The organism is Bacillus sp. CZDM1, from assembly GCF_055502545.1.
Window position 1 is genome coordinate 57672 of sequence record NZ_JBUESO010000009.1, and the last position, 115343, is coordinate 173014.

The window sequence follows — 115343 nt, forward strand, 5'->3', positions numbered from 1 at the left end:
GTTTCCTTGAAAGAGCGTTTGTGGACTAAATCTTTTGTTATGTTAATGGCTGGGAATCTATTTGTGTTTATGTCTTTTCAAATGCTTATTCCAACATTACCGCCCTATATTAAATCCATAGGTGCAAGTGGGGTAGAAATTGGTCTTGTTACAGCGTTGTTTTCGATCGGTGCTGTGCTCATAAGACCGTTTATTGGACATATGCTCGAATACAAGCAAAGGAAATCACTTGTATTAATTGGTGCTGTCATTCTTTTAGTTATTACAATTCTTTACCCAATATCAAGAATTGTCATGATATTCCTGTTGATCCGATTTGTGCATGGTCTTGCTTGGGGGTGGTCAACAACTGTGAATGGTACAGCGGCGGTCGACGTTATTCCATTTTCAAGGCTTGGTGAAGGAATGGGCTATTTTGGGCTATCAAACACCATTGGGTATATCATTGCACCTAGTCTAGGAATCTTCATATATAATGTCACTACATTTACTAATCTCATTGTTATTTCAAGCATATTAGGATTGATTTCTGTCGTGCTGCTTGCACTTGTTCGCTACCAAACACCTGAAGCCGTTGTAAAAACAAAAAAGGAGAATCTTACATTTTCCTACCTTGATTCATTAGTAGAGAAATCGAGCTGGTTTCCATCGCTTATTACCATCATAATTTGTCTTGGTTATGGTTCAGTCTCAACATTCATCGTAATCTACGGGGAAGAAAGAGGCATTGTCCAAATCTTTTTATTTTATATTCTAAATGCAATTATTGCCACGGTGGCTAGACCATTTGCAGGAAAGTGGTTTGATGAAAAGGGGCCAATCGCCATGGTCTACTTCTGTATTTGTGCTACCTTTGTTGGGTTGTGGGTCCTTTCCTTTGCACAAACCAATTTCATGCTTGCTGTTGCAGGAGGATTGTTTGGACTCGGATTTGGCTGTGCATTACCAATCTTACAATCCTGGACCTTATCGATGACACCAGAAAATCGAAGAGGTGTGGCAAATGGCATGTTCTTTTCATCGATAGATTTAGGAATTGGCTTAAGCGGGATTATCTTCGGTACAATTGCACAATTCACTGATACGGCTAATCTCTTCCGGATAAGTAGTCTATTTTTAATTATTGCCATCGTTTTAACTATAGTAGAAGTTAGGAAAAAAAGAGTTGCTCCGAAGGAAAGAATTGTTTCATAAACAAAAGGTCAGCCTCTAGAGTAAGAGGGCTGACCTTTTTTAAATATTAGGCTGTGTTATTATTCATTGTTAATTTTCGTGTAGGGTTGATCATTCATAGGTGGAGAATTTCCGGCTAATGTATATAAAGGAACCATAAGAAGCAGATATAAGCGGAAAAATTCCGGTTAACTGCTTTAAATAAGACAAAATCCAATGATTTGGATACCATAAGCGGAAAAACTCCGCTTATTATGAAGGAAATATGGGTATTTCCCAATTTAAACGGAAATTCTCCGCTTATTTTCCAAACACAGTAAAATCAACATTCAGCTTTAACGCAGCCAAAAATTAAATTGCCAAATCCTATTATAATCCTCTAATTTTAGAATATTCAATATAGCCCTATGACACTATTGATAGAAAATTAAAAGTTTAGCAATTTATTTCCGCTTAATATTCTAAAAATTCTATACTTTTGTTACAATAGGTTGGGGAGATTTAATTACAAAAAGGAGGAAGAACAAATGAATATTGGTAGTCTTTTATCTCAAAATGCTAGAAAGTTCCCAGAGTTGCTAGCCATTGAATGTGAAGGCCGTAGTTACACCTACCGCCAATTTAATGAATGTCGTAAAGGTAATTACTATCGGTAAACCACAGACAGTAGGCTATCACTCGTATGTAAGCGCTTTATTTAAGGGTGGAGAGGAACCAGAAATAGAGGTCTCTGAAGAAGATGATTTAGAAATTCTTTATACATCAGGGACAACAGGCCGGCCGAAAGGCGCATTGTTTGATCATAAGAGGATTTTTAATGTTGGGATTTCTGTCACCATTAATATGGGATTACGACCGCATGAGCGTATCCTTAATGTAGCACCAATCTTCCACTCTGCACAGTTAAATCTTTTCCTAATTTCAGGTGTTGCACTTGGGGCAACACATATTATCCATCGTGATTTCCATCCAGTTAAGACACTTCAAACCCTTCAAGAACATAAAATTACTCACTTCTTTGGTGTTCCAGCCATGTTTAATTTCATCCTGAAAGTTCCAAATGGAATGTTTCTGGGAAAATACTAAAATATCAGCTTCGACAAAATTAAATCAAGTCAACGCTTAAAAGCAGGCGGTTACAAATAGAAAGTGAGGTATTCATATTGAAACATCCATATTTAACACATGACCATGAAATTTTTCGGAAGTCATTAAGGAAATTTTTAGAGAAAGAAGCTGTTCCCTTTTATGAGCATTGGGAAGAAGAGAGAATGATTCCCCGCTCATTGTGGAGAAAGATGGGGGACCAGGGTTTTCTTTGTCCGGATTTAGATGAGATTTATGGCGGCAGTGGTGTGGACTGGGGCTTCTCTGTAGTTATTAACGAAGAGCTGGAGAGAGTGGGTTCTGGTCTTGTGGGAATAGGTCTCCATAATGATATCGTTGTACCATATATCAATTCCTTCGGCACACCTGAGCAAAAACAGCGTTGGCTCCCCCGCTGTGTAACAGGGGAACTTATTACGGCCATCGCCATGACCGAACCTGGAACGGGGTCTGACCTTGCCAATATCAAAACTAATGCAAAGCTAGATGGAGACCACTATATATTAAATGGGCAAAAGACCTTTATAACCAATGGAATTCAGTCAGATCTAATTCTGGTAGCTTGTAAAACAGATCCCAATGCGGTACCAAAGCATAAAGGGGTTAGTTTACTCCTAGTTGAACGAGATACTCCTGGCTTTTCAAGAGGAAGAAAGCTGAATAAAGTGGGTCTGCATAGTCAGGATACGGCTGAGTTAATTTTTGAGGACTGCAGAGTTCCTAAGGAAAATCTCCTTGGTGAAGAAGGAAAAGGTTTTCTCTATATGATGGATAAACTACAGCAGGAGCGGCTTTTAGTGGCCATAGCAGCACAAATTGCGGGAGAAGTTATGCTGCAGGGAACGATAGACTATGTGAAGAGTCGTGAAGCCTTTGGAAAGCCTATCAGTCAATTCCAAAATACTCAGTTTAAACTTGCGGAAATGGCTACAGAAGTGGAAATGGGGCGAGCGTTTTTAGATCAATTAATAGCTGAACATATCGATGGTCAGAACGTGGTGACCAAGGTTTCAATGGCGAAATGGCGACTAACGGATACTGCTAAGAAAATTGCGGGAGAATGCCTGCAGCTTCATGGCGGCTATGGATATATGGAAGAATACGAGATTGCGAGAAGATTCCGTGATATACAGGTTTCTAGTATTTATGCTGGGACAAATGAAATCATGAAAACGATTATTGCCAAAAATCTAGGCTTGTAAATGGAGGAGATTGGATGACTACCACTATTGGACAAATTTTTGATTTAACGGTAAAAAGATACCCGAACAAGGATGCAATTTATGATGTTAGGAAAAATGTCCGCTATACGTATAAAGAGTGGAGTGAACAGGTTAACCGTCTAGCGAATGCATTATTGAATGAAGGGGTCAAAAAAGGAGACCGGGTTTCCACATTCATGTTTAATACCGAGGAATTAGGAACGGCATTCTTTGCCTGTGCAAAAATCGGGGCCATCTTTAATCCAATTAATTTTCGGTTAACTCCTGAGGAAGTGGCTTTTATTTTATCGGACGCAAGCCCTAAGGTGGTCCTTTTTGAAAAAGCTTTGGAGCCTGTTATTTCCGCTATCGAAAATCGGTTTGATTCAACGGCCTTTTGGTTTATTGATGAAGAGACACCAGCCTATGCAGCAAGCTATCACGATAAACTGGCTGATTCTTCAATCGAAGAGATACAGGCAGAGGTTAATGAAAATGATATATATGCGTTTATCTATACAAGCGGGACAACAGGAAGACCAAAAGGAGTCATGCATAGTCATCGTAATATGGTCGATCAAAGTGTGATTTGTATTGCTGCCCAAAAGCTTGAGCAGGAAGACGTAGGTCTTGTGACCGCTCCAATGTTCCACTGTGCAGAGCTTCATTGTGCCTTTTTACCAAGGATTCATGTAGGGGCAAGAAATGTTATTCTGCACCAATTTAACCCAAAAGTCATCCTTCAGTTAATAGGACAGGAAAAGATTACGAAATTTTTCGCTGCACCAACTATGTGGAATATGCTGCTGCAAGAAGATTTAAGTCAATACAATACAGAAAGTCTAAAGCTTGGTTTGTATGGTGCAGCACCAATGGCTCCGTCTCTCGTGCATGCCCTGCATGACCGTTTTGGTGTCCGGTTAGTTCAAGCCTATGGAATGACAGAAATGGGACCAGCGATTACCTTCCTATCCGAGAATGACCAGTTAAGAAAAGCCGGATCGGCAGGTCAAGCAGCCATTAACCATGATATTCGAGTGGTTCGTACGAGAGAGGATGGGCCATCAGATCCTGATGATGTTGTTCCAGTTGGTGAAACCGGTGAGATTATTGTCAAAGGGCCATGCATGATGATAGGTTACTTTAACCGTGAAGAAGCAACGGAAAAATCGATGTATAAAGGCTGGTATCATTCAGGTGATATCGGTTACCTAGACGCAGAGGGCTTTCTATTCGTAAATGACCGGGTGGATGACATGATTATAAGCGGCGGGGAGAATATTTATCCACGTGAAGTGGAGGATGTTTTACATGCACATGAAGGTGTTTTGGATGTTGCGGTTGTGGGTCAGCCAGATGAGCGTTGGGGTGAAACCGTTACGGCATTTGTGGTGAAAAAGGCCCCAGCACTGACTGAACAGGATCTAGAAGACTATTGTAAAAACAGCGATAGTCTAGCAAACTACAAGCGTCCACGTAAATATGTCTTCTGTGAAGCATTGCCACGGAATGCAAGTGGGAAAATCCAGAAATTTGTGCTTCGGAAACAGTTAGAAGAGCTGTTCACACAGGGATAATAATAGAAAAGGTCGCTGGATTCGTCTTGGCGGCCTTTTCTTTACGGTTACTTGTGGATGGCAGAAAATACTTGCGGATGGCAGAAAATACTCTCAGATAACAAAATTCACTCTCGCATAGCAGGAAATACTCTCGGATAACAAAATTCACTCTCGCATAAGCAGAAAATACTCTCGGATAACGAAATTCACTCTCGTATAGCAGAAATTACTCGCGGATAACGAAATTAACTCTCACATAGCAAAATTCACTCTCGGATACATCGAAAAAAAGGTATAATGTAAGAAGGTTATTTAGCAGAAGGGGGAGACGTCCTTGTTGTTTGAAAAAGCTCAACGATTATTAGAATCTCATTTTGGTTATTCATCCTTCCGAAATGGGCAGGAGCGTGCCATCCAATCCGTTTTAGCTGGAGAAAATACGATTTGTGTCATGCCAACTGGCGGAGGAAAGTCAATTTGTTTTCAAATTCCTGCACTTGTTTTACCAGGTACCACGATTGTCATATCCCCGTTAATCTCACTTATGAAGGATCAAGTCGATGCCCTCGTTCAGGTAGGAATTCCTGCAACTTTTATCAACAGCTCTCTAAGTTATCATGAAGCAAACGAACGAATCAGAGAAGCGAAGCAAGGAATGTACAAGCTTCTATATATCGCACCCGAACGATTAGAATCTCATGAATTTATCGAGGACCTGAAACAGATGGATATTCCATTAGTTGCGGTGGATGAAGCACATTGTATTTCACAATGGGGGCATGATTTCCGTCCAAGCTACCGCCATATCCAGCAAATGGTTTACAGCCTTCCACAAAAACCAAATGTATTGGCGCTGACTGCAACAGCCACACCAAGAGTACGAGAGGATATCTGTGAAACACTTGATATCGATGAAGAGAATTCAATCATTACCGGTTTTGAACGAGAGAATCTTTCGTTTGCTGTGATTAAAGGTCAAGACAGACTTCATTTTCTAAAAGATTATATTAAAAAGAATGAAAAAGAAGCGGGCATTATTTATGCAGCCACCCGGAAAAACGTTGACCAGCTTTACGAAAGGCTGAAGAAAGAAAATATTAATGTTGCAAGGTATCATGCCGGAATGGGGGACGCCGAACGTATACGCGAGCAGGATCGTTTTTTAAAAGATGAAGCATCCCTTATGGTCGCAACCTCTGCCTTTGGAATGGGTATCGACAAATCCAACATCCGCTATGTCCTCCATTTTCAACTTCCGAAAAATATGGAAAGCTACTATCAAGAGGCAGGCCGTGCAGGACGAGATGGACTCGAGAGTGAATGTATTCTTCTCTATTCTTCGCAGGATGTACAGGTTCAGCGCTTTTTAATTGATCAATCCAGCGATCGATCACGGATTCATGCGGAACTGGAAAAGCTGCAGCAAATGGTCGATTATTGCCATACCGAAAATTGCCTGCAGGAATTTATTTTAAAATATTTTGGGGAAATAGAGACAGAGTCATGTGGGCGCTGTGGTAACTGTCTCGATTCACGTACAAGCATTGATGTAACAAAAGAAGCCCAAATGGTAATGTCGTGCATGATCCGGATGGGACAGCGATTTGGAAAAACACTTACTGCTCAAGTATTAACAGGTTCAAGAAATAAAAAAGTAACTGAGATGGGTTTTGACAAGCTGACAACCTATGGAATTATGAAGGAAAAAGGTTCGAAAGAAGTCAGTGATTTTATCGAGTTCTTGATTTCACAAGAATTAATTGCCATCGAACAGGGACAATTTCCAACATTATATGTAGCGTCAAAAGGGAAGGACATCCTCCTTGGAAAGGAAAAAGTTCATCGCAGAGAAACCGTTAAGGTCAGAGAAATTTCAAAGGATGACCCATTATTCGAAACGTTACGGGAAGTAAGAAGGTCGATTGCAGAAAGAGAAAATGTGCCTCCATTTGTTATCTTTTCTGATGCCGCTCTAAAGGATATGTGTGCAAAGCTTCCAAGAACAAGCGAAGACTTTTTAGGAGTTAGTGGAGTCGGAGAACTTAAATTGAAGAAATATGGACTTGAATTTATTCAAGCCATTCGTCAGTTTTGCGAAGCCCATCCAGAACGCCAGCCGGAGTTGGGACAAGCTGCTGCTCCTAAAAAAACATCTAAAAAAGCTGTGGGTGATTCCCATTTAGAGACCTTACAGCTACATCAGCAAAACTTATCAATCGAACAAATAGCAGAAAAACGCGAGCTGGCACTGAGTACGGTTGAAAACCATTTACTCCAATGCGCTCAGCAAGGAATGGAAGTTGATTTTTCTAAGCTCATTCCTGCGGAGTATATTCCAATGCTTCAAAAAGCGGTGGAAGAGGCTGGGCGTTCACGTTTAAAACCAATCAAGGATTTATTGCCTGAAGAAGTAAGCTATTTCATGGTTAAATCTTATCTTTATTTTTTAAGCAAAAACAAGTAGTGTAGCACTATTTAGAATATTCATACTAATTGTCGTCTGCCGGGTTAATTTGTTAGTATTTCCCGGGAATTTGTCGATGAAAACAGCCGTATAACAATCATACGTCTGTTTTCATTCCTCAGATTCATCCAAAAATGGTTTATTAACAAAGTAATACATCCACGCCATTAATATGCTTCCTCCAAATAAATTACCTATGGTTACCGGAACGAGATTATGAATCACTCCTCCCCATGAAATCGTACCAGGATGATTCAGAACTAAAGCTATTGCGAAGGTACACATATTGGCAATACTGTGCTCATATCCGGAAATAAAAAAGCAGAACACAAAAAGGATCATCGAAAACATTTTGGGTCCGTCTCCTTTTAAACCGAGAGGAATAAAAAAGGCTAAGCAAACCAGCCAATTACAAAGAATGGCTCTAAAAAGCAGCTCCATTGTAGGAACCTGCATTTTCTTTTCTACAACGCTTAATAAAAAACCATTAACCGACGATTCTTCATAAAGTCCCGTGGTAAAAATGATAAAGGCAAAGACAGCTGCACCTAAAATATTTCCAATATAACTACTTATCCACAACTTGGTGACTTCGAGCCAAGCCATTTTTCGCCGAAGTGCAGCATAGGTGTAATAGAATGTATTACCCGTAAACAAATCTCCACCAGCGTATGCAATTAATATGATTGCCGCTCCAAAGGTGAGTGCGGCCATCGGATAAGCCCATGGGGAATGTTCCAAATAAAAGTAGTTTCCTGTTTTAAAAGCAACAATTACACCGAATCCAATAAACATACTGGCAAGCATTGACCTTAAAATATAACGTAATAGGCTTTGCCTGAAAATTTTAACCTTTTTTAACGCTAATTTTTCTACCTCGCCTAAGGGCTGTCTCTCCATAACTGCACCATCCATAATTTTCGAATCATCCCTATAGTTTCATATAACAGATACTAAATTATGTATAATAAATGGATTGATTTCATAAGTTTTGTAAAAAGGAAGAGTAGTTTAAATTAGCCACAAAAACACTATTTCAGATATAATGAAGTGGTTTTTCTAATACTGACTTTAAGGAGTTTGCTATGTCCTACTTAAAAAAAATAACCCCGGAATATGATCCGTGGGAAGCATATAATGATATAAAGCAATACGGTAAGTCCGAGCTTACCAATATTGAATTCACGACAACAACCTTATGTAATATGCGCTGTGAGCATTGTGCAGTAGGGTACACCCTTCAAACAAAAGACCCGGATGCGCTTCCACTTGATCTACTTTTGAATAGGTTGGATGAAATTCAAACACTAAATGCGATAAGTATTACTGGCGGAGAACCAATGCTTTCTCTTTCCTCTATCAAAAATTATGTGGTGCCTTTATTAAAATATGCTCATGAACGCGGAGTTCGGACGCAAATAAATTCCAATTTAACACTTGAGCTAGCACGCTATGAGTTAATTATTCCATATTTGGATGTTTTACATATTTCACATAATTGGGGAACAGTTGATGATTTTGTTGAAGGCGGCTTTGCAAGAATGGAGCGCAAGCCTGATTACAAACAACGTGAAAAGTATTTTCAGAGAATGATAGAAAATAGCCGGGAGCTTGTGAAGGCTGGAGTGATGGTTTCCGCAGAAACCATGCTTAACAAGCGTACACTGCCGTATTTGGAAAAGATCCATCGCCAGATTGTAGATGAAATGGACTGCCAGAGGCATGAGGTTCACCCAATGTATCCAAGTGATTTTGCTAGCAATCTTGAAACGTTAACACTTAATGAAATTAGGGAAGCTATTCACCATTTACTAGATATTCGTGATGAAAAAGTATGGATGCTTTTTGGGACTCTCCCTTTTTACGCATGCAGCCATAAACCAGAGGATTTAGAGCTATTAAATAGACTCTATCAAAGTAAAAATGTAACAGTAAGAAATGATCCTGATGGAAGGTCACGCCTTAATGTTAACATTTTTAATGGAGATATTATCGTTACTGATTTTGGTGATACTCCGCCGCTTGGAAATATCAAAACCACCAACCTGTTAGAAGCTTATCAAATCTGGCAGAGCTCCAGTATAGCGAAGGAATTGAGTTGCCATTGTCCAGCAGCTTCATGTCTTGGTCCTAACATTTTGGTGAAAAATAGCTATTATCAGGATATCGATTTTTCAAACCAACAGGCGAATATTGGAAAATAGTTTAGAAAGCGGGAATCCACACATTCCTGCTTTTTTCTTTTTCCAATCTTTAACTTGTAAAAAGTTTCCCGTATACTTAAATTATTATGCTGCTAGGGGGACGGGGAATGAGGATATTAGTTGTTGGCGCAGGAGCAATTGGTGGCTATTTTGGCGGGCGTTTACTCGAAAAGGGAGAAAATGTCACTTTTTTAGTGAGAGAAAGAAGAAAAAAACAGTTAGATACGGCTGGACTCGTGGTCGAAAGTGTTCATGGAAATGTAACTCAGACAGTTAAAGCGATTACAGCTAGTGAATCTGCAGGTCCTTTTGATTTAATTCTATTATCCACCAAAGCATATCATTTGGAGGGGGCAATAGAGAGTATCCATCCGTATGTAGGCGAGGATACAATGATTTTGCCTTTGTTGAACGGAATTTCGCATTTTACTAGATTGGAAGAAGAGTTTGGTAAAGATAAAATTATTGGCGGTCTATGCTTCCTTGAATCTACGCTTGATGTAACAGGAAAGGTAATTCAATCGAGCCCAAGACACGATTTAGTGTTTGGAGAACGGAGTGGTAAAAAATCAGACCGGATTTTGAAAATTGAAGAAGCCTTTAGAGGAACAAACACTGGCTTCCGTTTGAGCGACAATATAAATCATGAGATATGGAAAAAATATTTATTCATATCTGCTCTTTCAGGGATAACGACTTTAATGAGAGCGCCAATAGGTCCAATTCGTGAAACGGAAATTGGTGAATCCATTATTATTCAGTTATTAAGAGAACTAATTGCGATAATGAAAAGAATAGATGCACCGCTTGCCGATGATATCGAAACAATTCAAATGAATCAAATAAATGCTTTAGCCTATCCTATGAAGTCGTCCATGCAACGGGATATGGAAAAGTTACTTCCTGTTGAAGCAGATCATTTGCAGGGGTATTTACTAGATATTGCGCGCCGGGAAGAAATCTCTGTTCCGCTCCTAGCGGCCATTTATACAAATTTAAAGGTTTATGAAAAGTCTTTAAAATAGTAAAAGACCCAGATTGGGTCTTTTGCTATTTTTATGGTTATGCATGTTTAAACGGTATGCTTAACAAGCTTCGGGTGGCGGTGCATAGAGATAAACAAGATGATTCCGCTAAGTATCAATAATGCGCTAGTACTAATAAACACAGCAGAAAATCCTAAATACCCAGAAATGCATCCACCTAACATCGGACCAATGATATTTCCAAGGAACCGTAAGCTAGTATTATAGCCTAGAACTTCACCCTGCATGGCTATCGGTGCCTCTTGCCGAATATAGGCTATACGAACCGGGATGATTCCTCCTATTGCTATTCCTAGCGCAAATCGGACAATAACCAATTGCCAGAACTCAGTGACTGCAGCGCCAGGAAGGTAAATGATTCCTGAGACAAAAAGCAGGATGACTAGAATTTTTATATAACCGTGCTTATCCGCAATCTTCCCCCAATTTCTTGACATCAGCAGATTTCCTAATCCAGCTGCCGAGAAGGCGATTCCAGAATAAAAAGCGATATTTGCGTGACCATGCAGTTCACTGACAAATAATGATAGAATCGGCTGTATGCTAAAGTGGGCAATTTGTACGAGTGCTGAGATAAGTAAAACCGTTAACAATACGGGATTCCTAACAATATGTGCTAAAACTTCTTTACTGGAATAATGTGATTTTGTTCCTTTTTTCGTTTCAATCACATACTCCTTAGTGGCAAAAACTAGTAAGCCGGAAACAATAATCGCAATGGAAGTCCATTTAAAGGTCAAGGAGTAACCTAGTGAATCCGCTAAAACCCCGCCAAGCATCGGACCAAGGAGCGAACCTGTGATACTGCCTGTTTGTAATGTTCCAAGTACACGACCAGCTATTTCCTTCGGTGTTTGTGTAGAAATAAATGCTTGTGACATTGGAATAAATCCTGTGAAAAATCCCGTCAAAAACCTTAGGAGGAAAAGCTGCCAAACGGATTGGACATAGCCCATAAGGAAAATCGAGCATCCCATTCCAATTCCACAAATAATAAGGATTTTTTTCCTTCCAAAACGATCCCCAATTTTCCCCCAAATCGGTGAGAAGATAAAAGCAGATACAAATGTTACGGCAAAGGTTATTCCTGACCAATGCTGAACATATTTCGCTGAAAAGTTTCCAAATGTCTCTATGTATAACGAAATAAACGGTAGAACCATCGTCATACTTCCAGCAACAAAGAAGTTGGCAAACCACATGATTAAGATATTTCGTTTTGCCATCTCCAGCTTAGTCATGCTAGTTCACCTCTCTCGGCAAGATATTTCGTTTTCCTAAATACAATAATACCGAACTTTCAAAAAAATGAAAGTTATATACCTAGCAATTAGCTTCTGGCATTAGATTCGATATTATGTGCATGTAGTGAAAGTAGAGGATAAATTTAAAATATTTAGAAAACACTATTGACAAATTGTTAATAGGAGATTAAATTTAGTTTAATACTTTAATCAAGTAAAATAATACGTTCTCTTATCAAGAGTGGCAGAGGGACTGGCCCGATGACGCCCAGCAACCGTTCCGTTTGGAATTGGTGCTAAATCCTGCAAAACAAGTAATTGTTTTGAAAGATAAGAGAGGAGTAATCCTTCTTTTTGTGATGAAACCTCTCTTTTCTTGGAGAGGTTTTTTGTTATTACTCTCCTAGGAGCAACGTTGGCAGGGACGGAAGTACATAATTAAAAAGGGGAGATTTCAACATGAGGAAGAATTTTTTAAAGAGCACATTTGTATCAGCGATTGCAGCAACACTTTTACTGACAGGCTGTGGTGCTGGAGGAGAATCAAAGCAAACGAGTGGAAATACACCAATTGAAGGAGTTCCAGAACGTTTTGCAAAAGGGGAACAGCCAAAAATTAAGGTAATCCGAAAAATTGGCGGGGACGATCATACTGCCCAATTCTTAGCTGGTGCGAAACAAGAGGGCGAAGCGATAGGATTCACAGTGGATGTTTTTACCGCAAATGGAGATACAGCTAAATTTCATGACGCAATTAACCAAGCGTTAAGCCAAGATTATGATGGATATATCATATCCCATGGTGATGATGATGCGACTTTAAATGATGTGAAAAAAATTGTTGATGCTGGAAAGAGCATTGTTGCCTTTGACTCGAATCCAAACCTAACAACTGTTGATGGTGTTACTCTTACATCACAGGATGATGAGGCATTGGCGACATTAGCACTTGAACAATTAGTCAAAAAAACAGGTGGAGAAGCGAATATTGCCTATCTTTGGGTAGATGGATTTCCGCCAATGGTTCGAAGAAATAAGGTTTATCAGGATGTCTTGGAAAAGAACCCAGGAATCAATGAAGTTGAGCGTTTTGGTGTTGCTTCTGCCGATACAAGTGTACAAACACAGAATGCAGTTGCTGCTATGTTGAATAAATACCCTAAAGGGGAATTGGATGCAATTTTTGCTACTTGGGATGCGTTTGCGATTGGGGCAGCACGTGCATTAAAGGAAGCGGGAAGAGAAGAAGTTAAACTTTATGGGATTGATGTTTCTAATGCTGACTTGCAGGAAATTCAAAGAGAAGGCAGTGCTTGGAAGTATACAGCTGCCGTTGATCCAAAACTCATCGGAGCAGTTAATATGCGAATATTAGCGAAGAAACTAGCAGGTGAAGAGACGCCTCAAACCTTTAATCTCGAAGCATCATTGATCTCACAAGAAGACCTTCAAAAATCAAAAGAACCTGTCAACATGGTGAATCTTGCTGATATTATTCCAGGATGGGGCCAATCTACCGCATTTGAAGAAGACTGGATGAACACGTTGAAAGAACATTATAAGAAATAATAAATGATATCTTACGTCTTTTCGATTGAAAAGGCGTTTTTTTATTGATAAAGATTATTCTTTTGATTAAACTTAGGAAATCATAGGAAGAAAGAATAGTTGTGGTGAAATTTTTTATGGAAAACGAGAAAACACATACATACGAAATAATCGAGATTTGTTTGCTTGCTGGAAAGATCATGCTCCAATCCGGTGGTGAAACCTATCGGGTAGAAGATACGATGATGCGGATTGCAGCAGCGTTTGGGATTGAAAATTCTCATAGCTATGTAACGCCTACTGGAATCATCTTTTCAGCTGAAGGTGCGGAGCCAACGAAAACTAAGTTAATCCGTATTTCAACACGTTCTACTGATTTAAAAAAGGTTGCAATGGTGAATAGCATTTCTCGAAGGATAACGAGTGGCGAAATCAAATTAGATGATGCACTTATTCATTTAAAAGAGTTGGATGCATTAGATGTAACCTTCCCCTTTATGTTTCAGGTAGCTGCTGCCTCGATAGCCAGCGGCTGTTTTATGATTATGTTTATGGGGGAATGGGTAGACTTTATCCCGGCGATGTTAACTGGCGGGGCAGGTTATTGCGGTTTTTTATATTTTCATCGTTTTATACCAGTAAAGTTTTTCTCTGAGTTTTTAGCCTCGTTTATTATTGGGTTACTGGCGGTAATCTTTGTGAAAACAGGATTGGGTCAGCAGTTAGATAAAATAATTATTGGCTCGGTAATGACACTAGTACCAGGACTCCTAGTGACCAATGCAGTGAGGGATTTAATGGCTGGTCATTTAGTATCAGGCTTGTCAAAAGGTGCGGAAGCACTTCTAACTGCCTTTGCTATCGGCTCAGGTATTGCCGTCGTTTTATCATTCTTGTAAATGGAGGCACGTTGTGGATATATTAGGACAACTAATTACAAGCTTTATAGCCACTGCAGCATTTGGAGTTATTTTTAATGCACCTAAGGAAACTTTAGTAAAATGCGGATTTGTTGGAATGGGCGGCTGGATTATCTATTATTTAGCGGAAAAGTATACAGGAGATTCTGTTTTAGCCACACTTGGAGCGACTCTATTTGTGGGAATCGTTAGTCAGGAATTAGCCAAGTTTTATAAAACACCTGTTATAATTTTTAGTGTTGCTGGAATTATTCCCTTAGTTCCCGGTGGTTTGGCATACGATACTATGAGGAATTTTGTGGAGGACGATTACTTTCAAGCAATAGCGTTAGGTGCAAAAGTAACGTTACTTTCAGGCTCCATCGCATTTGGTCTTGTTTTTTCAGAGGTTATTAATCAAGTAATTCGAAAGATTAGATTAAAAAAGGTATTTAAAAATCTAAAGGTACGTTAAAATTGGACGAAGGCAGAGGAATGAGTTCCTCTGCCTTCTATTGCTTTGATCCTAATGGGATCACTATTGTAACTTGTGAATGGTTGTATCCAATTAGCAGCCATCGCAAGGTAAAAATTTATATATAATAAATGGTATTAAAAGACCAATTTGCCGCGGTTACTCTTCCACCTGATGGTTTTATACCTAAACGATGTAAGCCCTACCTCTCTTACATCCTTACGGCTCCGAAGCCGATCCAGCGTGAATAAGTTTTACTTTTAAAACATAAGCAGAATGCCAGAAAAAATTCTTACATTGCGTAATTTCGTTTATTACAAGTTACATTTTTGTTAAGCACAATTACTAATATTATATTAAATTTAGGAAGAAGTCAAATATAAAATAGTTTTTGTGTGAATATTGATCTTTGTAAAAAAAGGAAAAGGGGAAAATTAGTAGAAATATTAATTAATGGTTTGGAAAAAGAAAGGAGGGTGAAAGATGATTTTTTTTCGAAAGTTGTTCCTTACGGCATCTCGTTATCGGTATCGCACGGTAATCCTTACTGCCATACTCTTTATTATCGTTAATGCAGAAATTATTCGATTCCTAGAACCTAAGACGTTTGAAAATAATTTACATGCGGTGTGGTGGATCCTTACTACAATTACGACTGTAGGTTATGGGGATGTATATCCAACTACGGAGGCGGGAAGAACCTGGGCGATGATTGTCGTTTATACATTAGGTATTGGACTTTTTGGAACGGTAATAGGGGTGATTGTAGACGGTATCTCCCAATATAAAAAGCGAAAGGAGGAGGGGAAGTTGTCATATAAAGGTGAAAATCATTTTGTCATTATCGGCTGGAGTGCTAAAAGTAAAAGCACGATTAAGGAACTATTATTATGTGATGAGAAAACAGATATCGTATTGATAGATGAATTTGAAAAATCTCCTTATGAACATGAACGGTTTCACTATATTCAGGGGAGTCCAACAGATGTAGAGACTTTGAAGAAGGCGAAAATTGAAAATTCACAAGCTGTATTGCTGTTTGCGGCGGAAGGGATAGCAAATCCTGATTTAGTAGACGGCAAGACTCTTTTAACTGCTTCTTCGATAGAACGCTACGATGATGGAACGGAAAAGAATATTTATACCATTGCAGAAATCGTAAATGAAAAGCACGTGGACAATTTCAAGCATGTTAAGATTGATGAATTTATCTTATCAAATGGATCTGTCTCGAACCTGATGGCGAAATCTGCCCAAATGAAAGGAGCCAGCCACCTCTTTACACAATTGCTAAGCAGACAGGATGGTGATGGGGGGAGTGATCTCTGGGAGGTCAGTGTAAGTACTGAGTGGAAAACATATGGTACGGCATATGAACAACTTAAAGAAAAAGGGGCTCAGCTAATAGCTGACAGGGATGATTTGAACATACTCAAAAAATGGAATGACCCCATCCCAAAGGAAGCTAGATTATTTGTCATCTGTGACAAACATACATACCAAAAGCTATGAAAAAAACGCATCTAAGCAGATGCGTTTTTTTCAGTAGGTCAAACAACCCGCTATAACAATTCCAATTGATACGGACAATAATAGGAGAAAAAGTCCGACTGCACGGTTATCTTCTTCAATGCTCTGCGATACGTTAAAACTTCGAGGTGTGAGCCACTCGGTAAGATAAAAGACAATAATCTGTGCCGCGATTCCAACTGCTCCCCAAATGACCATATCCACGAGCGAGATGGAGTGAGCAAGTGCGGAATACAAAACAATGGCAAGTCCAAGAAGTCTTCCCCCAAGCACATAGCTTGCTGCTTTATTCCCTTTTGCCATCAAGGAAAATTCCTTGACCTTTGTGGTAATCTCCATTAAAAAGAGCCCAATGAGTAATAAAGCTAAAGAAACAGCTAAATATAACAAGAAATCTAACATTTACAGTCCTCCTTCATTAATACCTACCGGTAAAAAATAGGACTCGTTACCGGTAATTTTTTCGCCTGCTCTTATTCCAATACTGCTCGGTTTCCCCGCAATAAGGAAAGAACCAAATACATACGATAACTCTTCTATACCTTTTTCCGTTTCCAATGAAATCACTGGCAGAGGCACATACGATTGATAGATCGGCAGCTCGTTTTTGTAGGTTTGGAAGGAATTTTGGACATCTATATGGGTTTGTGAATCCCAAATGGTAATCGTGTCTCCTTCCCTTCCGAATGACGGTTTTTGGACATAGGCAGCATTGCCTGCGAATGTATCGGCTTCAAGGTAGGTAGGCAGCATATATGTTTTTATCCATTCCTGTTCTTCCTTTGTATAATATCCTTCTTTTTCTGCTAAGCCCCATATTAGACATTGAATCGATTTGGGCTGAAGAAGAAATGCTGATACAGGATTTATAATTGAAATTTTCCCTTTCTTCGCAAGCTGTAATAATTCAATTCCTACAAGGTCTCTTGTATTTGGATCTCTGTCCTCGAGCAGGTGTTCAAGGGGATACGTCTGCCGATATAAAACATCGATTGGAACCCCATTAGCGTCCAAAAGTGCTTCATCCGTAATCCGAAGCTTTGACATTGGAAGTGTTTGATTTTTAACCTTACATAACTGACTTAAATAAACAGTGGTATTCCAATCCTCGATATGATCACTGTGTGCTGTGAATACAACATTAGGAGTTTCATGTCCCTTTGAGGATTCAAGGACAGCCTTTGTAATGCCGGACGAAAGAAGCCGTTCTTGATTTTGGTTTGGATCACGATAGCCCAATTCTGTACAAACTTCGCCGTTGATTTTAAAACATTCGACGATAAAAGTAGGTGTATCAGAATTAAACTCAAGCATCTTTACACCCTTTCTCGTCACAGCAAAATCAAATCGAGAAATGACCGATTCCGGAAAAAGATTTTTCATTCTAAGAAATGGAAGACTTGCGGCAGGAAAACCAAGTTCAAGAAGCTGATTGTCTTGAAGGCTTCGAAGCAGCACGGCAGTTTTAAAAAATACCCGGCCCATCCGTTCAGTAGCTTCCTTTAAAAGGGTTTGGGTTTGTTCTGTTATGGTAAATACATGATATAAACTGTATTCACCTCCATATAAGTTTGACCAAAAGACTGGAAACTTTGAGTAAAATTGACTTCGGTCCTTTGCGTATGTGGACATATGATTAACCTCCAAATCCACCTTTTGAGCCGCTGCCGAATCCGCCCTTAAAGCTAGAGGAGGATTTATAAGACTTGTAAGCAGATGAATTTCTCAAAGCTGATTTGTTACTGAAAAACAACCCGCCATAAAAGAAATGCCCATAGTAGCTTGATCGAGTATCATCACATTGCCAGACTCCCTCTTCATCATCCCATTCCCAATCTGAACAGTTAGTGTCGTCTGGTTCAGGAGGTAGATCCTGTGCTTGAGAACAACCGGCCAGGGTGGTTCCGGCCATAAGAGAAGTAAGAACACCAGTGATTAACCATTGGGTTTTCTTCACCTTTTTACCCTCCTTTTTTTGTTATATTTCCATTATAAAAGTAAATTTCAGGAAAACAATGGTAATATAAAAAGAAAAAGAAAGAGGGATGGAAAATGAGGTTAGAATATCGATTAGATGATGAATATAAAAACTATCCAGCCATCTATAATTACCAAGATATTTCTCGTATTGAAGCGACAGCAAGAATGACTTGTGAATACTACGTTAAAGACAAAGAGACTTTTGAAGTTAGTGCGACTTCTATGGACCCAGATGGAACAGCCGTGATTTATGTGAAAAGAGAAAATTATAACGACGATTCCTCGGACACGATCTATTCTCACATAGGTTTTGAAGTCAGAGAATTAAAGGGAACATCATCTATAGTAGTGGAGAAAAAAGATGTTTGGGAACATGAAGAGATAATAACAACACTTCATTCAGATTTTATCTACGTTCAAAGGGATGGAAAGTTTTTGGAATTCTCATTAGATTCAAGAGAAATTGATGAAGACCGTAAATGCTACGTTTTTTACGGGAATTTTACTGGCAAAAGTCGATAAGGAAGCAGAAGAAAATTTTCGTATTTTGAAGGATACTGGCGGATAATGTCGTATTCTTTATCATATATATATATATGGATATTTTCTTGGGGGAAATTAAATGTTGGCAGAAAAACTTCTTTTGAATTTACTTATTACGATCTCACCAGTCCTGCTTTATAGTGTCCTTACAGATCAAAAAAGAAAACTAGATTCACCTATTGTTTGTGGACTATTACAAAGTACTGCAGCACTTTTATGTATGATTTTTTCATATGCTAACTATGGTTTTAGCTGGGACCTGCGCTATGTTCCTTTGGTAATCGCCTTTTTATATGCTGGTCCAATTGCTGGAGGAATGGTTTTCACGACCATTATTGCAGCGCGGTTATTAATGGGAGGGGACACTGTATTATTTGGTCTTGTTAATTCTTCGTTAATTGCTATCATTCCCATTCTTATTATGAAAAGTTTCTGGGGCTACACTCCAAATAAAAGAGTCCTGATTACGGCATTAATCGGTGCATGGTCCTTGCTAGTTTGCTTTTTATCATTAACTGTACACCAAAGCTTGGAAGGGGAGGCAGTGAATATTAATACTAATATTCCGGACCTTTTAATTGTTGGAATAATTGATACCATAGCTATTGCCATTGCTGCTAAGCTGAATGAGGGGTTAGTGGAACGGTCTAGAATGAGAGTAGAAATTCAAAAATCAGAAAAACTAAATACATTGGGTGAACTTGCTGCTTCTATCGCACACGAGGTCCGTAATCCGTTAACAGTTGTTAAAGGGTTTTTACAGCTCATGCAGCAGGAGGAGAAAGGGAAAAATTACGATTATTTTTCACTTGTATTAAGTGAATTGGGGCGTGCAGAGTCGATAATTAATGATTATTTGAACTTTGCTAAACCTCAATTTGATAAAATAGAGGAATTCCCCTTGGTTGATGTCCTTACAGAAGTTAAAATGCTCCTTGACCCACTCGCTTTAAAACAAGGAGTTCAATTACATAGTTATTTAGATTCAGGTGATTTTCACCTTTTTACAGATAGAAATCAGTTGAAACAGGCGCTGGTGAATCTAATTAAAAATGCAATTGAAGCCACCTCTGAAGGTGGAAAAGTGACCATAACCCTAAAGCAAATAGACCATTATGCATATATATATATTGCAGATACAGGGAAGGGAATGAATCATGAACAACTCTCTCGGATAGGGACTTTGTTTTATACAACAAAGGATAAAGGTACTGGCCTTGGTACATCTGTATCCTTAAGAATTATCGAAACAATGAAAGGAAAAGTATCCTATAAGAGCAAACTAGGTATTGGGACAGAAGTTACCATGATTCTTCCAGAAGGTAAAAAGGAATTGGTTAATATTTGATTATTAAGAAGCTAACCAACTCAAGCTTGGTTAGTTTCTTTGTATTATCGTTGAAAATAAGCAGATTCAGAAGAAATCTTGTCGAATTTTATCGAATTCCCAAAAAAAACATCAGGAATTTTTTTTGAAAGATGGTAGAATAGTAGGAGATACTTTATACATGATCAAATGAATTCCTAAGGGAGCACAGTACTGTAATGAAAGAAAACACCAAGAGTCCAAAGTTGATTTTTGAAGAGAAAAAAGCAATTAAACTATTTTTGTGTCTATTTTATATCTTTTACCTTTCTTTTGAATTGGTTTATTATTATATTTTTCCTAACATATCCGGTGCTAGTGGTAAACCGACCGAAGGCTTGGGCTTATGGGTGTATGCAATTATCCTTGGTTTAATCCCTATTTCCATTTATTTTTTTAAAAAAGGGAACCCGTATATAATTAAATACTTTTACATTTATAGCTTTTTACTTATTGATTTGGTTCATAATATACTTATGTATTATGGAACAAACAAACCATTTGCGTCAGGGCATGTCGTAGAAGTTTTATTTATTCTTTTTTCGCCAATTTTTGTAAATAGAAGGTACTTTTTCACCGTGTCTCTTGGAATGATATTAAAATATACCATATTTTTTATAGTGTTACAGGATATTCGAATAATTTTCCCTTTGATTCTTTACATTATTCTTTGTGTAATAGCTTTTATTATCTTGATTCGTTTTAATTCCTACATTTCGTCGTTAACTTCCGTTCATATAGAACTTCGCCAAAAAGAGAAGTTAGCAGTAATAGGACAAATGGCTGCTGGTATTGGTCACGAAATACGAAATCCCCTATCATCACTTAAAGGGTTTACTCAGCTGCAACAGGAGAGATACCCAAATACAAATGATTTTTATCCAATTATGATCCAAGAAATCGACCGTATCAATTCTATTGTTAATGATTTGATGTATCTAGGCAAACCAAAAGAAGTCAAATTTGTAACGGCGAATATCGAAGAAATTATTGCTTATACTCTATCGATAACCCAACAACAAGCAGAGAGAAATAAGGTAATGGTTGAAACAACTATTGCAGGACCATTGCCTCCAATAGATTGTGATTCTCACCAGTTGAAGCAAGTTTTTATTAATTTAATAAAAAATGGAATTGAATCAATGCCTGATGGTGGTAGAGTAAAGATAAATGTAGGAGTGTTAGGTGGTAACAAGATGGAAATTTCTATTCGAGATGAGGGATGTGGAATAGATGATGGACTAATTCCTAATTTAGGTGAACCATTCTATACCACTAAAACGGAAGGAACTGGCCTAGGATTAATGGTATCTAACCAAATAATACAAGACCACCAAGGGGAAATTACTTTTAAAAGCATAGTTGGAAATGGCACAATGGTTATTGTAACAATACCGATAGTTCAGGTTTTTGGGGAAAAATAATTCTATATTTATACAAAAATCGTCAATATAATATATATCAAGCCAATAACCAATGAGATATAATGTTAGTTGAATAGTAAAATTGAATGTAATTTGTAAAAACATAGGATTTATTAAGTTGTTTTTGCTAATTTATTTGACCTATATAACAAAAGATAGGTGAATTAAAGGATGCTTGGAGGATAACATGATTCAGCATGAAGAAAAACGAACAGTAAAATGGTTTCTTTTAATATCATATATTATTTTAATAGGTTATGATGTTTTTTACTATTTCATTGCTCCTGGAAATATAGTGGATAGTAAACCTGGTTTCCCTAGCAACTTTTGGTACCTTATTTATATAGTATTATTGATTTTCATTCCAGTTGCACTTTATTTAAGCAAGCTTAAAAAGGCTTTTTTAATAAAATATGTGTTTATAGTCAGCTATTTAAGTATCTCATTACCTGTTGGGATAGTCTCTTATATTGGAAATGGGGAAGCATACACGAGCGGAAATATCGTAGAGGTATTTTTTATATTATCTTTACCAATATTTTTAAATACCAGTTTTTTCTGGTTAGTTAGTATTGGGGTTACTGTGAAATATATTCTTACTGCTATCATATTACATACCAGCTTTCTAATTATGCCAATTATTCTCATGATTATATTATCTGGTATGTCTTTCTTCTTATTAGTTCGTTTTCAAGGCTATGTTAGGGCTGTTAGTACATCATATGATAAGCAATTAGAGGGAATTGTAAAAGGAGTAATTGCGACACTAGAATTGAAAGATCCATATACAAGGGGACATAGTGAGCGTGTTGCAAAATATGCATTAGTTTTAGCAAATGAAGTTGGAAAGTTTACAAAGGAAGAACAAAAATCTTTTTATTATGCATGTTTACTTCATGATATTGGAAAAGTGAATATTCCTGATAACATTTTAATGAAACCTGGAAAACTTACTAATGAGGAATTTGAAATAATAAAGTCCCACCCAGTTGTTGGTGCTGAAGCTGTTAAGAATGTAGAGGGAATAAGTGATAGTATTCATGTTATTCGCTATCATCATGAACGCTGGGATGGAAAAGGGTATCCTGAACAATTAAAAGGAGAAGAAATTCCTTTACTTGCAAGAGTTTCTACAATTGCCGATGCTTTTGATGCCATGACTTCTTCAAGATCCTATCGTGAAGCTATGCCGGTTGAAGAAGCGTATAAACGTATTATTGAGGGGAAGGGTACACAATTTGATCCATCTCTTGTGGAAAATTTTAAAAATATATATCCAGAATGGATCAAATTTCATAAGAATTATCCTTGGACAGAAAAATGGGAATTAAAGAAGGAGATGAAGTCATGAAAATCCGTAAGCTTAAAAAGGTAAAAACAACTTGTTGGTGGTGCCCGTTCATCGGAATAAAAGGTTAAGAATGTGGGATGCTAGCGTAAGCTATGCATCCTTCTTTTATTTTAAAAATTCTAGTTAGAGATGGTGTTTGAATGAGTGTATCACTTAATTCTACTTTGTCTTTGGTGTCTATTGAAATTCGAAAAGATAAGAAACGTTTTATTATAGAAGATCAAGTTTCAGGTGAGTTTTATGAAATGCCTGAGATTTGTATTGATGCAATCCAATTGATTAATCAAGGTGAGCAACTAGGAGAGATTGAGCGGAGGCTAAAGGCTAAATATCCTTATGAAGAGGTAGACCTTATTAATTTTGCTGAACAACTAATTGAATTACATTTGATCGATAGTATTAATGGTGCAAAAATTGATAAGCAAGAAAAGCAAAAAGAAAAATTAGGATTTTTATGGATTTCACCAAAAATCGGGAAATTCTTTTTTAATAAGGTCACCTACCCTATATATTGGGCATTATTTATCTTGAATATCGTCATTTTCATTCTATATCCTTCTTTAATTCCGCATCATGAGGACATATTTGTATTTGAAATAATGGTCGTTAATGTACTATTTTGGATGGTATTTACGTTCTTATTTGTACTAATCCATGAGTTTGGTCATGTTTTGGCAATGAGAGCATTTAATCTTCCAACTAAACTAGAGATTGGCCACCGTATGTTTTTTGTAGTCCTATTAACAGATATGTCATCTGTTTGGAGAATAACAGCTAAAGACCGAAATGTTCCTTTTTTAGCAGGTCTTTGTTTTGATACAGTTCTCCTCTTTATTTCTCTTATGTTACAACTAATAGTACCAAACGACCAATGGTTGCTTAATGGATTAATGAACCTAGCTGTTTTTGATATTGTATTGAGGATGTTGTTCCAATGCTGTATTTATATGAAAACTGATTTATATTTTGTTTTCGAAAATGTATCTGGTTGTTACAACCTAATGGAAAATGCTCAGCAAAACATTAGACAGAGGTTTTCATTCCTAAAATCAAAAGCATCCGAAGAGGTAGTCTTTTCGGGTGAAAAAAAGACTGTTTTCATTTATTCCCTTTTCTTTTTACTAGGGATTATATTAACTGTTGTCCTATATTTTATGTATTATATTCCAGAGGTAATTTATGCAGCTAAAAAGCTGCTACCTGGATTTGTTCAACCGCCAACAAGCTTGCTTTTCTGGGATGCCCTAGTTTTTTCATTTCAAGTTAGTATTTTTATTATCTTGCTTCTATATTCCTGGCGGAAAAAATACCTTCTTAATAAAATGTGACAGAGATTTGTCTAAAATTGAATATCTAAGGGTTTTTTCCTCGTGAGATGGGGGAGTTCCCCTATATTTGTAACACTAACGAATTACTTACAATAAGAGTAAGAAATTCGTTAGTGTTATTTTTTTTGAGGAGGAGCTCCAATGCAGGCAAATACTTCAACAAATAAAAAAGCGGAACGCTCAATCAATGATGCGTTTGCATCTAAGTTTGCAAAATCAATGTTTTTAACCATTTCCGCTATTGTTATTCTTTCTTTTATTGCAACGAGAATGTTCACCCATGTTGATTTAAATCTTTATGGATATATGGTAGGAACGATTGTTTTTATCGGGGGATTTTTCTACCGCTTTATCGCATGGGGCGAAAGACCGCCAACCAAAATCTTTATCAAAAAAGGCTTAAAGCTTTTAAAAAGAAAAAGCACACCTAAAACTGCGGTTAATCATTTAGCTATTTATGACTTCATTAAAAATCGAGGAATTCACCGTTGGATCCAGCATATTCTAATCGGCTGGGGCTGTGTTCTTGCATGTTTAGTTACCTTCCCACTCGTGTTTGGCTGGATGTATTTCACAATGGATGACAACGGCTACTATACAATCGTGTTAATGGGTATGAATTTAATGGAAGTAAAAGCTGATGGTATTATTGCTTGGTTCTCATACAATGCATTAAATATCGCAGCAATCATGGTTACTGCAGGTGTATGCATGGCGTTGCAGCGCCGATTAAAAAACATGCAGGCAAGAGCAGAGCAAAAATTCATCTATGACTTCCTGCCACTTTATTTATTGTTATTTATTTCAATTACGGGACTTTTATTAACCGTTCAAAACGTATTTTTACATGGCTGGATGCAGCCGCAAATGTCATTGATTCACCAATTTTCCGTGATTGTCACACTAATTTATTTACCATTTGGAAAACTTGCTCATATTCCTTTCCGTCCGGTAAGTGTCTTTGCGAGGAATTACCGTGAGCACTATGCTGAACAGGAAGAGAAAAAGTGTAAAGTTTGCGGAGATCATTTCGTTTCAGTTGAACAGTCGAATGATGTCATTCAAGTATTGGGAGTAAATGCGATTGAATTCAATATGGAAGATGGCTTTAATCTTGCTGAATTATGCCTTCCATGCCGTAGAAAATACAGAATATCAAGATTCTCAGGATTCGCAACGCACCAAGTGAAGGTCAAGGAGGCAAATCAGAATGCAAAGGGATAAGTTTTTTAAAGAAATAGAAAATGTCCGTCATCCAAATGAAACTCTTGTAAAAACGCACTGCAGCTATTGCGGTATGCAATGCGGGATGAATTTACGTGTAAATACAAAGACCAATAAAATAATCGGGGTTGAGCCTCGCTATGATTGGCCAGTAACCGTCGGTAAAATGTGTCCAAAAGGAGTTACTGCCTATCAGCAAACGAATCATGATGATCGTATCTTGAAACCTTTGATTCGTGATGATGCTTCCCTAAAAGGAACAAAAGAAGGATTCCGTGAAGCAACATGGGAAGAAGCATATAGCTTAATTGCTAAAAGGTTTGGAGAGCTTCAAAACAAATACGGAAAAGATACTCTATCTGTATTCAGCGGTGTTTCAATGACCAATGAAAAATGTTATTTAACAGGAAAGTTTGCAAGGGTTGCTATGCAAACAAGGTACATTGACTATAATGGTCGTTTCTGTATGTCCAGTGCGGCAGGCGGATTCCTCCGTTCTTTCGGTGTAGACCGTGGATCCACTTTACCATGGACAGATCTTCATGAAACGGATTGTTTGTTTATTGCGGGAAGTAATACTGCTGAATGTCATCCCACTTCAATGTTTAGAGTATGGGCGGTACAGGAAAGAGGAGGCTATTTAATTGTAGCTGACCCTCGTGAAACACCAATTGCAAGAAGAGCGGACGTTCATTTGGATTTAAGACCAGGTACAGACCTTGCCCTTGCAAATGGAATCTTGAATCTATTAATTCAAAATGGCTATGCAAATGAGGAATTTGTTAATAACCATACAAATGGTTTTGAAGAAACAAAAGAATTAGTAAAAGAATTTACACCAGAATATACAAGTGAGCTAACAGGCGTTGCTCCTGAAAAGATTATCCGAGCAGCGGAAATTTACGGGAAAGCACCAAATGCAGTCGTAATGTTTGCCCGTGGTATCGAGCAGCAGCATAAAGGGGTAGATAATGTTTCTGCCTATACGAATATGGCCTTAGTAACAGGGAAAATTGGACGGCCAAAATCTGGTGTTGCAACTTTTACAGGTCAAGGAAATGGTCAGGGCGGCCGTGAGCATGGACAGAAGTCAGATTTACTTCCAGGCTATCGCAAAATTACAAATCCAAAGCATGTTGAAGAGGTTTGCCAGGTTTGGGGAATTACTCCTGAAGAAATGCCGCAGCCAGGTGTTTCGGCTTATGAAATGTTTGAATTAATGGAGCAAAAAACCATTCGGGCTATGTATCTGCTTTGTTCGAATCCTGCTGTATCAGCACCGAATTTGAACTTCGTCCGTAAAGCAATGAAAGGTTTAGATTTCATGGTATGTGCGGACTTCTATCTTTCAGAATCTGCAGAGTTTGCAGATGTCATTCTTCCGACAGTTACATGGTCTGAAGATGAAGGGACAGTAACAAATCTTGAAGGACGTATTATTAAAATTAACAAAGCACAAGAACCACTAGGTGAATCAAAGCCAGATTGGCAGATCCAAGCAGAGCTTGCAGAATATCTAGGAAGAGGAAAGTATTTTTCTCACCTAAAAACAGCAAGGGATGTAGCTGATGAGTTCCGATTAGCATCGAAAGGCGGTTATGCTGATTACTACGGTGCTACATGGGATAAAATTGATAAACAAGACGGGGTTTTCTGGCCATGTAAAGATGAGAATGACAAAGGAACACCACATATGTTCTTAGATAAAAAATTCTATCATCCAGATGGAAAGGCAAAAATTTGCGCACTTCCATATCGTCCTCCAGCAGAAGAGCCATGTGAGGAATATCCACTGCGCTTAACAACAGGACGTGTCGTTTACCACTATTTATCAGGAAACCAGACACGAAGGATTCAATTTTTACGTGATATGTGTCCAGAACCATATGTAGAGGTGCACCCGGAGACTGCAGCAAAATATAACATTGAACATGAAGAATATGTACGTCTTTTTACACGAAGAGGCGAAGCAGAGTATAAAGTAAAAATCACTGAAGCTATTCGAAAAGATACGGTTTTTGTACCTTATCATTTTGGTCACGATAAATCTATTAATCTATTAACAATTGCTGCTCTTGATCCAATATCAAGAATGCCGGAATTTAAAGCTTGTGCAGCGCAGATTGAAAAACTTGAACTAAAGAAGGTGCAGTAAATGAAAAAGAGGTTATATCTTGAACTTGAAAACTGTATAGGCTGTCGCTCGTGTTTGGCTGCCTGCACACAGTGCGGAGGGCATGAGGAGCGTAACCGTAACTACGTATACGATGTTAACCCGCTTGTTAACCGTCAAACTATGCCTCTAATGTGCCTTCACTGTGTGAATCCAGCATGTGCGAGAAGCTGTCCGGCGCAAGCAATCCAAATTCATGAAACAGGAGCCGTTCTTTCGGCACTTGTGGAAAAGTGTATTGGCTGTCAAAACTGTACGATTGCCTGCCCATACGGTATACCAAAGTTTGATACCGAGCAAAATCTAATGTATAAGTGCGATCTTTGTATCGACCGTACAAAAGACGGAATCCCTCCAATGTGTGCAAGTGTATGTCCATCAAATACATTGCAATGGTTAACTGATGAAGAAATAGAAGCAAAGCAAAAGCAATTTAATTTAGATAATGGTAAATGGGTTACAAGTATGCCTTATTTAGAAGGCGAAACAAATGTTAGAGTGAATCTCCCTGGTATCCTTCAGGGTGTCACGAAATTGTTTTAGGAGGGATTAACATGACAGATAAAAATAATAAAATCCCGTTCAATGAAGATAACTATACACATAATATAACCCGCAATAATGAACGAAAACTCGACCGCCGCGGGTTTATGAAAACATTAGTTGGGGCAGCAGGGGTATTCGCTGTTTCTTCCCTTCCATGGGGAGCAGTGGCCGCAAAAGAACTCATTGGATTAGGGGATAAAAAATATCCAAAACAGAAAATCACTGATGTAAAGTCTCTGCCAATAGGTGATGCAGTAGATTTCCATTTCCCTGGTGAGCATGACAGTGCAATCCTTATTAGGCTTTCAGAAGAGAAATATGTGGCCTATCAAAATGCCTGTACCCATCTTCGCTGTCCAGTATTTTGGCAAAAGGACGAAGGTGAAATGCTTTGCCCATGTCATCACGGAAAGTTTGATGTGGAAACAGGCGCACCTACTGCTGGACCGCCAAGACGCCCGCTTCCTGAGATCTTCGTGAAAGTAGAAAACGGCGCTGTTTATGCTGTAGGGGTGAAACGTTATGAAGCGTAGCTACATTCCAGTCGGACTCCTGCTTGCCGTTTTAATGTTGAATATTATTTTCACACAATACATGGTCCATCAATATTTTTATGAAAACTATACCAAAACAATTATGGCAGCAGTCATTAACGTAATTTTATTCCCTGTCGCATTCCTCATTTATAAAAAGGGTGTGAAAGTCAATGATTAGTGAAACTTATATTGATTTTTGTTTTATGAGAGAGCAATCAGGTGAATTTGCAGCAGAAATTGATGAGTTATTAAAAAATACGTTTGGGAAAAAGCGATTAAATTGGTTTCTTGAGGAAAAGACAATAGATGGTGCAGAAATGGTAATTGCTGAAGTGAAAGGAATGAGCGATTGGGGTTCAGAGGAAGAAACTATCCTATTCATAGAGGACCATGCGGATTCAAAGTTTTGGGAGTATCTGCAAGGTTACAAAATGTTCATCTATCCAGTCAAGAAGGGATGTAACAGCTGTGGAACCCATTAATGTTGATGAATTACAGAGATTCGTAGGGGCGACTGTTGAAATCGCTATTTCTGATCAGGAGGGTGGGGATCAAGCCCCTACTGTAAAAAGGGCAATAAAAAAAGTCCAAAACTGTCCTGATCGTACACATGTCCGTTTCTATTTTGATGATATATATTTTTTAGCAGTACCGCATATTAGCAATGTAAATCAATCAGAAGATATGTTTTCAGCTTCTGACCTAGAAAGTGGTTTAACCTATACGTTTAAAAAAGTATAGGTTTTTTTTTATAAAAAAGAGATAAGGGGGGAAGGTAATGGAGCATTTTGAATCAAAGCATCTGATTAACTCTTATATTATTCAATCGCAGGAAGAGGAAATTAAACGAATATCAATGGAACTCCATGAAGGTGTTGGACAAAACCTGTTTAGTATTCTAACTGGACTACAATTCGTTGCATCTGGAATTAGTCAGCCGCATTTAAAAAATCACTTGAATGAAATGACACAGTTGATTGAAAAAACGATGCAAGAAATTAGACTGCTTTCAGTTGAGCTGCACCCGCCTGTCCTTACTACTCTTGGATTACTTCCAGCGGTGAAGAGTTATATTAAGTTATATACGTCTACCTTTGGTATTCTTGTTGATTTAACATCTACTGGGGAAGAACAGCAAATAACAGAGCGAAATAGTATTGCTGTTTTTCGAGTGTGCCAGGAAGCACTTGCAAATATCGCAAAATATGCGGATACATCTAATGTAAAGATGGAGTTTTGCTGGAGTGAAGATGAGTTAAGGATTTCCATTCTAGATTTCGGCAAGGGATTTCAAACAGAAACCATTACAAAGAATCCTTATGCATTTGGAATTGCCTCCATGAAGGAAAGAATGCTTCTAACTGGGAAGGAAAGAATGCTTCTAACTGGCGGACAGTGTGTGATTTCCTCTAAAATAGGAGAAGGAACATCTATTGAATTATCTCTTCCCTTATAGGGAGCAAAGGAGAGTTAAAATTGATCAAAATCCTATTGGTTGATGACCATGCTGTTGTAAGAAGCGGCTTGAAGATGCTATTAAATACGAATCCTGAAATTGAAGTGATTGGAGAAGCATCTGAGGGGAATGAAGGAATTAAAAAAGCGTTGAAGCTTAAACCTAATGTGGTAGTGATGGACTTAAGTATGCCGCATGGGAAGGATGGTTTAACTGCAACTGCTGAATTAAAAAAGCAGCTGCCAGAAACCAATATCTTGATTTTAACGATGCATGATGATGAGGAATATCTATTTAGGGCGGTACAGGCAGGGGCATCAGGTTGTATTTTAAAAAGTGCACCTCATGATGAGCTGATGGCAGCAATCGAATCAGTTGCAAACGGAGATGCATATCTTCATCCAGCAGCAACTAAAAGATTAATGGAAGAATATTTAGGAAGCATTAAGCATGACAGCCATGATACCTATCATCTTTTATCCGAGCGTGAAAAGGAAGTTCTAACGCTTGTAGCTAAAGGTTATGCAAACAAAGAAATAGCGGAACAGTTAATCATAAGTGTAAAAACGGTAGAAACTCATAAGGGGAACTTAATGGAAAAACTGCAAATGAAGACTAGACCTGAACTGGTGGAATATGCGGTTAAAAAGGGGCTATTAGGTTATGGAATATAAGGAGAAGACTAACGAATGACAGAAATAACAGAAAATAATGGGGTAATGGAGGTCTGTAATCAGTTACTGAAGGAGGTGGGCTGTGATTTTGTTGCCCTTGCCCTTCAAAATGAAGTTGGCCCCGATGTTCGATGGCACTATGCTTCAGGAAACGTAAACGATAAATATAAAAGAATTACCGTCCGTTTCGGAAAAGGAATCGCTGGAAAGATCATTTCAAGCGGTAGTCCAATGATGTTGAGTGACTTTCCGAATGATATCTATGGAAAAGTAACCGACCATCCCATTATGCTTGCTGAGAAGCTTATTTCCTGTTATGCGGTACCTTTATTTTTTAATGGCTCTCCCAAAGGTGTATTACTTGTTGGAAAGAGGGTGTCATACACTTTTTCTGAAGATGAGCAGGAACAGGTGAAAGAGTCAGCTGAATCTGTTGAGCAGCTCTTAGGAAGCCAAATCTTAGGAGGAGGGGCTTAAGTCATGGAGACAAATCGTCATCAATCACTAAATGAGCTCACCAGCCTAGAGTTGGAATTAAAAAAGTCAATTCAAGAATTAATGGATATTAAATTCGCTCTTGATGAATCTTCCATTGTAGCAATAACGGATTCTAGAGGAACAATTACATATATAAATGAACAATTTATTCAAATTTCAAAGTATACAAAAGATGAGCTGATGGGGCAGGACCATCGGATATTAAATTCCGGCTACCACTCTGCAGAGTTTTTTAAGGAAATGTGGAGAACGATTGGTGCTGGGGATGTTTGGAAAGGTGAAATCTGTAACCGTGCCAAAGATGGAAGCTATTATTGGGTAGATACTACAATCGTTCCTTTCTTAAATGATAAGGGGAAGCCCTATCAATATTTGGCGATTCGATATGAAATAACAGAACGAAAAAGAGTGGAACAGGAACTTCAAAAAATGATGACAACCATCATTGATGTTCAAGAGGAAGAACGAAAGCGATTATCACGAAATTTACATGATGGCATTGGACAAAATCTATATAGTCATCTAATTACAATAAATCGTTTATTGTCAGAATTAGATCATCCGCTTCTCCATCAAATGCAAAAGGAAGCAACCCAATTAATTGAAGAAATTCGCGATATATCATGGGAATTGCGTCCATCAGTATTGGATGACCTTGGACTTGTTCCTGCGATTCGTTCCTTCCTTTCCCGATTTTCTGAGAACTATCATATTGACGTTTTCTTTGAATGTATGTTAAAACGCCGACTCGATATAAGTATTGAATTAACCATTTACCGGATTATCCAGGAAGCATTAACAAATATTCGAAAATACGCCAATGTGTCCGAGGCGACTGTTACCGTAAGAGATTTTGATAATAGTGTCAGGGTAATGATAGAAGATAAGGGGAAAGGTTTTGAGATAGGGAACCAAAGCCGTGGTGTTGGGCTTTTCAGTATGGATGAAAGAGCGCGGGCAGTTGGCGGAGAACTGACGATTAACTCCTCTCCAGGTAAGGGAACAAAAGTAATTCTAGAAATCCCAAAATAAGCTGAAGATATAAAAAGTAGAACCTGGCATTATGCCAGGTTCTATTTTTTATATCTTAAATGAACTTTTTAATGAAACAATTCGGTTAAAGACGAGTTTATCAACTGTCGTATGCTTTGGATCTACATTGAAATATCCATGTCTAAAGAATTGGAATTTGTCATAAGGTCTGCTTTCACGCATGTTCGGCTCAACAAATCCTTGTAATACCACTAGAGATTCAGGATTTACGTTATCAAGGAAGGTTTTATCTTCCTCTTCTTCTTCAGTTTTATCGAGAATAAGTGGTTCGTATAAACGAAACTCCGCTGGCACGGAATTGGTTGCTTCCACCCAATGAATGGTTCCTTTTACCTTACGGCCAGTAAAGCCAGTCCCACTTTTGGTTAGCGGGTCATAGGTGCAGCGAAGTTCAACAACTTCTCCGTTTACATCCTTGATGACTTCTTCGCATTTAATAAAATAAGCATGTTTAAGGCGTACCTCATTACCAGGGAAGAGGCGGAAATATTTAGCCGGAGGATTTTCCATGAAATCGTCTTTTTCGATGTAAATTTCACGAGAAAATGGAATTTTCCGTAAACCCATTTCTGGAACCTCAGGATTAATCTCGGCATCAAGTAATTCAATTTGCCCTTCTGGATAGTTTGTGATGACAACTTTTAATGGATTTAGAATTCCCATTGTCCGAGGAGCTTTTAATTTTAAGTCTTCTCTAACAAAGTGTTCAAGCATTTGGGAATCTACGGCGCCAGAACCTTTCCCTACACCTGTCTCACGAACAAAATTACGAATCGATTCAGGGGTAAAACCTTTTCGTCTCATTCCAGAGATTGTAGGCATCCTTGGATCATCCCAGCCATCAACAAACCCTTCGTCCACAAGCTGCTTAAGCTTACGCTTGCTCATTACCGTGTTCGTCACGTTTAAGCGGCCAAATTCAATTTGCTGCGGCGTGCTTTCCATTTCGCATTGTTCCACTATCCAGTTATAAAGTGGACGTTGGTCTTCAAACTCAACGGTACAAATGGAATGGGTTACGTCTTCAATTGCATCCTCTAAAGGATGAGCAAAAGCATACATCGGATAGATACACCATTTATCTCCAGTGTTATGGTGAGTTGCATGAGCAATTCGATAAATGACAGGGTCACGTAAATTGATATTTGGAGATTTCATATCAATTTTTGCACGCAGAACCTTTTGACCATTTGTAAATTCTCCGTTTCTCATCCGTTCAAATAAATCAAGATTCTCCTCGACCGAACGATCACGATAAGGGCTCTCTTTACCAGGAGAGGTCAAGGTGCCCCGGTACTCACGAATTTCGTCAGCGGACAGGTCATCCACGTAGGCAAGGCCTTTTTTAATTAACAGCACAGCCCGTTTGTACATTTCTTCAAAATAATCTGAAGCAAAATATAAGTTATCCCATTCAAATCCAAGCCATTTCACGTCTTCTTTAATGGAATTAACATATTCGACATCTTCCTTTAACGGATTGGTGTCATCAAATCGTAAATTGGTTTTTCCGTTAAATTCATCCGCTAATCCAAAATTAATGATGATGGATTTAGCATGACCAATATGTAAATATCCATTGGGCTCTGGAGGGAAACGAGTGATAATTTTATCGTGTTTGCCAGATTCCAAATCCTTAATCATAACATCTTTTATAAAATTAGAACTTAGATTGTCCACTCTATTCAACCTCTTTCTTTCATCTCTATTACTTATAAATAACATAAAATATGATATTTTTCCATTGTACCCAACTATTCATTAGAAAAATAGTGATATTGGTAAAAAGAAAGCAAAAAGGCTACAATATATGCTTATAGAAGGAATGGAAGGGGATTTAATATGATTAATTTAGGTACAGTCGGAACAGGGTGGATTACAGAATCCTTTATAGAGGCAGCAAAATTGAGCGGGAAACTAAATTTAACGGCAGTCTATTCCCGAACAGATGATAAAGCAAAACATCTTGCCCATACATATAACGCAGCATACTATTTTACTGATTTAGAGGAAATGGCAAAAAGTCCTGAAATCCAAGCGGTCTATATTGCTTCACCTAATTCAGTCCACTTTGAACAGGCACTTACTTTTTTAAAAAATAAGAAGCATGTTATTTGTGAAAAGCCGATGTTTTCAAATACAGCTGAATTAGAAAAAGCTTATCAAATTGCTGAGGAAAATGGTGTTTATTTATTTGAAGCTATACGCAATATTCATACACCAAACTTTCGTATTTTAAAAGAAAAGCTTCATATGGCAGGTAATCTAAGAAGTGCTATTCTTCCATATATGAAGTATTCTTCACGCTACGATTTGTTTTTACAAGGGGAGGAACCGAATATCTTCTCAAGTACCTATTCAGGCGGAGCTTTAGTAGATTTAGGTGTGTATCCGCTCTTCTTAGCTATCGGGCTATTTGGAGAGCCGCAAAAGGTCACCTATTATCCAGTTAAACTGCGGAGCGGTATCGATGGCAGCGGTACACTTATTTTAGAATATCAAGACTTTGTCTGTACCATACTTTGTTCAAAGATTTCAGATTCCGTTCTTCACTGTGAGATTCAAGGAGAAAAGGGTACCTTTGTCCTAGAAGATGCCGCTCCAATATCTGAAATAAAATTCCTTGACTGTCATACAAAAGAGAGTGAAATCTTCAGTGTGGCCCAGGAAGAAAAAGATATGGTCTATGAATGCATCAATATCGCTGAAATCATTGAAACCAACAATGACCAAGAATATGAGAAGCTAAAGCATTGGAGTAATAATGTACTGCGTGTAACGGAAGAAGCGCGGAAACAGAATCATATTGTTTTTGGAGTAGAAGGCTAGGTGAATGTAACCCTATACTTCTTACAAACTAATTATGTCTGTTTTAAGTATAGGGTTGTGAACTCTTTATGAAAACGGCATTCTTGATGACTTTTATCACATCCTCGATTTTCCTTCGTTCCTTATATTTAAGGTGAAGAAGATTGGGGGAATCGTAATGAAGTCAATGAACTGGTACAAGAAACAGTTGAAAAGAAAACCGGTTCAAATAACAAGATACGTTGTTCAAGCTGTATTCCTGTTATTTTTACTATATATCGGTGTCCGTTTTTATCAATTTTATATGCATTTTGAAACCCTAGGAGAAACACCTTTTGTTGAAAGACCATCAGCAGTCGAAGGATTCCTGCCAATTAGTGCTTTAATGGCATTGAAGGTATGGCTTGCAACTGGGGACTTTGATGTCATACATCCAGCAGGCCTCGTTTTATTAAGCTTTTTTGTAGGCGGAGCTATTATTTTCAAGAGATCTTTTTGCAGCTGGATTTGTCCGATTGGAACAGCTGGGGAATGGATCAGCAGATTGGGGAAAAAACTTTTCAAAAGAAATTTCGAGGTACCCACTTGGCTCGTTTGGCTGCTAACCCCAATTAAGTATTTATTACTACTTTTCTTCTTAGGTATGGTTATCGTAATGCCGACGTATGGTGCGATTTCCTTCTTAAACGAACCATATAACAAAATATCGGATGTGAAAATGCTGACATTTTTCTTAGATATTAGTGGTTTTGGCCTTGGCTTTCTAACCGTGATGTTTGTCCTGTCTTTATTCTATAAAAATTTCTGGTGCAGATTCCTCTGCCCTTATGGAGCGTTCATCGGACTTGGTTCGATATTTAGAATTTCCAAGATTAGTAGAAATGAAGAAACTTGTACGAACTGTGAAATGTGTACGAAGGTTTGTCCTTCCAGAGTAAAGGTGCATAAGGTCGAAACCGTAAATAACTTAAATTGTACAGCTTGTATGGCCTGTGTAGAGGCATGCCCTGTAAAGGATACCTTGAACATGACAGTAGCAAATAAAAAGGTAAGTAAATGGTTTATTCCGGTTTCATTCTTTGTTGTATTCTTCTTAATAGTTGGCTTTGCAAAAATGACGGGACACTGGGAAACCTTCATCAGTTATGAAGAATGGAAAATATTAATTCCTGAAGCAAAATATATAGACTAAGCAAAAGAGAGTAACCTGATTCGTACAATCAGGTTACTCTTTTTTTAGAGGTAATTTTCTGACTATTTTTAAAAATAGAGTTGAAAAACCCAAAAATGTCCAATATAATAAAAATATGAATTTCCAAATAAACAATCTGATTTCTTATTTGGAAATGTAATGCTTCAAAAATTAATCGATAACAGGAGTGAGTAAAATGGAAACTCGTTATACACATAGTCCAGAAGATATTCGTCATTATTCAACAGAACAATTACGCAAGGAATTTTTAGTAGAAAGTATTTTTGTACCAGGGGAAGTAAGATTGACGTATACCCATAACGACCGAATGATCTTTGGCGGTGTTACACCAACAAATCAGCCTTTAACGATTGAACTCTCTACAGAATTAGGAGTTACCTACTTCTTAGAACGTCGTGAACTTGGTGTAATTAATATCGGTGGACCAGGGTCTATTGTAATCGAAGGCAGAGAAGAACCAATGAAAAAGCAAGATGGATATTACATTGGAAAAGAAACAAAGGATATTCAATTCAAATCAGAAGATCCGTCTAATCCGGCGAAATTCTATACAGTATCTGTACCGGCTCACCATAAATATCCAAATGTAAGAATTAGTATTGATAATATTGAACCAATGGTGACAGGGGATTCATCCACGTTAAATCATCGTTCTATCTATCAATATATTCACCCGAACGTATGTGAAAGCTGCCAGCTTCAAATGGGATATACCATCCTGACTCCAGGTAGTGCTTGGAACACAATGCCAAGTCATACACATGAACGCCGCATGGAAACGTATCTATATTTCGATATGAAAGAAGATACTCGTGTCTTCCATTTTATGGGCAAACCGGATGAAACCAAACATTTAGTTATTGCGAATGAACAGGCTGCCATCTCACCAAGCTGGTCTATTCATACAGGTGTAGGTTCAAGTGACTATACTTTCATTTGGGCAATGTGCGGTGAAAACATTACATATAATGATATGGACATGGTTCCAATGAAGGACTTAAGATAAATCCTTTTGTTCATTGATTGTTTTAATGTACTTCATTAAATAGAATTGGAGGCTTTGAAAATGACGCAGGACTTACAACAATTTTCATTAGATTATTTTAAATTAGATGGAAAAGTCGCGATTGTGACAGGTGGTAATACGGGAATTGGACAAGGCTTTGCGGTTGCGCTGGCAAAAGCAGGTGCGGATCTTTTTATCTCGACTCATGGGAACAATTGGGGAGAAACGAAAGAACTAATTGAAAAAGAAGGACGTCGTGCAGCGTTTTTTCAAGGTGATTTAACAGATAAACAAGTTTCAAAAGATATCGTTGCTAAATGCTTAGAAACATATGGAAGAGTAGATATTTTGGTGAATAACGCAGGGACTATCCGCCGTTCGCCTATACTAGAATATAAGGAAGAAGATTGGGATGCAGTAATGGATATCAACCTTAATGCTGTTTACTCATTGAGCCAAGAAGCTGCAAAGGTAATGGTAGAGCGAGGCAGTGGAAAAATCATTAATGTTGCTTCCATGCTTTCTTTCCAAGGTGGAAAATTTGTACCATCCTACACAGCAAGTAAACACGGTGTCGCTGGATTAACAAAAGCATTTGCAAATGAATTAGCGATAAAAGGCATACAAATTAATGCCATTGCACCTGGTTATGTTGAAACGAAAAATACAGCACCAATTCGTGAGGATGAAGTGCGTCATGCAGAAATTACCTCTCGTATACCTGCTGGACGATGGGCAACTCCAGCTGATTTGCAAAGTGTAGTAGTTTTCCTTGCAAGCAGAGCATCTGATTATATGAATGGGGCCATTATCCCTGTCGATGGCGGCTGGTTAGTTCGCTAGTTTTACATTATAATAAGTTATAAAAATGAAGGGAGGTAGCATAGTGGAGAATGCAAAACAGCCATATGGTACTGTTCTAATAAAGGCTTCCAGTATCCTTGATTTTCTTTCAGCAAAGAAAGAACCACAATCCTTAAATGTGATTGCTAAGGAAACAGGATTAACAAGTTCAACGGCCTTGAAGATATTAGATACCCTTCTTCTAATTGGTTATGTGAAAAAGCATCCAGAAACAAAGAAATTCGAACTTGGAAGTGCCTTAATTAAGTACGCAAACAAGTATCTTGCAGATCTGGACATCTCAAAAATTTCTTATCCATATTTAAAAGAACTGCAAAATTGTTTAGATGAAACGATACACTTGGGTATTTTAGAAGGCGATGAAATCCTAACAGTTAACAAGCTGGAAACAAATAAGCCAATTGTTTGCCTGAATTCTAGAATTGGTCTATCTAAGCCTCTTTACTGCTCCGCAATGGGAAAAGCCGTACTTTCAGAGATGTCGGATAGTGAAAAATTAGGTTACTTGACTCGCGTGGAGCTTAAGCACATAACGGAGAATACCATTACTGATTCGGCAGCATTATTAAAACAGTTAGAGGATGTAAAAAGAAATGGTTTTGCAATAGATGACAGTGAAGGTGAAAAGGATGTTTATTGTCTAGGTGTTTCACTGCGAATGAATAACAAAACATATGGTGCTTTTAGCGTAAGTGTACCATCCTATCGAATTTCACCTGAGGTTAAAGATGAAATTGTTCAAGCCATATTGAAAACAAAGGAAAATATCCAGAGAGAATTAAAGCAAAATTATGTTTTTATATAAATAATAGCGATGAATCTATTTTAATGCGTTTATGCTAAAATAGATTCTTTTTTGTTTGTAATAGCAGAAAGTTGCCATCACGCCCATTTTTACATATATATAATAAAAAAATAAAATGGGGTAGTACGGATGTCTAGAAGAAATACGGAACAGGAAAACTGGATTACTTACCTTCTTTCCTTATCCAGAATGGTTTATCTTTTTCCGGCTTCAGTGAAAGGGATTGGCGGCAGTAAGTGGGGATATATCAATGAGAAGGGTGATTTTATTCTTCCAGCACAATATGAAATGGCTCATGATTTTCAGGAAAATGGTTTAGCGATTGTTCAAGTAAATAATCTAACTGGAATGATCAACAATGACGGTTATTTTATTGTCAAACCAAAATATGATACAATCAGTCCCTTTTCAGAAGGGCGGGCAACTGTCATTGATGACGATGGCTTTAAAGTAATTGATGAAAGCGGGAAGGAAATTACCTCAAAGACATATTCCTTTATTGGTGACTATCAAGATGGCAGGGCATTAGCTGCCAAGACGGATGAACAGGGAGATTATGCATATGGCTATTTGAATAGACGTGGTAATGAGGTTATTCCTTTATCCTATGAATCTGCTAATAACTTTCATGACGGAAAGGCATTAGTAAAGACGAGAGAGGGAAACCATGCTCTCATTGACCTAACAGGTAAGGTAGTTAATTCTTATCCCAATCTCTTTGTCGCCGATTATGGTGAAGGTATGCTGGCATTTCGAGAAAGTAATGATGATAAATGGGGTTACATGGACGAAACAGGAAAGGTCATCATTGAGCAGCAGTTTACAGGAACACAGCCATTTGTCGATGGAAAGGCAATTGTTAATGTAGAAAATAATTATTACGGCCTGATCGATACCCACGGGAAATTTATCATCAAACCACAGTATAATAGTTTGTTAAATCTCGAGGAGCATCGATATGCCCTAGGGAAAGCACCTAATCCAGAGAAGCCATATCTTTTTCAAAAGTATGCTCTTGCTGATTCCAATGGTCAAATCCTTACAGGGTTTATCTATAATGGTATTTCAAATTTTAAGGATGGAATTGCTTCGGCTTTCAACGATGAACTTACATTCTTTATCGATAAGCATGGTAAAAGAATAGAACATCTGCCAAAGGTTGAGGGCAGTGGTACATTAGCATTTGAGAAATCTTTAATTAAGGGGGATATCGATCTCCGAATTCTCTATTTTGATAAAAAAGGCAAGTTAATTTGGAAGCAAAATACTATCATTCCTTTAAACCACGATTATTCTGTTATCGAAAATATATATAAACCAAACAAGGATTATTTAGTTTATTATCCACAGATAAAGGGTGTTGAAAATCAGGAGAGCGTTAATCAGAGATTGAAGGACCTATCTGGAGTGAAACCAACGCCTGCGCATACGCAATTGGAATCAAGCTATGCAGGTGATTTTGATATAGAGTTTTGTAAGAATAACCTAGTAGTCCTTGAGATAAATGGATATGATTATCCTTTTGGTGCGGCACACGGAATGCCTGTTAAAAAATATGCTCATATCGACCTTAAAACGGGCAGGTTCTACCAACTAAAAGACTTATTTAAGCCGGAAGCAGATTATGTAAAGGTCATTAGTCAAATTGTTGGAGAACAAATCAAAAATGATGATCAATATTCCTATGTCTTCCCAGATTCTTATAAAGGAATAAAAGCAGACCAGGCATTCTTTATTAGTGAAGGGGCGTTGAATGTTTATTTTGAGCCTTATGAAATTGCCCCTTATGCTGCAGGCTTTCCAACTTTTACGATTCGGTTTAATGAGATAAGTAGCATCATTAATCATGATGGAGACTTTTGGCTTTCGTTTCATTAATTGACAACATCTTGGCAGCGATATATTTTTAACATAGGCAAAATTAAATGCTGTCAAGGGAGTGGGAAGAATGAAGACGATTGATATTTCCAGAAGGCTTGAAAATGGAATGCCAGTTTGGCCAGGAGATACACCCTTCCAATATGAGGTTTCGTGGTCCAAAGCAGAGAGTGGGTCTGTGAATGTTGGGAGTCTTACTATGAGTACACATACAGGGACGCATGTGGATGCGCCTTTTCATTTTGATGATAATGGAAAAAGAATAATTGAATTGGACCTCGACTTGTATATCGGTCCTGTAAGGGTACTCGATATGACTGGGAAAGAAAGTATAGGAATGAAGGATCTAAAAGATGTAGATTTAGATAGCTTACAAAGAGTGTTGTTTAGAACTTTGGCTTGGGAGAATACTGTTGAGTTTCCAGAAAAGATTCCTTTTTTAGAAGCGGATCTCGGTCCATACTTAGCGGAGAAGGGAATTAGGCTCATCGGGGTGGATGTGCCATCGGTCGATCCGATTGACAGTAAAGATCTGCATGCGCACCATAGCTTAAATGAAAACGGAATTCATATCCTCGAATCCGTTCTTCTGGATCATGTAGAACCAGGTGATTATGAGTTAATTGCCCTGCCCCTGCCATTGGTTGAAGGAGATGGAAGTCCAGTAAGAGCCGTGTTACGGTTACTTTAAAAAAGGCTGTGTTAAAGGTAAATGTTGATTTTAGAACCTGTTGATTTGTGCGGAAGGCGCGAGACTCCTGCAGGAGGACGGGACAGGGGAGACCCCGCAGGCGCTTTAGCGCCGAGGAGGCTTCCCGAACCGCCTGCGGAAAGCGAAGCGCCTCGTGACAGGCAGAGACGGCCTGTCACTGCGGTGATTATTCAAAGAAGCTTTCCTTAGTGGAGCACAAATCAACAGCCTAATTTAACACAGCCTTAAAAAAAGAAGCAGCGGGAATCAATTTCCGCTGCTTCGATCATGAAATGCTTAACATAAATCCCATATAGCCAGTAATGATAAATAATAGACTCATTACTAGGGATAAAGCTTTTGGAGCTTTTTTTATAAATGTTACAATCACTAAAGCTAGAAAAAGTATAGCGATAAGAAAAAGGGTTACAGCAACAATCCCAGGGGAAAAATGGATAGGGAAATTTATATCACCTGGATGGAAAAAGGAAAAAAGCTTGGAAGCACCTTCTGCTCTAACCATCGAACCTAGTTCATGCGGCGGTGAAGCTTGTCCGAGTGCACCAGTAATAGAAAAAACGATTAAAACAATCACGCTCTCAAGCTTTGCCCATGGAAGCGGATTATAAGACGGATCTTTTTGCAGTCTTTTCCGAATCAAAAAGCTATTGATAAAGGCGAAAGCTAGTAATGGCAGAATCGCGATATGTTTAATTAATAATGTCTGCCCATAAGAAATAGCTGTTACGCTGACATAATCGGACAATTCCATGTGAAAAGTCATTAAGGATATACCTGTTATGGTCGTAATAACTAAACATAAAATAGCAACAGGCGAAAACCACTTCAAGAATTGCAGCCAATGATCATGCTTCCGTGAAAACCAACTGACCACCATCAGAATTCCAACCCAAGTTGTAACAGCCAAAAAGTGGGCGGTATGTATGAGGAAACCGGCCATTTTGGATAAAGAAGCTGCGTGGCTGGACCAGCCAAGGGATGCAATTAAGATAAGCATAAATGCTAGACCTGTCAAAGAGAATAAAGGTTTTTGTTCAAGTTTAATGGGAATTAGATAGATGAATAGAATTATCGAAATAAACCCCGTACTAATCCATGTCTTTCCAACCTCGAAATTCGTTAACACTGACTTAAGGGTATAGCCTAAACCTAGATCCTCATATAAATATAGAACAATTTTTAATACCGGTAAAAATGAAAATAGAGCAATTCCTAATGTGGCAGCCAAAAGCACACCTTTTGGAATCCAAATTTCTGGCCGAGCATTTTTGGGTATAAGATTCAAAATAAAGCTTCCGAGTAATAATGAAAAACAACTATAAAGTAATGCCTCACTTACAATGCCTGCAATAATCATCTAGACGTGTTTCCTCCTATAAATCAACCAATAGCTTCCGAAGCCCAAAACGATAATCAATCCAATTATGGCTGGAAGTACATAATTCATCACAGAGGGTTTTTCTGAAATAGTTTTATTTACTTCTGTGGCTTCTTCCTTCATTACCGCTTTAGTATCTGGGGCGGCAGTTTCAATTTCTTTAATCGTTTCACCTTGATCTGGTGGTGTTGTATTTGTTTCCAAGTGGGAATGCGCAAATATTTGTGAACCAAATAAAAAGAACAACAAACATGAGACCAGAGTAATTTTGTTTAACATCGTTTCCAACTCCGATATATTGTTATCTTGCTGTTCTTCATTCTACCACCAATCAGAAGAAGTTATATCAAATTAAAGATAATGTTCACAATACGTTCAAATATTAACATTCCCTAATCCTACTATGGTTATATACTAAAAACATAGTTTAACTTGATATATATCAAGTTTCAAAATACAAAAGGATGTTACACTTGAGATAATCTTACTCAATAGGAGATGAAAAAAAGATGAGCAGCTTCCAAATAGAAAATCAAAGAGCCGTCATAGATATTCGAGAGAGAGTCTTAAAGGGCGAACATCCACGACGGGAAATCATAAATTTTGTAAAATCAGCACCTGTGGGTACATTATTTGAAATTCATCTGCCTCATCGTGGAGAGCCACTGGTTGCGACCTTTCAATCATTAGGGATGAATGCGATTGTAAATGAAATCGAACCAGCACACTTTCGTCTCATGGCAATAAAATTGAATGAAGTTTAACCAAATTCAGAAATCCTTTTTAAATGGTCCAGCTCTAGAATTTGTAACTGCCTTTGACCTTCCATGTGAATAATATTTTTGGACATAAAAGTCAAAAGCTTTCTGCTTACAGATTCTGGGGTTGTTCCAATAAAACTTGCTAAATCCTTCTTCGTAATCGGCAGCGTAAATGCCTCATTTTGGATGTTCATTTTTTCATGGAAGAGTAGAAGAGCCTTTGCCAGCCTTTGTTCCACTTCCATTAAACTAAGATTTCCCATGGATTCATCTGCTTCATAAAGACGGTCGTTCATCGCCACTAAAAAGCGGAACGCCATATCAGAATTACCCTCTATAGTTTTTAAAAAGTCATTTTTTTCTATTGAACAAATCATCGTTTGTTGGACGGTTTCAGCATTTATATAATGTTTTTCATCTCTTAAAAGAGAATATAGGCCAAAAAAATCTCCAGGAAACAGAAGCCGAACAATTTGTTCTTTTCCGTCTGCAGATGTTTTCGTTAATTTAATCAGTCCTTCTTTAACAACAAATAACGTACTAGAGCGTTCGCCTTCTCTAAAAATATATTCTCCTTTATGTGCCATTCGGCTGCGGGTTACCTTCCGTAATTGCTGAATATCCTCCTCATTCAGCCCTTTAAAAACAGGAACAGTAATGAGACAGGTCGATTCATGAGAGCAATGTTCACAACACACGATATAACCACTCCCTTAAAATATTCGTTACTTTATAGTTTATCTTTCTTTATTAGGTTTTGTAGTGATTCATATCAACTCTTGATGTGAATCAATGTTTCTTTTCCATACTTCTTATATGATTAAGAAAAACAAGAGGTGAATAAGAATGAATGCAGCTTGTTTAATCGTATATGCGAGTATGACTGGTAACACTGAGGAAATAGCGTACACAATAGCTGAAGGAATTCAACTGTCAGGTAGCGATGTTGATATTAAGGATATATTAGAGGTAGATGTGAATGAACTGCAAAACTACGGTGGCATCCTGCTGGGTGCCTACACTTGGGGTGACGGTGAACTTCCTGATGAGTTTATAGATTTCTATGAAGAGATGGATGGCTTAAATCTACAAGATAAAATTGCAGCAGCCTTTGGGTCCTGTGATTTTTCATATGAGCATGTAGGACGCGCGGTTGATATTCTATCAGAAAAACTAGAGACTCTAGGTGCAAAGGTCGTTAGCAGTGGATTAAAAATTGAGCAAACCCCTACTAGTGCGGACAAAGAAAATTGTATTAACTTTGGCAAATCTTTTGGAGCCGTCATGATAGAAAGGAGAGATTCAAATGAGTATCATTCAGTTGTCTCTTAATGATATTGCTTGCTCTGGGTGTATTGGGAAAATCAAGAGGAAAATGAAAAGGTATAACGGGATAGAGAAGGTAAAGATTTTAGCAGGCAGTGGTAAAATTGAAATTAACTATAATGAAGCGATTATTGAATCTGAGGAAATAAATTCCACCATTCATAAATTGGCGATAAGAACATTTGATTAATATAATAATCCTCTCTGTTAAATAATAAACAAAAACAGGGGGATTTTTTTTGGAGCAAAATCAGGACAGTAAGTTTGAAGGAGCATTTCTACCGATGACCTCCATAGGCAGCGGGATGGGTATTGCCGTTTTGCCTGATGTGTTTTGTTATACAAATCAAATCGTTAATCTAGCTTTAGTGGGTAATGAGGATGAATTTGTACTTATCGATGCAGGTATGCCTAAGAGTGCCGATGAAATTAGTGAAATGATTGCAGAACACTTCGGAGAACAGGCACGACCGAATGCTATCATTTTGACTCATGGTCATTTTGATCATGTTGGTTCGCTGGTAGAACTTCTAGAAAAGTGGCGAATTCCTGTTTATGCACATGAGTTGGAGATTCCTTATTTAACTGGGAAAAAGGATTACCCGCCAGGGGACCCAAGTGTTGACGCAGGAATGGTGGCTAAATTGTCCCCAATGTTTCCGAATCATGGAATTGATATTGGGGAACAGGTAAAGGCTTTTCCACAAGATGGTTCAATCCCTCATATGCGTGGTTGGAAATGGATTCATACCCCGGGGCATACGCCTGGTCATGTTTCATTCTTTCGGAAAGAGGATCGAGCACTAATCGCCGGAGATGCCTTTGTCACAGTGAAACAAGAATCACTTTATAAGGTATTAACGCAAACGCAGGAAATAAGCGGGCCGCCTCGATATTACACAACGGATTGGGAGGCCGCTTATGCCTCCGTTAAAAAATTAGAGGCTCTCAAGCCAGAAATAGCTGTAACCGGACATGGAATTCCAATGAATGGTGAAGAGTTAAGAGAGAACCTAAGCTATTTAACAGCCAATTTCAGAGAAATTGCTATGCCGAAAAATAGCCGATATACGAACTGAAGAACAACCCATTCCCAGCGTAGGAATGGGTTTTTTATGGACACATTTTAGTAAATAGGTTAGTATCAGAGGCATGTATGGATATAATATGTAGAAATGAGATAAAAAAAGGAGTCAATTATGATAAATAACTTAAGCCCCTTTTTACAAGAAAACTGGGGAAAGTCTGGATTTCAACAACCTACTTCCATTCAGGAAACAGCAATCCCTCTAATTCTTGAAGGAAAAGATTTAATTGCAGAATCACCAACAGGCACGGGCAAAACACTTGCTTATTTACTGCCGTTATTAAATAAAATTGAATCTAATTCACAATCCCTGCAGGCTGTTGTTCTTGCATCTTCACAGGAATTGGTCATGCAGGTTTATTCAGAATTTCAAAAGTGGTCAGAAGGCAGTGGAGTAAGAGGCACCTCCATAATAGGCGGGGCAAACGTAAAACGCCAGCTTGAAAAATTAAAAAAGCGTCCCCATGTTATTTTTGCTACGCCAGGGCGATTATTTGAATTAATCAAACAGAAAAAGGTAAAAATGCACGAGGTGAAGCTAGTTGTTTTGGATGAAGGCGATCAACTGCTGATTTCAGAGCATATTAACACGGTCCAAAATATTGTTAAATCGACAATGGGTGATCGCCAAGTTGTTTTATTCTCAGCAACGATGAAGGCTGGAACGGAGAAATTAGCAAAGGAAATTACGAATGAACCTGAAATCCTACGGATAGAAAAGGATGAGCTGGCTTCTTCAGGAGATGTAGAGCATATCTATTTTCTAGCTGAACCTAGAGATAAGATTAAACTGCTTGAAAAAATCGTCCGGTTAGAAAACATCAAAGCCCTTGCATTTATTAATGATATAGGGGAAATTCAAGTATACAAAGAAAAGTTTAATTTTAAAGAATTATCAACCGGAATTCTACATAGTGATATGAAGAAATTGGAACGACAAGCAGAACTTAAAGCTTTCCGTGATGGCAAAACGAAAATGCTGATCGCTACAGATGTAGCAGCACGTGGATTAGATATACAGGGTGTCACTCATGTGGTCCATGTAGACTTTCCAAGGGACATTGCCCAATATGTCCATAGAGCTGGCAGAACAGGAAGAATGGGCGCGGATGGTACCGTCATTTCATTAGTGACGGATCGAGAAGAGCGAGAATTAAAGCGGTACTGTCAAGAGTTAAATGTTACACCAATGAAAAGAATATTTTACCAAGGGCAAATCGCAGAACCTGAGCAAAAAGCACGCCGTTAATAAAAGACAGTGGGGATATCCTACTGTCTTTTCCCATTGCAGGAATAACATGATTTTTATAGAATTTTATAAAAAGGAGGGGAAAACCATGGAAAATCCTAAGTTAAAGAAATATTTAAATGAGTGGATTGAGGAAGCCACAATTACTCAAATGCAGGAAAAGATGACAAGCGGAGAGCTTACATCTAAAGAACTTGTAATGATGTATCTACATAGAATTTCTGTTTATGATAAAAGGATTAACGCTATCCTTGAGGTGAACCCAGATGCGCTGCATATCGCTGCAGCTCTTGATGCCGAACGCAAGGAAACGGGACCACGCAGTGCGTTGCACGGGATTCCCATTCTAATAAAAGATAATATTGATACAGCTGATAAAATGCATACGAGTGCTGGTTCTATAGCTTTAAAGGATTCAAATGCCTTAAAGGATTCTTATGTGGCAGAACAGTTAAGGAAAGCAGGAGTTGTCATTCTTGGGAAAACAAATATGACGGAGTGGGCAAACTTTATGGCAAATGGTATGAAAAGCGGCTATAGCTCACGAGGCGGTCAGGTTTTAAATCCATATGGACCTGATAAATTTGATGTTGGCGGTTCTAGTTCTGGTTCTGGTGCAGCCGTTGGTGCAAATTTAGCAGCTGCAGCGATTGGAACGGAAACGTCTGGATCGATTTTGAATCCAGCCTGTCAAAACTCATTAGTAGGAATCAAACCGACAGTGGGGCTGATCAGCAGAAAGGGGATAATTCCAATTTCTCACACGCAGGATACTGCGGGACCAATGGCTCGAACTGTTGGGGATGCGGTGATTCTGTTGAATGCTTTAAAAGGCAGAGACAAGGAAGATGCAATAACAAGAACAAATTCACTTGTGGAGAAGGACTTTACAGAGCATTTACTTAAAGCTGGACTCAAAGGTAAAAAAATCGGTATTGCCTTAGAAGGATTTATCGAACAGATGAGTGAAGAAAAGCAAAGAATCTTTCATGATGCTGTAGCAATTTTAGAGGCAGCAGGTGCAGAGATTATTGAACATATAGAAATCCCGTCCGCGAAAGTAAAATGGTCATATGATGTTTTAACTTATGAATTTAAACCGGACCTAAATGCCTATTTAAGCAATCTTCATCCATCTATATCAATTAGAACGTTAAAAGACTTAATTCAGTTTAATAAGGAAAATGAAGAACAAATGCTTAAGTATGGACAGGCAGTATTAATCGATTCAGATGCTACAAGTGGTTCATTAACGGAAGCAGAATATGTAAAGGCATTGGAATTTGATGATTATCATTCAACCAAGCAGGGAATTGATTACGCGTTAGAAACGTATCAATTGGATGCGATTCTTTTCCCTAGCGAGGAAGGTTCACATATTAGTGGCAAAGCTGGTTATCCAACAATTGCTGTTCCTGCTGGGTATACCTCAGAAGGTGAACCTGTTGGAATAACCTTTGCGGGAACCGCTTATAGTGAACCACAGCTGATTGAAGCTGCCTATGCATTCGAACAGCTTACAAAGTTCCGAAAAGCACCAGTAATTGGGGTAGAATAACATCTTATCTTTTCACTCATACTATTTATGAATTTCTCTAAAAGGAGATGATAGTGTGGGAAAACAGAAACTCGGTAATGCCAATGCCCAGAGAAATAACAATCGTAAAAAGGGAATGAAAAACAGCGCTGAACTTGTTGAGTTTTCAACAGGTGAAGAATTAAAACAGAATCGCCCTCACGGTAAATAAAGGGACACGCCTCCTGCTTTAGGAGGCGTGTTTATTTGTAGATATCTGATTCGTATTATTTATCCCCGACATACTTAAGCGGCTTCTTAGCTGGTCCTTCAATTACGTCGCCTGCATACGAGAACCTTGAACCATGACATGGGCAATCCCATGATTTTTCTGCATGATTCCATTCACATTCACAGCCTAAGTGTGTGCAAGTAGTATCCACAATGAAAAGTTTACCGTCTTTATCCTTATAAGCCCCTGCACGTTGTCCATTATGCATGACGACCGATCCTTCTCCATTTTTCAAATCCCCAGGATCCTTTGGCACAAATTCAAGCTTTCCTTTTATTAAATGCTTAGCTACGTCCGCATTTGTGGATACTATTGATTTAATATCTGGGTCAGCATCAAAACGTGATGGTGAATACAGGTCTTTATATGGATTATCACGATTAATAATATAATCGGTCAGTACATGGGCTGCAAGAATTCCCGATGTCATCCCCCATTTTTTATAGCCAGTTGCCACTAAAATATGCTCTTTATTTGCAGTTAGAGGGCCAATATATGGTACCTTGTCTAAGCTAACTAAGTCCTGTGCTGACCACCGGTAATGATATTCTGAAAGATCAAATACCTCTTTTGCAAAGGACTCAAGTGCGAGATAATGTCTAAGCGTATCCATACCCTGTCCAGTTTTATGGTTTTCACCACCAAGGATAAGGAGATTACCATCATCTATCGGTGTATAGCGTATAGACCTAGTCGGACTATCAGCACTGATATACATGCCCCCTGGGTACTTCATGTCCGTTTTAATCCCAATCGCATAGGACCTATCCGCGTACATCCGTGCAAAATAGAGTCCTGGTTTATCGTAAAAAGGGAAGTGAGAAGCAACGATGACATGCCTGCAGGTAACCCGATGTCCATCCTTGGTAACTACCTTTGGCTGTGACGTTTCTTCATCCTCTATTGTATCAGCTACCGTATTTTCATAAAAAGAACAGCCTGCATTTACAGCTTCATTCAGGAGCCCTTTTAAAAACTTTAACGGGTGATATTGAGCTTGATTTCGCATTAGCAAAGCTGATTTTATTTGAATATCAAACGGAATGTTACCGACTAAGTCCCCATCAATACCAAGTCTTTGGTAAGCAGACCATTCTGTTTCCAGCTTCTCAGCGTATTGGTCTGAGGTAGCATAGACATAGGCGTCTTGTTGACTGAAGTCACAATCTATTCCTTTTTCTTTCACAGCCGTTTCAACGAATTTAATAGCATTGGAGGCTGATTCGAAATATTGCTTTGCCTTTTCCTCGCCAAAATGACCGATTAATTCATCGTAAATCAACCCATGCTGAGCAGTGAGTTTAGCTGTGGTATGACCTGTTGTCCCGTTTAAGACTCCTCCTGCCTCAATAACCGCTACCTTTACACCCTCTTTTGCAAGTAAATATGCAGCTGTTATACCCGTAATTCCGGCCCCGACAATGGCAACATCTACGGTTTTATCCTCATTTAACTTTTCAAAAGTTGGCAGTTCTATTTCACGCCAGTAGGTACGCGGAAATTGGTGGGTATTTTCAGTTGAACTCATTTGTTGACCTCCAATAAGATATTCATAGGATTACTTTTTCCAAATTTAGCGAAAATCATGTAATGGTCCATTTATAAAAAATATTATCTGGAAATATATTTAGATTGACGAAAGTTACAGGTATTGATATTTTCAATATAATAACTATTTTGTAAATTAAGAAGAGGGTGCTGATATGGGGAAGAAATTTGAGACAGAGATTTTACATGGCAGGAAGAAAAGTAATAGTAAAATAGCAAGTAAAGTTACACCGATTTATCAGACCTCTGCATTTGCCTTTAAAGATCTTGATGAATTAGAAGGATTTTATCATGGGAATGGTCAGTATCTTTATTCACGTGTAGGCAATCCGAATACAGATGAACTAGGAGAAGGTGTTGCAAGACTTGAGGGTGCGCCTGCAGGTGTTGCAGCGTCATCAGGATTGTCAGCGATTTTAGCGGGTGTATTAGCCGTAGTTAAAAACGGGGACCATATTATTGCAGCAGATGATTTATATGGCGGCAGTTACCATATGTTGAAAGAAGAATTAAATCATTTTGGGATTGAAACAAGCTTTGTTTCCTTTCAAGATTTAGTTGAAGTAGAAAAGGAAATTAAAGAAAATACGAAACTGCTTTACACTGAATCCATTACAAATCCTTTATTAAGGGTGGAGGATATCAAAGGAGTTGTAGAGTTAGCCCAAAAGCACCAGCTAAATACACTAGTTGATAATACATTTGCGACTCCCTACCATTGTCAGCCATACCAAATGGGAATTGATTTGGTGGTACATAGCGCGACCAAGTATATTGGAGGGCATAGCGACGTAACCATTGGGGTTCTTACTGGCAGAGAAGATTTAGTTGCCAGTGCACGCACGAAAATTGCAAACCTTGGTACAAATGTAAGTCCGTTTGAAGCATGGCTGACGTGCCGTGGTTTAAAAACATTAGCATTGAGAATGAAAGCTCAGTCCAGTAACGCAAGGAAATTAGCAGAAGCATTGTCACATAATCGTTTTGTTGAAAAAGTCTATTATCCCTTTGACCAAGATAAAGATGGTTTTGGTGCGATGGTAACCATTGAGCTTTCAAAAACGGTCGATATCAATCAATTCTTTCGCTCATTGGCCTGGATCAAAATTGCGCCAACACTTGCCGGAGTCGAAACGACGGTTTCCCATCCATTAACCACTTCTCACAGGTCACTCCCACAAGAAGCCTGTGAAGCATTGGGGATTACCAAAGAAGTTGTTCGAATTTCAGTAGGAATCGAACATGAAGATGATATTATTGCACAATTTGAACAGGCAATTGAGAAATCACTTTAAAAGTAGGCCGTGTTAAAGCTGAATGTTGATTTAATGTGTTTGGAAAATAAGCGGAGAATTTCCGTTTAAATTGGGAAATAGCCATTTTTACCTTCATAATAAGCGGAGTTTTTCCGCTTATGGTATCCAAATCATTGGATTTTGTCTTATTTAAAGCAGTTAACCGGAATATTTCCGCTTATATCTGCTTCTTATGGTTCATTTATATACATTAGCCGGAAATTCTCCGCCTATGAATGATCAACCCTACACGAAAACCAACAATGAATAATAACACAGCCTAAAAGTAAAAAGAACCTTGGGTTTCCAAGGTTCTTTTCGTTTTAGCTATTTTATTAGTCAGCATCCTTTTTTACGGGATCAATTCGGGTGGAGTCTTCGGAGTTAAGACTTCCTCTTAAAAAATAAACCATTGTTCCCCCTACAATTCCAAGACAAATGATAAACCCAATGGCAGCAATCCACCATCCAGCCATTCAAATCCCCCCTTTTCTAATGTTTATGCGAAAGGGGGAGCTTATTTTCTTTATTTATTTTTTCTTATCCAAATCAGCATAATAATCTACTTTTTTAATATTTACTCCTACAAACGTTTCAAGGATGGATTGACCTCCTGCAATCGAGAAAATCAAAATAAAGACAAACGTAACCCGTGGGAAAAGTAAATATCCGCCTCCAAGAAGTATGGCGCTCCAAACCCCAGCACACCAATAACACTTCAATAAATACCCAAACATGCCTTTCGGTACTTCCTTTGTTTCAATTCCATGATTGGTTTCGACCTTAACTTTTTTCATAAATGGCTTACGAATAAACTCAGTAATTTTATCAAAAACGATTAAATGTGTTAAACGATAACTTGCCAAAATTAACATGACATAGGTAATCCATGAAATGTCTCTCACACTTTCTCCTCCGAACTTTACATAAAAAATTTTATTTTGACACTCTGTATATTTTGAACCTGAAATCTAAAATATATATCGGAGGAGGCGAAATAATGAAAAAATCATTTTGGTTTAGTTTAATGTTTTTACTATCACTAATATGTATTCCAAGCATTTCATTTGCCCAGCAGATTTATACTGTACAACCTGGCGATACACTATGGAAAATCGCGGTTCGTTACCAAGTTGGGATTTCTGAAATCATCTCAGCGAACCCGCAATTTAGGAATCCAAATCTTATTTATCCAGGAGATAAGGTGACAATTCCTAGTTTTGATGCAACGAAAAGCATTGAAAGCCAAGTTGTCCAATTAACGAATCAAGAACGGGCAAAGCATGGATTAAGAGCTTTGACACAAGACTGGGAACTCTCTAGGGTTGCACGGTATAAATCCATGGACATGAGGGATAAAAACTATTTCAGCCACACGAGTCCGACATATGGCAGTCCTTTTACCATGATGAAGAACTTTGGCATTTCTTACAGGGCAGCAGCAGAAAATATTGCAGCTGGACAAACAACCGCCCAAGAAGTGGTTCAGGCTTGGATGAACAGCCCTGGCCATAGAGCAAATATCCTTAGCGGAAATTATACGTATATAGGTGTTGGGTACGCGAAAGGCGGATCACAAAGACATTATTGGACACAAATGTTTATCTCCAAATAACCAAGAAGGGTCAGTTCCTGCATAGGGACTGACCCTTTCTACGTCTTAAGACCGATATGAAAATAAAGCGCAGGTTCGTTATGAGAAATTTGGATAAGAGGTAAGATGATATCAAGATAAAGAAAGGAGGAAAAAACAAAATGAAAAAGTTTGGTTTAATACTTGCTGGTGGTGTTGCAGCCATCATTTTACTTTCATCCATAGGTCCGATGATAGGATTACTAGTTGGTCTTGCGGTTCTCTACTTCATTTTTAAACAGTTCTTAAAGGCTGAATCGACTGGAGGCAAGATTGTTCTCGGGATTATCGGAGTATTTGTCTTAATGGCCTCTATTCATAACGCTCCTGCTATCATTGGTGTTCTTGCTGCTTATGTACTTTATCTGGTTTATAAAAACTGGAATAGCAGTAAAAAGACCGTTGTAAAAGAGGATTCTGATCCGTTTGTAAATTTTGAGAAACAATGGAATGAATTAAATAAAAACTAATCTAAGGAGAGATATAAAATGACAAACCTATTAACTAGAATTAAAGATACGATTATGGCGGATTTACATGCTGCTGTTGACCAGAAGGAAAAGAAAAATCCAATTGCCCTGCTTAACCAATATCTTCGTCAATGCGAGCAAGAGACAGAAAAGGTAAGAAAGCTTTTGGAACGCCAGTATGCGCTGCGAGATGAATTCACTAGAGAACATGCTCAGGCTGTGGAACTGGCAGAAAAAAGAAAGTATCAGGCTGAGGTGGCTTCTAAGGCTGGAGAAACAGAGCTTTATGAGTTCGCTACTGCTGAACATCAGCAGTACTCAAGCCGTGTTGAGCGGCTAGCTTCTTCACTTGAGCAAGTAAAGGGTCAGCTAGGGGAACTTGAAAGAAAATATGAGGAAATGAAGCATAAGCTTAAAGATATGCAAATCCGGCGCTTGGAATTAATGGGCCGTGAGAATGTAACCCGTGCCAATCATCGAATGAATCAAGTATTAGACTCAAATACTACAATGAATAATGCAAACACTCGTTTTCAAGAAATTGATCATTACTTAGATCGTTTAGAACATCAAGTGAAAAGTTCTTATTATCGCGATACCATTGACGCAAGGGTTGCTCAATTAGAAAAAGAAATGAAATTAGAAGAAAGCAAGTCCATTTAATAACCAAAACATGGTATTCTAGAAAGGTGCAGACAGCTGCACCTTTTGGCCTAAATTCAAACAGAAAAAAATTAAGGGAGGGGTGGCCAGATGTTAAAAAATGCAAAGAATGATTATACAGGATGGCTGGTTGTAATTGGGGTTGTCGTTCTGCTGCTAGAAATTCTATTTTTCAACAGTGGTCTTATATTCTCCCTTTTATTTTCTGGTGGACTTATATATCTAAGTAGAAGAAAATCAGGGAAGAAGAGTGGGAAAGTATTTTTCCTTGCTGGAATTATTTTTCTTTTAATTAGTGTGTTTAGTATGATGACCTTCAAGTTTTTATTGCTGGCTATTCTCTTACATTTTATTATTCAATATTCTAACTCTAAAAAGAATCCAAATAAGATTTCACTAGATATAAAAGAATCAGAGCAGGCCGGGCAGGAAGAGACGTTGATTAAGACCAAGCCGCTCTTTGAAAATATATTTTTTGGACAGCAAAAAACGCCTAGTGGTGTTTATGAATGGAATGACATTAACATCCAATCTGGAATTGGAGATACTATCATCGATCTAAGTTATACGGTTTTACCAAAAGGGGAAACCATCATCTTTATTCGGAATATCATTGGAAATATACAAATTCAAGTGCCTTATGAAATTGAAGTAAGTGTTCATCACTCATGTGTTATCGGTTCTACAACGGTTTTGGAAAACCATCAGTCACAGGTTTTTAATCAAGCTTTCCATCTAAAGACAGCGGGTTATGATCAGGCAGAGCAAAAGGTGAAAATCTTTACATCCTTGTTGGTGGGGAATTTAGAGGTGAGCCGGATATGAGCACTATCCAAAGGCAGGTTATTTGGAATATCGGCTTTTCTGTCATCATTGCTCTTGTTGTGGCTGCTGCCTTTATCATTGTTTTTCCAATTGCAGATTGGTCAGAATTGTGGAATAGACATTTCATGGATATCCCATTTGTTATTTTTATTCCGGCATTTAGTATTGCCATTGGAATTTTATTGGGCATAATTTCAGGTATGTTCTGGAGAAGACAGTTTCAGTCTGTTGAACACTCCTTACACCAATTGGAGCAGGGGAAACAGAGTGGATTCGTTGAAAAGCAAGCCATAACGGAAATGCAAGGTATTGCAGAACAAATTGATAAGATAGGCAGGCAAATTTCTGAACAAGCCAAGCTATCACAACGTTTGGCTACAGAAAAAGTAGAAGATCAGGAAGCAAGAATACAAGAAATTATTGAACAGGAACGAAACCGTCTCGCACGTGAGTTACATGATTCAGTCAGTCAGCAGCTATTTGCTGCCTCTATGATGATGTCTGCTATTAATACAACAAAACAAAGTACCACTGAGGAGGATAGGGAAGCAAAACAGTTGAAAATGGTTGAAGAGATGATTCATCAATCACAACTGGAAATGCGCGCCCTGCTTCTTCATTTGCGTCCTGTTGCGTTAAAAAATAAAACGCTGCAGGAAGGAATCGAAGAGTTATTAATCGAATTATCGCAGAAAGTAACAATGGAAATTAAGTGGAAGGTAGAGGCATTTCCACTTGATAAGGGAATTGAAGATCATCTTTTCCGTATCCTTCAAGAGTCTGTATCCAACACGCTTCGGCACTCAAAAGCAAACAAACTTGAAGTTTTATTAATAGAGCGGGATGACCTTGTCATATTAAGAATTGTGGATGACGGGATTGGCTTTGAAGTCGATAACATGAAGGCTGGCTCCTATGGTATGCAGAATATGCACGAGCGGGCGCTTGAAGTCGGGGGCACTTTAAAGGTGATTAGTGTAAAGAGTAAAGGTACACGGCTGGAAGTAAAGGTACCTGTTATGAAAAATGGAGATGGTGTAAATGATTAGGGTAGTATTTGTCGATGATCATGAGATGGTGAGAATTGGAGTTTCCGCTTATTTATCAGCACAGCCGGACATAGAAGTGGTTGGTGAGGCAGCTGATGGTAAAAAGGGAGTGGAACTGGCACTAGAGCTTAGACCTGATATTATTTTAATGGATTTAGTGATGAAGGAAATGGACGGAATTGAAGCAACAAGGCAAATTATTGAAAAATGGCCAGAAGCAAAAGTAATTATCGTCACTAGCTTTTTAGACGATGAGAAAGTTTATCCCGCATTAGAAGCAGGTGCAACCAGCTATATGCTTAAAACATCAAAAGCAGATGAAATCGCTAATGCTGTCCGCGCTACATATCATGGCCAGTCCGTTCTTGAACCAGAAGTAACGGGAAAAATGATGGTGAAAATGCGCCAGAAACATCAACACTTACCACACGAAGAACTTACCAGCCGAGAAATGGAAATACTCATGTTAATGGCACAGGGAAAAACAAATCAAGACATAGCAGATGAACTTTTCATCGCCTTAAAAACAGTGAAAACCCACGTCAGTAACATACTAAGTAAACTAGCCGTCCAAGACCGCACACAAGCAGTAATCTACGCGTTCAAACACTCATTAATAAAATAATCATGAAAAGGACTGAAGAAGTCCTTTTTTGATGGGCTGTGTTACGAATAGCTTATTGAATGTTGATTGGAGCGGAAGGCGCGAGACTCATGCAGGAGTACGGAGCAGGGGAGACCCCGCAGGCGGCTTTAGCGCCGAGGAGGCTTCCCGCAACGCCTGCGGAAAGCGAAGCGCCTCGTGACAGGCAGAGACGGCCTGTCACTGCGGTGATTATTCAAAGAAGCTTTCCTTAGTGGAGCGGAAATCAACATTCCATTTTACCTTGATACACAGCCTTGAAAAAATCCCTACTAATCTTTGAACTTGTCTCATAGCTTATTAAAAGTGAGATTGTTTTAAAGGGGAGTTCGAAATGGGTATCTTTTACAAAGGAATCTTGTTTTTAGCCCTTTCTGCTTTTTTAGGGGAAGGTGTTGAGTTCTTAGTCAATTTAATTCTTGCAAAAGAATTGGGCAAGCATGGATTAGGTTTATATATGTCTATACTTCCCTCTATTTATTTACTAGTTCTGTTATCAAGCTTCGAACTGCCGGTATCCATATCAAAGTTTGTTGCAGAAAAAGAGGAAAAGTTCCATCGAAATATCCTTTATCATGCTATTACGATCACCATTATTTTTACAAGTATCCTGTTAGTATTGGCCATATTGCTGATACCATTTATTTCGGTATTCAATGGATATCACCCTTATACGAGATGGCTCATCATTCTTTTGGTTCCCGTCATTTCCTTTACCTCTGTAGCGCGGGGTTATTTTATGGGCAGGCACCAGATGGGGAAAATCGCCATTGCTAATTTCATACGAAAATCAATACAACTAGTGTTGTTATTTGTTCTTTTTCGTTTCTTCCAGTTTGACTCAGAAGCCGCTGTACTCATTGCCATTGCTTCCTTTATAGGCAGTGAAATCGCTGTTTTTCTTTATTTATGCTATACGTTAATTATTCAGTTTCAGCAACTTAGGCGAATGCCCTTTTCCAATTTAAATCGTAAGGCTGTCCGGAAAAACTTAATGGCTGTCTCTGTGCCAACGACAGGATTGCGACTATTCTCCGCACTGACAGGTGCGATACAGCCCTTTTTAATTAAGTCTGCATTGGTTCAATCTGGACTTTCTGAAACCATTGCTACCGAGCATTTTGGGATGCTAATGGGGGTTGCCGTTTCAATTGGATTTTTCCCTGCTTTTATTGCCCATTCCTTAATGACGGTTCTAATTCCAGCTGTCTCAAAAACGTATTCGATGAGAGATTACCCTACACTGCAAAAAATGCTTTCGCAGGTAATGACGCTCACATTCCTTTACGGCGTACCAGCGGTGGTGATTTTCTATATATTTGCCCGCCCGCTCACGTCGATATTCTTTGAATCCTCTACTGCAGCCATTTATTTACAATTGCTTTGGCCGTTTTTTCTATTCCATTTCTTTGTAATGCCGATGCAGGCAATCTTAATTGGTTTAGGACTTATAAAGGAAACCTTTATACATGCTATTTGGTCTACCATTGTTTCCTTTGCTATCATCATTGTCTTAGCTTCACGTCCCGAATGGCGGATGGAAGGCGTGATTATCGCAATGAATACCGGATCCATTTTACTAGCTTTGATGCATTACTTAAGCATTTGCAAAAAAATTGGTGTTTCTATTTTTATGAAAGGTTTCATTCAGAAAAATAATTAGAAAAGTTTATAATCCTGTGTAGGGGTTAGACATTACTATTCCGTCTATTAGTATGAGAAGTGTTAAATGGAAAGAAGGTACGAAAAAATGAGGGATAGTATGACAGATTTATTTGAAGAAATAGTGATTGAACATGGGAAAGCTATTTTTAACTATATATTTTCTTTAGTTAGACAAAAAGAACTTGCAGAGGACCTCTATCAGGAGGTTTTGGTATCTGCCTATTTGGCTTTTCATACCATTAAGGAACCCGCCAGACTAAAAGGCTGGTTGTTTACGATAGCAAGAAATAAGTGCCGGGATTATTGGCGGAAGGAAAAGAAAACAAAACAATTTTGGAAGGAAGAGGTGTATTCTTACTCGGCAACAGTTGAGGCACCTCCTCTTCCCGAAGAAGAGGTCCTACATAAATATTCAACTGAAAAAATGGTTGAAAGTGTAAAGACATTACCAGAAATATACCAATCTGCACTATTTCTCTATTATTTTAAAGACCTTACCTTAATTGAAATATCAAAGAGAAAAAACATCCCAATTTCTACGGTAAAAACAAGAATGAAGAGGGGAAAGGAGCACTTAAGACCAAAGCTCCAATCCTTTGCATAAAAAAAGCCGGGGAGCTCCCGGCTTTTGCTGTTTAATCTTTACTTGAAAGAATTCCAAAGATACGTAAGATACTCACGAACAGATTGATAAAATCTAAGTATAGGTTTAATGCCATCAATGGAACTTCTTCAGCACTTACCCCATAATGCTTCATACGGTTGAAATCATATAATACATACCCACTAAAAACCAATACGCCAATGAAAGAGAATGCGAGCATACCAGTTGAGCTAAGAGGCATGAAAATATTAAAAATAGAAACAGCAACTAAAGCAAGTAAGGCTGCTAACAGGAATCCGCCTAAAAAGGAGAAATTACGTTTTGATACTGTTGCATAAATGGCTACTCCAGTAAACACAACTGTGGTACTTCCGAAAGCCATCAGTACTACATTTGCCCCAGCAGTCATGGCATAATACGAAACAATCGGATATAAGGTAATACCTGAAATAAATGTAAAGATATACAAGAACGTATAAGAAATGGCTTTTTTACGTCTAAAGAAAAAGACAATCATCAATAAAACAAATTCAAAGATAGCCAAAGGTAAAAATAATGCCGGCGGTACAAAGGTACCTGCCATGGTTCCAACAAAGGCGATGGCCAGAGAAAGAGCAAATGTCCTTATGACAGAAGGTAAAAATTCAGTAGAAGTTTGTGTATACAATTTTTCTTCACCTCAAAGTATATTTATAACTAGAATATACGAAGAAAGAGTCAAGATGTTTCATTTTATTTAGAAAAATCTTTTTCTGCTCTTAACAAATCACGTATTTCAGCAAGCAGCTCTTCTTTCTTATCGATTTGAGCGACAGGTGCGGCTGCCTCCTCTTTCTTTTTAAAACGAGAAAGGAATTTTATAAACAAGAATATTGAAAAAGCGATAATTAAGAAATCGATAATTGACTGAATAAATATGCCGTATTTTATTGAGCCAAAAGCTAGGTCAGAAACACTTACCTTTCCTATTAGCATTGCCACTATTGGCATAATAATATCTGCCACAAGTGATGAAACAATTTTTCCAAATGCTCCGCCGATAATGACACCGACTGCGAGGTCAATCACATTGCCTCTCATGGCGAACTTCTTAAACTCATTTAACATAATAATACCTCCAAATTTTATCCGCATAATCAATAAAAAGCAGCTTCCTTTTTAGAAACTGCTCCATTTATTATACCATTTAAAATGCCCAATTGCCTTTTCTAAATACTGGTTCAGTTGTTCCATCCGCTTTAATGCCATCAATGTCCATTTCATTCGAGCCGATCATGAAATCAACGTGAGTAATACTATCATTGAGTCCATTTTCTTTCAGTTCTTCAGAAGACATTTTCTTACCGCCTTCAATACAGAACGCATAAGCGCTTCCGATGGCTAAGTGGTTTGATGCATTTTCATCAAACAAAGTATTATAAAATAGGACATTAGATTGTGAAATTGGTGAATTGAAAGGAACGAGTGCTACTTCACCAAGATAATGAGAGCCTTCATCTGTTTCAACTAACCGCTTTAGGAACTCCTCACCTTCTTCAGCCTTATAATCGACAATTCTTCCGTTTTCAAACGTAACAGTGAACCGGTCGATAATATTTCCGCCGTAGCTTAATGGCTTTGTGCTTGCAACGGTACCATTTACACCCTCACGATGAGGAACAGTGAAGACTTCTTCCGTTGGCATATTTGCCATGAACTCAAAACCTTTTTCATTTACACTGCCAGCCCCAACCCAAAGATGGTTATGTGGGAGTTCGATGGTTAAGTCTGTTCCTGGTGCAGTATAGTGAAGCTTTTGATAGTGTCTTTCGTTTAAATAGTTAACCTTTTCATGCAAAGTTGCATCATGCTTTTTCCAAGCTTCCACGGGATTATCAGTATTGACACGAACAGCTTTAAAGATAGCATCCCAAAGTAATGAAACTTGTTGATCGCTCGGTGCATCTGGAAAAACTTTAGCAGCCCATGCAGGAGATGGAGCAGCAATAACGGTCCAGCTGACTTTATCAGATTGTGCTGCTTGACGGTATTTAGCCAAAGCAGTTCCAGCGGCTTTTTGGAAGTTAGAGATGCGCTCTGGATTAACTCCTTTCAATAAGTCAGGGCTGGAAGAAACAATGGCCATAAAAGCAGCCCCTTGTTCAACTAAATCTTCCATTTCCTTTGCACGGAAAATAGGGTATGTAGTAAATGCATCATCTGGAGCTAATTCGTATTTTGTTCTGGAAACCACATCATCGTTCCAGTTAACTACAACATTATGGGCGCCTGCTTCATAGGCTTTTTTTACAACCTGACGAACAAATTCTGCAGCATCTAAGGTCGTATTTACTACTAATGTTTGACCCTCCTGTATATTAACCCCAACCTTAACAGCAAGCTCAGCATATTTCTCAAGGTTCTTTTGAAAATCACTCATTTTTTAGTCCCCCTTTTCAGAATCTTCCTTATATATTTTAGCCTTTTTTATGTTAAAAGGAAACTGATAACAGCAGAAAGGCAGTGGAGCACAAAATTAGGCAAAAAAATAAGTAGGGACGTGAATCTCTACTCAAATTTACTGCCGTATACTTTTATATTAAAATAAACACCTGCGGAAAATAATACTAGAAATGTAATAATACCTGACCATGAAGTGGGAGACATAAATTGGGATAATTCCATCAATACCACCATCCTTATAATAGAAAACGATTACAACTTAATTATACAAGTAAATAGGGTAAATGTGAACATTTTAGTACAATTTATTGACGAATTTTTGAACAAAAAAGGATCCTAATTAGGATCCAATGCTGTTGTCTTCTCAAATGAATAAAACATAAGCCAATACAAACCTGCACTTGCAAGAGCCAGCAGGGAAAGTACAAAAAATGTCCATTCATATCCTATCCAAACGGTCATTGGGATAGATAACGGAGCAATTGTGCGGCTGATTGTAAATCGCAAGCTGGCAGCAGCAAAATATTGTCCTCTCATATGCTCAGGTGCAAGCTTGGATACAAAGCTTTGTTGAATTCCTGCTCCCATTAACTCAGCAAAGGTAAAGACAGCCATCGCGATGATAAATCCCCAAATCCAATGAGTCTGACTAAAAAGTACAATGGAAATGGAATAAATGACAGATGAAAGAACAAATACATTCCGTTCTTTATATTTACCCATCCATTTAGTAATCACAACCGTTAGTAATGCAACGAGGAAACCATTTTCTGCAAGCACAATTCCAAAGGCTTGCTCACCCTTAACAGTGAATGACCAGTCTCCGACTGAAAACAGAGTTTGAAGACCGATTACATCTTTCATATAAACAGGAAATAATAAATCCAATTGCATAAAAGTTTGACCAGCTAATACGCCTGCAATAATAAAAAGTAGAAAGGTTTTATCTTTTATGATTAATGTATAGTCTTTCAACTGGTTCTGTAAGAAATAGTACCATTTACCTTCCGCTTCGAAGGGGTCGACTTTTTGTACTGGTGCGGTTTCCCTCGTAAATTTTGCTAATATTAACCCAAGCAGCATACAAACAATACCAGCAAAGAGTAACGTTTCAAAACGATAATTCACATAAAAAATCGCCCCTAAAATAGGACCAATTACAACTGCGATATTAATTGACGTGTAGAAAATGGCAAATACATTGCTTCTATCTTTTTCTTCAACGACATCTGCAACCATTGCTTGACTGGCAGGCCAATAAAAAGAACCAAATACACCGGCAATAGCGAAGGAAATAAATCCTACCCAAGGAGATTCAAGCCAAGGAGAACTTGCTGCCGCAAAAGCGATAAAAGAAAGTCCTTGTCCAAAGGCAGAGAGAACCATCATGCGTTTCCTGCCAAAACGATCGGCACAATATCCACCCATTAAGTTGGCCAATACGGAGAATATCTGTGAAAATACTAATAAAAAACCTGCTTTATTTTTGCCAAACGCCTCAGCGAAATAAATCGTCAAAAACGGAAAGAACATCCAAAACGTAATGTTCATCATCGCTTCGCTAAATAAGCGAACCTTTAAATTCGGATCCCAATCTCCAATCCTCATGTTGTACCTCCGTAAACCAATATGTATGATAGCTAATACATCATACTATCCTCAAATAGGAAAATACAAGAAAAAAGCAGGAGCTTCTGTGCATAAGAGTGTCTATACCTTTCCCACACTGAATCTATGGTATATTAGACGGTACATAGTTAGTAAAGGAGTTCGGAAAATATGGCAAAAAGTATAGTAATTGCTGAGAAACCTTCCGTTGCACGTGATATTGCAAATGTATTGAAGTGTACGAAGAAAGGCAATGGATTTTTAGAAGGAAACAATTATATCGTCACTTGGGCACTGGGACATTTAGTAACTTTAGCAGATCCTGAGGTATATGATAATAAATATAAAACATGGAACCTAGAAGATCTTCCAATGCTTCCAGAACGCATGAAATTAGTTGTCATGAAACAAACTGGAAAGCAGTTTAATACTGTAAAAACACAATTAAGTCGTAGTGATGTGAATGAAATAATTGTGGCTACTGATGCAGGGAGAGAAGGAGAATTAGTTGCACGCTGGATTATTGATAAATCAAACGTTCATAAGCCAATCAAACGTCTGTGGATCTCCTCTGTAACAGATAAAGCGATTAAAGATGGATTCAATAACTTGAAGCCTGGTAAAGCTTATGAAAACTTATATGCTTCAGCAGTAGCACGTTCGGAGGCAGACTGGTACATCGGTTTAAATGCAACTCGTGCATTAACAACTAAATTTAATGCTCAATTAAACTGTGGTCGTGTACAGACACCAACAGTTGCCATGGTTGCAACACGTGAAGATGAAATAAAGAGCTTCAAACCTCAAACGTATTATGGCATTGAGGCTCAAACAGATGGACTTAAATTAACGTGGCAAGATGCGTTTGGTAATAGTCGCAGCTTTAATAAAGAAAAAATCGATGCAATCGTTAAATCACTTGGACGTAAAGATGCAAATATTGTTTCCATTGACCGCAAAGCAAAGAAAACATTCTCACCTGCTCTATATGATTTAACAGAGTTACAACGTGATGCTAATAAAATCTTTGGTTATTCAGCGAAAGAAACACTAAATATCATGCAAAAACTGTACGAGCAACATAAAGTGTTAACATATCCTCGTACAGATTCACGTTATTTATCTTCAGACATTGTTAGTACGCTTCCCGAGCGTTTAAAGGCGTGTGGTGCAGGTGAATATCGTTCTCTTGCAAATAAAGTATTAGCAAAGCCAATTAAAGCAACAAACGCCTTTGTAGATGATAGGAAAGTAAGTGATCACCATGCCATCATTCCAACGGAAGGTTATGTGAAATTCTCAGCGTTTACAGATAAAGAACGTAAAATATATGACCTTGTCGTAAAACGTTTCTTAGCTGTATTATTCCCAGCTTTTGAATACGAGCAGTTAACAGTCCAAGCAAAAATAGGTGAAGAAATATTCATTGCTAAAGGAAAAACGGTAATGAATGCAGGTTGGAAAGAAGTGTATGAAAATCGATTTGATGATGAAGAATCAACGGATGATGTTAAAGAGCAATTATTACCTCGTCTTGAAAAGGGTGATGTATTAATAACAAAGTTAATCGCTCAAACATCTGGCCAAACAAAGCCTCCTGCACGCTTTACAGAGGCTACTATACTGTCAGCCATGGAAAATCCTACGAAGTACATGGAAACAAATGATAAGAAGCTTGTAGATACGTTAAAATCAACTGGCGGACTTGGTACAGTTGCCACTCGCGCTGATATTATTGATAAATTATTCAATTCATTTCTAATTGAAAAACGTGGTGGAAAAGAAATCTATATCACGTCTAAAGGCCGGCAGTTACTAGATTTAGTACCAGGAGAATTAAAATCGCCAGCGACAACAGCTGAGTGGGAACAAAAACTTGAGCTGATTGCTAAAGGGAAACTTAAAAAAGATGTGTTCATAAATGAAATGAAAGAACATACCAAAAAAATCGTTGCAGAAATTAAAGCAAGCGATAAAAAATACAAGCACGACAACATCTCCACAAAATCATGCCCTGACTGTGGAAAACCAATGCTAGAGGTAAACGGCAAGAAAGGCAAAATGCTTGTCTGCCAGGATCGTGACTGTGGTCATAAAAAGAATGTTGCTCGCGTAACCAACGCACGCTGCCCTCAATGTAAAAAGAAAATGGAACTTCGTGGTGAAGGTAATGGTCAAATCTTCGCATGTACATGTGGATATCGCGAGAAACTATCTGCTTTTGAAGCACGACGCAAGAAAGAAACTGGTGGAAAAGTGGATAAACGTACTGTACAAAAGTATTTAAAACAGCAAGAAAAAGAAGCTGAACCGATTAATAATGCCTTTGCAGACTTATTAAAAGGGATAAAATTTGATTAAAGTATTAAAAAAGTTGAAGTGTCCATCTAGAAGTTTAGATAGGCACTTCAACTTTTTTGTATTATTGTGCTAAAGTATTATCGTGCTAAAATTCTGACAATTCTGTTGACAATCAAGCTTTTCATCACATACAATAACTATTAGAATAAAAATATTTGAATGGACTGATAACCTATGAGGCATCCAAAAACAAAATATTATTCGAATATGTTAATAAAAGAGGCTGGACTCCAAATCTAATGTGATGTGGAATCCAGCCTCTTTCTTTATTCTATTAAAGTGGTAGAGGTGAGAAATATGATTATGCTAACAGGTCAAAGTTTAACATTGGATCAAATGAAAGATGTTTTATATCGAAAAGAGAAGGTTTTTGCTTCAGAAAAAAGTATGGATCTTGTAAAAAAGAGCCGTGAAGCGGTAGAAAGAATCGTTTCCGAGCACAAAGTAGTTTACGGTATTAATACGGGATTTGGGAAGTTTAGTGATGTATTAATCAATAAAGAGCATGTCAGGGATTTACAGCTCAATTTAATTCGCTCACATGCTTGCGGGGTGGGGGACCCCTTTCCGGAAATTGTTTCAAAAGCAATGGTTCTTTTACGTGCCAATGCCCTTTTAAAAGGGTACTCAGGAGTTCGGCCAATTCTGATTGAGAAACTTTTAGAACTGGTTAATACAGAAATCATACCGGTTATTCCTCAGCAAGGTTCTTTAGGTGCAAGCGGTGATTTAGCTCCTCTCTCCCATTTAGCATTAGTGCTGATAGGGGAAGGTGAAGTATTTTACAAAGGAAATCGGATGGAGTCAATCCATGCGCTTCAAATGGAAGGAATCCTGCCCCTAACATTAGAGGCAAAAGAGGGTCTTGCGTTAATTAATGGAACACAGGCAATGACAGCTATGGGAGTGGTCGGCTATCTTGAAGCTGAACAGCTGGCATTTGAAAGTGAACTCATTGCAGCGATGACAATGGAAGGGTTAAACGGGATCATTGATGCATTTGCTGAGGAAGTTCATGTAGCAAGGGGATACCAGCAGCAGATTGATACGGCAGCAAGAATCCGCAGGTATCTTAGTGATAGTTTATTAACCACGGTTCAAGGAGAATACCGTGTTCAGGACGCTTATTCTCTAAGGTGTATTCCACAGGTACACGGGGCATCCTGGCAGGCACTTGATTATGTTAAGGAAAAATTAGAAATTGAAATGAATGCGGCTACAGACAATCCACTTATTTTTGATGATGGAGAAAAGGTTATTTCTGGAGGGAATTTTCATGGTCAGCCAATTGCATTCGCAATGGATTTTATGAAGATTGCAGTAGCGGAGCTTGCAAATATATCTGAAAGACGGATTGAGCGATTAGTAAACCCACAGTTGAACGATCTGCCGCCTTTCCTAAGTCCTGAACCTGGATTGCAGTCAGGTGCGATGATTATGCAATATGCTGCCGCGTCGTTGGTATCAGAGAATAAAACACTTGCCCATCCTGCAAGTGTCGATTCCATTCCCTCATCTGCCAATCAGGAAGATCATGTGAGTATGGGTACCATTGCCTCTAGACATGCTTATCAAATCATTCAGAATGCAAGACGAGTGCTGGCAATTGAACTCATTTGTGCCATGCAGGCGGTTGAGATTCGCGGGGTGGAAAAAATGGCCTGCCAGACAAAGACGATATATGAGAAGGGAAGAGAGCTTGTTCCTTCTATAAAGAAGGATCGAATCTTTTCAAAAGACATCGAGAGGGCAGCAGAAGGTCTAAAAGAATGGGATCTTAAGAAACTCATTCAAAAATTTGATAATGTAAAATAAGCAAAAAAGGCGTGAAGTTCACGCCTTTTACTCTATTTCTTCCGTTTCAACTCTATTCTTAAATGCTTCTCGTACTACAAGGAACTCCTCGTCACCGATGGCATCCTTTGAATGCCTTTCAGTTTGGTTATCCTTTGGTAAATTACCAGGATGACCTTTCTTTTTATGATTAAAATGTTCTCCACGTGCCAAATGAAACACTCCTTTCGTCTACGAATGTATCATTCCCAAACGAAGGAAATTTATTAGTGAAGAAGAGGAGGATAAGAGAATTATTCTTCTTTAATTTTTTCATCAGACTTTGCAGGACTGCACATGGTGTCAATAAGGAAACCAAAAAATACTAAAAAGGCAATTGGTATTACGAAATTCAACACATGTATGGCTGTCATAGACTGAAATCACCACCATTATTTGAATATTTATAATATTTAGTATATTGTAATGCTGTTAACAGTTATTGTCAATCGTCACAAAATAAACAAATTTCACAGTAATTTCTAGCTCTTTCAACCTAATTTCAAAGTTTAGTTCTAGGGTAAACATCCTATTTTCGACTGTTAATTCCCTTATTTTCCATTAAACTTCCATTTGAATGATAAACTTTCTACATTTTGTGAATACTCCAAGGTTTTTATGTAGAAAATTGGTAGAATTTGTGTAAAAAAAAGGTTCGAAAGACTAAAGTATTTGACAAAAAACAACACGATACTAATAAAGTACTATATATAATGAACATAGTAATCACGAAATAGGAAAAGTTATCTACGGAATTTACTGAATAATCAATGATTTATGAGCAATATGAAACAGAAAAAGGCAAACTCACTGAAAAATGGGGACGCAAAGCCGAGGATCTAAGGTATATTTTTTACTATGATGGCCGGGCTGCCTGGAATACGAAAATGTATTTTAGGAGTGGATGAAAGTGTCACTAACGGATGGTATGACGAGTGGAATGGATGCAGAATGGTTAGCTCTTATCGTAGAAGCAAAAGCTCTAGGGATTTCGAAGGAAACAATACTTGATTTTCTCCATCAGAACGAAGTTAGAGAGGTTCTAGTAAAGAATCGCCAAGATACATAAAAGAAGAACAAAGCATACTACAAATATGGTAGTATGCTTTGTTCTTTTATTGTCCAACTCTAGGCGCCATCGGCTCGCGGGTCTACAGCCAATCCGTCCAAAAGGTTAAAAACCAACCTTTCAGCCGGCTAGACTTATGCTTGTCGCCGATAGGCGGGCGCCATCCGCTTTTCTTTATTCTTCATTATTTTGACCGATTCGCCATTTATTAAATTCAATAAAATCGCGAAATTGTTCTTTCGATACACCAGAATCCATTGCCTCTTTTACAATGTTCATCCAATCACTATCTAATTCTTCTTTGTTAATCTGTTCATTTATTAGATGTTCAACAGGTACGTGTAATACAGAGGAAATTTTTTCAAGGAACTGAATAGACGGATTCCTTTGCAGGTTTCTTTCCAGAGAGCTTAAATAGGATTTAGCAACTCCAGCTTGTTCAGCAAGTTCTGATAATGACATTTTTTTTTCTAAACGAAGTTTTTTAACACGATCACCGATCATTGGTCTCACACACCTAATTTTTATTATTACTACAATAATTTTATCAGAAAAGATGAAAAAGTTCCATATTAAGAACGGTTGACTTTCACAAAAAATTCCTAAATAGCGAAAACTTTTTGAAATAATGGTTTGATAACGATAATATTAAAGAGTGTTTCCAAATCTGCAAAAATACATAAAAATAATAAAAAAAGGTTGGGAAGAGGATGATTGTTCTTAAATCACAGCGGGAAATCGATGCCATGAAAAAAGCAGGAGAAATTCTCGCATCATGTCATAAAGAAATTGCAAAAATGATAAAACCAGGTGTAACAACTTGGGAGATTGATCAGTTTGTTGATGAATTCCTTGCTAAACACAAGGCAACCCCACAGCAAAAGGGCTATAAGGGCTATAAATATGCTACCTGTGCCAGTATTAATGACGAGGTATGCCATGGCTTTCCTAGAAAGGAACCATTAAAAGAAGGTGATATTGTCACCATCGATATGGTGGTCAATTATAACGGGGGGTTAGCTGATTCCGCATGGAGCTATGCTGTTGGAAGAGTTTCTTTAGAAACAGAACATTTATTAAAGGTAACAAAGGAAGCTCTCTATAAAGGTATTGAACAGTCTGTCCCTGGAAATAGGATTGGAGATATCGGTCATGCCATTCAAACCTATGTCGAAGGGGAAGGATTTTCGGTTGTTCGTGACTTTATCGGTCATGGAATTGGGGCTGTCATTCATGAGAAACCGGATGTACCACATTACGGACTGCCTGGAAAAGGACCACGAATTAAAGAAGGTATGGTTTTTACTATAGAGCCAATGGTTAACGCTGGAATGTACCAAACGAAGATGGATAGTAATGGATGGACAGCTAGGACTATTGATGGTAAGTTTTCTGCTCAATATGAACATACCATTGCCATTACGAAGGATGGACCGATTATATTAACTGATCAGGATAAATAAAAAACAGATCTCCTCGAGATCTGTTTTACTTATTCTTACGAAGGTTCCCTAGTTCTTCCACCAATGCCTGCATTTCATTTGGGCTAAACGAAGGTTTTTTCATGACCATTTCATAGATTTCTTTTAATTCCTCATACATTTCTTCATCAAAGTGTGAAGATTTAATGGCTCCAAGATTTAATACCTTTAATTTTTCTTTAATTTGTTCGATCATGTATTCCACATTTTCTACTGTCTTTTCTGATAAATTCATCCCGTCACCCTTTCAACATACGTAACTTTATCTTTTCATTTTCACTACTAGATGTCAATCTAAACTTGGGCAGCTTCTTTTATTAAGGTTTACAAAATAAATAGATAAATATCTGCCCTTCTCTTGCTTTTGACTGCAAGCTTAAAGCAAAATATAAAGTGATGAAAGTTGGTATTTTTTTCATAGTGATGAAATGGATGATAAAAACCATATGGAAGGAGAGGTTAAAAATGGGTAAAAATTTATTTTTTAAAGGTATGTTCTATGGAGCGATAGCGGGTGGAGCTCTAAGCTTATTAGATAAAAAAACACGACAGGATATGAGGGTGAATGCGAAAAAGGCGTATGAGCAAGTATCTTATGCTGTTCGCCATCCTAAGGAAATCACAGAAAATGTTAAAGAGACTGCTGAAAAATTTAGAAGCACGATTGAGCAGGTTAGCGAGGACATTTCTTATATTACGGGAAAAGTGGACGAACTCCGTGAGTTAACTCCCCAAGTAAAGGAAATTGTGAAAGAGACGAAGAGTACTTTTTCTAATCATGAGGATTCAGACGTAAAAGAACTGTTAAAAGAGGTTGTTGTGGAAGATGGTTCAACTGAAAAGTAACAATTGGATGCGTTAAAAAGGAGAGGTGAGAAATGGAGAAAGCAGTGAATGTTCGTAAATCTTTGTTAAGGCTGTTATGGCACCGGATAGAAGAAGATGATATTCCAGGTTTATCAGCGCAGCTTGCCTATTTCTTTCTTCTTTCGCTATTTCCACTCCTTATTTTCATTTTTACATTACTGCCATATCTGCCCATTCAACACCTAGATATACTTGGGGGGATAGGTGACTTTGCTCCACCTCAGACGATGGATCTAATTGAAAAGAATGTAAATTATGTCATGAATAATCGAAATGGCGGATTACTTTCATTCGGTGTTATTGGTACCATTTGGTCGGCATCTAATGGAATTCATGCCCTAGTAAGAGCTTTTAACAAAGCATACAATGTGAAAGAAAGCCGTTCTTTTATTGTTTCTAGAGCGATGGCCATCGTGCTGACCATCGGGATGATTTTAGTTTTTATTGTGGCCGTTTTACTTCCGATATTCGGAAGGGAAATTGGAATATTTCTTTTCTCCTATTTAGGTTTTCAAATGGAATTCCTGCGTATTTGGGAAATGTTAAGATTAGTCATCAGTGCCCTTATATTATTTTTAATCTTTACTGGATTATATTGGATTGCTCCCAATGTTAAATTACGCTGCAGGAGTGCATTCCCAGGAGCCGGTTTTGCAACTGTTGGCTGGATCCTTTCATCCTATGCTTTATCCTATTACGTGAGTAAATTTAACAACTTTTCACTGACCTATGGAAGTATTGGAGCTATTATTGTTTTACTAATTTGGTTATACATATCGGGGTTTATTATCATTCTCGGCGGTGAGATAAATGCTTTCTATAGTGAGAAGAATAAATCCAACTGTTAAAATTTCTCTTTATGAAAAATACTTTATTGTAAACAATATAGGTGGGGAACAGAAAACAAATAGGGGGCTCACCATGACAAAACAAACAAAAAAAGATGGCGGCACAAAACAAAAGGGTAAAGGCAGTAAAGGAAATAAAACATCTGGATCTGCTAACGGCAGCAACGGATATCATTAAATAGAACCGGGCTGAAAAGCCCGGTTCATTAATTTTTTAAAAGTCTTAAACTGTTGAGAATCACAAGAATAGTACTGCCTTCATGACCAATAACACCAAACGGCAAATCGAGCAATTGAAAAAAGTTTGAAGAAATTAAAATCATGATCACCGTGATGGAGAAGATAACATTTTGTTTTATAATCCGATTCATCCGTTTCGAAAGATGAATGGCTTCTGCTATTCTTGGTAGATCATTTTTCATTAGGACGACATCCGCTGTTTCAAGGGCAACATCCGAGCCTTCACCCATTGCAATACCAACATTTGCAATGGCTAATGCCGGAGCGTCATTAATTCCATCGCCCACCATCGCGATGGTTTTGTATTTTTCCTTCAGCTTTTTGAGCTGCTCCACTTTTTCTTCAGGCAGACATTCAGCAAAGAACTGATTCACATGACTTTCTCCTGCAATGGCACTTGCTGTTTTCTCACTATCGCCAGTTAGCATGACCGTGTAAATACCTTGTTGCTTTAAATGGTCGATGGCAAGCTTTGTTTCTTGTCTCACAACATCTTTTAAAGCAATCATCGCGGCTAAGCAATCGTTAACTTGCACAAATACAAGTGTATTGCCTTGGCTTGCAAGGTCAGCCGCTTTGCCGGCAGCGAATGTTAGGGCAGCCTCTTTTCCAACAAAATCAGCTTTGCCTATTTTCCACTGTTCACCATTTATTACCGCTTTTACGCCCCACCCTGAAACATCCTCAAGGTTTTCAGGATGAACAAGGTCACGTTCAAGATTTTCTTTCACGTACTTGACGATGGACTGTGCAAGAGGATGATTCGATTGATTTTCAATTGATGCGGTCTTCCATAAAATCTCCCTCTTATCAAAGTTTTCATTAACGATTATTTCGGTAACCTCAGGTTTTCCTTTTGTCAGCGTACCTGTTTTGTCGAAGGCAATCGCTTCTACGTGGCTGAGGTTCTCTAAATGCACACCGCCTTTGACTAGAATTCCTCGTTTTGCGCCATTTGAAATAGCAGACAATGTTGCAGGCATAATCGACGCAACCAGAGCACAAGGAGATGCGACCACCAAGAGTATCATTGCCCGATAAAACGACTCATTCCAGCTCCAATCAAGCAGGAAATAGGGGAGGAACATCATCAACAAAACAGCAGCTAATACGGTTTTTACATAGGTCCCTTCAAAGCGTTCAATAAACAGCTGTGATGGAGATTTTTCACTTTGAGCGGATTGCACAAGTTCAATTATTTTATGAAAGAGTGTTTCATTACTTGCTTTTGTTGTTTGGACAGTGATGGCACCTGTTAAATTTACCGTCCCCGCAAATACTTCCTTATCTAGGCCTTTTGAAACAGGCATCGATTCCCCAGTAATTGCAGCTTCATCAATGTTCGTATAACCATTCTTAATGACGCCATCTGAAGGGATTCTTTCTCCAGGCTTAACGAGGATCTGGTCGCCAACGTTTAGCTCGGAAACAGGTACACGCCTTTCAATCCCTTTATTAATAAGAAGAGCCTCTTCCGGCTGAAGCTTCATTAGCGAGGAAATCTCTTTGTGACTCTTGTTCATAGTATAGGTCTCTAATGCACCACTAACGGCAAATATAAAAATCAAAATAGCGCCTTCTGTCCAATAGCCAATTATTGCAGAACCAATCGCTGCAAAAATCATCAGCATTTCAACGTTTAGTTGCCTGTTTTCATAGGTAGCTTCAATTCCTTCCTTGGCTTTGGCGAAGCCGCCAATTACAAAGGCCAATAAATAAAAGACAATTGAAGCAACTTGATCACCCATTTTATCTGTAATCCATCCTGCTGCGATGAAAACACCACTTAGTCCAGCAGCAATAAGTTCTGCATGTGGTTTTATTTTTTCAATAAACCCTACCTTTGGAATCCCTTTAGTTAATCTTTTAGCATCCGTACTCATTATCAGTTCCCTCCCCATTTTAAATCTAATTGAGAAAAATAATCAAAATCATTACCCCTAAAAAACACGAAAGCTGTCATCAATTAAGATGACAGCACTGTTCCAAAAACAATTATTAAATTAAATTAATTTTATCATACAATGTATGTTTATTATATAAATATGCTCCAAAAAGATTTAAGAATTATGCTGCTCTATCATTGAAAAAGTTTTCTTGCCGAAAGCGTAAATAATGATGGATAAGGTAAGTAACATGGTACTAATTATATAAAAGAAACTTACTTTTTGGAAAAACTGAATAAATAACCCGCCAATAATCGGTCCGCTCAAACTTCCTAAACTAAAGAAAATACCGCATAACAAATTTCCTGTTGCTAACAAATTCTTTGGTACTAAATCTGTCATATAGCTGATTCCAAGTGAAAATGTTGAGCCCACTACCATTCCCGATAGGAGGAAGGAAACGAAAAGTCCAATAAAGGAATGTTCAAATATGCTCGCAGATGTAAAAGTTAGAAATCCTAGGGAAAGCACAATCATTAATACATTTCTTCGACCATAAGAATCACTAAGCACACCTAATGGCAGCTGCGTAATGATACTGCCAATGGCAAAGGCAGTTAATACTAAGGAAACACTTGCTACGTCAATATCCCTTCTTAGTGCATATACCGGAAAGCTGCCGTTTAAAGAAGATTCTAAAAAACCGTAGCAGAAGGGAGGAAGAAAAGCGACCCATCCATATTTCATCGTTGTTCTAAATCGTTTGATGGTGTTGAAGAATGAATTAATCTCTACTTCCTGTTCTGGAAACTCGTTCTTTAATGTAAAGACAAATACCCAGCCGATTAAACATAAAATAGAGGAAACGATGAATGGCAAGGCCTCATTAATATTTACAAGTGGTGTCATCAAAGGTCCGCTTGCAAATCCAATCCCAAAAAATAAGCCGTACAAGGAAATATTCCGCCCTCTTTTTTCGGTTGGAGAAGAAGAGGTAATCCAGGTTTGGGTAGCAAAATGTAAGGCATGATCCCCAATCCCTATGATGGCTCGCAAGAAAAACCAAAACCAAAAGGATTTCCACAATGGAAACAACGTAAGGGCAAGCACCACAAGCCCGCCGCCGAGTATAATCGTTGGTTTATACCCATATTTGCGCAGCGGTGCTTCCATAAAGGGTGAAACGAGAAGAATTCCAATATAGAGCGCAGTGGCATTTAATCCATTAAGGGAGGAGGATACCCCGCTTTGTTCAAAAATAACGGCAATAAGTGGAAGAAGCATTCCTTGTGAAAAACCAGAAATGGCGACTATGGTCACTAGAATCCAAAATCGAAAATTATTTTTTTTATTCATATATGATCCTCATTAGTATGATATTGATACCCATTCGATGGTAACGAGAAAATAAGGCATTTGCAAGCAAAATTTTCTTCACTCTTTTAATGAATGGAAAAAAAGAGTATTCTCAATTTGTAGGGATTTTTATACAATTTTTACGTTTTTATCCTTATTGTTTTATATGATGTTAGGAGGGATAATAGTGGGAAAAATATTTATGCTGCTTACTTTTATTGGTGTCCCGCTTTCCGTGATTGGGACACTCATGCAATGGCCAACCATGATTCTTTTTGTTGTTTATTGTATTTCAATTATCGCCCTTGCCAGCTATATGGGGAGGGCAACGGAGAGTTTGGCGATTGTCGCTGGACCACGGGTAGGCGGACTCCTTAATGCTACTTTTGGAAATGCAGTGGAATTAATCATTTCAATCTTTGCTTTAAAGGAAGGATTGGTTGGAGTTGTTCTCGCGTCCTTAACGGGTTCTGTACTCGGTAACCTGCTCCTAGTTGCTGGATTATCATTTTTTATTGGAGGATTAAAATTTAAAAGGCAAAAATTTAATGTACATGATGCACGCCATAATTCCGGTCTGCTCATGTTTGCGGTCATCGTTGCATTTGTAATACCAGAAGTTTTTTCAATGGAAATGAATGAGGCGAAAACATTAACTCTAAGCATCGGGATCTCACTTATTCTAATCTTACTTTATCTAGCAGCTCTTTTCTTTAAACTGGTTACTCATCGAGGGGTCTATCAAAGCGAGAATGCTGAAACACACCATGAGGAAGAGCCTGAGTGGGGTAAAGGTAAGGCTATTGGTGTTCTATTGGCAGCCACTTTAGCTGTTGCCTATATATCTGAAAATCTTGTTCATACATTTGAATATGTAGCGGAATCATTTGGCTGGACGGAGTTATTCATAGGGGTTATTATCGTTGCCATTGTTGGTAACGCAGCTGAACACGCGTCTGCTATCGTCATGGCCTTTAAAAATAAAATGGATATTGCGGTAGAGATTGCTATCGGTTCAACACTCCAAATTGCCATGTTTGTTGCTCCAGTATTAGTCTTAATCTCGCTTTTCTTTACCAAAACTATGCCGCTTGTTTTTACCATGCCAGAGTTAATTGCCATGGTAACCTCGGTACTGCTCATGATTGTAATCTCGAATGACGGAGAATCAAACTGGTTTGAGGGACTGACCTTACTTGCGGCCTACTTGATTATGGGCATAGGTTTTTTCCTGCTATAAAACAGAATCATGTAAAAAGACTCTGAGCCAAGTCGGCACAGAGTCTTTTATTAATTAGTCATTCGATGTAAGGGTAAATCTTGGAAATATGCTATAATGATCGAGCATATGCTATATGGGGTAAAACCAATCGCGTTTACGTGGGCCCATCAATCACCAACCTTCATGTTTAATTTATAATAGAAAAACACGAGTGTTGAATTTTCATATATGAGTGGAATCCCAACCTCCTTAATGGTAAATGGTTCGTCGATTGATTACTGCCCTCCTTCTTTAAAGGTTAAGTATATTATAACTGGTTATTTGAATTTTGTAAATGTTCTGATTAATTTTTTAAGGAGAAAAAAATGGCATTATTGTACCGCTCATTATTTTTTGTTGTAGGATTAATGATTATGACATTCGGTGTTTGTTTAACCATCAAAGCTGAGTTGGGAGCTGGGGCTTGGGATGCACTGAATGTTGCACTTACTGAATGGATAGGTTTGACGATTGGCAGCTGGATCATCATCGAAGGTGCAGTGTTAGTATTTGTAAATTCCTTATTGGTAAAAAGAAGACCGGAGCTACTATCGCTATTAACGATCATCTTAATTGGATCTTTAGTGGATTTATGGATGTTTTTTGTATTTGAGTCATTTGTGGTTTATGGATTAATGATAAAATTCGTTACCTTACTTCTTGGAATTTTCATCATAGGGCTTGGTGCGGCTATCTATTTACAAGCAAAGTTTCCTTCTAGTCCGATTGATGGTTTTATGATGGCCATTAGAGAACGTTTTCGAGTAAGTTTAATGATGGCAAAGACGATTGGAGAAATTATTGCTTTAATCCCAGCACTGATTCTACAAGGACCCATCGGTATAGGTACAATCATTATCACTTTTACTATAGGTCCCTTTGTTCAACTGTGTTTCCCTTATTTTGAAAAATTAATGCAAAGACTGATAGAAGGAAATTATCAGGGGAAATAATGAAATATTTCGCTGTAATGGATAAAAGTTTTCAACTCCGAAAACACTATGAGCAGACTTAGTACTGCTATATTGTGAAAGGAGTTTTTCTTTGTGAAAAAGTTTATCCCTGTCGTTATAACACTGCTATTACTTTTAGCTTTTCTTCCAACTGCTTCTGCTGAAAAGGCAAATGCAAAAAAGGAACCAGCAAACTATCAAGTTCCTGCTTCGGTTCGTAATATTACGAAGGAAAATACGTACCCCAATTCAACACAGGACTTACCTACCTTGCAGCCTAGTGAATTAACGAAAAAGCTGATTGATTCATCAAAGGTGAAGATTGAAAATCCCGATTTAATACGCATGCTCAATGAATCCAGTATTAATAGCACACCATTTGCAATCGGTTATCGTGCAATTGTCTACCTTGGACAATGGCCATTAAATTACGAATCAACCGAAACCGCTCCAAACTGGGAGTATCAAAAAATTAATACAAACTACTATGATAATCGCGGCGGTAAAGTACCTTACCAGATTCATTATGTACAAGAGGCTCAAAAAATTATCCGTGGCGGATTAACCGCGAAAATCGCAAATGCAGAGGATGTTAAAAAGATGATGCTGTTAAAGGCAATGGAAAAAACACATCTTCCGCTGGCATTTGAAACGATTATTGGATCAGGAACGAAGAACGATCATGTCTACAATATCCCAGTTAATCGACTAGGATACTTATATGCCTATGCACCTGCGGTCAATGAAAAAGGCAAAGTCACCTATGGTGAAGTTTATTTAATGCTTAAGGGTAGTAAAAAAATTATCGTCATTAAAAATGTAACCTCCCAAGGAATTGGAGCATGGATTCCGGTACAGGATCATGTTTCATTTGGTTTTGCTGCATCAGAAAGACCAAGATGATTTGGAGAAAGAACTCCTGCCAAGTTAAGTAGGGGTTCTTTTTTGAAAAAGAGCTGCAGAAAGTGTAGGATATTGATATAGAAGGGGGAGAATCAACTTTGGGCAGTCCGACTCATGAGAAAAATTCACAAGTTAGTTTTTTAAAGCAGAGATTGAACATGTTCCTAGACGTATTGGATGCAATCGATCCAGAGGATACGGATCTTGATGATATCGATAATTTAATTAAAATGATTGATGAATTAGAAAACAAGTGTAAGGAATTCAATCATCGTGAAGCTCCAGAGTCTGTTTAATTACAGGCTCTTTTCTATTGGGAAAACCTTTATCTTTCAATCAATTGCTTATAGGAGTATAATAATATCGTCAAATAGTTGTAATTTTTAAATAGATTGCGAATCGGACAAGGGGAAAGGGGTACTTTAGGTGAATATCGAGAAATTTCAGGAGAGTATGTACAAATTAGTAGTTGAAACTTCTACAAAGCTTCCAAAAGATGTACGCCGTGCAGTTAGTGCGGCAAAGGAAAAGGAAAACGCAGGCACAAGTGCAGCGATGAGCCTTGCTACCATTACCAATAACATTAAAATGGCAGATGATCAAGTCTCACCTATTTGCCAGGATACAGGATTACCAACATTTAAAATTAAAACTCCAGTTGGTGTAAACCAATTAGAATTAAAAGAAGCGATCAAAAATGCCATTGTAATCGCAACCAAAGAAGGAAAACTGCGTCCTAATTCTGTTGATTCCCTAACAGGTGAAAACAGTGGTGACAATCTAGGAGCTGGGTTACCGGTTATTAAATTTGATCAATGGGAAAAGGATTATATTGATGTTCGTCTGATTTTAAAAGGCGGCGGATGTGAAAATAAAAACATCCAATATAGTCTTCCATGCGAGTTAGAAGGACTTGGCCGAGCAGGGCGTGACCTTGATGGTATTCGTAAATGTGTTATGCACTCTGTCTATCAGGCTCAAGGACAAGGCTGCAGCGCTGGTTTTATTGGAGTAGGGATCGGCGGCGACCGTTCATCAGGTTATGATTTAGCAAAAGAACAATTATTCCGCTCTTTAGACGATGTTAATCCAAACGAAGAGTTACACGCGTTAGAAGAGTACGTTCTGGAAAATGCAAATAAATTAGGAATCGGCACGATGGGATTTGGCGGAGAAGCAACGTTGTTAGGCTGTAAGGTTGGGGTTATGAATCGAATTCCAGCAAGCTTCTATGTATCTGTCGCTTACAACTGTTGGGCATTCCGCCGTTTAGGCGTAAGTGTAGACCCAGTGTCCGGAGAAATTAATGAATGGATGTACCAGGAAGGCGATTTCATTGATTTCACTGAAACAGAAGCTGAGAAAGAAACAGCTGCCGCTCGTGCCAATGATGTTATCTCTCTCCAAGCACCAATCACGGAGGAACAAATTCGCGAATTGAAGGTTGGCGATGTTGTTCAAATTAACGGTATGATGTATACAGGCCGTGACGCCATTCATAAATACCTGTCAGATCATGATTCACCAGTGGATTTAAATGGACAAGTCATCTACCACTGTGGTCCAGTTATGTTGAAGGATAAAGAAGATGTCTGGCATGTTAAAGCGGCTGGCCCAACCACAAGTATTCGTGAGGAGCCTTACCAAGGTGACATTATGAAGAAATTTGGAATCCGCGCTGTTATCGGAAAAGGCGGAATGGGACCACGTACATTGGCTGCTCTCAAAGAACATGGCGGTGTCTACCTGAATGCTATCGGCGGCGCTGCACAATATTATGCAGATTGTATCAAGGGCGTTGAAGGTGTTGACTTGATGCAATTTGGTATCCCAGAAGCAATGTGGCACCTGCGAGTAGAGGGCTTCACAGCCGTCGTAACCATGGACTCACACGGAAACAGCCTGCATGCAGATGTAGACAAGTCTTCATTAGAAAAATTAGCACAATTTAAGGATCGCGTATTTAACTAAAAAATTGGCGGGCAGGCTCTAATATGGGGTCTGCTCTTTTTTATGGGTTGGGGGAGTGTTTTGTAGAAGCTGTATAGTTTTGTGTAGAAGCAGGTTTGGTTTTGTAGAACTAGTCCAGTTTTGTGTAGAAGCTGTATGGGTTTGTGTAGAAGCTGTACGGTTTTGTGTAGAAGCTGTACGGTTTTGTGTAGAAGCAGGTTTGGATTTGTAGAACCAGTACGGTTTTGTGTAGAAGCTGTATGGGTTTGTGTAGAAGCTGTATGGTTTTATGTAGAAGCTGTACGGTTTTATGTAGAAGCTGTACGGTTTTGTGTAGAAGCAGGTTTGGATTTGTAGAACCAGTCCGGTTTTATGTAGAAGCTGTACGGTTTTGTGTAGAAGCAGGTTTGGATTTGTAGAACCAGTCCGGTTTTATGTAGAAGCTGTACGGTTTTGTGTAGAAGCAGGTTTGGATTTGTAGAACCAGTCCGGTTTTATGTAGAAGCTGTACGGTTTTGTGTAGAAGCAGGTTTGGATTTGTAGAACCAGTCCGGTTTTGTGTAGAACATGTACAGTTTTATGTAGAACCTGTACTTTTTTGTGTAGAACATGTAAAGTTCCCCAAAAATAAAACAACAAACTAATATGGAAAATTATAAATTGTCACTAAAGCTTCATAATAAAACTGAAATATAAGAAGGATATGCCAAATTGATATAGAAAAGTTACATCAAACCATTTAGGAGGGACTTTATTGTTTGATAAAAATTTAACGACACCAATACCATTACAACAGGCCGAGGCTTTAGAAAGAAGGTTAAAGATAAATCATGAAAAAATGCATGAAATAAAAAATAACATAAAAATATTAAAGTCAGGTTATAATGGCGAAAAAGAATTAAATTATCAATTGGGGCAAATTCCTCATCATAAATACCACATTTTACATGACCTCCGACTCCCTGCAGGCGAAACATTTTTTCAAATTGATGTACTGCTCCTTGCGCCCAATATTCTTATTATTCTTGATGGAAAGAATCACTCAGGCAAAATAACCATTGAAAAAAATCAAATGATTCAAGAAACTGCTGACACAAGAGAGATTTATGAGAATCCTATTTCCCAGACGAATCGGCACAAAATATTATTGAAAAATTGGACAGAGAGAAATAAATTACCTCCTATTTTTATGGATAATTTAGTTGTCTTTACGAGATCGTCCAGTGAAATTATTATAACTCCAGGTTACAAAGAAGCGGAAAATAAAATTTGTAAGTCACATGATTTAATAAAAAAGATCGAGGAATTGGAGGGTTACTATAAAAAAATATGGGTGAGCGAACAAGATATTTTAAAAGTAAGTAACCTGCTTTTAAGAGACCACACACCAAAAAGGGTAGATATACTTAAACTTTTCCAAATTCGGGAATCCGATATTATTATTGGAGTTCAATGCCCAGAATGTTTATTTGCCCCAATGGATTATAATAGAAATAGATGGATGTGCCCTGCGTGTCAAATTATTTCAAAGGATGCCCATACTAGAGCTATATACGATTATTTTTTAATCTTCAAACCATGGTTTACGAATTCTGAAATCAGGAAGTTCCTCAATCTTTCTTCCCCAAGGGCCGCTGGATACATATTATCCTTCCTTAACTTTACTCGAACAGGCCGTACTAGTGACAGTATCTACCACCAGCCGATCCTTTTTCCTTAAAATACTAATCATGTTTCCCTATAGGTAAACAAACACTATAAAAAAGAAAATAGGGGGAACACGGATGAAGAAATTATTGTGCATCCTTAGTTTGCTGCTGTTAATGGTGCCTCAGGTAACATATGGTTCCGCTCCCAATAAGCCAATCAATTGGGGATTTAAGAAAGCTGTAGATGAAGAGCCGCCCGATGCTGGTGCAGAGTATGAAAAAATACTTGATAAATACGGTGCCTTTTTTAAAGGAGACCCAGACTCGAAGACGCTTTATCTTACCTTTGATAATGGGTACGAAGCAGGTTATACGGCTCAAGTATTGGATGTTTTAAAGAAGGAAAAAGTGCCGGCAACTTTTTTTGTGACGGGGCATTATTTATTATCTCAACCCGAATTGACAAAGCGGATGGTGGATGAAGGTCATCTCATTGGAAACCATTCCTGGCACCATCCCAATATGACACAAATCAGTGATGAGCGAATTCGTGAAGAACTTAGAAAAGTTAAGGTTAAAACAAAAGAGATAACAGGTCAAAAGAAGATGAAGTATTTACGTCCGCCTCGGGGGGTTTTTAGTGAGAGAACCATGCAAATTGCGAAGGAGGAAGGCTACACGCATGTCTTCTGGTCGCTGGCGTTTGTGGACTGGAATACCAACTCTCAAAGAGGCTGGCAATATTCATATGATAACATTATGAGACAAATCCACCCTGGCTGTATCTTATTGCTGCACACAGTATCGAAGGATAACGCTGATGCTTTAGAAACCGTTATTAAAGATTTGAAAAAGAAAGGCTATAAATTTAAAAGTCTGGATGAATTCAAACCGGAAAAGAAAGGTATTGCAAGGATCATACCGAGTTTCTGGAGAAAATAATGAGTAGGAAAGCTGGATTCGAGTAGAATTCGGCTTTTCTCTGTTAATAATGCTATAATACGGAGAAATCAAACGGAAGCGAAATTTGGAGTGAACAAAATGAAAACAGATCAATCAATTAAAATACAAGAAAAACAGACCTTTCCCTTAACGATCAAACGACTCGGTATTAATGGCGAAGGCGTCGGTTATTTTAAGAAGCAGGTAGTTTTTGTGCCTGGCGCATTACCTGGGGAAGAGGTAGTCGTAGAGGCAACCAAGATTAACCCTAAATTTGCTGAGGCAAAAATAAAAAAAATCCGGATTAAATCACCGCATCGTGTACAGCCTCCATGTCCGGTCTATGAGCAATGCGGAGGCTGTCAGCTGCAGCATTTAGCATATAGTCAGCAATTAAAAGAAAAGCGAGATATTGTTATCCAGTCGCTCGAACGCCATACAAGGCTCCAAGTGGACAAACTCGATATTCGAGAAACCATTGGAATGGAAGATCCTTGGGGATATCGGAATAAGAGCAGTTTCCAACTAGCAGGCAGGGACGGAAAGGTTTTAGCTGGATTGTATGGCTTAAACTCTCACCAATTAATTGATATTGAACATTGTGCTGTTCAGCATTCACAAACAAATGAAGCAGTGAATGCCGTTAAGAAAATTCTCGAAGAACTAAAAATTACAATTTATAATGAGAAATCACGTAAAGGAATTGTTCGGACCATTGTTACCCGTGTCGGAGTCCAAAGTGGGGAGCTCCAAGTGGTGCTTATAACGAATCAAAACGAACTTCCAAAGAAGGAGCAGATCATTCAGGAAATCCAAAAAAGACTTCCGAATGTGAAATCAATCGTGCAGAACATCAATGAGCAAAAAACGTCGCTTATCTTCGGAGAAGAAACGTTACCTCTAGCCGGTGAGGAATTTATCCAAGAAACATTGGGGGACCTGCAGTTTGAGCTATCGGCTAGAACGTTCTTCCAGTTAAATCCGGTTCAAACCATTAAGCTTTATAATGAAGTGAAAAGTGCTGCGGCGCTGACAGGTAATGAAAAAATTGTTGATGCCTATTGTGGAGTAGGAACCATTGGTTTGTGGCTTGCTGACCAAGCAGTCGAAGTCCGAGGAATGGATATAATTCCAGAATCGATAGAGGATGCAAAGAAAAATGCCAAGCGTCACGGGATGACCAATACCAAATTTGTCCCTGGAAAAGCCGAAGAAGTTTTACCGAAGTGGGTAAAAAAGGGCTGGAAGCCAGATGTTATCATCGTCGATCCACCAAGGACTGGGCTTGACGGACAATTAATCCAAACTATTCTACAAACAGAAGCTGAAAAAGTCATTTATATCTCTTGCAATCCGTCTACTTTGGCCAAAGACATTCAAATGTTAAGTGCTAAATACGATTTGAAATATATTCAGCCAGTGGATATGTTTCCGCAGACCGCGCATGTTGAGTGCGTGTCGCAGTTAGTTTTGAGGAAAATTAATTCGGTAATATTGAAAACCGGTAAGTTATTTTAGGAATACCTCTATTATACACCTCATTGCGCTCAACGAAGTGATGGAGCATTTCCTCTGTTACGTCACCAAAAGGTGAAAAACGGTTAATCGAGTTCCGGAGATTTTCAATACGTCCTAAAAATTCATCATGACGGAGTGAGGCTTCAAGCCCACTCCTTTTTATATTCAATTCATTTATCCGTCCCTGATTTTCATCAGCAACTTCCCGGTATTCTTTATGGGTGATTAGTTTTTCTGCAAGCATCTCAAGATAACGTTACTTTTTTGCTTTGGAAGCATTAATCTCATTATCGAAATTAGATTTAACCAATAATAAAATTATTGAAACAGTTGTTACTGGAAAAACAGCCAATCACGTTTCTTATGAACCAAATACAAATAAACTATATGTAACAAATAAAGACTCTAATGATTTAACAATTATTGACGAAAAGACACTTAAAATAATAAAGAAAATCAGCTTAGGAAAAACTCCTCATGAAATTAGCTTTGCAGTAGAAGATAACTAAATTTATTATGACCTTCGTTTATATTTCTGCTTTTGAAGCAATCAAGAGAGAAAATGGTTAGGGAAGAGGTATGAAATAGTAGAAATATGAAGAATAGAGGTTTACAAACATGAACAAAACTCTGACGGAAGGGGGATTCATCAGAGTTTTGTTCATGTTTGGGATGTTCTTAGTTGGAAGAGAAAAATGTTGAAAAGTAAATATATATATTTACCTAACAACTCCCAGTATTTTCTATATCCCTATGTTAATAAACATGTTTGCATAAAATAAGGAGAAAGTATGGCAATTTATTGTCTTATTAATTTATTTTAATCATTTTCCATTATAAGTAGTTTTTCTAATGGAAGGGTATGACAAAAGCCATATAGAGCGCAAAAAAGGCTTGGTAAGCATACCAAGCCTTTTGGCATAATTATTTCGAATATTAAAATCGGTTCATCATATTTTCACCTTTCATTCCTTCTTGATTCGCTCCGTCCATCATCCCTCCATTATTATGGCAAGCATTGTACATTTCTTGCAGATCTTCTTTGGATGTATCTGGATGCATTTCTTGCATAAAAGGTAGCATTTTTTCAAAGCTATTCTCTTCTCCAAAGTTGTTCGTTCCTGCTGCAAATACAGCCGTTCCTGCTCCAAGGATTAAAGCGGAACTTAAAACTCCTATTGCCCATTTTTTCATCTTTTACAACTCCTTTCTTTTATACCTTCATTTTAATGTAAAAATATGCAGAAAAAATGGAAATATCTTGTTGATTTTATGAAGTTTCAACTTATAAATCTCTTTTTATTACAAAAGTATGAACAATATTAAATATAAGCATCGTGACATATTATCTCCATGATCTATTAATAGAAGCATATTCTATTGATCAAATTTTGAGTTGGAATCTCATTGAAGATTAAGAAATAAAAAAATGGAGGTTTTAAATGGTTATACAATCCAATATGTCTCCAAAAGCTATAGTGGAAGTGTGGAAGGAAACAGAACCTGTTTTTATAAAATATAATGTACTGATTATCGAAAAGACTTTGGAATCCACTATTGATACTGATCTTCTTCCTAAATTACTTGTTGAATTAAATTCCATTGTTGGAAGTTCCATTGCAACTTGTATAGAAGGTGGCTGACAAATGTCACTTAAAAAGGAGTAGGTTACTCCTTATACGTCAAAGAAGGTTAAACAATTACATATTTGAGGCATTCCAAGATAATTATTTGGAATGCTTTTTTTATTTTTTCGAAGTAAAAACATAGATATTCCCTTTTAGACATAATGCACCTGTTTCACAAAATTGTCATATTTCGAGTCGAGTTCTTCAAAGTTTCTGCACATTTATTTACTATAGTTAACTTATTAAAGTTAAGGGGTGTATTAAGTGAAAAAATTTATGATGGTTAGCCTCTTGTTCCTTGTTAGCATCTTTATAGCTGCCTGTGGGACTTCCTCGGACAATCAAACGAAAGGCACCACAACCGAATCCGAAAAGAGCTCTCAATCAGAAAAAGATAAATCTGAAAAAGAAAAAACTGCCTTCATCTATACAGCTGAACAGGGTGCTATCACCAAAGTAGATGCAACTAGCAACAAAACAATTAAAACCATAGAGGTTGAAGGTTCTGTTCATAATGTTCAAATATCTCCAGATGGAAAAACAGTAGGTGCTACGGTTGTTCCTGGAACAGGAGGGCATGGAGAGCAAACGTGTAGCGAATGTAACCATGAAGAAGAACATAGTGAAGGACATGGGGGCGATGAAGGTGAACATGGACAAACTAATGGCTTTGCTTTCTTCTATGATGCTGAAACAGACGAATTAATTAAAAAAGTTGAAGTTGGTACTCATCCAGCTCATATCGTGTTCACTGAAAATATGAAATATGCCCTGGTAACAAACAATGAAGACAATAACGTTTCCGTTATTGATTTATCATCTTATAAAGTAATCCAAAGTATCTCAACAGGAAAAGGACCACATGGATTCCGAATCACTGCAGATAGCCAATCGGCTTACATTGCTAATATGGGTGAGGACACTGTAAGTGTAATTGATTTAGTGGGTATGAAAGAAAGTGAAAAAATTGTTGTGGGGAATACACCTGTTACAACTGGTGTTACGCCAAACGGAAAAACATTAGTTGCAACTTTAAATGCGGAAAATTCATTAGCGATTATTGATTTGACCACTGATAAGGTTGAAAAAGTTCCAGTGGGTGAAGGTCCTGCCCAAGGTTATATACAATCCGATGGAAAATATGCATTTGTTGCAAACCAAGGAACTCCTGATAAGCCAACAGCTAGTGTCTCAAAAATTGATCTTAAAACCAAAAAAGTAGTTGCCACCATTAAGGTTGGAAAAGGTGCCCATGGAATTGTTACAAGTAATGATAATCAATTTGTTTATGTGACAAATATGTACGATAATACTGTGAGTGTCATTAAGAACGACGACAATACTGTTATTGCAACTGTAAAAGTAGGGATGGAACCGAATGGAATTTCTATAAAATAATCGATTATGTAAAAATTAGAGGAGATAACGTCCTTGCATTAGTGGGCAGAATGTCATTACTTTAATATTTTGTGACAAAAGTAAGCCCCCCATTTTTGAAAAAATATAGATGGTATACTAGTTTTATAGACAGAAAGGAAGTGAAACGTTTTATGAAGGCGAAAATTTTCCTGCCAATCATATTTATGGCAGCAGTATTAGTTGGTTGCGGACAAGCAGATTCCAAAAATGAGGCTTCTATAAATGAAAAAGAAGTTGAAAGCATTAGAGAAGTAGTAAGCGATTATAGTTCAAATAAAACAACAAATGACACTGCATCCATTACTTCTCAAGAGTTAATTATCGAGAAAAGTGATGGGAAGGAGTTAGCTTATGACTTGTCTGAGGAAGACTTTTTCGTTTCTATTGCACCTTACATTGATAAAACTCATCCATGAACAAATCATAGCTTGACAGGTTGTCAAGGTGAGTTGGTTGAAGAGGAGTTCGATGTATTCATTGAAGATATGGAAGGCAATGTAATTATGGATGAAAAAGTGATATCCCAAACTAACGGATTTTTCGACTTATGGCTTCCTAGGGATAAAAAATTTCGAATAAAGATTGATCATGCTGGTAAAGTATCAGAATCAGAAATTTCTACATTCGAGAATGATGGAACGTGCATTACAACTATGCAGCTAACTTAAAAAGCACATATTTTAGTAATAAGAATAAGTTCTGTTTTAAAGCAAAAAGTTTATATCACACATAAAGGCACCGTGATTAACACGGTGTTTTTTGTGTTGGATGTTAATTTGAATCATCAAAGAAATGTCAGTGACAATGAAAAGGGTAAGAGGGATCATAAAATCCTCTTACCTTTTACTATTACTGTTTTATTGGAATGATTAGCGTTTGGCCAATATAAAGGTATCCAGTTGGATCCAGTTTATTGGCATCGACAATTGCTTGGGTGGTTACCCCGAATTTTTGAGCAATCTTCCAAAGTGAATCACCGGAAACCACTACATAGGTGGTTTGCGTAGGCTGTTCAGGCTGCGCCACACTCGGAATAATCAACTTTTGGCCAACATAAAGGTACGCAGTTGGATTCAGTTTATTGGCATCGACAATTGCTTGGGTGGTTACGCCGAATTTTTGAGCAATCTTCCAAAGCGTATCACCTGAAACAACTACATAAGTGGTCTGCGTAGGCTGTTCAGGCTGCGCTGCTCCCGGAATAATCAGCTTTTGGCCAACATAAAGGTACGCAGTTGGATCCAGTTTATTGGCATCGACAATTGCTTGTGCACTGACCCCGAATTTTTGAGCAATTTTCCAAAGGGTATCACCGGAAACAACTGAATAAGTGGTTGCCGCTGGCTGTTCAGGTTGTGGTGCAGTCGCAGGGACTATTAATTTTTGTCCTATATATAGATATTTGTTTGGATCATGGTTGTTCAAGGTAATAATTTCAGCGCTTGTCGTGTTGAACTTGGATGCAATCTTCCATAAGGTATCGCCACTTACGACTATATATTCAGTCGTTTGCTTTGCCGAAGACGGTTCAGTGACAAGTTCAACATCACTCACACTGATTGTTCCTGTCACCCCTTCTTTAACAAGAACGGTGTATTTTCCATTCTCTATCGCTTCCGACATAAGCGGGAACGTGTCTCCTTTTACAGCAGTATATCCTTGCCCTGCAGGATCAACGCTCATTTTTGCTGTTTCGCTGATGACGCGTACTCTTTTTTCAGGCTGCATCGGTTTGATTTCGTACATGTTTTCCACTTTCACAGCGCTTGGAAACGTAATATAGCCGCTATTTGGGCCTTCTGCCACATTGAGCTTGATAAAGTAGCTTCCGTTTGGTACTTTTCCGCCCATGATGTCTGAGCCATCCCATACAAACGTGTGAGTACCTGCTTCAAATGTTTGTTCACTTACCACAAGAGCGGCATGGGCTCCGGCAGCATTTTCGATATAAATGGATAATTTCGCAGGTACTGCAAGTGTAAATTGTCCAGTGACCTTATCGTTTATTCCATCTCCATCAGGAGTAAACGAAGGCGATTGGAAGGAAGCATCTGTAACAATTTCTTTTAATCTTGATACCGGAATATAATAATCGGCATCTTTGATTGTAATCGTTCCAGATCGCCAGATTAACGGTGTTGTGGAAGGATAGTTATAGGCTGTTTCGATTGTTTTAAAAACAATCTCATAACTGCCATCCATTACAATCCTTCCTGTTTTATCTGTGCCATTCCAGCTTACAGTATGGCTTCCGGGAGATAGGGTTTCCTTGCTGCCGGTATAGATTTCATCTCCGTTTATATTACGGATTGTCAGCTGAACTTCAGCAGGACGGTTTAAGTTGAACGGAATTTGGACCGAATTTGTTTGTGTTTGTCCGTATTTAGGTGAAAACACAGCTGGATTTGGAGAAACGCCATCAATTAATGGCTTGGGACTTGTCTCGGTGACAACTGTGAGCGACCCAAGCGGATATCCTTGCATTTGATTGTATCCCTGGTCCGTGAGATATCCTTTGATTTGGTATATACCTGCGGGAAGAGGCGCTTTTTTTGTATCATCCCATGGTACCCAATCCACTTTGTGTACAGTTTTAAAGACAACAGTCGATAAATTAATTTTTGTTTGTATGCCATTCCCAACGATAAGAAGATACCCGCGTGTTGGCACGTTTGTTTGCAATTGAACTGTTGTGTAGCCGGGGACTCTGCTACCTTGGTAGGCAACAGTAGAAGCAGAAAGAGTAAATGAAGTAATTTCAATCGCTTGCCGGTATCCGCCATATCCCATTCCGTAACCACCGAAACCCATTTCAGGGAAACCGCCGTATCCTCGTAGATACCCTCCGATACCCCTTCTGAATAATCTTTGCATGTTTACTCCTCCTCAAAATGTTTCAGAATTAATGTATGTGTCCATTTTGAAGGGAGTATAGATACTTGCCTATCAAAACGGTAAAGAAATAAAGGGGAAATGGGGACACGGATGATGCTGCTGTTTAAAACCTTAGTTTCTTCACCTAGAGGTTAAGCATCGATCTGATAAATAGACGGAAAAATTCCACTTAATTTATAATTACTAATAAAAATAGAGATAATCGTATCTAACTGAGGGAGCTTAAATAGAAGGAGAGATTCCGTCAAGATACTTCCGCGATATGCCTTAAGAGCACGCTTCAATTCTTCTTTTGCATCAACATCCAAGTGATGGGCAGGCTTGTCTAAAATTAATAATTTCGTCTCCTGGTGAAACTAAAAGCTATTTACAAACCCTTATCATTAATTTACTGAGTTTTTACAATAATCCTAATTTCCCTTAAAACTTTAAATTTAATCTATTACTAGATTCATAATTAATATTTGAGGAGAGATAGTCTGTGAATAATGAAACTACTAAAAATGGCTTTAACAGAAGAGACTTTTTAAAAGCGGGAGGAATGAGTACACTTGCCCTCACACTTGGGTCAACAGGTGTATTAGCACTTGGTTCAAAAGCATTTGCGGATACGACGAATAATCCAACCAGCGGTTTTGGCGGTTACGGTCCTTTGATGCCGGATCCGAATGGAATTCTCGACCTTCCAGAAGGTTTTCATTACAAAATTATCTCTAAAGAAGGCGGTCTAATGTCAAACGGGGCAAAAATCCCTGGGGCTTTTGATGGGATGGCAGCTTTCGAAGGACCTAACAATACTACCATTCTGGTTCGTAACCATGAATTAGGGGCAGGAGCAGCATTTGGAAGCAATCCTTATGATGCAGCGGCTAAAGGTGGGACAACCGCTCTAGTTGTAGGAGCTAATCGGGAAGTGATCGAAGAATATGTAACATCATCAGGTACAATTCGAAATTGTGCTGGTGGAGCGACACCATGGGGTACATGGTTGACTTGTGAAGAAACACGTTCTGCGACACACGGATATGTATTCGAAGTGGATCCGACACAGCCGGAGAACGAAATGTCCAGAACTCCAATTAAGGAAATGGGGCGTTTTTCACACGAGGCTTGTGCCATCGACCCAGCTACAGGATATGTATACTTAACTGAGGATGCAAGTCCGAGCTTCCTTTACCGCTTTATCCCTATAGACACTAGCCAACAACCAGGTGCCCTGCAACAAGGCGGTAAGCTTTATGCCGCTGCGATTGAAGCAGTAACCGATCCGAAAGCAAGCACGTTTAAAACAGGACAGAAATTCCAAATCGTATGGAAAGAAGTTAATCCGCACCTATGTGTCGAGGATGCTATTGCACAAAAGTGCATTCAGTTCAGTAGATTAGAGGGAGCGTTCTTCCAATCGGGTGTCTTCTGGTTTGATGACACATCTGCCGGAGACAAAAAACTCGGACGCATTTACCGCTATACCCCTGCAACAAATACATTGGAACTTTTCTATGAGGGAACGGATGTACGTGAAATGGAATATCTGGATAATATCTGTATGACCCCATGGGGCGACCTTTGGTACGCAGAAGATGGTTCAGGTGATGATAGACTCTTGGGAATTACTCCAGAAGGGAAAATCTATCCATTTGCCCACAACCGTCAAAGCGGGTCAGAATTGGCGGGACCAACATTCTCGCCTGATGGAAACACACTTTTTGTTAATATTCAAAGCCCTGGCCAAACCTTTGCTATTTGGGGACCGTTCCAACGAAGAAATTCTGCGCGCGCAAGGGAAATGTCTTATGCAACTCCTGATGCACATTTTGCACCAAAGGTCTCTGAGGAAATGGTTAAATATGCGGAGAGTCAAGGTATGTCCATTCTTGAAGCAGCCGCATTTGAACGTCATGGGGTAAAGATATAAATTTGTAATGAATAACTAAAAAGGTACCAAAAAAACAGAGAACAAGTATTTCTTGATCTCTGTTTTTTTAATTTTCATTGATCTTGCCCATTTGTAACAATTGCGTTTTTGTACCATGCTCCTATTCTAACAGCGAAGAAAATATATCATGTTATGTTGGAAGGATAGTGGGACAGGATTGACCTTCCTTAAATCATAGTTTTCTTGCAACAATAACCAATGCTGGTGATTCATTAGAGTGACTTTCACCTTTAAAGTTTCCGTATACATCGTTCATTTGAAACCCGATTTTTTTAAGTATTGAAATTAATTGTTGAGAAGTAATTGGATATAAAGGAATAGTATTTTCTGTTGTCTCCCCATTGATAGTTAATCTTGATGTAAAGAGTAGATGTTCGTCTTTTTTTTCATAATGCCTTGTAAAGGTGAAATCTTCTTTTTCAATAGCTGGAAAAGAAAAATCATTTTTGGATAACACTCTATCATAATTCACTTGCTGGAGGATGATTAGCCCATTCGGATTCAATTTGATATAACATTTCTGTAAAAACTTTTCAACACCTTCTAAATCAGATATATGAGGTAGTGTGTTTCCAATGCAAAGGATTCCATCAAAGTTCTCCTGAAATTTATCTATCTCTTCCATTGCTTTGGTTTGGACAGATAAAAGAAGTCCCTTCGATTTAGCTTTTTTCTTAATTGATTCAGCCATTCTTTCTTCTGGCTCTGATGCGGTAACGTTTAACCCATTCTCTGCTAGGGCAATGGCCATATTTCCTGTTCCAGCTCCCATATCCAGGAGTGAATTTCCTTTATGAAAATATTGAGATATGAACGTCTTAGCAGTTTGATTTAATGGGAAAATTTGATCATAATACGAGGATAAATCGTGATAAAAAGACATTTTGATGAGCTCCTATCCAACTATATTTGTTTAAAATAAAATCAAAATAAATAAAGGGATTAAAATCGAACTTATAATCGCAGATAGAATCATTCCGGCTGAACTAATAGAACCGATTTCTAAACTGTATTCAAACGCCCTTGCTGTACCAATTACATGGGCTGCGTTTCCTAAGGCCATTCCTTTGGCTAAATCGCTCTGAAACTTGCATGTTTTAATGATATATGGCCCTATTATCATGCCGCTAAATCCTGTAACCATAACAGCAATTACCGTTAATGAAGGAACAGCAGCTGTCAGCTCAGCAATTTGAATCGCAACTGGAGTTGTAACAGATTTCGGAAAAAACGAAAACATGATTTCTTTCGAATACCCTAATAGGTTCAAAATGATTAAAAGGCTAATGAAATTTACGAGAACCCCTACAAGGATACTTGTTAACATGACACGAAAGTATTTAACTATTACTTTTTTATATTTGTATAAAGGGTATGCAAGCGTAACAACCGTCGAACCTAATAAATTATTTATCCATTCGCCGCCAATCATATATGTTTCGTATGGAATATTAAATAACAGCAGAATCATAATGATAAAAAAACTAACGAAAAGGGATGGATTGAATAAAGGGTTTGGATACTTTATATATAGTTTTTTGGCCAAGAAAAATAAACAAATTGTTAATAAGACCATACAAATACCGATAATAAATTTTATCATGCTGAAAATTTCTCCCTATCCTCAATCACTTTCTTTTGTTCCAGTTTTTCACCTGCGTAACCAGAACCAATCAAAACAAGACAAGTACTTACAATGAGTACAACAACCAACAATAGACCTTTCCCCTGAAAGAAATCAAAGTAATTAATAATGCCAACTGCTGCGGGAATAAAAAAGAACATCATGGTTGATAGTAAAAAACCTGCTCCCTCTTGAATCCATTTTTCAGGAAGTATATGACATGATAATAAAATAAATAAAATCAGCAATCCTAAAATACTTCCGGGGATAGGTAAATGAAATTGTTTCTGAATGAAATCTCCTAATAAAGAAATTATGTAAATCAAACATACCTGGACAATTATTTTTATGAGTTTCACAATTTTACCTCCAAAATAAAAAGTAATCCTGTTAATTTCATTTTTTTACTTAAATTTAACAATACTTATATATTCTACTCCTAACTACCAGCCTGCTCAATGTATATAATTGGTACTGTTTGAACTTTAAGTAATGTTCACAATTTCACAAACAAATACCATGGTAAACAAATAGTTCCGGATTTTTCTTAATGATATTTGGGCCAATTCCCAAAATTGGATCAAAAAGACTATCTTTTGGACAAGCTTTTTACATTCTTGGGAACATTAACTACTATAAAAATAGTAAGGTTCGTTCAATAAAATAAACTATGGAAGAGATTGAAAATATGTAGAGGAACAAGGTATTTATCCTTATCCCATTCTTTTGAAGTACTAATATACTCTTTTTTTCCTAGAAGGACTTAAAACCAATGCATTTTTATAAAATATGAGGATTGGTCCAGATAAGTTTAGTGTTATTATTACTCTGATTCCCACTGTCCCAAACGCTGCTTTCAGCTACACTGCTTTCCCAACCGCTATTTTCATCTACGATTCTGTCCCATAAATTTTTTCTATTTTTTGTATGATGAAGGATCGTATCAAGTGCCTCCCGAAGTTCATGACGATGCCATTTATTTATAGAAAGGTTAAGCGTCATTTTTTCAATGCCACGAACTGCATCTTCGATTGAGTTGTCTTTTGAATAGACTATGTCCTCATTGAGCATTAAATCTGTATACATTATGCATAATTTTACTTTTTTATCAGAAAGTTGCTGAAGCTGTATAATTAACTTTAAAAAAGGTATTAAGCAAAATATACAATATTCTTCCTTGCCTTGATCATCCAATTTATCAGAAGACGTAATTGCTTGAGTGAGTATTGAATAAGTGTTCATCCAATTTTTAATCGATTTCTCTTCTTGAACTATCGAATGAAAACATTTCACATATTCTTCATCTAATGTTTTTTTCATCTCTTTTCCCTCAAAGTGATCCTAATGGTTTAAAAGGGCTGCAAATAGTATCCATTTTATGATCCTTCTTATCATCCTTCTTATGATCCTTCTTACAACAATCGCACTCTATCTCCAATACATTTTCTAACTTACGGAGCAAAAGCCATTCTTTCATTAGCACTGTTTCAATTAGCTGATTAACTGACTTATTAATTGCTAATATTTCTTTATTTGTTGGATGAGTGGGAAAATCAAAACACTCACCGACAAAAGCCTGAACTTTTTCAGCCTCTGCATTTAAGATATGTGCCAGGGCAATTTCTTCTAATGCTATTGATTCTAATAAATCAATTTTTGTGTGAAATAAACATGGCCTATGGGGTTGGGGTGGCAAAGTTGGCATACTCATGTAATTCTTCCTTTCCTCCAACATATATTGGATTTTATAATGTTCTGATGATAAATCACCAGTTTTGGTACGTTGATCTAAAGTGCTTTAGAATTCTCATACCCTGTAATACGTAGTCATTATCTCTAATTAGCCACAAGAAAATGTTTAAGGAAGAGGGCTAATTGAGATAAGTTCAAGTACATTTTCAAATTTGAATTGCAGCAACATTTCCTTCATGATAACGTTCTGAAGAGTTTTAGTAACACTTGCATTGATATCAAGCAGGTTGGAAAGTGTAACTGTTTCAGAAGTTAGTGTAGTCCCGTTTTCTAATGTTCCTAATACTAATTGAAGCTTCTCGGCTTCTGCGTTGATAATGTGAGCAAGAGCTATTTCTTCATGTGCAATTGAAGCGAAAAGTAATGGGATTGTCTGGTCTGTCGAGATTGAAATTAATGGGTTATTAGGAGGTATATTGGCCTGTGACATCGGTTCACCTCATTTTCGTAGGTCATAGTACTAGTCTATTTGTTCGGGCTTGGCAAAGACACTTATAATTCTTAAAATGATTGCCCATTTTTGTGGACTTCCCATTCAATTAATGATGCTTTCTGTAACACTCCTCAATGAATCAAATATATCGATGAGCAATTCCCTCATAATCAATTCTTTTTATTCATCTATAATTCGTCAGATGCCCCATACAAATAAATATCTATCCACATATGATATTAAATCTCTTAAGAAATTATGGTTTTGGGGTGTATTAATGAAACTTATATTGTTATCTGGTGGATCAGGGAAGCGTCTGTGGCCACTTTCCAATAACTCTAGATCAAAGCAATTTCTAAAGGTTCTAACGAGTCCTGAAAAGAAGTTAGAGTCAATGGTTCAGAGGATACGGAGGCAATTGGAAAAAACGCAATTACTAGATATAGCATATATATCAACGAATAAAACACAAATGGATATTATTCGCAGTCAAATAGGAAACCAAGTACCGCTGATCATTGAACCAGAGCAAAGGGATACCTTTCCTGCGATTATATTAGCGGCGACTTATTTATATTCTGTTATCGGTGTTAGTTTAAATGAAGTTATGACAGTCATGCCGGTCGATCCGTTTGTAGAAGATCAATTTTTTGATAGAGTTGCGTATTTAGAGGATGTTATCAAACAATCAGGAATGGATATTGCCTTAATCGGTGTAACCCCTACCTATCCAGCAACGAAATATGGCTATATCATGCTCAACAATAATGAAAAAGAGCATGATTTAGAAACAACCTATCAGTCAGTTAGGGGGTTCAAGGAAAAACCGACAGAAGAGCAGGCAGAGCTATTAATTGAAGAACAAGCATTATGGAACTGTGGTGTTTTTGCATTTAGGCTGGGGTATATTATTAAGCTATTGAAGGAAAGAGGACTTCCTACGAAGTATGATGAGATGATGCAGCTTTACGAAAGACTGCCTAAAATAAGCTTTGATTACGAAATCGTTGAAAAGGTGGAAAAGATTGCGGTTATTCCGTATAACGGATATTGGAAGGACTTAGGTACTTGGAACACATTAACGGAGGAAATACAAACATCCGTCATTGGCCGAGGGACTTTGAGTGATACTTGCACAAATACCCATTTAATTAACGAATTAGATATGCCTGTCACGGTAATTGGTGCCTCAAATATGATTGTAGCGACGAGCCCGGATGGTATTTTAGTCTCAGACAAATCGAAAAGCCATCAAATTAAAGAGTTAGTTAAAGATGATAAGAAACGGCCTATGTATGAAGAACGCCGCTGGGGATGGTACCGTGTTTTAGATTATAAGGAATCAACCGATGGTATGAACGTACTTACAAAACGTTTATGTGTATTTGCAGGGCAAAACATCAGCTATCAATACCATCACAAACGAAGTGAAGTATGGGTGATCGTTAAAGGTGAAGGTGAATTTGTGTTGGATGGTGAAGCAGTTTTTGTAAAAACAGGTGATGTATTGAATATACCAGTGGGTGCAAAACATGGGATTAAAGCAAACGATGATCTTGAAATTATTGAGGTACAATTGGGAAGTCAGCTTGAGGAAGAAGATATTGTACGTTTGTATATGTCATGGGAGGAAATGAAGGAATCGATTAAAAAAGGGTGAATTAAAGGAGGGAAAGTATGAAATACCTAGTTGGTATTGGATATAAGAATCGCCTTGATTTACTTAATCGTGCGGTGAATAGTATTAAACCATACTGGCCGCATACGGTTATTGTTGATAATTCAGATGGGAGGGATTTACGTAATGAAAGCACATTATCTTCTAAAGTCACGATTTACGAACCCCCAGTTCCATTGACATTTCCCCAAAAAATAAACTATTTGTTGGAACGTGGAAAGAAAAACTCATGTGATGTTTTAATATGGATGCATGCTGATGCTGAACCAAAAGGAGGAGTACCGGAAGCTTTCTTAAAATTAATTGAGGCTATAAATCGGGAAGAAAAAAAGTGGGGAGTCATATTCACAAATTATGATTCCTTCTGTGCAATAAATATTGAAGCAACAAGGGATGTAGGGGGACATGATACCGTTTTTTCAATGTATTTTAGTGACATTGATTTTTACTGGAGAATACACTGTGCTGGTTATAAAATCATGCAAACAGATTTACCAGTATTCCACCACGGTAGCTCTTCTATAAAGTCTGATCCGTATTTCCATTATATAACACATGTAACATTTCCGTTATACGAAAGCTATCTTCATAACAAATGGGGGATAAAAAAAACTGACCAGCTGTCGTATAAGATAATATTCCGCCCAAGCGGATTTCACAATCTAAACTCTCCAGGAGATCAATCTGAAGGGGGAACAACATGAAATATCTTGTTGGTATTGGTTACGTCAACCGGGATGATTTGCTAAATAAAGCAATTAAAAGTATCGAACTATTCTGGTCTAATACCCTAATCATTGACAACTCAAATCACAAGGATTTAAGAAAGAAAGATTTGTTTTCTGCAGATGTGCGAGTCTATGAGCCACCTGTTCCCTTAACGTTTAGTCAAACGATGAACCTATTGCATCGGTTCGGATCAGAACAGAGGTGTGATGTGATTATTTTTATGCATAATGATGCCGAAGCAGACGTTGGCACGGCAGAGAAGTTTCTTTTAGCCATTGAGAAAATGCAAAAAGAAGGGCGAAAATGGGGTGTCGTATTTACCAATTATCATACACTTGCAGCCTTCAATATGAAAGCTGTTAAAGAAACAGGGCCCTGGGACACGATTTTACCGCATTATTTTTCCGATTGCGATTACTATAGAAGACTGCATCTGGCTGGGTATGAGCATGTTAAGACCGGTCTTAATGTGATTCACCATAATAATGGGGCTTCTACCATTAAATCTGATGCCCAGTTGGAACATATTAATAATAGAACTTTCCCTTTATATCAAAGTTATTATCAATCTAAATGGGGAGGCTTGCCTGGTAAAGAACGCTTTACCATGCCGTTTAATCGATATCCGATTAATTCGGTCAAGGACTATTTAAAAATTTTTGATAAATAGGTTAATGAACAAAGGAGGAGAGCAGAGATGACAGAATCTAAGGAACAACTTTTATCAAATATGAAAGTAGTTATCCTAGCAGGGGGATTTGGAACAAGGATAAGTGAAGAATCTCATTTGAAGCCTAAACCAATGATTGAAATTGGAGAAAAACCTATATTATGGCATATCATGAAAATATATTCCTTTTATGGTTTCCACGATTTTATTATTTGTTTAGGTTATAAAAGTTATTATATCAAGGAATATTTCGCCAACTATTTTTTGCATGGTTCAAATGTTACCTTTGATTTCCGGAATAATAATGAACAAATTATTCATAATGGTTGTGTAGAGCCTTGGAAAGTAACGTTAGTGGATACCGGAAGAGAAACAATGACAGGTGGAAGATTAAAAAGAATTGAAAAGTATGTGGAAAATCGTACTTTTATGTTAACGTACGGGGACGGAGTATCTGATATAAACATCAGTGAACTCGTTGATTTTCACTTTGCTTCTGGAAAAATAGCCACGGTAACAGCTGCCCAGCCAAATGGCAGATTTGGAGCACTAGAATTAGGAGAAGATCATTTGGTGACTGGTTTCCAGGAGAAACCTAAAGGTGATGGAGGTTGGATTAATGCAGGATTCTTCGTTATTCAGCCCGAGATTTTTGCTTATATAGAAGGAGATGCAACGGTTTTAGAGAAGGATCCGTTGGAAAATCTCGCCAAAAATAATCAACTTATGGCTTATAAACATTTTGGGTTTTGGCATCCAATGGATACATTGCGTGATAAAAACCGTCTTGAGGAATTATGGAACTCAGAGCAGGCTCCCTGGAAGATATGGTGAAAGAGTAATGGATAAGAACTTCTGGAAAAACAAAAGAGTTTTCATTACTGGTCATACGGGCTTTAAAGGATCCTGGTTGTGCATATGGCTTCATAGGTTAGGGGCAAAAGTTACAGGATATGCTTTAGCTCCAACGTCCAGACCTAGTTTGTTTGAATTATGTAATCTTGATAAAATTGTTCCCACTATTTATGGGGATATCATGGATCAACAACAATTACAAAAAGCTATTATAGATGCTCATCCCGATATCGTAATTCACATGGCAGCACAACCTCTCGTCAGGGCTTCGTATCAATTTCCTCTTGAAACCTACCAAACAAACGTCATGGGAACAGTTCACCTATTAGAAACTGTACGATTTGCCATTAAAAACGGAATCCCCGTCAAAGCAGTGATTAATGTTACATCGGATAAAAGTTATGAAAATAAAGAATGGCCATGGGGGTATCGTGAAAATGATCAGCTAGGGGGTTATGATCCATATTCTAACAGCAAAGCTTGTTCCGAATTAGTTACTGCGTCTTATCGCAGCTCTTTTTTTCATCCAAAGGATTATTCCGTACATGGGGTGGGTATTGGGACGGCCAGAGCGGGGAATGTGATTGGCGGAGGAGATTGGGCAGCGGATCGTTTAATACCAGATTGTATTCGAATGTTTCTAAAAGGAGAAGAAATTAAAATCAGAAATCCTGAAGCAATCAGACCATGGCAGCATGTTCTCGAACCGTTGAGTGGATATCTATTACTGGCACAAAAATTGTATGAGCAAGGGGCTTTATATTCAGAAGGCTGGAACTTCGGCCCTGAAGATGACGATGCAAAGTCTGTTGAGTGGATCGTTAAAACGATTTGTGCAAAATGGAGAGGCGAAGTTTCCTACATGATTGATAATAGGGACCAGCCCTACGAAGCCCATTACTTGAAATTAGACTGTTCGAAAGCAAAATTAAATTTAGGCTGGCATCCAGTATGGGATGTGAGTAGAGCGATTGACAAAGTTATCGAATGGACTGAAGTATATATAGAAAAACAGGACTTAACATCAATTTGTATTCAACAAATTGATGAATATACCAACGCCAGAGCAAAAATTTAAATTATTTAGGAGGAGTTTTCTCATGATAGAAGGTGTTAAAATCACACCGCTGAAACAAATTCTTGATGAACGCGGTAAGATCATGCACATGTTACGTTGCACCGATTCAGATTATGTCTCTTTTGGTGAAATTTATTTTTCTTGTGTATACCCTGGAGTGATTAAAGGCTGGCATCTTCATAAAAAGATGATTTTAAATTATGCCGTTCCACATGGAAAGATAAAATTGGTTCTTTACGACGGCCGGCAGGAAAGTCCGACTCACGGAGAAATTCAAGAACTCTTTCTAGGGCCTGATAACTATTGTCTAGTAACGATTCCTCCTTTTGTGTGGAACGGTTTTAAAGGCGTGGGGACCGAGACGGCTATTGTAGCAAATTGTTCTTCCATTCCTCACGACCCGAATGAGATTAAACGAATGGACCCATTTGATCACTCTATACCATATTCCTGGGATTTGGTGCATCGATAATGACGGGCGAAAGATCGAATAAAACGGTCGTTATCACCGGGGTGAGTAGTTTTATTGGCTTTCACGTTGCGCGTTATTTGTCATGTAAAAATTGGAGGGTGATAGGCACGATTAGTCAGGATATTCGCGATTATGATTTTCTTCGTCACGAGCGATTACTAAGAGCAAGTAGAGCGGGTGTAGATCTGAGGCTGTTGGATATAACAAATGTCACTGTTTTACGTGAATTTATAAAATCTGTACACCCAACCATATGGATTCACCATGCCGGTTGGGCTAAAGACTACCAAAAATTGGAGTACAACTTGGATCAAGGTCATTCTATCAATGTAACACCTTTGTATGAATTATTTTCATCACTTAGTGAAAATGGGTGTCGCGGAGTTATTGTTACTGGCTCATCAGCAGAATACGGTGATTCTGATTCGGCATGTCATGAAGAAGATGCTTGTTGGCCAATGACCCCTTACGGATTGTCTAAACTCTCGGAAACGATCCGATCTTATCAATTAGCGCATGAGTTCAAATTGAGTACGCGAATAGCAAGGGTATTCATTCCTTATGGATCGCTTGATGCTCCCGGGAAAGTAATTCCAAGCGTTATAAAAGCTTTGCGTGAGGGTAAACCGATTGAGTTATCGTCATGTGAACAGTTTAGAGATTTTTTGTATATTGACGATTTATGCTGTGGATATCAAGCCTTAATAGAAGATTTAAACCGGGATGTATTATTCGATCTGTTTAACTTGTGTCATGGCCAGGCGACACAATTGAGCAAGTTGCTGCTAAACTTTGCGGATATCCTAGATACTGATCCGAATTTGCTCGTTTTTGGGAAACGTCCATTAAGGCCCGGTGAAGCTAAAGTAAGTTATGGATCGAATCGTAAAGCTTTATCCACGCTGGACTGGCAACCATCCTCCTTGGAGAAAGGCTTACAGGCTTATTTACAGGGAGAGATGACGAATCAAGAATAGTGAGGAAGGTATTTAAGTACTGAGAAGCAACATAATAACAAACAATTAACAAAAAAGGACAGAGAACTAGTTATGTATGTTTGATATGTCTTAAAAGGAAAAATCATACTCCCTGTAGTAAGGGAGAGGGAGAGATGATAGGCTCCGACTTTTAAGAATAAATTTTCTATGAAAAATACGCTCGAAAGATCAGGAGTATTATAAAGGAGTATATACAGTTAGTAAATCGGATAATGTCTAGACGAAAAAAACAGAGTGGAAAAGCTTTCTTCTTCACTCTGTTTTTTCTGGGGTAAATAATTTCTAATTTTATCAAATTAATTCCTTGGTATATTTACCGTATTTTTAGTAATAAACCTTGCTGAGCTGCTCTATGATTTGCTGTTACTTATATATAGATCAAAATGCGTTACTTCATTAGTTTTTTTTACTAATTCTTTGCTGGTGACTTGAAGCAATGTTGAATCATGCTGTATGATATTCAGCTGAAAACCACAATTAACAAATTTATTTAGTATGGACTCGCAGTCAAATCCTTGATTTCTCCATGAAGATTGGTTATACTCCATGATAATTTTTACGTTATTACTATTCTGAATGATTTCAAGTATGCTATCAATGATGAATGGTTCTGCCCCTTCGATATCAATCTTGATTACATCAGCCTTTATGCCAGGTAAATATTCTAATAGGTTTACCATAGGTACGGTAACATTTGTTATTGAATCATCAATAACAGTTTTAATTGTTTCTTTATGAAAACTAGCCGAAGCAGTATGTTTTACAGGGCTATATAACATTATTTCACCTTGTTTATTTCCTAAAGCAACTTTGTGTAAATGAATTTGAGTATATCCATTAATCGATTTACTTTTCATAAAATTTTCATGGTGGAACGGATTAGGTTCGAAAGCGTGAACAGTTCCATGCTCTCCTACCAGATGTGCTGCCAAAAGTGAATAGTATCCACAGTTTGCACCGATATCTAAAACAGTCATCCCGGGCTTAACAACTGATAAAAATAATTTGGTAATCCAATTCTCCCAAAATCCGTCCAAAATTAGATGACCTGTCATGCTTAAATCACGCGTATCTAAATATATTTTGGGCCCGTAATATAGCTTTGTTAAAATGGTATGATCCCCCATATATGCAACTATTCTATTCATATTTCACCTCAGTAGTTTTCAGGTTGTTTAACTATAGTAATATTTTACTAATTTGTCTATGCGCTGATAGATTTGCTGGCCAATTGTATGCCTTGAAAATCGGGGAAATAAATCTTCTCTTGCTTTTTTTCCTTTTTGCTTGGCCACTGCCGGTTGAGTGTACACTTGTCTCATCAAAGCTTTAAGATGATTGACACTTGGTGCTGCCCATTGATGGCCGTGAAAATGAGCAGGCATATCGTTAGAGTTGATAGGAACTAAACCCTCAATATTGATTAAATAACTGTTGCTGTCATTCATAAATTCTTGTTGTCCGCTCCATTTTGTACCAATGGTCGGTAACTCCATCGCCATAGCCTCCATATAAGGACGTCCCCAGCCTTCACCTCTGGAAGGCAATACAAAGCAATCAACTGCTGAGTATAAGCTAATCATTTCTTCCTCAGATAAGTTTTCTTGTATGATATGAAAATGTGGTAGTTTTTTCAGACCTAGTTTTTTAGTTAAATCTCTTATTTTTATATACGGATTTGTATTCGGTTCATTAATTTTGGAAATCTTTAATACAAGGGAAACATCATCTTCCTCACTAAACTCCTCGAAATACGCTTGAAGTAAGATATCCCAGCCTTTACGAATACTCCAGTCAAATACAGATAGAAATTTGAAAGTGTTTGTGCGAGCTAATGGGTAAGGAAGCACATTGTGAGGATTATATTTGTCCTCATCTAATGTTCCAGGGATAATTTTAATCCGGTTAATATTTACTCCAGCGGAAGCAAACGTCTCCCGATTAAACTCAGAAGGAACCCAAACCTCAGTCATTTCGTTTAAAATTTCTACCCAACTGGAAGGTAAACTATCCGTTTCAAACATTGTTCTTGCGATAGAAATTGGTGCAACAGGAAATGAAAAAGCATTTGCCGGTGATGCTTGATAATGTATTAAAGGAGATTGGATTTTCTGATTTTGTAATGGCAACAAAAACGTTTTCATATTTTTTCTATATTGGTCAAGTTCTGGAGCTCGATCTATAGGAAAAACTTTAACTTTTAAAGGATATGGCCGGATTCCATCTAAGAAATGATTTTGCTCCTCAGAATAACCCGATGAATTGAATAACGGACTTTGCCATAAAATTTCATAACACGCTTTTTGCGAAACCAAATAAAAAGAATCTCTATCTTCTTGTATATCTGTTTCTTTGATGGTCCAACCAGTTGCATTCATGTATGTTTCCAGCATATTTATTAGAGAATTTGGAATGGGTGTTTGATCTGGGCTATCAACCACAATTATTATTTTTCCCATAGGATTCATCCAGTTAAAGAATTCTTTTAACATAGAAAATAAATGAAAAGCAGAAATGGTGTTTTCACGAATGAATAGCAGGACTCCATCCAAATTTGTTGCATTTGGGTTTATATCCAATTTTGTAGACTGACTCCATTGAATTTCTAAAATTCGATCACCATTTACAAAGTAACGCTCCCAACGTTTTCTTCTATTAAATTTGCTTTCAACGGTATCTTCGATTGTGGAGGCAGTTGATTGAAGCCATGTTAATGATTGAGTGGGCACGGTGTCTGTAGGTATGTATTGCTTTGAATAATTGAGGATTGTCTGTTTTCTCTTTCGATCAATGCGCTCACAGACATGCAAAAAAGAGTCTATTACATTAGATTGATTGCCACCATATTCAAGTGCTTTCATATACATTTCTTCTGCACGAAAATCATTAAGCATATTTGAGTAACTATTTCCTAACTCATAAAAGATTTCCCAGGATGGTTCTGAAGATTCTCGAATAAATTTTTTTAGATAAGCTATTTCCCTGGATCTTAGGGAAGGGTTAATGGATGCAGCTTTTTTAAATGCATTGAAAGCCTGAGATAAAGACTTGGATTGAATGTAACAAATGCCTAACATACTCCAAGCTTCTGCTTGAAAATTATCAGGTTCAGTTTCCCCTTTTTTAGTAATATTAAGTAAATGCTTAGTTGCAGAAACAAAATCGCTATTATTCATGTACACGATAGCGATATAATAGTGGGTCTCAAGGGAATCGGGATATTCAGAAAGAATATGCAGAAAATGCTCAATGGCCTCTTCGGAACGATTGGCACGGTAAAGCTGTAATCCCTTCATAAGTTTAATATAAAATTCGTCATTATCATGCTCTTTAGGCAAAATACTCACCTCCCAATAAACATGTATATTTAAATGGAAATAAATTTATTACTTTACAAAATAGGATAAATAAAGGACATATCACATTGTTACCGATGCATAAACATACCAGTAGATACTTTTTCATTCCATACACTGGGAGGACACCATGAAAAGAACTCTTATAACAGGTATTACCGGTCAAGACGGCTCATATTTAGCTGAATTACTTCTTGAAAAAGGATATAAAATATATGGGTTAAAAAGGAGAACTTCAACAGAAAACTATGAAAATATTAAACATATACTAAATGAAATAGAGTTTATATCCGGTGATTTGTCTGATCTATCATCATTGATACAGGCTGTAAAGCTTTCTAAACCTGATGAAGTATATAACCTTGGTGCGCAATCATTTGTAGCTGATTCATGGCCCCAGCCTGTCTATACAGCTGAGGTTACTGGTCTTGGGGTTCTAAATATTCTAGAAGCAGTGAAGATGGTAAAGCCGGATGCTCGTTTTTACCAGGCATCAAGCTCCGAAATGTATGGAAAGGTTGTAGAAACCCCTCAAAAAGAAACAACTCCTTTTTATCCACGGAGTCCTTATGGTGCAGCTAAGGTATTTGGTCATTGGATTACAGTTAATTATCGTGAAAGTTATGATTTATTTGCATGTTCGGGGATATTATTCAACCATGAATCACCAAGGAGAGGGATACAATTTGTTACTCGAAAAGTAACAGATGCTGTAGCTCGAATTAAATGTGGGCTTCAAACAGAGCTTCGACTTGGCAATCTTGAGGCAAAACGGGACTGGGGTTTTGCTGGTGATTATGTAAAAGCGATGTGGCTGATGCTTCAGCAGGAAAAGCCAGACGATTTTGTTGTAGCTACTGGAAAAACGAATACAGTATGTGAACTTGTTGAAATCGCCTTTAACCATGTCGGGTTGAAATGGGAAGATCATGTTATCCAGGATCCTGCATTTATGAGGCCGGCAGAAGTAGATTTATTGCTAGGAGACCCCAAAAAGGCGAAAAAAGAGTTGAAATGGGTGCCAAAGGTTACTTTTGAGGAATTAATAAAAATGATGGTTGAACATGACCTGAAAAAGTATGGGGAATGAAATGAAAGCACTCATAACGGGGATTACCGGATTTGTCGGGAAATATCTTGAACTTTTTTTGAAGGATAAAGCTGATGTTTATGGGACATCAAGATTCAATAGAGGCGAGAAACATATTTTTAAAGTAGATTTACTGTCTGAATCTGAAATCATGGAGTTAATTGAAAAAATTAAGCCTACGCACATTTTTCACCTTGCAGGATTAAGCAATGTAAAGGACTCTTGGGAGCATAAAGCCGATTTTATTCATGGAAATGTGATTGGTACGATTCATTTATTGGAAGCTGTTAGGAAAGTAAATGACCATATAAAAGTGATGACTGTTGGATCATCAGAGGAGTATGGAAGGATTCCGGACAATTTAGACAAAGTTAGCGAAGAAACCAGATTAAATCCAGTCAGCCCTTATGGAATCAGCAAGTGTGCCCTAAGTATGCTTGTAAATTTGTATCATAAATCATATGGATTAAATGTCACACATGCCAGGCCTTTTAATCATATCGGTCCTGGGCAAAAATTAGGATTTGTAACGACTGATTTTGCCTATCAAATAGCTCAAATAAATAAAGGAAGAACACAAGAACCTATCATTCGAATTGGAAATTTAAAATCTGCAAGGGATTTTACTGATGTGAGGGACATCGTAGAAGCTTATTACCATATCGCATGTTTCGGTAAAGCGGGGGAAGCTTATAATGTATGTACGGGTCAAGGTGTCAATATTCAAGATATAGTAGAGATATTAATAAGTTTTTCAAATAAAAAGATTAATCTAGTAGTTGACCCAAGCAGAATACGAGTGTCAGATACCCCTAGATTAGTAGGAAATCCCGAAAAATTGTTCACCTTAACAGGATGGCAACCGAAAAGGAAACTTGAAGATACTTTAATAGATATTTATGATTATTGGTTAAAAGACTTGTAAAATCCAGCCTCTTGAGAAGGGGCTGTTTTTCTATGCCCAGTTTTGTCTTGAGTCTTGAAGATAGCATGCTGGAAAAAAAGGCTATTAGATTTGGGACAATTGTCGTTTCATTTTGAGTAGTTTTTCATAATTTACAATATATAGATTGAAAGGAGGTAATTAATTATGTCTTTCCCAAATTTTCCTAATATAACTCCGTTTATATCAATCACTACAGAGCAGACAATTCCGTTACTTTTAACAAGCATTGCACTTGAAGAATTAGCCCTAGCTCATATTATGAACGCAGAAGCAGAAAAGCTTCAATTCGTTCTAGGAACTTTAGATACAGGAGTTACGTTTACTCCTGCAGAGGTTTCCATAGAGGATCTTCTTGATGTCAATACAAGTGTTCAAAGAACCCTTCGTGATGTGATCAAGAAGGAAATGCTGCTCGAATTCAAATTTGAAAACGTCCTTGACTTAATCACTGAAACTCAAGAAGAAGTAGAAGGAATATGTGAATGCCTTGGAGACTTTGTTGCTTCAAATGATACCTTTGAGCGTAGAGTTGGGGGAGTATTAGTAGAAACAGCTCAAGCTGATCTGGTAAGAAGCGGTACCAGTAACGGAAGAGTAAGAATATGCGGCCAAGGTGAAGGGGCAGCTCAATGTGATCCGACACAACAGGATCTTTTCGAACTTAACTTTCCAAATGTTAATCCTACCATTACATTTGTTGCTGATCAATACTTTTTAACTTCATCCGGAGCTTTGGGTACTTGTTGTGTTGTTAGGGATGCTGAAGGTGATATTATTGAGGAGAGATACACTATTTCAGGTATAGGAACAAGGAATGGAATAGGGAATACTCCATTTGTTTTAGAGTTATTTGATCGTGGCGGGAATGATGATGAAGTTAGACTTACTTTAAATGGAACGGAAGAATTTAGAGCCGAAGATCTTCCAAATGGTAATGTCATCGTTAATAATTGTCCTGACTTCGACCCTCCTGATTGTGTATAAATAGTTTAGTATTCTAATTTAGGAAGAAAATAGAAGAAAGTTCAGGTCAATATACCTGGGCTTTTTTAATAGAGTACATAATTTCTATATTTGCTTCATCATAAAAATAAGACCCCCAATTCATCATATTAAGGGATGAATTGAGGGTGAAGGGTTCCTTAAGGAAGAGGAGTGATAGCAATTAGGTCAAGAATATTTTCAAACTTGAATTCTAACAGCATTTCCTTCTTAATCACGTCACGAAGTGTTCTTTGAACACTAGCATTGACATCAAGAAGGTCCCCTAATGACACCTCTGCAGGAGTAAATGTAACTCCTGTTTCTAATGTTCCTAGAACGAATTGAAGCTTTTCTGCTTCAGCATTCATAATGTGAGCAAGTGCTAATTCCTCCAAAGCAATGGAAGCCAAAAGCAGTGGAATTGTCTGCTCAGTAGTTACCGAAATTAGTGGAGTAATATTCGGGATATTTGGAAATGACATTTCAATACCTCTCTTTCTTGTTGGAATAGTATATTATATACTCCACTTCACTATTAGAGAGGGCTAATGTAATATATTTAGAGATTATTTATTTTTATTTGTGCTCATGGATAGTATTTTGGTAATTAATGCTTTATCCTCATTATCCTCTGGTAATGCTGTAAAGACGTCTTGATGATTTTCCATTATTTTATGCAATGCTTCTACTGGCGAGATAAAAGTAGATGATAGACTAGAGGCCCGTGCATAACATTTTGCAGCTTCCTCAATTTTCCCTAATTTTTCTAAACAGCAACCTTTGTAGTATAAGGCTTGAAAGCTCCCAACTCCTTTTAAAGTAAGATGCTGTAAATTTTCTTCTCCCATTTCAAGGCAGAGATCAAATACCTCCAAAGCCTCTTTGAACAAGTCTTTAACCATTAAAATAATGCCTTTATAAAAATGGAGATCTACATAATCAGGATAGAGGGTAACAGCTCTCTCGATACCAGGCCATGCCCCTTCGATACTTCCTGAACTAATCAATATTGAATACTTTAATCGATATAAAAGAGATGGAGGAGTTTTGAGCTGTTTCAGAAATCCCATAATTGAACGATTGACATAATCAAATGCCTCATTATAGTTTTTTAGACGGTAATATTCACTCGCAATATGGTACTCAATCCAAGGGCTGTAGTCCTTTTGTTTGAGCTCGTCTTTTAGCATACCGATATTACGTTCAGATTTCTTTTTCTCTTTATTGACAGGATCCAAATATCCGTAATGATATACCTTAATAGGCACAGTTTTAATGGTGGGATCTTCGTTAAATTTTGCAATAATTTCATTGGCATTTAGCATCTCGTGAATTTTATTATTAAATTTAAAACCTTTGTGATTTTGAAAAAGGCGGGTATGGGCAATATCGAATGTTTTATTGGGATCAGGGCTGTCACCATAATAATTGATTAAATGAACAGATAGGAGCAGGTCATCGTATTTGAGCGCTTCACGTAGCTTCTTAGCGTCAGAAGTATCTACTACTTCGTCGGCATCTAACCACAAGATCCAATCCCCTGTTGCACGCTCCAAGCCATAATTACGTGCATCTGAAAAGCTCCCATTCCATTTAAATGTAAAGACCTGAGCACCGAATGATTTACAGATTTCAACCGTTCGATCAGTTGAGCCAGTATCGACAATAATCATCTCATCCACATAATCTTTTACACTTTTGAGGCAGCCATCAATAAAGTTTTCTTCATCCTTTACTATCATACATAGCGACAGTCGTCGGTCATTCATGGTATTTCCTCCCTTTTGACAGTAAATATTCATCTTCATCGTATGTTTAGATTAAGGTAAAAGTGAATGATTGGAACCTTATATAATCAAAAACCATATAATGAGTGAAGGAAACTAACAAACTCATACTTTAGGAGGATTATGTTGAAGAATGATATTGTGAAACTCAATTGGATAGGATCTCAATTTGCAGGACATAGTCTTTCGATTGTGAATCAACATATTTGCCAGTATCTTCAGCAAAATCAAGATATAAATCTTAGAAAAGAGATACCTGAAATAGAAAAGTTGCTTGATCCATATATCAAAAGTCAAAAAAAGTCATTTATCTCTTATTCTAATCCCGACTTGACGATCTCTCATCAGTGGCCGCCCCATTGGCCGCAACTTAAAAATGGAATTTCGGTATGTATGCAGCCCTGGGAATTTGGAGCTATCCCGAGAGAGTGGTATATTCCCATGAAGTATTGGGTAGATGAAATCTGGGTTTACAGTTTATACAATAAGGATAGCTATATCCGCTCAGGGATTTCTGAAAGTAACATTCATGTCATTCCACTTGGCGTCAATGAAAAATTATTTCATCCCAATGTCCAGCCACTAGCATTGGACTCATCTTCTTTTAAGTTTCTCTTCGTCGGCGGTACAATTGGCCGCAAGGGAATAGATACTTTACTACAAGCATATCTTAAAGAGTTTACTATAGATGATGATGTTTGCTTATTCATCAAAGATACTGGAACTCAATCTTTTTACAAAGGAATAACGCTGGAAAAAATGATCCATGAAGCAATGTCTGACCCGAATCATCCTCGTATTGTATATATGGATAGGCAGCTTTCCGAAATAGAGCTGGCCGGATTGTATAAAGCGTGTGATTGTTTGGTTCATCCCTACAGAGGAGAGGGGTTCGGGCTGCCTATTGCAGAGGCCATGGCATGTGGTACTCCAGTGATTGTGCCAGATAAAGGATCTTGTGTAGATTTTTGCAATGAGGAAACTGCGTTCTTTGTTCCATCGAAGGAGGTTACTCTACCGGACAAAAAAGTTGGAAATCTCGATACGGTCGATTTTCCATGGTGGCTGTCGATCGATCCTAACGAATTACAGAAGGTTATGCGATTGGCTTATGAGAATCAAACGTTAGTTATGGAGAAAGGACAGAAAGCGAGTCAACATATTTTGTCTTCTTTCACATGGGAAAAAAGCTCCCGGTATGTATTAGACAGGATAAAACATTTGGTTCATTTAAAAAAGGGGCCTATTCGAACCGATGAGGATATTATTAAGAAGGAACTAGAAAGAGCGAATCAGTTGTATGCTGAAAATCGTATTGAAGATGCATTAGGGGTCTATTTGAATATTTTGGCTGTATACCCAGAAACCCTTATGGCAAGATACAACACTGCTATTGTTTATATTGGAAAGGAAAACTATAGCCATGCGATCGAGCATCTTACTTACATTGCACACAACATGGAGAAACAAAGTAAAGATTTTCAAGAAAATATCCTTCGTATGATGAGATATTGTTTTATGAAAGAAGCTGATCCAAAATAAAACTATTTGAAAGCAAATTAAGCAAAGTGTCTGTGAAGATGACTTTGCTTTTTTATTTTCATGTATATTAAAAAATCCACATATGTAGTGGGATTAAAGCACATTCAAAGGAAGATATAAAGAATAAACTGAAGAGTAAATAGGTTATGCGACTTTTTTTGTTTCATTTCTATCGCAAAACTATATGCAAAATATATTATTAGAAAGGAGATTTATAGAATGTCTTTTCCAAATATCCCGAATATAACACCTTTGATTTCGGTTACTACTGGACAAACTATTCCATTGCTTTTAAGTTCGATTGCTTTGGAGGAATTAGCGCTAGCTCACATCATGAATGCTGAGGCAGAAAAGCTGCAATTTGTTCTGGGAACATTGGATGATACAGGAGTCACATTTTCTCCAGCGGAGGTTTCACTTGGGGATCTGCTTGATGTCAACACTATTGCTCAAAGAACTCTTCGTGATGTTATTAAAAAGGAAATGTTATTAGAGTTCAAGTTTGAAAATGTACTGGATCTAATAGGAGCTTCATGTTCTCCAACAACAGCTACATTTACTAATCCTCAATCGATTATTATCAATGGTGATACCCAAGGTCCAGCCTCACCATATCCATCACCTATTAATGTTACAGGGTTGAATGGAACTATCGCTAAGGTGACAGCAACATTAAACAACATGTCCCATACTTTCCCAGCTGATCTTGATATTCTGCTTGTTGGACCACAAGGGCAGAATGTTATGCTTATGTCAGATGCAGGAGGATTATCTGACATTGTCGGTGTCACGTTAACATTTGACGATGATGCGGCAACTCCAGTGCCAACCCCAATCCCATCTCCATTCGTCTCCAGTACGTTCCAGCCTACAAATATCGGAGCCGGAGATGTTCTCCCTGGGCCAGCACCAGGACCACCATATGGATCTGTATTAAGCGTATTCGATGGGACAAATCCAAACGGTACATGGAATCTTTTCGTTTTCGATGATGCTGGTGCAGACTCAGGCACTATTGCTGGTGGCTGGTCTTTAACGATTACTACTACTTGTCCATAGGCCATATTTTGAAACATAATTACAATTTAAAGAGACTAAAACCTAAAAAAACATGTTTAAAGTAGAACTAGAAAGGTTTCTAATTAAGAAGAAAAAGCTCAGATCTAAATGCATCTGAGCTTTTCAATGCTATAAAAATTTCTTAAACGTGGACATACTCAAAAGATTATATAACAGGTGCATAACCTTTCTACTATTATTCTTTTCAATAGGTTATTTATTGTTCTGTAGAAGAAACAAAACTAATTGTTATTTATAGTAATTTCAAAGAGTGATTGAGAGGATTACTTTCTATTCCTAAGGTATTATGGATTTTATTGCAGCAAGCCCTGCTATTTTTCTGCTAAAGCCAAAACAACCACTATAGTAGTATTGCTCAAGCCTAAGAGCCCTTTTAAAAAAAAGGGCTCTTTTTAGTATGAAAATCCGCATTACAATGGGACAAGTGTTGAGTTATGTAAACACTAGCTGAATAAAATAGTAAGGGATAGTAGGTTAATAGGTTATTGGCATGTTGCTTTTAACACAACTATTAAGACCTATGTTCAAGAAAAAATTTGAAAGGAGAAATTTATATGTCTTTTCCGAATATTCCTAATATTACTCCACTTATTTCTGTGACTACTGAGCAGACGGTTCCTCTGCTATTAGCTTCCATTGCTTTAGAGGAATTGGCGCTTGCTCACATCATGAACGCTGAGGCAGAAAAGCTCCAATTTGTTTTGGGAACATTAGATGATACTGGGGTCACATTTTCACCTGCGGAGGTTTCAGTAGGGGATCTGCTTGATGTCAACACCAGTGTTCGAAGAACTCTTAGGGACGTTATTAAAAAAGAAATGTTACTAGAGTTTAAATTTGAGAATGTACTTGATTTAATTGGAACATTACCATCTGAACCAGTACTTTTGGAGCAACAAACCTTTACCTTTACAGGAGAGATTCAAACAACTTCAGTCCCAACTGGTGCAACAATTGCAAGAATCCAGGCGATTGGTGCTCAAGGAGGAAATGGAAGTCAAGGTACAGTTGGCGGTTTAGGAGCTTCTGTGCAGGGTGAATTTGGGGTCACACCTGGAGAATCACTTGCAGTACTTGTTGGGGGTATGGGTGGTACAGTTTTTGGTGGAGGCGGTGGAGGCGGTTCCTTTGTATGGAGAGGGACAGTCCCTGCAGATTTAACTGCATCTACTTTACTGGTTGCTGCAGGCGGCGGCGGCGGTGCTGGTAGCAACTTTTTCGGTTTAGGTAATAACGGGGCAGACGCTTCAATTGCATTCATCACAACAATAGGTCCGGGAACACTTGCTAATCCTGCTGGTGGTACGGTTGGATCAAATGGTACAGGCGGC

Annotated in this window: 115 protein-coding genes, 2 pseudogenes and 2 riboswitches (1 of these 119 only partly in view); of the genes and pseudogenes, 82 read left to right on the forward strand and 35 right to left on the reverse strand. The window is 37.9% G+C overall.

Annotated elements, in window-relative coordinates; translation table 11 throughout:
- Window positions 1–6: 6 nt before the first annotated feature.
- From ACY3XC_RS19820 to recQ, 5 genes are all read left to right on the forward strand, one after another.
- Window positions 7–1194: an MFS transporter gene (locus ACY3XC_RS19820; RefSeq protein WP_464870060.1), complete on the forward strand. Its 1188-nt coding sequence runs from the start codon at window positions 7–9 to the stop codon at window positions 1192–1194.
- Window positions 1195–1764: 570 nt separating this feature from the next.
- Window positions 1765–2259, forward strand: coding sequence for an AMP-binding protein (locus ACY3XC_RS19825; protein ID WP_464870234.1), 495 nt, complete (start codon window positions 1765–1767; stop codon window positions 2257–2259).
- Between the two features lie 77 nt (window positions 2260–2336).
- On the forward strand, window positions 2337–3482 hold the full coding sequence (locus tag ACY3XC_RS19830) for an acyl-CoA dehydrogenase family protein (protein WP_464870061.1): 1146 nt from the start codon (window positions 2337–2339) through the stop codon (window positions 3480–3482).
- Between the two features lie 14 nt (window positions 3483–3496).
- Window positions 3497–5059, forward strand: coding sequence for a fatty acid--CoA ligase (locus tag ACY3XC_RS19835; protein ID WP_464870062.1), 1563 nt, complete (start codon window positions 3497–3499; stop codon window positions 5057–5059).
- A 319-nt stretch (window positions 5060–5378) separates the two neighbouring features.
- On the forward strand, window positions 5379–7505 hold the full coding sequence (gene recQ / locus ACY3XC_RS19840) for a DNA helicase RecQ (protein ID WP_464870235.1): 2127 nt from the start codon (window positions 5379–5381) through the stop codon (window positions 7503–7505).
- A 111-nt stretch (window positions 7506–7616) separates the two neighbouring features.
- Here the strand turns inward: recQ and ACY3XC_RS19845 are convergent, their stop codons facing one another.
- Window positions 7617–8405, reverse strand: coding sequence for a formate/nitrite transporter family protein (locus tag ACY3XC_RS19845; protein WP_179157725.1), 789 nt, complete (start codon window positions 8403–8405; stop codon window positions 7617–7619).
- 185 nt (window positions 8406–8590) lie between these two features.
- Between ACY3XC_RS19845 and yfkAB the strand changes: the two genes are divergently transcribed.
- Complete coding sequence (gene yfkAB, locus ACY3XC_RS19850; protein WP_464870063.1) at window positions 8591–9709, forward strand: radical SAM/CxCxxxxC motif protein YfkAB; 1119 nt, start codon at window positions 8591–8593, stop codon at window positions 9707–9709.
- A 107-nt stretch (window positions 9710–9816) separates the two neighbouring features.
- Window positions 9817–10734, forward strand: a complete 918-nt coding sequence (locus tag ACY3XC_RS19855; protein WP_464870064.1) for a ketopantoate reductase family protein — start codon at window positions 9817–9819, stop codon at window positions 10732–10734.
- Window positions 10735–10781: 47 nt separating this feature from the next.
- Here ACY3XC_RS19855 and ACY3XC_RS19860 read toward each other — a convergent pair whose 3' ends face one another.
- The gene (locus tag ACY3XC_RS19860) at window positions 10782–11996 is read right to left on the reverse strand and encodes an MFS transporter (RefSeq protein ID WP_464870065.1); all 1215 of its coding nucleotides are present in this window, start codon (window positions 11994–11996) and stop codon (window positions 10782–10784) included.
- 232 nt (window positions 11997–12228) lie between these two features.
- A riboswitch (SAM riboswitch) is annotated at window positions 12229–12336 on the forward strand.
- Window positions 12337–12458: 122 nt separating this feature from the next.
- Between ACY3XC_RS19860 and ACY3XC_RS19865 the strand changes: the two genes are divergently transcribed.
- The 4 genes from ACY3XC_RS19865 (at window position 12459) to ACY3XC_RS19880 (ending at window position 16433) form a co-directional block, all read left to right on the forward strand.
- On the forward strand, window positions 12459–13568 hold the full coding sequence (locus ACY3XC_RS19865) for a sugar ABC transporter substrate-binding protein (protein ID WP_464870066.1): 1110 nt from the start codon (window positions 12459–12461) through the stop codon (window positions 13566–13568).
- 116 nt (window positions 13569–13684) lie between these two features.
- The gene (locus ACY3XC_RS19870) at window positions 13685–14446 is read left to right on the forward strand and encodes a threonine/serine exporter family protein (protein WP_464870067.1); all 762 of its coding nucleotides are present in this window, start codon (window positions 13685–13687) and stop codon (window positions 14444–14446) included.
- A gap of 13 nt (window positions 14447–14459) precedes the next feature.
- On the forward strand, window positions 14460–14921 hold the full coding sequence (locus ACY3XC_RS19875) for a threonine/serine exporter family protein (RefSeq protein WP_464870068.1): 462 nt from the start codon (window positions 14460–14462) through the stop codon (window positions 14919–14921).
- Between the two features lie 483 nt (window positions 14922–15404).
- Window positions 15405–16433 carry an ion channel gene (locus tag ACY3XC_RS19880; protein ID WP_464870069.1) on the forward strand — a complete coding sequence of 343 codons (1029 nt, stop codon included), beginning with the start codon at window positions 15405–15407 and terminating at the stop codon, window positions 16431–16433.
- 30 nt (window positions 16434–16463) lie between these two features.
- Here the strand turns inward: ACY3XC_RS19880 and ACY3XC_RS19885 are convergent, their stop codons facing one another.
- Genes ACY3XC_RS19885 through ACY3XC_RS19895 form a run of 3 tightly spaced genes read right to left on the reverse strand, consistent with a single transcriptional unit; the run spans window position 16464 to window position 18363 of the window.
- Entirely contained in the window at window positions 16464–16853 is a 390-nt protein-coding gene (locus ACY3XC_RS19885) for a DUF350 domain-containing protein (protein WP_464870070.1), read from the reverse strand.
- On the reverse strand, window positions 16854–18083 hold the full coding sequence (locus tag ACY3XC_RS19890) for a glutathionylspermidine synthase family protein (RefSeq protein ID WP_464870071.1): 1230 nt from the start codon (window positions 18081–18083) through the stop codon (window positions 16854–16856).
- A 4-nt stretch (window positions 18084–18087) separates the two neighbouring features.
- Window positions 18088–18363 carry a hypothetical protein gene (locus tag ACY3XC_RS19895; RefSeq protein ID WP_464870236.1) on the reverse strand — a complete coding sequence of 92 codons (276 nt, stop codon included), beginning with the start codon at window positions 18361–18363 and terminating at the stop codon, window positions 18088–18090.
- A 140-nt stretch (window positions 18364–18503) separates the two neighbouring features.
- Between ACY3XC_RS19895 and ACY3XC_RS19900 the strand changes: the two genes are divergently transcribed.
- The 16 genes from ACY3XC_RS19900 (at window position 18504) to ACY3XC_RS19975 (ending at window position 32582) form a co-directional block, all read left to right on the forward strand.
- Window positions 18504–18953 (forward strand): hypothetical protein, encoded by a 450-nt coding sequence (locus ACY3XC_RS19900; RefSeq protein ID WP_464870072.1) that lies wholly within the window; start codon window positions 18504–18506, stop codon window positions 18951–18953.
- 100 nt (window positions 18954–19053) lie between these two features.
- Complete coding sequence (locus ACY3XC_RS19905) at window positions 19054–20322, forward strand: ATP-binding protein (RefSeq protein WP_464870073.1); 1269 nt, start codon at window positions 19054–19056, stop codon at window positions 20320–20322.
- 197 nt (window positions 20323–20519) lie between these two features.
- Window positions 20520–21764, forward strand: coding sequence for an ATP-binding protein (locus ACY3XC_RS19910; RefSeq protein ID WP_464870074.1), 1245 nt, complete (start codon window positions 20520–20522; stop codon window positions 21762–21764).
- Between the two features lie 187 nt (window positions 21765–21951).
- A complete protein-coding gene (locus ACY3XC_RS19915) occupies window positions 21952–23115 on the forward strand; it encodes an HD-GYP domain-containing protein (RefSeq protein ID WP_464870075.1) in 1164 nt (387 codons plus the stop codon).
- Window positions 23116–23255: 140 nt separating this feature from the next.
- Window positions 23256–24443, forward strand: a complete 1188-nt coding sequence (locus tag ACY3XC_RS19920) for a hypothetical protein (protein WP_464870076.1) — start codon at window positions 23256–23258, stop codon at window positions 24441–24443.
- A gap of 141 nt (window positions 24444–24584) precedes the next feature.
- On the forward strand, window positions 24585–25667 hold the full coding sequence (locus ACY3XC_RS19925; protein ID WP_464870077.1) for a hypothetical protein: 1083 nt from the start codon (window positions 24585–24587) through the stop codon (window positions 25665–25667).
- A complete protein-coding gene (locus ACY3XC_RS19930) occupies window positions 25654–27822 on the forward strand; it encodes a molybdopterin oxidoreductase family protein (protein ID WP_464870078.1) in 2169 nt (722 codons plus the stop codon). The genes ACY3XC_RS19925 and ACY3XC_RS19930 overlap by 14 nt, the downstream gene beginning before the upstream one ends.
- Complete coding sequence (locus ACY3XC_RS19935) at window positions 27823–28383, forward strand: 4Fe-4S dicluster domain-containing protein (protein WP_063253156.1); 561 nt, start codon at window positions 27823–27825, stop codon at window positions 28381–28383.
- Between the two features lie 11 nt (window positions 28384–28394).
- Entirely contained in the window at window positions 28395–28919 is a 525-nt protein-coding gene (locus ACY3XC_RS19940) for a QcrA and Rieske domain-containing protein (protein ID WP_464870079.1), read from the forward strand.
- Complete coding sequence (locus tag ACY3XC_RS19945; protein WP_464870080.1) at window positions 28909–29100, forward strand: hypothetical protein; 192 nt, start codon at window positions 28909–28911, stop codon at window positions 29098–29100. The genes ACY3XC_RS19940 and ACY3XC_RS19945 overlap by 11 nt, the downstream gene beginning before the upstream one ends.
- Window positions 29093–29404 (forward strand): hypothetical protein, encoded by a 312-nt coding sequence (locus tag ACY3XC_RS19950; protein ID WP_464870081.1) that lies wholly within the window; start codon window positions 29093–29095, stop codon window positions 29402–29404. The genes ACY3XC_RS19945 and ACY3XC_RS19950 overlap by 8 nt, the downstream gene beginning before the upstream one ends.
- Window positions 29391–29663 carry a hypothetical protein gene (locus ACY3XC_RS19955; protein WP_464870082.1) on the forward strand — a complete coding sequence of 91 codons (273 nt, stop codon included), beginning with the start codon at window positions 29391–29393 and terminating at the stop codon, window positions 29661–29663. The genes ACY3XC_RS19950 and ACY3XC_RS19955 overlap by 14 nt, the downstream gene beginning before the upstream one ends.
- 37 nt (window positions 29664–29700) lie before the next feature.
- The gene (locus tag ACY3XC_RS19960; protein WP_464870083.1) at window positions 29701–30378 is read left to right on the forward strand and encodes a sensor histidine kinase; all 678 of its coding nucleotides are present in this window, start codon (window positions 29701–29703) and stop codon (window positions 30376–30378) included.
- Between the two features lie 20 nt (window positions 30379–30398).
- Entirely contained in the window at window positions 30399–31052 is a 654-nt protein-coding gene (locus tag ACY3XC_RS19965) for a response regulator (RefSeq protein WP_464870084.1), read from the forward strand.
- 15 nt (window positions 31053–31067) lie between these two features.
- Complete coding sequence (locus ACY3XC_RS19970) at window positions 31068–31529, forward strand: GAF domain-containing protein (protein WP_179157702.1); 462 nt, start codon at window positions 31068–31070, stop codon at window positions 31527–31529.
- Window positions 31530–31532: 3 nt separating this feature from the next.
- Window positions 31533–32582 (forward strand): PAS domain-containing sensor histidine kinase, encoded by a 1050-nt coding sequence (locus ACY3XC_RS19975; protein WP_464870085.1) that lies wholly within the window; start codon window positions 31533–31535, stop codon window positions 32580–32582.
- A gap of 48 nt (window positions 32583–32630) precedes the next feature.
- Here ACY3XC_RS19975 and ACY3XC_RS19980 read toward each other — a convergent pair whose 3' ends face one another.
- Complete coding sequence (locus tag ACY3XC_RS19980; RefSeq protein WP_464870086.1) at window positions 32631–34328, reverse strand: glutamine--tRNA ligase/YqeY domain fusion protein; 1698 nt, start codon at window positions 34326–34328, stop codon at window positions 32631–32633.
- Between the two features lie 120 nt (window positions 34329–34448).
- On the opposite strand from ACY3XC_RS19980, the gene ACY3XC_RS19985 reads away from it, so the two are divergent.
- From ACY3XC_RS19985 to kynB, 7 genes are all read left to right on the forward strand, one after another.
- Window positions 34449–35432: a Gfo/Idh/MocA family protein gene (locus tag ACY3XC_RS19985; RefSeq protein ID WP_464870237.1), complete on the forward strand. Its 984-nt coding sequence runs from the start codon at window positions 34449–34451 to the stop codon at window positions 35430–35432.
- A gap of 157 nt (window positions 35433–35589) precedes the next feature.
- Window positions 35590–36603, forward strand: coding sequence for a 4Fe-4S binding protein (locus ACY3XC_RS19990; protein ID WP_464870087.1), 1014 nt, complete (start codon window positions 35590–35592; stop codon window positions 36601–36603).
- A 196-nt stretch (window positions 36604–36799) separates the two neighbouring features.
- Entirely contained in the window at window positions 36800–37630 is an 831-nt protein-coding gene (gene kduI / locus ACY3XC_RS19995; RefSeq protein ID WP_464870088.1) for a 5-dehydro-4-deoxy-D-glucuronate isomerase, read from the forward strand.
- Window positions 37631–37690: 60 nt separating this feature from the next.
- Window positions 37691–38473 (forward strand): 2-dehydro-3-deoxy-D-gluconate 5-dehydrogenase KduD, encoded by a 783-nt coding sequence (kduD, locus tag ACY3XC_RS20000; protein WP_464870089.1) that lies wholly within the window; start codon window positions 37691–37693, stop codon window positions 38471–38473.
- A 43-nt stretch (window positions 38474–38516) separates the two neighbouring features.
- Window positions 38517–39299, forward strand: coding sequence for an IclR family transcriptional regulator (locus ACY3XC_RS20005; protein WP_464870090.1), 783 nt, complete (start codon window positions 38517–38519; stop codon window positions 39297–39299).
- 129 nt (window positions 39300–39428) lie between these two features.
- A complete protein-coding gene (locus tag ACY3XC_RS20010; RefSeq protein WP_464870091.1) occupies window positions 39429–41177 on the forward strand; it encodes a WG repeat-containing protein in 1749 nt (582 codons plus the stop codon).
- Window positions 41178–41247: 70 nt separating this feature from the next.
- Window positions 41248–41868, forward strand: a complete 621-nt coding sequence (gene kynB / locus ACY3XC_RS20015; protein WP_464870092.1) for an arylformamidase — start codon at window positions 41248–41250, stop codon at window positions 41866–41868.
- Between the two features lie 286 nt (window positions 41869–42154).
- On the opposite strand, the gene ACY3XC_RS20020 is transcribed toward kynB, so the two are convergent.
- Both ACY3XC_RS20020 and ACY3XC_RS20025 read right to left on the reverse strand, forming a co-directional pair.
- Window positions 42155–43246, reverse strand: coding sequence for a copper resistance D family protein (locus ACY3XC_RS20020; RefSeq protein WP_464870093.1), 1092 nt, complete (start codon window positions 43244–43246; stop codon window positions 42155–42157).
- Complete coding sequence (locus ACY3XC_RS20025; protein WP_464870094.1) at window positions 43247–43546, reverse strand: hypothetical protein; 300 nt, start codon at window positions 43544–43546, stop codon at window positions 43247–43249.
- A 230-nt stretch (window positions 43547–43776) separates the two neighbouring features.
- Between ACY3XC_RS20025 and ACY3XC_RS20030 the strand changes: the two genes are divergently transcribed.
- Window positions 43777–44031, forward strand: a complete 255-nt coding sequence (locus tag ACY3XC_RS20030) for an amino acid decarboxylase (RefSeq protein ID WP_464870095.1) — start codon at window positions 43777–43779, stop codon at window positions 44029–44031.
- On the opposite strand, the gene ACY3XC_RS20035 is transcribed toward ACY3XC_RS20030, so the two are convergent.
- Complete coding sequence (locus tag ACY3XC_RS20035; RefSeq protein ID WP_464870096.1) at window positions 44028–44726, reverse strand: Crp/Fnr family transcriptional regulator; 699 nt, start codon at window positions 44724–44726, stop codon at window positions 44028–44030. The genes ACY3XC_RS20030 and ACY3XC_RS20035 overlap by 4 nt on opposite strands.
- A gap of 148 nt (window positions 44727–44874) precedes the next feature.
- On the opposite strand from ACY3XC_RS20035, the gene ACY3XC_RS20040 reads away from it, so the two are divergent.
- The 6 genes from ACY3XC_RS20040 (at window position 44875) to ACY3XC_RS20065 (ending at window position 49438) form a co-directional block, all read left to right on the forward strand.
- Window positions 44875–45360 (forward strand): flavodoxin, encoded by a 486-nt coding sequence (locus tag ACY3XC_RS20040; protein ID WP_464870097.1) that lies wholly within the window; start codon window positions 44875–44877, stop codon window positions 45358–45360.
- Window positions 45335–45544 carry a heavy-metal-associated domain-containing protein gene (locus tag ACY3XC_RS20045; protein ID WP_464870098.1) on the forward strand — a complete coding sequence of 70 codons (210 nt, stop codon included), beginning with the start codon at window positions 45335–45337 and terminating at the stop codon, window positions 45542–45544. The genes ACY3XC_RS20040 and ACY3XC_RS20045 overlap by 26 nt, the downstream gene beginning before the upstream one ends.
- 49 nt (window positions 45545–45593) lie before the next feature.
- Entirely contained in the window at window positions 45594–46433 is an 840-nt protein-coding gene (locus ACY3XC_RS20050; RefSeq protein WP_464870099.1) for an MBL fold metallo-hydrolase, read from the forward strand.
- Between the two features lie 120 nt (window positions 46434–46553).
- Complete coding sequence (locus tag ACY3XC_RS20055) at window positions 46554–47690, forward strand: DEAD/DEAH box helicase (RefSeq protein ID WP_464870100.1); 1137 nt, start codon at window positions 46554–46556, stop codon at window positions 47688–47690.
- 88 nt (window positions 47691–47778) lie between these two features.
- The gene (locus ACY3XC_RS20060) at window positions 47779–49248 is read left to right on the forward strand and encodes an amidase family protein (protein WP_464870101.1); all 1470 of its coding nucleotides are present in this window, start codon (window positions 47779–47781) and stop codon (window positions 49246–49248) included.
- A gap of 55 nt (window positions 49249–49303) precedes the next feature.
- The gene (locus tag ACY3XC_RS20065; protein WP_464870102.1) at window positions 49304–49438 is read left to right on the forward strand and encodes a hypothetical protein; all 135 of its coding nucleotides are present in this window, start codon (window positions 49304–49306) and stop codon (window positions 49436–49438) included.
- A gap of 55 nt (window positions 49439–49493) precedes the next feature.
- On the opposite strand, the gene ACY3XC_RS20070 is transcribed toward ACY3XC_RS20065, so the two are convergent.
- A complete protein-coding gene (locus ACY3XC_RS20070) occupies window positions 49494–51026 on the reverse strand; it encodes an FAD-dependent oxidoreductase (protein ID WP_464870103.1) in 1533 nt (510 codons plus the stop codon).
- A 175-nt stretch (window positions 51027–51201) separates the two neighbouring features.
- Between ACY3XC_RS20070 and ACY3XC_RS20075 the strand changes: the two genes are divergently transcribed.
- Window positions 51202–52341, forward strand: a complete 1140-nt coding sequence (locus tag ACY3XC_RS20075) for a trans-sulfuration enzyme family protein (RefSeq protein ID WP_464870104.1) — start codon at window positions 51202–51204, stop codon at window positions 52339–52341.
- Window positions 52342–52676: 335 nt separating this feature from the next.
- Here the strand turns inward: ACY3XC_RS20075 and ACY3XC_RS20080 are convergent, their stop codons facing one another.
- Window positions 52677–52817 carry a hypothetical protein gene (locus ACY3XC_RS20080; RefSeq protein ID WP_464870105.1) on the reverse strand — a complete coding sequence of 47 codons (141 nt, stop codon included), beginning with the start codon at window positions 52815–52817 and terminating at the stop codon, window positions 52677–52679.
- Between the two features lie 54 nt (window positions 52818–52871).
- Window positions 52872–53246 (reverse strand): DUF1360 domain-containing protein, encoded by a 375-nt coding sequence (locus ACY3XC_RS20085; RefSeq protein WP_464870106.1) that lies wholly within the window; start codon window positions 53244–53246, stop codon window positions 52872–52874.
- A gap of 95 nt (window positions 53247–53341) precedes the next feature.
- On the opposite strand from ACY3XC_RS20085, the gene safA reads away from it, so the two are divergent.
- From safA to ACY3XC_RS20125, 8 genes are all read left to right on the forward strand, one after another.
- Entirely contained in the window at window positions 53342–53956 is a 615-nt protein-coding gene (gene safA, locus ACY3XC_RS20090; protein WP_464870107.1) for a SafA/ExsA family spore coat assembly protein, read from the forward strand.
- Window positions 53957–54096: 140 nt separating this feature from the next.
- A complete protein-coding gene (locus tag ACY3XC_RS20095; RefSeq protein ID WP_464870108.1) occupies window positions 54097–54444 on the forward strand; it encodes a lmo0954 family membrane protein in 348 nt (115 codons plus the stop codon).
- Window positions 54445–54462: 18 nt separating this feature from the next.
- Entirely contained in the window at window positions 54463–55107 is a 645-nt protein-coding gene (locus ACY3XC_RS20100; RefSeq protein WP_464870109.1) for a PspA/IM30 family protein, read from the forward strand.
- A gap of 90 nt (window positions 55108–55197) precedes the next feature.
- Window positions 55198–55932 carry a cell wall-active antibiotics response protein LiaF gene (gene liaF / locus ACY3XC_RS20105; RefSeq protein ID WP_464870110.1) on the forward strand — a complete coding sequence of 245 codons (735 nt, stop codon included), beginning with the start codon at window positions 55198–55200 and terminating at the stop codon, window positions 55930–55932.
- Window positions 55929–56981 carry a sensor histidine kinase gene (locus tag ACY3XC_RS20110; protein ID WP_179157679.1) on the forward strand — a complete coding sequence of 351 codons (1053 nt, stop codon included), beginning with the start codon at window positions 55929–55931 and terminating at the stop codon, window positions 56979–56981. Before liaF ends, ACY3XC_RS20110 begins: the two co-directional genes overlap by 4 nt.
- Window positions 56974–57606, forward strand: a complete 633-nt coding sequence (locus ACY3XC_RS20115; protein WP_464870111.1) for a response regulator — start codon at window positions 56974–56976, stop codon at window positions 57604–57606. The genes ACY3XC_RS20110 and ACY3XC_RS20115 overlap by 8 nt, the downstream gene beginning before the upstream one ends.
- A 352-nt stretch (window positions 57607–57958) precedes the next feature.
- Window positions 57959–59287 carry an oligosaccharide flippase family protein gene (locus ACY3XC_RS20120; RefSeq protein WP_464870112.1) on the forward strand — a complete coding sequence of 443 codons (1329 nt, stop codon included), beginning with the start codon at window positions 57959–57961 and terminating at the stop codon, window positions 59285–59287.
- Window positions 59288–59374: 87 nt separating this feature from the next.
- Window positions 59375–59893, forward strand: a complete 519-nt coding sequence (locus tag ACY3XC_RS20125) for an RNA polymerase sigma factor (protein ID WP_464870113.1) — start codon at window positions 59375–59377, stop codon at window positions 59891–59893.
- Between the two features lie 31 nt (window positions 59894–59924).
- Here the strand turns inward: ACY3XC_RS20125 and ACY3XC_RS20130 are convergent, their stop codons facing one another.
- From ACY3XC_RS20130 to ACY3XC_RS20145, 4 genes are all read right to left on the reverse strand, one after another.
- Window positions 59925–60560 (reverse strand): Bax inhibitor-1/YccA family protein, encoded by a 636-nt coding sequence (locus tag ACY3XC_RS20130; RefSeq protein WP_464870114.1) that lies wholly within the window; start codon window positions 60558–60560, stop codon window positions 59925–59927.
- Window positions 60561–60625: 65 nt separating this feature from the next.
- Window positions 60626–61000, reverse strand: coding sequence for a large-conductance mechanosensitive channel protein MscL (mscL, locus tag ACY3XC_RS20135; RefSeq protein WP_464870115.1), 375 nt, complete (start codon window positions 60998–61000; stop codon window positions 60626–60628).
- A gap of 79 nt (window positions 61001–61079) precedes the next feature.
- Window positions 61080–62312, reverse strand: a complete 1233-nt coding sequence (locus tag ACY3XC_RS20140) for an aminopeptidase (protein ID WP_464870116.1) — start codon at window positions 62310–62312, stop codon at window positions 61080–61082.
- Window positions 62313–62671: 359 nt separating this feature from the next.
- Window positions 62672–63943 carry an MDR family MFS transporter gene (locus ACY3XC_RS20145; RefSeq protein ID WP_464870117.1) on the reverse strand — a complete coding sequence of 424 codons (1272 nt, stop codon included), beginning with the start codon at window positions 63941–63943 and terminating at the stop codon, window positions 62672–62674.
- Between the two features lie 171 nt (window positions 63944–64114).
- Between ACY3XC_RS20145 and ACY3XC_RS20150 the strand changes: the two genes are divergently transcribed.
- Complete coding sequence (locus ACY3XC_RS20150; protein ID WP_464870118.1) at window positions 64115–66304, forward strand: DNA topoisomerase III; 2190 nt, start codon at window positions 64115–64117, stop codon at window positions 66302–66304.
- 297 nt (window positions 66305–66601) lie between these two features.
- Window positions 66602–68119, forward strand: coding sequence for a histidine ammonia-lyase (hutH, locus tag ACY3XC_RS20155; protein ID WP_179157670.1), 1518 nt, complete (start codon window positions 66602–66604; stop codon window positions 68117–68119).
- 27 nt (window positions 68120–68146) lie between these two features.
- Here hutH and ACY3XC_RS20160 read toward each other — a convergent pair whose 3' ends face one another.
- Window positions 68147–68311 (reverse strand): hypothetical protein, encoded by a 165-nt coding sequence (locus tag ACY3XC_RS20160; RefSeq protein ID WP_179157669.1) that lies wholly within the window; start codon window positions 68309–68311, stop codon window positions 68147–68149.
- Between the two features lie 616 nt (window positions 68312–68927).
- Window positions 68928–69015, forward strand: a riboswitch (cyclic di-GMP riboswitch).
- A 32-nt stretch (window positions 69016–69047) separates the two neighbouring features.
- Here ACY3XC_RS20160 and ACY3XC_RS20165 point away from each other — a divergent pair.
- A complete protein-coding gene (locus ACY3XC_RS20165; protein WP_368737769.1) occupies window positions 69048–69206 on the forward strand; it encodes an anti-repressor SinI family protein in 159 nt (52 codons plus the stop codon).
- A gap of 174 nt (window positions 69207–69380) precedes the next feature.
- Here the strand turns inward: ACY3XC_RS20165 and ACY3XC_RS20170 are convergent, their stop codons facing one another.
- Window positions 69381–69710 carry a helix-turn-helix domain-containing protein gene (locus tag ACY3XC_RS20170; protein ID WP_179157668.1) on the reverse strand — a complete coding sequence of 110 codons (330 nt, stop codon included), beginning with the start codon at window positions 69708–69710 and terminating at the stop codon, window positions 69381–69383.
- A gap of 206 nt (window positions 69711–69916) precedes the next feature.
- Between ACY3XC_RS20170 and map the strand changes: the two genes are divergently transcribed.
- Window positions 69917–70669, forward strand: a complete 753-nt coding sequence (gene map / locus ACY3XC_RS20175) for a type I methionyl aminopeptidase (protein ID WP_464870119.1) — start codon at window positions 69917–69919, stop codon at window positions 70667–70669.
- Between the two features lie 25 nt (window positions 70670–70694).
- On the opposite strand, the gene ACY3XC_RS20180 is transcribed toward map, so the two are convergent.
- Complete coding sequence (locus ACY3XC_RS20180; RefSeq protein WP_179157666.1) at window positions 70695–70922, reverse strand: DUF1128 domain-containing protein; 228 nt, start codon at window positions 70920–70922, stop codon at window positions 70695–70697.
- Window positions 70923–71152: 230 nt separating this feature from the next.
- Between ACY3XC_RS20180 and ACY3XC_RS20185 the strand changes: the two genes are divergently transcribed.
- Window positions 71153–71533: a YtxH domain-containing protein gene (locus tag ACY3XC_RS20185; RefSeq protein WP_464870120.1), complete on the forward strand. Its 381-nt coding sequence runs from the start codon at window positions 71153–71155 to the stop codon at window positions 71531–71533.
- A 32-nt stretch (window positions 71534–71565) separates the two neighbouring features.
- Complete coding sequence (locus tag ACY3XC_RS20190) at window positions 71566–72402, forward strand: YihY/virulence factor BrkB family protein (RefSeq protein WP_464870121.1); 837 nt, start codon at window positions 71566–71568, stop codon at window positions 72400–72402.
- Window positions 72403–72608: 206 nt separating this feature from the next.
- Here the strand turns inward: ACY3XC_RS20190 and ACY3XC_RS20195 are convergent, their stop codons facing one another.
- Together ACY3XC_RS20195 and ACY3XC_RS20200 are read right to left on the reverse strand one after the other, a co-directional pair.
- Window positions 72609–74525 (reverse strand): heavy metal translocating P-type ATPase, encoded by a 1917-nt coding sequence (locus ACY3XC_RS20195; protein ID WP_464870122.1) that lies wholly within the window; start codon window positions 74523–74525, stop codon window positions 72609–72611.
- 177 nt (window positions 74526–74702) lie between these two features.
- Window positions 74703–75884 carry an MFS transporter gene (locus ACY3XC_RS20200; RefSeq protein WP_464870123.1) on the reverse strand — a complete coding sequence of 394 codons (1182 nt, stop codon included), beginning with the start codon at window positions 75882–75884 and terminating at the stop codon, window positions 74703–74705.
- Between the two features lie 202 nt (window positions 75885–76086).
- Here ACY3XC_RS20200 and cax point away from each other — a divergent pair, with 202 nt between their 5' ends.
- The 8 genes from cax (at window position 76087) to rlmD (ending at window position 85060) form a co-directional block, all read left to right on the forward strand.
- Window positions 76087–77124 carry a calcium/proton exchanger gene (gene cax / locus ACY3XC_RS20205; protein WP_464870238.1) on the forward strand — a complete coding sequence of 346 codons (1038 nt, stop codon included), beginning with the start codon at window positions 76087–76089 and terminating at the stop codon, window positions 77122–77124.
- Between the two features lie 347 nt (window positions 77125–77471).
- A complete protein-coding gene (locus ACY3XC_RS20210; RefSeq protein ID WP_464870124.1) occupies window positions 77472–78098 on the forward strand; it encodes a YczE/YyaS/YitT family protein in 627 nt (208 codons plus the stop codon).
- Window positions 78099–78191: 93 nt separating this feature from the next.
- Window positions 78192–79001 carry a YfkD famly protein gene (locus ACY3XC_RS20215; RefSeq protein ID WP_179157659.1) on the forward strand — a complete coding sequence of 270 codons (810 nt, stop codon included), beginning with the start codon at window positions 78192–78194 and terminating at the stop codon, window positions 78999–79001.
- A gap of 98 nt (window positions 79002–79099) precedes the next feature.
- Window positions 79100–79297, forward strand: coding sequence for an SE1561 family protein (locus tag ACY3XC_RS20220; RefSeq protein WP_179157658.1), 198 nt, complete (start codon window positions 79100–79102; stop codon window positions 79295–79297).
- Window positions 79298–79427: 130 nt separating this feature from the next.
- A complete protein-coding gene (locus tag ACY3XC_RS20225) occupies window positions 79428–80972 on the forward strand; it encodes a fumarate hydratase (protein WP_464870125.1) in 1545 nt (514 codons plus the stop codon).
- A gap of 733 nt (window positions 80973–81705) precedes the next feature.
- Entirely contained in the window at window positions 81706–82671 is a 966-nt protein-coding gene (locus ACY3XC_RS20230) for a nuclease-related domain-containing protein (protein ID WP_464870126.1), read from the forward strand.
- 64 nt (window positions 82672–82735) lie between these two features.
- Window positions 82736–83542, forward strand: coding sequence for a delta-lactam-biosynthetic de-N-acetylase (gene pdaA / locus ACY3XC_RS20235; protein WP_179157656.1), 807 nt, complete (start codon window positions 82736–82738; stop codon window positions 83540–83542).
- Window positions 83543–83641: 99 nt separating this feature from the next.
- A complete protein-coding gene (gene rlmD / locus ACY3XC_RS20240) occupies window positions 83642–85060 on the forward strand; it encodes a 23S rRNA (uracil(1939)-C(5))-methyltransferase RlmD (protein ID WP_464870127.1) in 1419 nt (472 codons plus the stop codon).
- Here the strand turns inward: rlmD and ACY3XC_RS20245 are convergent.
- Window positions 85023–85304, reverse strand: a complete 282-nt coding sequence (locus ACY3XC_RS20245; protein ID WP_464870128.1) for a hypothetical protein — start codon at window positions 85302–85304, stop codon at window positions 85023–85025. The two genes, rlmD and ACY3XC_RS20245, sit on opposite strands and share 38 nt — an antisense overlap.
- Before the next feature lie 25 nt (window positions 85305–85329).
- Here ACY3XC_RS20245 and ACY3XC_RS20250 point away from each other — a divergent pair, with 25 nt between their 5' ends.
- On the forward strand, window positions 85330–85569 hold the full coding sequence (locus tag ACY3XC_RS20250; RefSeq protein ID WP_464870129.1) for a YncE family protein: 240 nt from the start codon (window positions 85330–85332) through the stop codon (window positions 85567–85569).
- Between the two features lie 427 nt (window positions 85570–85996).
- Here the strand turns inward: ACY3XC_RS20250 and ACY3XC_RS20255 are convergent, their stop codons facing one another.
- Window positions 85997–86254: a CUE domain-containing protein gene (locus ACY3XC_RS20255; protein WP_464870130.1), complete on the reverse strand. Its 258-nt coding sequence runs from the start codon at window positions 86252–86254 to the stop codon at window positions 85997–85999.
- 248 nt (window positions 86255–86502) lie between these two features.
- On the opposite strand from ACY3XC_RS20255, the gene ACY3XC_RS20260 reads away from it, so the two are divergent.
- From ACY3XC_RS20260 to ACY3XC_RS20270, 3 genes are all read left to right on the forward strand, one after another.
- Entirely contained in the window at window positions 86503–86703 is a 201-nt protein-coding gene (locus ACY3XC_RS20260; protein ID WP_464870131.1) for a hypothetical protein, read from the forward strand.
- A 261-nt stretch (window positions 86704–86964) separates the two neighbouring features.
- The gene (locus ACY3XC_RS20265; RefSeq protein ID WP_464870239.1) at window positions 86965–88086 is read left to right on the forward strand and encodes a YncE family protein; all 1122 of its coding nucleotides are present in this window, start codon (window positions 86965–86967) and stop codon (window positions 88084–88086) included.
- Between the two features lie 152 nt (window positions 88087–88238).
- Complete coding sequence (locus ACY3XC_RS20270) at window positions 88239–88775, forward strand: CueP family metal-binding protein (protein ID WP_464870132.1); 537 nt, start codon at window positions 88239–88241, stop codon at window positions 88773–88775.
- Between the two features lie 181 nt (window positions 88776–88956).
- Here the strand turns inward: ACY3XC_RS20270 and ACY3XC_RS20275 are convergent, their stop codons facing one another.
- Together ACY3XC_RS20275 and ACY3XC_RS20280 are read right to left on the reverse strand one after the other, a co-directional pair.
- Window positions 88957–90981 carry a LysM peptidoglycan-binding domain-containing protein gene (locus ACY3XC_RS20275; RefSeq protein WP_464870133.1) on the reverse strand — a complete coding sequence of 675 codons (2025 nt, stop codon included), beginning with the start codon at window positions 90979–90981 and terminating at the stop codon, window positions 88957–88959.
- A 266-nt stretch (window positions 90982–91247) separates the two neighbouring features.
- Window positions 91248–91355 (reverse strand): annotated as a pseudogene (locus ACY3XC_RS20280) (hypothetical protein); the annotation flags it as partial.
- Between the two features lie 128 nt (window positions 91356–91483).
- On the opposite strand from ACY3XC_RS20280, the gene ACY3XC_RS20285 reads away from it, so the two are divergent.
- Window positions 91484–92917, forward strand: a complete 1434-nt coding sequence (locus ACY3XC_RS20285) for an alkaline phosphatase PhoX (protein ID WP_464870134.1) — start codon at window positions 91484–91486, stop codon at window positions 92915–92917.
- 193 nt (window positions 92918–93110) lie between these two features.
- Here the strand turns inward: ACY3XC_RS20285 and ACY3XC_RS20290 are convergent, their stop codons facing one another.
- From ACY3XC_RS20290 to ACY3XC_RS20315, 6 genes are all read right to left on the reverse strand, one after another.
- The gene (locus ACY3XC_RS20290) at window positions 93111–93821 is read right to left on the reverse strand and encodes a class I SAM-dependent methyltransferase (RefSeq protein ID WP_464870135.1); all 711 of its coding nucleotides are present in this window, start codon (window positions 93819–93821) and stop codon (window positions 93111–93113) included.
- Window positions 93822–93851: 30 nt separating this feature from the next.
- Window positions 93852–94541 carry an LrgB family protein gene (locus ACY3XC_RS20295; RefSeq protein WP_464870137.1) on the reverse strand — a complete coding sequence of 230 codons (690 nt, stop codon included), beginning with the start codon at window positions 94539–94541 and terminating at the stop codon, window positions 93852–93854.
- Window positions 94538–94921, reverse strand: coding sequence for a CidA/LrgA family holin-like protein (locus ACY3XC_RS20300; protein WP_464870138.1), 384 nt, complete (start codon window positions 94919–94921; stop codon window positions 94538–94540). Before ACY3XC_RS20300 ends, ACY3XC_RS20295 begins: the two co-directional genes overlap by 4 nt.
- Before the next feature lie 421 nt (window positions 94922–95342).
- Window positions 95343–95882, reverse strand: coding sequence for a hypothetical protein (locus ACY3XC_RS20305; RefSeq protein ID WP_464870139.1), 540 nt, complete (start codon window positions 95880–95882; stop codon window positions 95343–95345).
- A 10-nt stretch (window positions 95883–95892) separates the two neighbouring features.
- Window positions 95893–96273 (reverse strand): hypothetical protein, encoded by a 381-nt coding sequence (locus ACY3XC_RS20310; protein ID WP_464870140.1) that lies wholly within the window; start codon window positions 96271–96273, stop codon window positions 95893–95895.
- A 147-nt stretch (window positions 96274–96420) separates the two neighbouring features.
- Window positions 96421–96744, reverse strand: a complete 324-nt coding sequence (locus ACY3XC_RS20315) for a hypothetical protein (RefSeq protein ID WP_464870141.1) — start codon at window positions 96742–96744, stop codon at window positions 96421–96423.
- Between the two features lie 280 nt (window positions 96745–97024).
- On the opposite strand from ACY3XC_RS20315, the gene ACY3XC_RS20320 reads away from it, so the two are divergent.
- From ACY3XC_RS20320 to ACY3XC_RS20350, 7 genes are read left to right on the forward strand one after another with little or no spacing between them, the layout of a single operon-like run.
- The gene (locus tag ACY3XC_RS20320) at window positions 97025–98407 is read left to right on the forward strand and encodes a sugar phosphate nucleotidyltransferase (protein ID WP_464870142.1); all 1383 of its coding nucleotides are present in this window, start codon (window positions 97025–97027) and stop codon (window positions 98405–98407) included.
- A gap of 17 nt (window positions 98408–98424) precedes the next feature.
- The gene (locus tag ACY3XC_RS20325; protein ID WP_464870143.1) at window positions 98425–99129 is read left to right on the forward strand and encodes a glycosyltransferase family 2 protein; all 705 of its coding nucleotides are present in this window, start codon (window positions 98425–98427) and stop codon (window positions 99127–99129) included.
- A complete protein-coding gene (locus ACY3XC_RS20330; RefSeq protein ID WP_464870144.1) occupies window positions 99126–99824 on the forward strand; it encodes a glycosyltransferase family 2 protein in 699 nt (232 codons plus the stop codon). Before ACY3XC_RS20325 ends, ACY3XC_RS20330 begins: the two co-directional genes overlap by 4 nt.
- Window positions 99825–99884: 60 nt before the next feature.
- Window positions 99885–100658: a glucose-1-phosphate cytidylyltransferase gene (gene rfbF, locus ACY3XC_RS20335; protein ID WP_464870240.1), complete on the forward strand. Its 774-nt coding sequence runs from the start codon at window positions 99885–99887 to the stop codon at window positions 100656–100658.
- Between the two features lie 7 nt (window positions 100659–100665).
- Window positions 100666–101757: a CDP-glucose 4,6-dehydratase gene (rfbG, locus tag ACY3XC_RS20340; RefSeq protein ID WP_464870145.1), complete on the forward strand. Its 1092-nt coding sequence runs from the start codon at window positions 100666–100668 to the stop codon at window positions 101755–101757.
- A 22-nt stretch (window positions 101758–101779) separates the two neighbouring features.
- Entirely contained in the window at window positions 101780–102229 is a 450-nt protein-coding gene (locus tag ACY3XC_RS20345; RefSeq protein ID WP_464870146.1) for a dTDP-4-dehydrorhamnose 3,5-epimerase family protein, read from the forward strand.
- Window positions 102229–103206: an NAD-dependent epimerase/dehydratase family protein gene (locus ACY3XC_RS20350; protein WP_464870147.1), complete on the forward strand. Its 978-nt coding sequence runs from the start codon at window positions 102229–102231 to the stop codon at window positions 103204–103206. The genes ACY3XC_RS20345 and ACY3XC_RS20350 overlap by 1 nt, the downstream gene beginning before the upstream one ends.
- 371 nt (window positions 103207–103577) lie before the next feature.
- On the opposite strand, the gene ACY3XC_RS20355 is transcribed toward ACY3XC_RS20350, so the two are convergent.
- The gene (locus ACY3XC_RS20355) at window positions 103578–104375 is read right to left on the reverse strand and encodes an FkbM family methyltransferase (RefSeq protein ID WP_464870148.1); all 798 of its coding nucleotides are present in this window, start codon (window positions 104373–104375) and stop codon (window positions 103578–103580) included.
- A 27-nt stretch (window positions 104376–104402) separates the two neighbouring features.
- On the reverse strand, window positions 104403–106565 hold the full coding sequence (locus ACY3XC_RS20360; protein WP_464870149.1) for a glycosyltransferase: 2163 nt from the start codon (window positions 106563–106565) through the stop codon (window positions 104403–104405).
- 148 nt (window positions 106566–106713) lie between these two features.
- Here ACY3XC_RS20360 and gmd point away from each other — a divergent pair, with 148 nt between their 5' ends.
- The 3 genes and pseudogenes from gmd to ACY3XC_RS20375 form a co-directional block, all read left to right on the forward strand.
- Entirely contained in the window at window positions 106714–107673 is a 960-nt protein-coding gene (gmd, locus tag ACY3XC_RS20365) for a GDP-mannose 4,6-dehydratase (RefSeq protein ID WP_464870150.1), read from the forward strand.
- 1 nt (window position 107674) lies between these two features.
- Window positions 107675–108598 carry a GDP-mannose 4,6-dehydratase gene (locus ACY3XC_RS20370; protein ID WP_464870151.1) on the forward strand — a complete coding sequence of 308 codons (924 nt, stop codon included), beginning with the start codon at window positions 107675–107677 and terminating at the stop codon, window positions 108596–108598.
- Window positions 108599–108763: 165 nt separating this feature from the next.
- Window positions 108764–109075: pseudogene (locus tag ACY3XC_RS20375) on the forward strand (hypothetical protein); the annotation flags it as partial.
- A 686-nt stretch (window positions 109076–109761) separates the two neighbouring features.
- Here ACY3XC_RS20375 and ACY3XC_RS20380 read toward each other — a convergent pair.
- A complete protein-coding gene (locus ACY3XC_RS20380) occupies window positions 109762–110085 on the reverse strand; it encodes an alpha-helical endospore appendage domain-containing protein (RefSeq protein ID WP_283954181.1) in 324 nt (107 codons plus the stop codon).
- Between the two features lie 84 nt (window positions 110086–110169).
- The gene (locus ACY3XC_RS20385) at window positions 110170–111372 is read right to left on the reverse strand and encodes a glycosyltransferase (protein WP_464870152.1); all 1203 of its coding nucleotides are present in this window, start codon (window positions 111370–111372) and stop codon (window positions 110170–110172) included.
- Between the two features lie 141 nt (window positions 111373–111513).
- Between ACY3XC_RS20385 and ACY3XC_RS20390 the strand changes: the two genes are divergently transcribed.
- The 3 genes from ACY3XC_RS20390 to ACY3XC_RS20400 form a co-directional block, all read left to right on the forward strand.
- Window positions 111514–112932 carry a glycosyltransferase gene (locus ACY3XC_RS20390; RefSeq protein ID WP_464870153.1) on the forward strand — a complete coding sequence of 473 codons (1419 nt, stop codon included), beginning with the start codon at window positions 111514–111516 and terminating at the stop codon, window positions 112930–112932.
- A 219-nt stretch (window positions 112933–113151) separates the two neighbouring features.
- Window positions 113152–113991, forward strand: a complete 840-nt coding sequence (locus ACY3XC_RS20395) for a hypothetical protein (RefSeq protein WP_464870154.1) — start codon at window positions 113152–113154, stop codon at window positions 113989–113991.
- Between the two features lie 575 nt (window positions 113992–114566).
- A protein-coding gene (locus ACY3XC_RS20400; RefSeq protein ID WP_464870155.1) for a hypothetical protein crosses the window boundary here: on the forward strand, window positions 114567–115343 show its 5' portion. 354 nt of this gene lie beyond the right edge of the window; the window shows 777 of its 1131 coding nt (coding positions 1–777); it begins with the start codon at window positions 114567–114569; its stop codon lies beyond the right edge, outside the window.

Excerpts from the sequence above, each read along its gene's own strand:
- ACY3XC_RS20210 (WP_464870124.1), top strand. The coding sequence starts at position 77,472 with ATGGCATTATTGTACCGCTCATTATTTTTTGTTGTAGGATTAATGATT.
- liaF (WP_464870110.1), top strand. The coding sequence starts at position 55,198 with ATGTTAAAAAATGCAAAGAATGATTATACAGGATGGCTGGTTGTAATT.
- ACY3XC_RS20110 (WP_179157679.1), top strand. The coding sequence starts at position 55,929 with ATGAGCACTATCCAAAGGCAGGTTATTTGGAATATCGGCTTTTCTGTC.
- yfkAB (WP_464870063.1), top strand. The coding sequence starts at position 8,591 with ATGTCCTACTTAAAAAAAATAACCCCGGAATATGATCCGTGGGAAGCA.
- ACY3XC_RS19885 (WP_464870070.1), bottom strand. The coding sequence starts at position 16,853 with ATGTTAGATTTCTTGTTATATTTAGCTGTTTCTTTAGCTTTATTACTC.
- ACY3XC_RS20370 (WP_464870151.1), top strand. The coding sequence starts at position 107,675 with ATGAAAGCACTCATAACGGGGATTACCGGATTTGTCGGGAAATATCTT.
- ACY3XC_RS20325 (WP_464870143.1), top strand. The coding sequence starts at position 98,425 with ATGAAATACCTAGTTGGTATTGGATATAAGAATCGCCTTGATTTACTT.
- ACY3XC_RS20255 (WP_464870130.1), bottom strand. The coding sequence starts at position 86,254 with ATGAAAAAATGGGCAATAGGAGTTTTAAGTTCCGCTTTAATCCTTGGA.
- ACY3XC_RS20350 (WP_464870147.1), top strand. The coding sequence starts at position 102,229 with ATGACGGGCGAAAGATCGAATAAAACGGTCGTTATCACCGGGGTGAGT.
- ACY3XC_RS20150 (WP_464870118.1), top strand. The coding sequence starts at position 64,115 with ATGGCAAAAAGTATAGTAATTGCTGAGAAACCTTCCGTTGCACGTGAT.
- ACY3XC_RS19970 (WP_179157702.1), top strand. The coding sequence starts at position 31,068 with ATGACAGAAATAACAGAAAATAATGGGGTAATGGAGGTCTGTAATCAG.
- ACY3XC_RS19915 (WP_464870075.1), top strand. The coding sequence starts at position 21,952 with ATGATTCAGCATGAAGAAAAACGAACAGTAAAATGGTTTCTTTTAATA.
- ACY3XC_RS20380 (WP_283954181.1), bottom strand. The coding sequence starts at position 110,085 with ATGTCATTTCCAAATATCCCGAATATTACTCCACTAATTTCGGTAACT.
- ACY3XC_RS20305 (WP_464870139.1), bottom strand. The coding sequence starts at position 95,882 with ATGAAAAAAACATTAGATGAAGAATATGTGAAATGTTTTCATTCGATA.
- ACY3XC_RS19905 (WP_464870073.1), top strand. The coding sequence starts at position 19,054 with ATGTTGGCAGAAAAACTTCTTTTGAATTTACTTATTACGATCTCACCA.
- ACY3XC_RS20145 (WP_464870117.1), bottom strand. The coding sequence starts at position 63,943 with ATGAGGATTGGAGATTGGGATCCGAATTTAAAGGTTCGCTTATTTAGC.
- ACY3XC_RS20020 (WP_464870093.1), bottom strand. The coding sequence starts at position 43,246 with ATGATTATTGCAGGCATTGTAAGTGAGGCATTACTTTATAGTTGTTTT.
- gmd (WP_464870150.1), top strand. The coding sequence starts at position 106,714 with ATGAAAAGAACTCTTATAACAGGTATTACCGGTCAAGACGGCTCATAT.
- ACY3XC_RS19855 (WP_464870064.1), top strand. The coding sequence starts at position 9,817 with ATGAGGATATTAGTTGTTGGCGCAGGAGCAATTGGTGGCTATTTTGGC.
- ACY3XC_RS20385 (WP_464870152.1), bottom strand. The coding sequence starts at position 111,372 with ATGAATGACCGACGACTGTCGCTATGTATGATAGTAAAGGATGAAGAA.
- kynB (WP_464870092.1), top strand. The coding sequence starts at position 41,248 with ATGAAGACGATTGATATTTCCAGAAGGCTTGAAAATGGAATGCCAGTT.
- ACY3XC_RS19940 (WP_464870079.1), top strand. The coding sequence starts at position 28,395 with ATGACAGATAAAAATAATAAAATCCCGTTCAATGAAGATAACTATACA.
- ACY3XC_RS19980 (WP_464870086.1), bottom strand. The coding sequence starts at position 34,328 with ATGTTATTTATAAGTAATAGAGATGAAAGAAAGAGGTTGAATAGAGTG.
- ACY3XC_RS20125 (WP_464870113.1), top strand. The coding sequence starts at position 59,375 with ATGAGGGATAGTATGACAGATTTATTTGAAGAAATAGTGATTGAACAT.
- hutH (WP_179157670.1), top strand. The coding sequence starts at position 66,602 with ATGATTATGCTAACAGGTCAAAGTTTAACATTGGATCAAATGAAAGAT.
- ACY3XC_RS19890 (WP_464870071.1), bottom strand. The coding sequence starts at position 18,083 with ATGTCCACATACGCAAAGGACCGAAGTCAATTTTACTCAAAGTTTCCA.
- ACY3XC_RS20055 (WP_464870100.1), top strand. The coding sequence starts at position 46,554 with ATGATAAATAACTTAAGCCCCTTTTTACAAGAAAACTGGGGAAAGTCT.
- ACY3XC_RS20260 (WP_464870131.1), top strand. The coding sequence starts at position 86,503 with ATGGTTATACAATCCAATATGTCTCCAAAAGCTATAGTGGAAGTGTGG.
- ACY3XC_RS19845 (WP_179157725.1), bottom strand. The coding sequence starts at position 8,405 with ATGGAGAGACAGCCCTTAGGCGAGGTAGAAAAATTAGCGTTAAAAAAG.
- pdaA (WP_179157656.1), top strand. The coding sequence starts at position 82,736 with ATGAAGAAATTATTGTGCATCCTTAGTTTGCTGCTGTTAATGGTGCCT.
- ACY3XC_RS19920 (WP_464870076.1), top strand. The coding sequence starts at position 23,256 with ATGAGTGTATCACTTAATTCTACTTTGTCTTTGGTGTCTATTGAAATT.
- ACY3XC_RS20295 (WP_464870137.1), bottom strand. The coding sequence starts at position 94,541 with ATGATAAAATTTATTATCGGTATTTGTATGGTCTTATTAACAATTTGT.
- safA (WP_464870107.1), top strand. The coding sequence starts at position 53,342 with ATGAAAAAATCATTTTGGTTTAGTTTAATGTTTTTACTATCACTAATA.
- ACY3XC_RS19990 (WP_464870087.1), top strand. The coding sequence starts at position 35,590 with ATGAAGTCAATGAACTGGTACAAGAAACAGTTGAAAAGAAAACCGGTT.
- mscL (WP_464870115.1), bottom strand. The coding sequence starts at position 61,000 with ATGTTAAATGAGTTTAAGAAGTTCGCCATGAGAGGCAATGTGATTGAC.
- ACY3XC_RS20140 (WP_464870116.1), bottom strand. The coding sequence starts at position 62,312 with ATGAGTGATTTTCAAAAGAACCTTGAGAAATATGCTGAGCTTGCTGTT.
- rfbG (WP_464870145.1), top strand. The coding sequence starts at position 100,666 with ATGGATAAGAACTTCTGGAAAAACAAAAGAGTTTTCATTACTGGTCAT.
- ACY3XC_RS20275 (WP_464870133.1), bottom strand. The coding sequence starts at position 90,981 with ATGCAAAGATTATTCAGAAGGGGTATCGGAGGGTATCTACGAGGATAC.
- ACY3XC_RS20330 (WP_464870144.1), top strand. The coding sequence starts at position 99,126 with ATGAAATATCTTGTTGGTATTGGTTACGTCAACCGGGATGATTTGCTA.
- ACY3XC_RS20190 (WP_464870121.1), top strand. The coding sequence starts at position 71,566 with ATGGAGAAAGCAGTGAATGTTCGTAAATCTTTGTTAAGGCTGTTATGG.
- ACY3XC_RS20390 (WP_464870153.1), top strand. The coding sequence starts at position 111,514 with ATGTTGAAGAATGATATTGTGAAACTCAATTGGATAGGATCTCAATTT.
- ACY3XC_RS20060 (WP_464870101.1), top strand. The coding sequence starts at position 47,779 with ATGGAAAATCCTAAGTTAAAGAAATATTTAAATGAGTGGATTGAGGAA.
- ACY3XC_RS20095 (WP_464870108.1), top strand. The coding sequence starts at position 54,097 with ATGAAAAAGTTTGGTTTAATACTTGCTGGTGGTGTTGCAGCCATCATT.
- ACY3XC_RS19880 (WP_464870069.1), top strand. The coding sequence starts at position 15,405 with ATGATTTTTTTTCGAAAGTTGTTCCTTACGGCATCTCGTTATCGGTAT.
- ACY3XC_RS20180 (WP_179157666.1), bottom strand. The coding sequence starts at position 70,922 with ATGAATTTATCAGAAAAGACAGTAGAAAATGTGGAATACATGATCGAA.
- ACY3XC_RS20185 (WP_464870120.1), top strand. The coding sequence starts at position 71,153 with ATGGGTAAAAATTTATTTTTTAAAGGTATGTTCTATGGAGCGATAGCG.
- rlmD (WP_464870127.1), top strand. The coding sequence starts at position 83,642 with ATGAAAACAGATCAATCAATTAAAATACAAGAAAAACAGACCTTTCCC.
- ACY3XC_RS20025 (WP_464870094.1), bottom strand. The coding sequence starts at position 43,546 with ATGTTAAACAAAATTACTCTGGTCTCATGTTTGTTGTTCTTTTTATTT.
- ACY3XC_RS20075 (WP_464870104.1), top strand. The coding sequence starts at position 51,202 with ATGGGGAAGAAATTTGAGACAGAGATTTTACATGGCAGGAAGAAAAGT.
- ACY3XC_RS20395 (WP_464870154.1), top strand. The coding sequence starts at position 113,152 with ATGTCTTTTCCAAATATCCCGAATATAACACCTTTGATTTCGGTTACT.
- ACY3XC_RS19860 (WP_464870065.1), bottom strand. The coding sequence starts at position 11,996 with ATGACTAAGCTGGAGATGGCAAAACGAAATATCTTAATCATGTGGTTT.
- ACY3XC_RS19945 (WP_464870080.1), top strand. The coding sequence starts at position 28,909 with ATGAAGCGTAGCTACATTCCAGTCGGACTCCTGCTTGCCGTTTTAATG.
- ACY3XC_RS20040 (WP_464870097.1), top strand. The coding sequence starts at position 44,875 with ATGAATGCAGCTTGTTTAATCGTATATGCGAGTATGACTGGTAACACT.
- ACY3XC_RS19910 (WP_464870074.1), top strand. The coding sequence starts at position 20,520 with ATGAAAGAAAACACCAAGAGTCCAAAGTTGATTTTTGAAGAGAAAAAA.
- ACY3XC_RS20315 (WP_464870141.1), bottom strand. The coding sequence starts at position 96,744 with ATGTCACAGGCCAATATACCTCCTAATAACCCATTAATTTCAATCTCG.
- ACY3XC_RS20200 (WP_464870123.1), bottom strand. The coding sequence starts at position 75,884 with ATGAATAAAAAAAATAATTTTCGATTTTGGATTCTAGTGACCATAGTC.
- ACY3XC_RS19935 (WP_063253156.1), top strand. The coding sequence starts at position 27,823 with ATGAAAAAGAGGTTATATCTTGAACTTGAAAACTGTATAGGCTGTCGC.
- ACY3XC_RS20265 (WP_464870239.1), top strand. The coding sequence starts at position 86,965 with ATGATGGTTAGCCTCTTGTTCCTTGTTAGCATCTTTATAGCTGCCTGT.
- ACY3XC_RS19895 (WP_464870236.1), bottom strand. The coding sequence starts at position 18,363 with ATGGCCGGAACCACCCTGGCCGGTTGTTCTCAAGCACAGGATCTACCT.
- ACY3XC_RS19930 (WP_464870078.1), top strand. The coding sequence starts at position 25,654 with ATGCAAAGGGATAAGTTTTTTAAAGAAATAGAAAATGTCCGTCATCCA.
- ACY3XC_RS20195 (WP_464870122.1), bottom strand. The coding sequence starts at position 74,525 with ATGAGTACGGATGCTAAAAGATTAACTAAAGGGATTCCAAAGGTAGGG.
- ACY3XC_RS20100 (WP_464870109.1), top strand. The coding sequence starts at position 54,463 with ATGACAAACCTATTAACTAGAATTAAAGATACGATTATGGCGGATTTA.
- kduI (WP_464870088.1), top strand. The coding sequence starts at position 36,800 with ATGGAAACTCGTTATACACATAGTCCAGAAGATATTCGTCATTATTCA.
- ACY3XC_RS20030 (WP_464870095.1), top strand. The coding sequence starts at position 43,777 with ATGAGCAGCTTCCAAATAGAAAATCAAAGAGCCGTCATAGATATTCGA.
- ACY3XC_RS20070 (WP_464870103.1), bottom strand. The coding sequence starts at position 51,026 with ATGAGTTCAACTGAAAATACCCACCAATTTCCGCGTACCTACTGGCGT.
- ACY3XC_RS20080 (WP_464870105.1), bottom strand. The coding sequence starts at position 52,817 with ATGGCTGGATGGTGGATTGCTGCCATTGGGTTTATCATTTGTCTTGGA.
- ACY3XC_RS19975 (WP_464870085.1), top strand. The coding sequence starts at position 31,533 with ATGGAGACAAATCGTCATCAATCACTAAATGAGCTCACCAGCCTAGAG.
- ACY3XC_RS19925 (WP_464870077.1), top strand. The coding sequence starts at position 24,585 with ATGCAGGCAAATACTTCAACAAATAAAAAAGCGGAACGCTCAATCAAT.
- ACY3XC_RS19900 (WP_464870072.1), top strand. The coding sequence starts at position 18,504 with ATGAGGTTAGAATATCGATTAGATGATGAATATAAAAACTATCCAGCC.
- ACY3XC_RS20345 (WP_464870146.1), top strand. The coding sequence starts at position 101,780 with ATGATAGAAGGTGTTAAAATCACACCGCTGAAACAAATTCTTGATGAA.
- ACY3XC_RS19960 (WP_464870083.1), top strand. The coding sequence starts at position 29,701 with ATGGAGCATTTTGAATCAAAGCATCTGATTAACTCTTATATTATTCAA.
- ACY3XC_RS19835 (WP_464870062.1), top strand. The coding sequence starts at position 3,497 with ATGACTACCACTATTGGACAAATTTTTGATTTAACGGTAAAAAGATAC.
- ACY3XC_RS19870 (WP_464870067.1), top strand. The coding sequence starts at position 13,685 with ATGGAAAACGAGAAAACACATACATACGAAATAATCGAGATTTGTTTG.
- ACY3XC_RS20120 (WP_464870112.1), top strand. The coding sequence starts at position 57,959 with ATGGGTATCTTTTACAAAGGAATCTTGTTTTTAGCCCTTTCTGCTTTT.
- rfbF (WP_464870240.1), top strand. The coding sequence starts at position 99,885 with ATGAAAGTAGTTATCCTAGCAGGGGGATTTGGAACAAGGATAAGTGAA.
- ACY3XC_RS20355 (WP_464870148.1), bottom strand. The coding sequence starts at position 104,375 with ATGAATAGAATAGTTGCATATATGGGGGATCATACCATTTTAACAAAG.
- ACY3XC_RS19865 (WP_464870066.1), top strand. The coding sequence starts at position 12,459 with ATGAGGAAGAATTTTTTAAAGAGCACATTTGTATCAGCGATTGCAGCA.
- ACY3XC_RS20170 (WP_179157668.1), bottom strand. The coding sequence starts at position 69,710 with ATGATCGGTGATCGTGTTAAAAAACTTCGTTTAGAAAAAAAAATGTCA.
- ACY3XC_RS20010 (WP_464870091.1), top strand. The coding sequence starts at position 39,429 with ATGTCTAGAAGAAATACGGAACAGGAAAACTGGATTACTTACCTTCTT.
- map (WP_464870119.1), top strand. The coding sequence starts at position 69,917 with ATGATTGTTCTTAAATCACAGCGGGAAATCGATGCCATGAAAAAAGCA.
- ACY3XC_RS20310 (WP_464870140.1), bottom strand. The coding sequence starts at position 96,273 with ATGAGTATGCCAACTTTGCCACCCCAACCCCATAGGCCATGTTTATTT.
- ACY3XC_RS20115 (WP_464870111.1), top strand. The coding sequence starts at position 56,974 with ATGATTAGGGTAGTATTTGTCGATGATCATGAGATGGTGAGAATTGGA.
- ACY3XC_RS19950 (WP_464870081.1), top strand. The coding sequence starts at position 29,093 with ATGATTAGTGAAACTTATATTGATTTTTGTTTTATGAGAGAGCAATCA.
- ACY3XC_RS20320 (WP_464870142.1), top strand. The coding sequence starts at position 97,025 with ATGAAACTTATATTGTTATCTGGTGGATCAGGGAAGCGTCTGTGGCCA.
- kduD (WP_464870089.1), top strand. The coding sequence starts at position 37,691 with ATGACGCAGGACTTACAACAATTTTCATTAGATTATTTTAAATTAGAT.
- ACY3XC_RS20245 (WP_464870128.1), bottom strand. The coding sequence starts at position 85,304 with ATGCTTGCAGAAAAACTAATCACCCATAAAGAATACCGGGAAGTTGCT.
- ACY3XC_RS20290 (WP_464870135.1), bottom strand. The coding sequence starts at position 93,821 with ATGTCTTTTTATCACGATTTATCCTCGTATTATGATCAAATTTTCCCA.
- ACY3XC_RS20045 (WP_464870098.1), top strand. The coding sequence starts at position 45,335 with ATGAGTATCATTCAGTTGTCTCTTAATGATATTGCTTGCTCTGGGTGT.
- cax (WP_464870238.1), top strand. The coding sequence starts at position 76,087 with ATGCTGCTTACTTTTATTGGTGTCCCGCTTTCCGTGATTGGGACACTC.